We start from the raw sequence: 115,343 nt of genomic DNA, 5'->3' as shown, positions 1-115,343 counted from the left end.
CGAACGGGGCGGCAGGCATGTTCCATGCCTACTTCCTGGTTTACGAAATATTGCGATCGACACTGGGGATCGCCGCGCCGCTGACCTTCAACCGGCTCTTCGAAATAAATTTCGCCACATTCGAACAACATTTCACCGAGTTCCGGAAACTCGGCCACTGCAAGGTATGCGGCGCGGCGAGTGCCGCCGCAGATGATTGTTCGTGATCGCTAGCCGGGTAGCTCGGCGCGGCGCAGGGAGCGGGTGCACACGCGCCGCCACGTCGGTCCGGGCCACGCCCGCGGGGATGAGCCCTCTATCTCTGAAACCCGTTGCGGGAAGGGCTAGTCCACCCCGCGCCCGCGGGGATGAGCCCTGCTCGGGATCCATCACGGTCGCGGTGTGGGCGTCGACCCCGCGCCTGCGGGATGAGCCCCGGGCTGGCCCTCTGTTAGCCCACGCCGGTGAGTTGTGCATGGTTCGTCAGGAAATCGAGCTAACTGACCGCAGGGGTCGAAACATGGTGTGGCGGCGGCTGTTTGCGCATGCTTGTGCTGAGATCGGCTGTTGGACTGTTAGACTCGACAGGTCTCTCGGACTGGATGTTTAAGCAATGAGCAGAGCCTATGTGGTGTACACCATCGCATTGGTGGGGGCGGTCGCCATTTGGGGAGCGATTGTTTTCCTCTCGGCCTGGACGCTGCACTACTGGCAGGCATGGGCCCTGATGGCAGCGATGCTCGGCAGCTACAGCGCGGCGATCCTGGATTCCGCCGCGCGTCATGACGAGGCACCGTCGCGGCGGCGAAGGTCTGGTAAATCGCGGGGCGTGACTCGGACGAGCCAGCGGCTCATCGTATTCCTTGCAGCGCTCGGCTTCCTCGCCCTGCTCGTCGTCCCCGGCCTCGATCATCGGTTCGGCTGGTCGTCGGTCCCGCCCGCGATCAGCCTCGCCGCCGACCTCCTGGTCGCCGCGGGCCTGCTGATCACCTACCGCGTACGTCAAGAGATCATCCGCTGGTCCCGCGCGCGCTCCGAGGTGGCGCAGGATAGGCGGATGATCTCGACCGGCCCCTTCGCAGTTGTCCGCTACCCCATGCACGCCGGGATCCTCCTCTACGAGGCCGCGATACCCGTCGCCCTCGGATCCTGGTGGGGTCTGGTCGTTTTCGCCGGCATGGTGCCGCTGTCATTGACGTGGATGTCCTACGAGGAGAAACTCCGGCGGGAGATAGCCCCCGACTACTCCGATTACACCCAGAAGGTCGAATACCGTCTGCTCCCACACATCTGGTGATCGGGAGCCGCTTTTCAAACACACCATAGGTCGATTCCGCTGGCCCATGGGTCGGGCTGGACCAGCTGTGCTGGCCCACAATTGGTCCATCGATTTCGCAGGCTTGTGATCCTCGGCGGTTCGGGCCGGAAATGGTTGCGACTTGCCGTGTCGCCGGCGCCGTAGTTACTTGTCGGTCGAGTGTGCATTGCCAGGTTTCCGAACGCCCGCCCGGCAGCACTGTTGGGTCGACGACGGCGGAGGCCGGATTGATTCCTGACTGTCGCCGGTTGGTGCTCAGCCAGGGGTCGCGGAATGAGATCGAGGAGCGGGCCCGCCCAATCCGGGCCTGCTTTGCTGGACATGAGGACGGCGGCCCGATTCGATCGCACCGCCGCCCATCCTCTCGTCCAGTGCTGGGGCGAGAGGTGGTATCCAAAGCCAGGGCGCCAACGATCCGAGAACCGCGGCACCGACTCCGCCCTATGTGGGGTAGCCCCGAAAGTGGGTCGGCTGACCGTTGCGCTCACCAGTGGTTGGGGAGCCATTCGGCCCGTCTGCGCGGCGCATCTCTCTGCAGAGAAGTGATACCGATACCCACCCTAGCGTTCTTACCATTTGTGGGAATGGGACCGAACGACGACGACAGGGTTTCCTGCTCGACGACGCCCGGCCGACCCCGTAGTTCGAACTCACCACGATCACACTCATCGGCTAGTTAGAGACTGGTATCAGGATCGAATCCCGGCCAGGATTCGGTCCAGGTGCCCGGTGGGATGCCCGGCTGCTGTCGCCCCGATCTACCCCACGCAACAAATCTGGAACATGTTCCCTGGGGGGATCGTCTGCCGCCGGTGGTCCCACGACTGGCAACGTGGTGGTCCCATCATGCTGGCAGGCGACAGCGAGGTCGGCGATCCGTCGGGCTGGTCGCGTGCTTCGCGTCGAGATCGTTACGTTTCAGCGTGATTCCGCGGGGTCGGAGCCTTCGCGGCGGTGAGCGTCGAAACATTGAGCGGCGCTGTGCCGCATGGTGATTCAGGCAGATCGCTGCCCCGAGCGAAATGCTGCACGGCAAGCGACCCAACATGCTGCAACTATCCAGCAATGCCTGGGAGAACGTCCAGGCATCTCGACCTCATAGCCCTGCTCCACTCCGGTAGCACCCGTTCGCATTGAAACAGCGCTATGCAAAGTTCTATAGCGCTGATACAGTGATTCCCGCTGGGAGGTTCCCGGCGAACCGGCGACAGGTGAAGGAGGAGTCGATGGGCCTCGAAGGGAAGACAGCGCTGGTGACCGGCTCCAGCAAAGGGATCGGCCGGGCGATCGCCCTGCGATACGCCGAGCGCGGCGCCGATGTGGTGGTGAACTACTCGCGCGACAAGGACGCCGCGGAAGAGGTGCTTGCCCAGGTGCGCGGTGCGGGGGCGAAGGCGATCGCTGTGCGGGCCGACGTGTCGCGGGTCGACGAAATCGATCGGCTGTTCCGGGCCGCGATAGAGGAATTCGGCAAAGTTGACGTTGTGGTCGCCAACGCGGGGGTCGAGAAGGTCAATATCCCCGTGATCGAGGTGACCGAGGACGATTTCGACCTGCTGTTCCGAATAAATACCAAGGGCCCGTATTTCGTCCTGCAGGCCGCGGCCCGCCGCATCGCCGACGGCGGCCGGATCATCAACATCGCCTCCAGTTCGACGGATCGGCCACAGCCGGGTCTTGGCCTTTACGGCACGAGCAAGACCGCCGTCAAATACCTCGTCCAGGTCCTGGCCCTGGAACTCGGCTCCCGTGGCATCACGGTGAACACCCTGTCACCCGGACCGATCGAGGGCGCCGGCATCTTCACCGGCGTTCCCGACGACGACCCATACAAGAGGGCGCTGCGGGAATCGGTGCCACTCGGCAGGCTCGCCACCCCGGCAGATATCGCCGACTTCGCCGAATTCCTCGCCGACGACCGGTCTGTCTTCCTGACCGGCCAAGAAATCTTGATGAATGGCGGATCCACCAACTGATCACGACACCCCAGAAATCTACGAACGGAGTACGACAATGACAGCCACCATGCGTGCGATCCAGGTAATCGAAGCCGGAGCACCGTTTTCGGCCACGACAGTCGCCGTGCCCGAGCCCGGTCCCGGGCAGGTCCGCGTGCGCGTCCGCGCGTGCGGAGTGTGCGGCGGTGACGCCATTCCGCGACAGGGGCTGATGGGCGTCACCCTGCCCCGCACACCCGGACACGAAGTGGCCGGTGATATCGATGCCGTCGGCGCGGGCGTGACGGCCTGGCGCCCCGGTGACCGGGTCGGTATCGGCTGGCACGGCGGCAGCTGCTTCACCTGCGCACCGTGCCGACAGGGCGACTTCGTCAACTGCGTGAATCGCACGATCGTCGGCCTGTCCTATGACGGCGGTTACGCCGAATACATTGTCGCCCCGCAGGATGCGCTGGCCCGTATCCCGGGCAACCTCACCTACGAGCAGGCCGCGCCCCTGATGTGCGCGGGCATCACCTCCTTCAACGCCTTGCGCAACTCCGGGGCGCGCCCGGGTGACACGGTGGTCGTGCACGGCGTCGGCGGACTCGGTCATCTGGCCGTACAGTTCGCCGCCGCCATGGGCTTCCGCACGATCGCGGTCAACCGTGGGCGGGAAAAAGAGTCCATCGCCCGAGAACTCGGCGCCGACGAATATCTCGACAGCGAGGCCGGCAGCGTCGGTGAGGCACTGCAGCGATTGGGCGGTGCACATGTGGCGTTCTCCACGATCGGGTCGAGCTCGGCACAGGCCGATCTGATCCAGGGGTTGCGACCCAACGGTCACCTACTCATCGTCGCCAGCGAACATCAGCCGATCGAGGTCTCCCCGGATCTGCTGGTCTTCGGCCGCCGCAAGGTGTCCGGCTGGTACAGCGGGCATGCGAAGGACAGTGAGGAAACCATGGAATTCGCCGCGCTCAAAGGCATCCGGCCAATTGTCGAGACCTACCACCTCGACGACGCCGAAATCGCCTTTCAGAACCTGGGCAAAGCCCGATTCCGCAACGTCCTCACCGCGTGAACCCTGTATCGACGCTACATTCCGTAAAATAGCGGCGTGACACAGACAGTGGACGTGCGCGCGTCGACGAGAACCCGGCTGCTCGACGCGGCCGCGCAACTCCTCGCCGAATCCAGCGGCTCGCAGATCACCACCCGGGCGATCTGCGAGCTGGCCGGGGTGCAGGCGCCGACGCTGTACCACCACTTCGGCGACAAACAAGGCCTGCTCGACGCGGTCGCGGCGTACGGCTTCGAGCAATATCTCAACGCGAAACGCGCGCGCAAACCATCCGACGATCCCTTCGCCGACATCCGCTACGGCTGGGACCGGCATACCGAATTCGCCTTGGCCAATCCCGCGCTCTACGCGGTGATGTACGGCCAAGTCGTCCCCGGCAAACGACCCGCGGCCGCGGCGGACGCGGAGTCTTTGCTGCTGGGGCTGCTGACCCGCGCCGCCGAACAGGGCCGACTGACCACCACCCCGGAGACCGCCGCGCAGCTGATCCTCGCCGCCAACGTGGGGGTCGCCCTCGCCCTGATCACCATGCCGCCGGAACAACGCGACACCGCGATCTCCGACCGCACCCGCGACGCGATCCTCACCGCTATCGCGAGCCCGGACACACCAACCCCCTCGGACCCGGACCGCTCGGCCGTTTCCCACAGCGCGATCGCTCTGCATGCCGCGCTGAGCAACGAGACGCCACTCCTGTCCACCAACGAAACCGCCCTGCTCAAGGACTGGCTTCGTCGGCTGGCCGACTGAGCACCCCCCGCGGACCGAGGAGGAAATTCAAAGCGCGGACATGGCGCTGCGTGACCGTCACCGGCCGTCGGCGGCAAGGTGTCGAAGAGCTGTGCGGTCCGGCTTGCCGCTACTGATGGTCGGCATCTCGGGCAGAACCAGCACGACCTCGGGTGCGTAAGCTCCGCCCATTTCGGCCCGTACCCAATCCGCCACCTCATGCTCGGACAGCTGGTGCGATGCTTTGGGAACCACTGCGGCGGCGATCTTTTCATCCCGCACAGCGCCGACGGTAACGCCGAACACGGCGGACTGCTGAATTCGGGGATGCCGGTTCAGGACCTTCTCGATCTGGGCCGGATACACGGTCTCGCGGACACCGACGATCGTGTCCTTGCTGCGGCCGACGACACTGAGATAGCCGTCGCCGTCGAGAAAACCGAGATCACCGGTGTGCAGCCAGCCGTCGCGCAGCACTTGGGCGGTCAGCTCCGGCAGTTTGTAGTAGCCGCTCATCAATCCTGGTCCGCGGACCCAGATTTCGCCGGTCCGGCCGGTGGCCAGCGGCTCGTCGTCGATGTCGCGGATACTCACCTCCACGCCCGGTACTGGGCGTCCGACGGTGTTGAGTAGTTCGGGATGCTGGTGTTCGGCCGGGCTGAGCATGGTGATCTGGCCGATTTCGCAGGTGCCGTATCCGGAGGAGATGATCGGCCCGAATCGGTTGACCGCCTGAGCCATTCGTTCTGGCGTCGTGGGACCGCCGGTGATCATCAGCGAGCGCAGGCTCGAGGTATCGGCGGACTCCAGGGCCGGATGGTCGAGCAATTGGTGCAGCATCGCCGGTTGCATCCAGATGAAGCCGATCCGTTCGCGCTCAATGGATTCCAGGACGTGACCTGGATCGAAGGCGTTCTCGCCGTGCAGCACCACGCGCCCGCCCGCGGTGAGAACGACTTCGGCGAGTTGTCCACCGAGGTGTCCGACCGCAGTGCAAAGCAATTGGGTTACGTTCCAGGCTTGCAGCGCCGCCGGACTGTAATAGACCGGCAGAGCGAACGTGTGGGGGATGCCCTTGGGTGTTCCGGTGCTGCCGCCGGTGAGCCGAATCGACGATAGATCCTGGGGTTGCGCTCGGACGGTGACAGGTTCTCCGGACTGGGCGGTGGCCGAATCCGCGAGGTTCACCGCGTCCGGATGCGGGCCCAGCGCGAGTGCCGCGGTGCCCGGCATCTGCTCGACCGCCGCCAGGAGGTGGTCATCGTCAGGGCCGGGAATGAACACGACCGCGGTCGGTTCGACATAGCTCAACATCTCGGTCAGCAGCGACGGCCCGAGGTCGTCATAGATGATCCAAACGGCGCAGCCGAGGGCGTTGGCCGCGAACTTCAGGGCGAATGTGTCCGGGTCCGCGCCGGTTGCCAACGCGACAACGTCGCCGCGTTTCAATCCTTGGGCAGCGAGAGCGCGCGCCATCCGGTGGACCCGGTCGAGCAGCTGCCCGTACGTCCATTCCCCTCCGCTATAAGTGATCGCCACCTGCGGTGAATTCCGCGCGAACGCAGCGAGGGTGAAACCGACGGTGGTCTCGTGTGCGGCGGAAGTTGTTGTCATCAAGCGCCTTTCAATGATCCACGATCGACATCGTGTGGTTCGCGTTGTCACCTCACCGGGCGGCGTGGCCGCACATGCATCCGGACAGCCACGCCTCGTAATGGCTAGCGACTTCCGGCGCGACAAACAGCTGTCGACTTCCTTCGGTCCCGCGCGTTCCGAATTGGCGCAGGATAGGCGGATGATCTCGACCGGCCCCTTCGCCGTCGTCCGCCACCTCATGCACACCGGAATCCTCCTCTACGAGGCCGCGATACCCCTCGCCCTCGGATCCTGGTGGGGCCTGGTCGTTTTCGCCGGCATGGTGCCGCTGTCATTGACGTGGATGTCCTACGAGGAGAAACTCCGGCGGGAGATAGCCCCCGACTACTCCGATTACACCCAGAAGGTCGAATACCGCCTGCTCCCGTACGTCTGGTGATCGGCGACCAACTTTCAAAACACACTCTAGGCATGTCATCTCATGAGGTTGGTACCACAAGGGCAGCGGCTGAAGTCGATGAGAGTGACCGGAGTGGAAGGCATCCGGGTCGGCGGTCTCGGGCGGAAGATACATCTCGTGGAGATGAACAAACCACGACGAGGGATGGCTTTGTTCGTGATCGCAGATGACGGACAGATTCAGTTGGGGTCTGACGCCAGCGCCCGGATCTCCCGTGCGGGTTCAAGTCGACTGTTCACTCGAATCGGACGAGAGCCGTTGCAGGGGAACGACTCTCGACTCGATTTCTGTCCGAGGGGGCGCGCGCCAACCATGCGCCTTGACCCTGCGAAAATAGGCGAGGGAGTGGGATCCCAGTCGTGCTTTACTCTCGACCGGCGGATTCTGCCTGCCTGGGAACGCCGCGACGTGCATGCTCGGCCAGCTGTGCGATGTCGAGTTCGCGTGTCGGGTTCGACAACGCTGAGACCACGCAAGTGCCCAACATCCCATCGCGGTCGTAGAGAACGGCTGAGCACGCCGCAATGCCGTTGGCGCTGACATGGTTATCTGCTTCCACACCCATCTCGTTGGTTTGTGGCATCCGTGCCAAGGTGAGTGTGAGATCGGTGTTGATGAATGCGACGCCAGCGCTGCTCCAGTTGGTGACGAGGCTAGTGGACTCACCGATGATCGCGGCGGCAACGAACGGTGTCGCATCCTCTCCGGCCACCGCCGAGATTCCCCGGGACCACATTCGTTTTCTCGCTCGCCCCGGAATATCTCGCATGTCGAACGTCCACGCCACTTTCGGATCGTCGCTGCCGAACAAGGGACCTCGAATACGGTCTCGTTCTTCAGCCAAGGCATCGGGTGGGAGGGGAGGGGTACGAGTGCGCTCCCAGACCTCGGTACGTGTTTGATCGGACTTCTTGAGGAAGACACAACTTGCTCGAGCGAATACAGTTCCTGCGTAACGTATTTCAGCGTCGGCGACCCGAATTCGACTACCGCTGCGGATTTCGGTGGTAACGACTTGGAGTGATTGGGCTGGCACCGGGCGGAAGAGATCGATGGTCAGGCGAGCCGGTTCGACGTCCGCGGAACCGTGGTTGAGCTCGAGTTGACGAGCAAGGATCGCGCACACCGCAGGCCCGGCCAGGGCGCCAGGCGCCCAGGGGCTGGCAGCGAACGGCGTTGGCGTATAGGTGATTTCGTGATCGTCAAAATGAAAATACGCAGGGTTGTTCACTGGGGTCCTTCCGAGCTCACGCGCGAGTCGCGTTCGAATCGTCATCCGCCGATAAGGCTTTTTCGCGCCACCACAGGAGCGTCGACGCAATCAGACTGGCCGCGGTTACGGCAGTCATCCACGTGAACGCGTGCGCGAATCCGGTTGAGACCGGGGCCCCGGTCATTTTCGCCCGATAGAGGACCACGGCGACCAACGCGACGCCGATCGCACCACCGATGCGCTTCATGATGTTGACAAAGGCTGCCGCGTCGGGCATTTGAGACCGTTCGACTGCCGCGTACGCCGCGGACACGAGCGGCATTCCGGTCAGCCCAACAGCGATTCCACGTATGAACAGCAAGATTTCGATAACGATCAGGTCCACGGATGCGCCGGTGAATACGAACGGTACTGTCGATCCGATCAACAACACGCACCCTGTCATCGACACGATGCCGCCGCCGAAGCGGTCGGTGACCCGGCCGCCGAGGGGCAGCGCAACCAATGCGCCCAGTCCATACACGAGAAGCAAAAGGCCGGTCCTACCTGGGGCGTCACCGTAGAGAAGTTGAAAACAGAGCGGCTGCAACGTCGTCAGGCCAAACATGGAGATTCCCGTCAGCAGGTTAGCCGCGTTCGCAGTCGCGAAGACCGGCGAACGGAACATCCGCATGTTCAACAGTGGGTCCGTGCGCCTCAGCGACCGCACGGTGAACACAACAATGGCGGCGAGGCTCGCGGCGAGACAAGCCCAGACACTAACGTTGCTCATCGACTTGATGGTGCTTACCGCGGAGAGTCCGTAGATCCCGAGACCAAGACCTAGCGCCGCAATCACGAAACCGGCCGCATCGATCGTCGAAGGCGTATTCGGTTGCCCACGGGGAAGACGACGAAGGCCGAGCGTCAGCGCAATCAAGCCCACCGGCAGGTTTATAGCGAAAAGCCACCGCCAGCTTGCGATGCTGATGGTCAAGCCGCCAATGGCCGGCCCGATCGCAGGCGCGGCGACAACGGCGATGCCCACCATCGACATCACTCGCCCGATTCGCTTCGGCCCGGCGACTTGCCCCAGAATCGCCTGGCCTGTCGGCATGAGAAGCCCTCCCGACAGCCCCTGAAGTATTCGTGCGGCGATCAGGAAGCCGACATTGGGTGCAACCGCGCACAGGCCCGAAGAAAAAGTGAAGATTGATAGCGCGCAAAGCCACACACGTCTGGGGCCGAATCTTCGGCCGAGCCACCCACAGACGGGCAGAGCAATCGCCAACGCGACTAGGTAGCCACTGACGATGCCTTGTGCCGTACCGAGGTCCGTATCGAGGCGATTTGTAATCGTTTGCAGCCCAACGTTTACCAACGAGCTGTCCAGCATCGACATCACCGCGCCGAAGACGACGACGCCAGCAATTCGCCACACTTCGGTTGGTATCGGCTCGGTGACATTGGACCCGTCGGCTCCGGCGCGCGTCGTAGCCGCCATCAACGACACCTTACCGTCGAAGTGGCGGGCAGGTCTCGCGCGTCCGTCACAGCATGTCGGGCATGCTCATCGGTTCGGCGCCGATGCGTTGTGTCGGCGACGCTGTCGCCGGGATTGCAGTGGTTCGTGAAATCCAATCTCTGCCAGCAGATCGGGTTGCGGAACTTTGTGGCTGTGCGGCCGGTCCTGACGGCAGAGAAATGATCTCGCGAAATAGTCACATGCGCTCCTCGTTGATAAGAACGATTTGTAATGCATTCAACTCGCGATGAGCTGTGGGGCGCAACGCGATTGACATCGCGTGCGGCAAACCTGGGTGCTCGCTATTATCTGTCGACCAGGCTTGTTTCGAGCCTGGTCGAATATTCGCGAGAGAGCTGACCAGCCACCAGGTTGTCATCGCATGTATCACGTTTCACCGAGTTTGCTGTTCGTATACCCCCTCTGTCGTGATGTTGGCCCGGCGTTTACGGCGTCGCCCTCGTGGCGCGAGTATCGGCTGATCGACGTTCCTGGTTGTCGGCTGCATCGTAACCGCACCACTCGTCGAACCATAACATGTTCTACGAAACTCTGTGCCGCGCAATAACACTCGACGGTACATGCGAATGCGATGTTCCGGCTCCGGCGCCGAGGTAGCCGGAGTGTCGCTCCTCTGCCGGCGATCCATTGTCTGCTCGATGGCGTTGGCAAAGTGCGTCGACGCGTGGCCTCCATCGGCGACGTTGCGGCAACTGGATGTGAGATGCCAAGGACGGCAGACAATTTCGGCACGGCAGCTCGTCGGCGTGTCGGAAGCCGCAGCAACTCATCGGCTTTACCTGCTTGCGGGGATTGCTCGCTATGCGCTTTCCGGCCGCTGATGCCGGAGGTGGTTCACCGGAATGAACAACACTGCAGGCCAACCGAATTCGGCAGTTGACGTCAGCACGATAGTCGCTTAGTGTGCTGTGCTAACGTTCAAGGAACATGTTCTAGTTGCTGTCGGCGCTGGGGCTTGATGCAGAGGGGGATGGTTGATGACGGAGTCCAACGATTGCTGCTCCTCGACCGGGGTAGATAGCAAAACTGTTGCTGTGGCCGTGCTCCTCGGTCCCGTGTAGCGCCATCCGTACAATTTGAGGTCGAAGTTGCCATCGGCTCAGAGACTTTGGCACACCGGAATACTTGGTTGACAAAATTCGACTGGCGGTAGTGCAGTGTATGCCGGATGTCATTCGGCAACAGGTCGTTAGCGTGAGAAATTCGAGTATGACCGGACCTCCGCATATTGTCGTTCGATATTCCACCGAAGCGGCGCTTGATCTGGCGTCACCTAGGAAGAGCGTGCAATGCCGAGGTTATTGCTGCGCTCATCGGTGTCCGTCATTCGCCGCTCGAGGCGTCGTATTAGCGGATAACTCTACGGCCAAATAGGACCGTTGCCCGGAAAGATCGAGACGGGAGATGAACTCATGACTACTGGTGTCGAGGTACGCGACTATCCCTTCGGTACGCCAGGCCACCCCGAGGTGTACGCGCTGTTCGCGCGGTTGCGTCGGGAAGAGCCGGTTTCGCGTATTCGGCTGCCGTACGGCGGTGAAGCCTGGCTGGTCACCAGGTACGACGACGCCAAAGCGGTACTCGCCGACCGGCGGTTCAGTCGCGCCGCGGTGGTCGGTCGCGATGACATTCCGCGGATTATTCCGGCGCCTGCCCCAGGGAATTCGTTGCTGAGCATGGATCCGCCGGAGCACACAAGGGTGCGGACTCTTATAGGCAAAGTCTTTACGCCACGCCGGATCGAGGGCATGCGACCGCGTATCCAGGAAATTGTCGACGGCCTACTGACCGCCATGATGCAGGCCGGCCCGTCCGTGGATCTGGTCGCCAGTCTGGCCCTGCCGCTCCCGGTTATCGTTATCTGCGAAATTCTGGGTGTGCCCGAGGAGGATCAGTATCGATTTCGGGAGTTCTCGGGCATCGTAATGTCGACTACCGCCCACACGCGCGAGGAGATTGTCGCTGCGCGTATGGCGTTCAAGGGCTATCTTGCCGAGCTGATTTCGCAGCGCAGGCGGCATCCCACCGATGATCTGCTCGGAGCGCTGGTCTGTGCCCGCGACGGTGACGACCGACTCAGTGAAGAGGAATTGGTCGATCTCGGAGTTGTACTGCTGTTGGCCGGGCACGAGTCGACCGCGAATCAGATCGCGAGCTTCGTCTATGCCCTGCTCACAGCGCCGCAGGAATGGGAACGCATGTGTAGCAACCTGAAACTGGTGCCTGCAGCAGTCGAGGAGTTGCTGCGGTATCTGCCGGTCGGCGCCGGCGGGTCGTTCGCGCGCGTAGCGCTCGAGGATGTCACGGTCGGAGAGGTGACAGTGCGCGCTGGTGAGTCAGTCTTCGTAAACCTTCAGGCGGCCAATCGTGACGAGACAGTGTTCGACGGCCCTGAGAACCTCGACCTTGCCCGTTCGAACAACCCACACATGGCCTTTGGCTATGGTCTCCATCGCTGTGTCGGTGCGCAACTGGCTCGTATGGAGCTCCAGATCGCACTCGCGTCGCTCCTCGAGCGCTTCCCTGGTCTACATCTGGCTGTATCTGCCGCGGAGGTGCCCTGGAAAGCTGGCATGTTGGTGCATGGACCGCGGGCGTTGCCAGTCAGCTGGTAAGCGCACAGCCGAATACTCTATGTTAACGGCAATCGCAGATCGGGGGCGCCTTCTGCGGATCGCGCAGCATCCAGCACTTCGACAACGGTTGGACGTGGAACGCAAAATCGATGCCCGCAGTTCTCCCGGAAAATTCTTCCACTGGCAAATATTCGAAACCAAATAAAAAGCGATCGACACCTATTAGAATGGTCTGATGTATGCCGATTGTTGCGGCATTCGCGCCACGGCCGCGCTGCCGTCTTCTGCGGCGCAGAGATATCGATACAATTTAGGGGGCGTCATGACGCAAACCGCCATGTACTCGTTCGCACGTAGGATGCGACTGAGTAGACTATTCCATACTCAGAGTTCCAGGCTGCTGGTGGTTCCTCTCGATCATTCGGTTGCCGAAGGTCCGCTGCGGACAAAAGGAACTATCAAGGAGTTGGTGGCGTCATTGGCACGTGGCGGGGTTGACGCTGTGATATTGCATCGAGGCAGTGTTCGCTACGTCTGCGCGCAGGCATTCAAGGAAACGTCCCTCATCATCCATCTCAGCGCGAGTACAAAGCACGCGCCGGACCCGGATTCGAAGTACCTCGTCGCAGATGTCGAAGAAGCGATCCGGTTGGGTGCAGACGCGGTGAGCGTGCACGTCAATCTCGGGTCGGACAACGAGGTCCAACAGATCCGGGATTTCGCGGCCGTGGCCGCGGAATGTGACCGCTGGAACCTTCCGCTCCTGTCCATGGTCTACCCGCGCGGGCCGCGCACTACCGATCCCCGTGATCCTTCACTTGTCGCCCACGCTGTTTCGCTGGCTGTGGACATCGGCGCGGACATCGTGAAAACGGTATACACCGGGTCACCGGAATCGATGGCCGAGATCATCTCGGGATCCCCTATACCGGTGCTGGTCGCCGGCGGCAGCCGTGTTGCCGATCCGGCAGAACTCGGCGAATTCGTGGAGGAAATACTCGGCAGTGGTGCGGCGGGACTGGCGATGGGTCGAAATATATTCGAATCCCATAACCCGGAGGCAACGGCCCGTTGTATCGCTGACGTCGTACATTCTCGGCATCCTCGAAGCGTCCTCAATTCGGTATTTACCCGTGCGAACCACCCGCAGTTCATGTAGGGCCGCGATACATCACTGGAGAAAACATGGGAATGACATGGCTCGACATTCGCTGCTGTGGTGACGAGAAGAAAGCTGTCGCACAAGAGGCGATTCACGCGGGAATTGACGGGATCGTCGCTGGGTCCGTCGACGATCTCGCAGATCTACCGCCGAATATCCAGCGGATTCTGTTTTATGATTCGGTCACCGAGCATGAAGAATTCGACGGCGTCGACGTCTTGCTGGTGCATCACGATGTGTCCGCGCAGGCACGATGCCAGAGTCTTCTCGCCCGCTATCCGGGCATCGATCTCGGGACATATATCGAGGTTTCGGACGCCGATACTCTGCAGCAGGCTTGTGACGCGGCATCGACGTGGGCGTGGACTGTACTGGATTTTCGCGATCCTACGAAAATCCCGTTGGAGATCGTACTTGCCGCAGCGCACGACGCCCCAGGCAATATCGTCACCGTCGCTCAGGACGTGGTTGAGGCGAAGATCCTCTACGGGGTCCTGGAGCGCGGATCCGATGGTGTCATGATGGCGCCGCAACGCCCAGGCGACGCGTCGAAGTTCACACATGCCAGCCGCGCCGAAAGCCCGAGGCTCGACCTGGTGGAACTGGAAGTGATCGATACTCGCCATGTCGGCATGGGGGAGCGTGCCTGCGTAGATACTTGCACGTACCTTCGGAAGGACGAGGGAATTCTCGTCGGCTCGCACTCGAAGGGAATGATTCTGTGTGTCAGCGAGACGCATCCGTTGCCGTATATGAAGACTCGGCCCTTTCGAGTCAATGCTGGGGCGATCCATTCGTATACGGTGCTTCCGGAGGGGCGGACCAACTATCTGAGTGAATTACAGTCCGGTGATTTTGTTCTCGCGGTCGACATTAAAGGAAATACGCGGCAGGTGATCGTCGGCCGGGTCAAAATAGAGAGCCGTCCGCTCATCTCGATCCGCGCCGTTGCGGAAGACGGACGCATCGTGAACCTTATTCTGCAAGATGACTGGCATGTTCGCGTGCTGGGACCTGCGGGCGTGGTGCTGAACAGCACAAGTCTCCGAGCCGGCGACAAGGTTCTCGGCTATCTTCCGACACAGGACCGGCATGTCGGTTATCCGATCGAAGAGTTCTGTCTTGAGCAATAGACGTATACGTATCGCAATAGTGGGTGCCGGCGTAGCCGGCCTGGCGGTCGCAGCGCTGCTGCCACGGGACCGTTTTGACGTCCGGTTGTTCGAACGGGTGACAGAGTTCGGCCATATCGGTGCCGGAATACAAATTTCACCCAACGGCGCCACTATCCTGCATCGACTCGGCGTAGGGCATCTGATGCGCAGTCGCGGACTGGTTGCAGATTCGATCGAGTTTCGATCATGGGATACCGGAAGAATTAGCTGCAGAACACCTCTCGGAGCGGAGTTGGGCCGCCGGTATGGTGCTCCATACTACATAATCCAACGCTTTCAGCTCCATCGCACGTTGGCCGACCTCATCGATTATCACGATATTGCCTTCGATGCTGAATGCCTTCGAGTGCATGACGATAGAGATCATGCATCAATCGAATTCTCGGACGGAAGAATGGTCGATGCCGATCTGGTGATCGGTGCCGACGGCGTCCATTCGGTGGTTCGCCGATCGATCCTGAACGATGGGCCACCTGCTGATTCGGGATACGTGGTCTACCGTGGTTTGGTCCCCTTGCGGGCTCTATCGAATTGGGCGGGTCGCACCTCGATCACGTTCTGGCTGGGCCCGGACCGTCATGTCACCTGTTACCCCGTCGGGGACACGATGCATTTCAGTGCGATCGTGCCCGGCGGCGGCCTGCGTGGCGCCGAAGGCCGAGATCTGACCGTCGATTTCGCCGGGTGGCACGGTCCTGTGCTTCAACTGATCGGGTATTCCCGTCCGGACAGCTCCTGGCCGCTGTGGGATCGTCCGATGTCACCATCATGGGGCCGTGCACGGACGATCCTAATCGGCGATGCCGCACATCCGATGCTGCCGTTCATGTCCCAAGGAGCGAACCAGGGCTTGGAAGACGCGGCGGTGTTGGCCGCGGTGTTGACCGGTGCGTCACTCGATACCATCCCCGTCGCGCTGCGCCGGTTCGAGGCATGCCGCATTCCTCGGGTATCGCGAATCCACCAGATGTCTCGTGATCGGGCAGTCAGCTTTCACTTGATCAACCGGGCCGAACAATGCGCACGCGACGAGAAGCTCCGTGCCACCGCCGGACTCGAGCACCACGACTGGCTGTACGAATACGTTCCTGCGAATGAGATCAGGACAGTCGCCTCATGAACGAACAACAGATCCTCGCCTACCTCGATCGTATCGGTGTCGGTGCGCCTCGACGCCCAGAGCTCGAGACGCTCGCTGGACTGCAAGAACAGCATCTGACGCGAATTCCCTTCGAGAATATCGATTTTCACCTCCACAAGCCCGTCGGAATCGGTACGAAGGTCCTGCCCAAGATCATCGATGACCACCGCGGGGGCGCGTGCGTCGAACTGAACAGCTGTTTCGAGCAGCTGCTCCACGGCGTAGGTTTCACCGAGACTCGTATCCTCGGGGGGCGTATGTACGAGCGGGATGTGCTCCTTCCGCCGCTGTGCCATTTTGTTGTCCTGGTCGAGCTGCCGGAGCCGTACCTGGTCGATGTCGGGTTCATTCGGGGAAGCCGGTACCCGTTGCGCTTCGACCTCCGTACCCCACAGGCCGATCCTGAAGGCGAATTCTTGCTCTCAGAAAACCCGGACGGGACGATCGATTTGGTGCGAAACGGAATACGTCAATACCGGCTTGAACCGCGCCGACTGAAGTTTTCGCGATTCCCGGACGATTGGTACGCGCGTAGTGCTCCCGAACTCCGGACCTCTCAGACGCTGCTGTCTTCTATCCTGACAATTGACGGTCGTACCACCATGATCGATCAGAGGATTCTCATGTCGACGGTGGGTTCGGAATCGAAGCGGGTAGAACTCGGCAGCGAGGATGAAGTGCTCTCCGCATATGAATCGATCTTCGGCTTGAAATTCGATAAATTGCCGGTCCCGCTCGCGGCGGACTGATGCGTGTGGGGCGGCTGTAATACTGCTCAGGTGAAACCCTGCGTTCAGTACTTCTAGCGGCCCGCGAAACCCTGGGCAGCTATTCCGTTCTGTTCGGCACGCTATTCGAGGTGCTGTCTGCCTGCCGGGGGTCCGGCTGGGCTCCGTTAGTCCGTTCGGAAGGAATCATGGCGATGAAAGAAACCTGCCAGAATTCGAGTATTGAGGCATTGCTGGCGCCGCGCTCGATTGCGGTCTTCGGTGCCTCCAATAGTAAACAACCACTTCGCCGGGGTGGTCCCGGTACTCAGATACTTCGCAACCTGCTGCGAGACCAGGGCTCGATAAATGTATACCCGGTTCATCCAACAGCGGACGAATTGGGCGGACGGAAAGCCTATTCGACTATCGCCGAGGTGCCCGACACTGTCGACATGGCCGTGATTGCGTTGTCTGCGGACCGTGTGGTGGCAACCGTCAAGGAATGTATTTCGGCCAAAGTTCGCGCCGCTACTATCATCTCGGCTGGATTCGCGGAGACCGAGGGGGAAGGTCGGCAGCGGCAGATGGAACTCGGTGAATTGTCTGCCGCATCCGATATTCGCATTCTTGGGCCGAACTGTGTGGGATATTTCAATCTGACTGCCAATGTCTCGGCGACATTTGCATTCGATGCGCGCCGGTTGACAAGGCGCGACGGTACCACTGCGATCATTTCGCAAAGTGGCGGTCTGTGCTCCTATCTCGGTGAAAAGGCATTGGCCAGGGGAATTCATTTCAGCTGGTTGGTGAGCACGGGGAACGAGCTGCACACAGATGTTTCGACTGTCGCTGCTTATCTGGTCGAGCAGGCGGAAATACAAACGATCCTCGTCTTCTGTGAAGGCATTCAGCAGCCCGATGTCTTGCTGGCAGCAGCTGGCCGTGCCAGGGAGCTGGGGAAGTCGATCGTCCTGCTCAGCGCAGGCCAATCCGATGGGGCGTCGCGTGCCGTTGCGAGCCATACCGCAGCGATGGCGAGCTCGATGGCAGTCACGAAGGAGGTGTGCAGGCAACACGGAATTTTGGTCGCACGGACCATCGATGAACTGCTTGATTTCGGGCTGTTTCTACAGAGCGGACGATGTGCGGCAGGCAACCGGGTCGGAATACTGACAGCGTCGGGTGGCGTGGGGATCCTGCTCGCTGACGCTGTTGAAAAGGCCGGCTTGCACGTGCCGGTCCTTCCGGATGAAACCCGGACCACGATCGAAGAAAGAATGCCGAAACCATTTTACGGCACGACGGAGAATCCTGTCGACGTGACTGCGCAAGTCACTGCGGTTCCATCGGCGTATACCTTCACCCTCGATCGATTGGTGAACTGCGAAGAGATCGACAGTGTGCTGACGGTAATATGGGCGTACCCGGGTATGTCCTTTGAGTGGCTGACGTCGGTCTATCGTTCGACAAAAAAGCCGATGGCTGTGGTATCGAATATGGCGGTGCCTGAGCTTTCGGATGCCGGTATCCCCATTTTCTTCGACCCGCATCGGGCTGGCGCTGCCCTTGCGGCGACCGTGCATCGAAACATCCGCGACTTGGCGCCGGAACGAGGCTCGGTTGCTTTCGGTGGGGCAGAGCTGTCGGTTCGTATACTTTCCGAGTCGTCGGCAAAATCCATTCTTCGGCGGTACAATATTCCTATATGCGACGAACGTCTGGTGGCTGATCGGAATCAAGCTCGATTCGCTGCTCGCGAAATCGGTTACCCAGTCGGTATGAAGGTCATCTCGCATAAGATCCCGCATAAGTCCGAGTTCGGCGCGGTCAAGTTGTGGCTGAGCGATGATAATGCAGTCGATCGGACATATGACGAGCTTGTGCACAAATTGTCCGCGCAGATCGGCGCACCAGAGATCGAGGGCATTCTCATCCAAGAAATGATCTCGGGAGATCTCGAGCTGGTTTGCGGCATGCACCGTGATCCTACATTCGGCGTGATGGTGACGGTTGGCCTCGGCGGGTATGCGGCTGAGATCGTCGGTGAATTCCGTATGCTGCGCTCCCCGTTCACCCGTGAAGACGCGTACAGAGTTTTGGCATACTTGGCCGAGGGGCGGCTTGTCACAGGTGCCAGAGCAATCGCCGAACAGCGCCGTCATGATCTCGCTGAGATTATGGTGTCATTGGCCGCGATCGGTCGCGAGCAACCGCACATCCGTGAGATAGACCTGAACCCGCTGATTGTCGGGACTTCCCGCGTCACAGCTGTTGACGCCCTCATAACGGTCTAGCTGCCATTTCGGCCCTCCGGCGGCGGCCTAAGCGGCTACGGGTGTTGTTGTCCCGACGGGGTTTTCGGAGAGGGCGATCGCCATCCGAGACCCCGCCGGCACCGGGACCGCTTGTTCTGCCGATTACCGACTCGATGAGTAGTGCGTATCAGTACCGGCCGAAGGCGAGCGCGACGTTGTGCCCACCGAATCCGAAAGAGTTGTTGATCGCGTATTCGATGTCCTGGTGGCGAGCCTCGCCGTGCACGACATCCAGATCGATCTCGGGATCCTGGTTGTCCAAGTTCAGTGTCGGCGGGACGATTCCGTCCCGAATACTGAGGACCGTGAGGATCGACTCAAGGGCGCCGACAGCGCCGATCGAGTGGCCCAGAGCGGATTTGGGCGCATAGACCGACGCGTGATCGACACCTGCGGCATGGATGGCCTTGGTCTCGGCGATATCGCCGATCGAAGTGGCAGTCGCGTGGGCGTTCACATGTGTGATGTCGCGGGGAGTCAGTCCGGCTGTCTGCATCGCGCGCTGCATGGCGCGAGCCGCACCGGTGCCCTCCGGGTCCGGCGGGACCAGAGAAAAGGCGTCGGAGGTGACACCCGCACCCATCAGCCGGGCATGGATGGTCGCGCCACGCGCCTTGGCGTGCTCCTCGGTCTCGATGACCATGAGCGCGCCCGCCTCACCAAAGACGAAGCCGTCGCGGTCCCGGTCGAAGGGGCGCGAAGCCGCTTTCGGGTTGTCGTTGCGGGTGCTCATGGCTCGCATCATGGAGAATGCGGCGATCGGCACCACATCGATGTAGCCCTCGACACCGCCGGTGACCACCATGTCGGCATCACCCATGACGATCATGCGCCACGCGTTGGCGATAGCCTCCGAACCCGACGAGCACGCCGAAACCGGAGTGACCACACCGGCTTTCGCGCCGAGCTCCACCCCGACCACCGCGGACGGTCCGTTGGGCATGATCATCTGGACGGCCAGCGGCGAGATCTTGCGATAGCCGGCGTTCTTCAACTTGTCGATCGAGTCGACGAGCGCGTCACCGCCACCGAGACCTGTACCGATCGCGACACCCAAACGCTCGGTGTCGACCGTGGGAGAACCGGCGTTTTTCCACACCTCGCGACCGAGGACAAGGGCGAGCCGCTCGACATAGGCCATTCGGCGGATCTCGACGCGATTGAGCAGCGTATCCGGCGACACCTTCAAATGGCCACCGATGCGAACCGGAAGGCCGTACTCAGCGATGAAGTCGTCCTCGAGTGTCTCGATACCGCTCTCGCCATTAAGAAGGCCCTTCCATGTCGCATCGATGTCACCTGCAACCGACGTGGTCGCCGCAAGGCTGGTGACGACGACGTTCGGGAAGCCGCCGTTTGCGTTGAAGGGGTTGTTCACCACGGCTTTCCTCACTTGGCTGCCGCGCCGAATTCGGCCGCGAGCGCGGCCGCGGCGTCCTGGTTCTCGGCCTCGAGCTTCTGGATGTAGGCGACCGCATCACCGACGGTCTTCAGGCTGGCCAGGTCCTCATCCGGAATCTTGACGCCGTATTTGTCTTCGGTCTGAACGGCGATCTCGACCATGGATAGCGAGTCGATGTCCAGATCATCGACGAAGGACTTCTCCAGGGTCACCTCGGCGGGCTCGATGCCGGTCACCTCCTCGATTATCTCGGCAATTCCAGCGATGATTTGCTCCTGACCAGCAGCCATTGCTAATCCCTTCTTATTCCATAGAACATGGACCATTCACCCGCGAATCTCACGGTTGATCACCTCGGTGCGGCTCCGACTCGGACTCTGTCAGGAACAGATAGGCGATCAGTGACCAGGCCGGGTTGGATCGCAGCATGCTCCCAGGTTCAGCCGGCAGGTCGTGTCTGCGCTGTCGTTTCTGAACGTGCCTGCAGCTCAACCTCTTTCGCCTGATCATCGCAGTCAAAGATATATATCCACACTGCGGTATCGTGATGGCAACTGCTACGAACCCGACAGTGGGTTTTTGTGAGAATCCTCCAACAGTGGCGGTATCGGTGTCCACCGGTCCCTCTCGGGAGTTCAACGCGGTGGTGAGATCGAAGAAGGCGGAACGCCAGTGTGGCACAATGACATTCAGCGTTCGACTCCGGAAGGGGGCATGCGCTGACCGCTCGTCCGGCGCTGGAAGCCTTCGGGAAATGTCCAAGGGTGTCTCGCCCCCGATGGGGACGGTCCCGAGATGGATATGTGCTGGCCGGCAACGAATTGCCACACCACGTGATGCAGCCGATTTGGTGAAATTCGCTGCGTTGCAACCTGTTCGGCATTCGATCATGTTCGGATTGCCGGGGCAGTTGGCGCATGCGTTCTCAGTTCCCGCGCAATGGGTGTGGCCTTCAGCGCCATGACGGTGATCGAGATGTTGGGCAGTCGGCTGAGTTCGAGAGGTGCGCCTCGTTCATGCTGAAACGCGCGGCCCGATCATGGACTGTCTCGCCGAGGTCGCCGTTTTGTGTAGCGCCATAGCGAAATTGAGGCTCATTTACTTTTGGGTAGCTCGGAGTCTGGGGACGCACGCTTCCGGCCAGAAATCACCAGGTGAGAGTGGATGTCCGGGTTGAATCAGGGTTGTCGCTGAGGTGTGGGGGAGACACTGCTCAGCGCTCGAGGGCCGCCTCAGACGACGAATTCGGCGCCGTCGGCGCAGATTTCGACACCTGCCTGCTCGACCAGAGCGCTCGCGGTAGAGCGGGGATCCAGGAGGGGGTTGGTGTTGTTGAGGTGGGTGTAGATCCGGCGCAGGTTCGGGTGGCGGGTCAGCGCGGCGAGCGTGCCGTCGTGGCCGGTGATGGGCAGATGGCCCATTCGGGCCTGTTGTGCGCCCGGATGCTGGGAGCCGACGATGGTGCCCATTTCGTCGGCGCTGAAGAATGTGCCGTCCAATAGCGCGCAGTCGGCGGAGGCCAGTAGATCGTCCAGATCGGTCGGCCATGCGGCCAGGCAGGGGGCGTAGAGCAACGCCCGGCCGGTCGCGGTGTCCTCGATTCGTAGGGCGGTGACCCAGTGGTCATCCCAGGCCGCCGCCGCGACGTATTTCGGTGCCTTGTGGCCGACCGGGTGAGCTGTCACGCGCAGCCCACCGGCCAGGTCGAAGCCGCCGGGCCGGATGCTGTCCCGCCACATCCACGGCGCGTAGCGGTCGAGCAGGCCGCGCAGCGGCAGATTCGAAACCAGCGAGTCGAGCACCGCCGTTGTGGCGTAGACGGTCAGATCCGTTGCGCCGCGCATGATCAGCAAACCCAGCGTGTGATCCACTTCGGCATCGGTCAGCAGCACACCGCGCACGGGAGTGTCCCGTGGTTGCGGGCCGGGCCGCAGCGCCGGGGTGCCGAGCAGCTGCGCGCGGATGTCCGGAGAGGCATTGAGCAACCACCAGTCACGTGAATTGCCGCTGACGGCAACGCATTCCTGACTACGTGGCGGCAGCGTCCCGCGGCGAGCTTCGAGACATAGTGCGCAGGCACAGTTCCATTGCGGGAAACCGCCGCCCGCGGCGGTGCCGAGCAGAATGACCCTCACGGTAGCCGTCGCATCATGAAGATCGGCTCCTCGGCCGCCCGCCGCAGGGCGGCATCCACCAGCGGCCGGTGCGGGGAGAGCCCGCAGACCGGGTCGGTGGCCCCGGCATCGCCGGTGAACAGGAACGCTTGGCACCGGCAGCCGCCGAAATCGGTGTGGCGTTCCGGGCAGGAGCGGCACGGTTCGCGCATCCAGGCCGTTCCTCGGTAAGCATTGAATGTCCTTGAGGTATACCAGATTTCGGCCAGCGGGCGGCGCAGTACGTTCTCCACCGGGAGCGTGGAGATGGCGGACGCCGCGGGACACGGCAGCACGTCACCCGCGGGGGTGACGGTGAATTGGATTCTGCCCCAACCATCCATGCACGGTTTCGGCCGGTCGGCGAAGTAATCCGCCACCACGTATATCAATTCGGGACCGCCCGCGTATTTCGCCCGGGCCCGCCGCACGGCTCCGCGCGCGGCGGCGAGCTGAGCCGTCGTCGGCAGCAATGCGGCACGATTGCGCAGCGCCCAGCCGTAGTACTGGGTGTTCGCCAGCTCGATCCGGTCGGCACCGAGACCGACGGCGAGGTCGATGAGCTGTTCCACCCCGTCGATATTCGTCCGGTGCAGTACCACGTTGACCGTGAGTGGTAGTCCTGCGGCCGTAATCGCTTGGGCCGCACCGAGTTTGACGGCGTGAACGCGGGCCCCCGCAATGATGTCGGCGGCCCACGGATCCGCGTCCTGCAGGGAGAGCTGAACGTGGTCGACTCCGCGCTCGGCAAGCAGGCGGGCCCGCTCGGCGGTCAGTCCGACACCGCTGGTGACCAGGTTGACGTAGGCGCCGAGGCGCCGGGCGTGCTCGACCAGGTCCGGCAGGTCCGGGCGGGTCAGCGGCTCGCCGCCGGACATATGCATCTGCACCACCCCGAGTTCGCGAGCCTGGGTGAGCACATCGGACCACTGCTCGCGGGTCAGCTCTGCCGAACGCGGAACGAGTGCAACGGGATTGGAGCAGTAGGGGCAGTGCAGCGGGCAGCGGTGGGTGAGCTCGACCAGCATCCCGAGCGGCGCCTCGACGGTCGTTTCAGTCACTCAGGGTCACCACCCGGTGCTGCGCGAGCCGGACCAGAAGTTCGGTGACGTCCTCGGCGCGGACGCCGTCGAACTCCACACCGAGCCGCTCCACGATGCGGCCGACGCTCGATGCGCCGTCGCAGAGCGCGAGCACCGCGGCGGCGGTCTCGTTCAGGACGACCACCCCCTCCGGCAGCAGGGCGAGCGTGCCGCGTGAAGGATCGCGGGTCAGCCGGACGCCGGGCCGCAGCCGCGGAACATCCGGCTCGTGCAGACCGGTCATCCGCGACTCCGCCCCGCGCCCGTGTAATAGTCCAGCGCGTCGAGAACGGCCTGCAGCACATCGCATTTGAAGGTGAGCGCGTCGACGCAGGCCTGCTGCTGCGCGCGGGTGGTGGCATACCGGACCACCAGGTCGAGCAGGGACCGGCCCTCGGCTCGCACCACCTCGATGCGGGCGGTGAAGTATGCGAAACCTTCCTCCACAATCCAGGGGTAGCACTGCCGCATCCGGCCCAATCGATAAGCGAGCAAGCCGGGCGAGAAGAGTTCGGTGAGGCCGGATGCCGCCGCCTCCAGCCACGGGCGGCGCCGGGCGAAGTCGAGGTAGGCGTCCACCGCGTACCGCACCCCGGGCAGTACGAGGTGCTCCGAGATCACCTCGTCTCGCCGCAGACCAACGGCCTCGGCCAGTCGCAGCCACTTCTCCGCTCCGCCCGAGCAGCTTTCGGTTCCATCGTGGTAGACGATCCGTGGCAGCCACTGTCGCCGTACCTCCGGCAGCGGGCAGTTGGCGATGATCGCGGCATCCTTCTGCGGCAGGCACCGCTGGTAGTACCAGCGGTTGGCCGCCCACAGCCGCAGCTGCTCCCTGTCCAACCGCCCCTCGTGCAGCCGCTCGTGGAACGGATGCCGATCCCAGTACGCCGGTTCGACAGCGTACAGCGCCTCCTGGAATTCGGCTGCGCTCCAAGGGATTTCGGTCTCCAAGGCGGCGGGCATCAGCCGCGGCCGGAGTACGCGGTGACTTCCAGTGCCGTGCCGAAGAAGGCGAAATCAGGGCGGTGCCAAGGCTTCTTGGCCTGCACGGGGGTTTTGCCGGTGGTCTCCATATGAATGCTTCCGATTGCGAAAAGGGTTGCTACTGAGCCGTAAAGGATGCGAGCCCCGACATCGTGCCGAGGACGACGCTGGTTCCCGATACCGCCGGGGCGGCGAAATGCGGTAGCGGCCCGGTGCTGAACTGTTGGACGACGCCGCCGGTCGCGGGATCGAGAGCGTAGAGCGTGCCGGAACGCCAGTCGGTGACCCAGAGGTGTCCCGCGCCGAGCACCGGTTGGCCGTTCGCGGAGACCGCGGCCCGCCACAGGACCGACGCGCTGCCGTCGGCAGCGATGCGAACGGCCGCGGTGCCCTTCGAACAGGGCAGGTACACAACGCCATCGGCCACCGCCGCGGCCCCGAAGGCGCGGCAGTCGGTGAACGCGGGAGCCAGATCGCTGATCCCGCCGAGGTGGGCGGCATCGAGGACATACCCGTCGCCCGCCTTTCCCGCGATGACGATATGGCTGCCGACCAGCGCCGGGTTCATGGAACCGAGATCCAGGTCGGCCGCGTTGTCGTCGGCCCACGTGGCCGGCGCGAAGAAGTCCGCGCGCTGCATATCCGGCGTCAGGGCAACGACCGAATCGGTGTTGTCGTAGTCCTGCCCCGACCCGGCATTGCCGTTGCCGACGGAGTAGTACAACAGTCCGTTCGCCTGGGCCGGCGCGCCAGGTGCCCAGATGCCGCCACGGCCGCTCGTCGAGGCCTGATACCAGGCGACGGCCCTGCTGGAAACGTCAACGGCCGCAACGGCTCCGGTGTAATTCCCGCAGTCCCCCCAATTACCGCCGAACGCGGCGTAGACGCGACCGTTCGCGACCACGAGCGCCGGACGCTGCAGATACGACGGCGAGTCCCCGAAGGGCGGATCGATCGTCAACTGCATGGTCACCGCGCCGGAGTCGGAGTCCAGGCCGTACAGCACATGGTGCGCGTCCGATGTTTCGGCGACAACGTACAGCCGATGGGCCGCGTCGTCGAAGGCCGGGCGCCCGGTGATCCCCTCCGGGTCGATATTGCCGCACGGCAGGGCGGACTGCGAAATCGGGTCCGCGACATGGGTACTCCACCGCACCGCGGAATTCGACACCGCGTAGACCGTGCCGTTCTCGGTCGCGGCGTACACGTTGTCGCCCGCGACGACCGGCTGACCGTACACGGCTCCGTCGAGCGCGACGGTACTGTCCGCCGCCCGCGCATTCGTGGATGCCTGGGGAGCCGCCGAACCGGTGCCGTAGGCGACCGCGCACATCGCCGCGCACCACAGCGCGGCGACAACCGCGCTCGTCCGCCGCGGGCGGGGCGCGATACATCCAGGAGCCGGTCCACGCCGGCGAGCGAACCGAGGGCGGCGGATCGGCTCAGGGATCACATTGGCCATGGCCGACTCCTGTTGCAGAGGGCTGTCATGTCGACTGTCGATCGAACATCGGCCGTGGAAATACCGCACGAGCCAAAAGTGTTCGTACACAACAATTATCGCCGATATGGCACCCTCCCCAATCCAGTCGGCACTGGGGATCGACGGAGCTACCGGATCCGCCATCACCCCCGGTTCATCCGACGCCGTCGACGGTATGGCCCGCGTATTCACCGGCTCGGCCGATTCGCTCGGCGGCCTGCGCAAACTGCTCACCGGATCGAGCTCGCCCTCGACGATGAATTCGTAGACTGTTCAGAGTCAGCGCAATTCCGATGGCACACAACGGATACCGGTCCGTTCGGCCCTGTATACCGTTGGTGTCCGGGTCGGTCGGCGCGCTAGGTATGAGCCGGAGCACCAGAGGCTCTTGGACCTTCAGCGGGCCGTCGATCCGTGCGTGTGCATTCCCGCTGCCCGGCGGTGGTTGGCCGATGCCGGCGGATCAGTCGTGGCTATCGAGCGATGTAATAGTCGACGTACCACGCGTTGGAAAGCGTTGTCTGCCAACCGATCCGAACGATTGACCCACGCGTGATCCACAGGTATTGCGGTGTATTCGGTAGAGTCGTTGGGTTCGGCTCGAGTCAGGGAGAAGTCGTGGTGCACGTGCCCAACGAATTGTTGTCCCGCCTGGTGGGTTGTCGTCTGTTCTCAGTGGTGTTCGTCATGGACTATGTGCAGCTGTGCTTCGATTCGGACGCTACCGAGGACAGGCCGATACTTACGTGCGATGTCTTCCCCGTGGTCCATACGGAAAACGCTCAGCTTCGAGAGGGCGAGATCGGTTACGCGGACGCGCTGAGGGCGTTCATCCCCGGGCGGGTTGTCGCAACGGCCGAAGCATTCGAGGTGGGTCTACGGGTGGAATTCTCGAATGGTGCGATAGTGCTGCGCCCCACCGACGACGAGCTCGTCGGACCTGAGATCGCTACTCTGTCTGGGTTTGTCGACAGGACGTGGATGGGTTGGCGACCGGGTGAGGACGTCTTCGAATACCTTCACTGACCTGTTTCACCCGCGCTGGTCGACGCGGCGCTCGGCTCGAGCGCGTGATGTCGGCTGGCGGGAGTCGTTCGGGCCGTTGGATCGCGTATCCCTGACCTCGCCGGATGCGTGCGACTGTTTCGTGCCCTTCAATCCTCGGATGTGAAATCTCCGAAACCGGAACTGGCTGCCTGCGGTCGGTTAGTGGTCGAGGTGTGCGAGGACGGCCAGGACGCGGCGGTTGTCGTCTTCGCATTCGGGGAGGTTGAGTTTGGTGAAGATGGCGGCGATGTGTTTGGTGACCGCGCTGGCGGAGATGGTCAGTCGGCGGGCGTCACAGTTGATCGACTGAATCAGTCATGTCCCGCTCCCAGCGGAGTTGCGGTCTGGATGGCAGTGAAGTAATTGGGTAGTGCACGCCAGATTTCCGGGGTGTAGAAATGGCCGCCGGGTAGTTCGTCGTGGCGGTATTCGCCGGTGGCGAGTGCGCGCCACTGTTCGGTTGCTTTCGGCGCGATGGCCTGATCGCGGTCACCGGTCAGTACCTGCAGTGGAACGCTGATGCGGGTTCCGTCGGTGTAGGTGAAGGTGTCACGTACCCGGATGTCGGCCCGCATCAAATCCACTGCCATTTCTTGCAGGTCGGGATCGCTGAGTACATGTTCGGGCATGAGCCCGAAGGTGCGCATCCAATCCAGCAATTGTTCGTCGGTGTCCTGTTGGGCTGGGAACATGTCTCGGGTTGTCAGTCCCCGGCTGGGGGCATTGGCCGAGGAGACTATGAGGGCCTCGGGTCGCGGGCCGCCGGACTGCTCGATCCGGGCGGTCACCTCGAAGGCCATCCAGCCGCCCATGCTGTGGCCGAACAGTACATACGGCCGCGGCGCGGTGGAGATGACCGCGGCCGTCGCGTCTTCGGCCAGCTCGTCCCAGGTGGTGGCGAAATCCTCGGCGAAGCGGCCTTCCCGGCCCGGATAGCAGATTACGGCGAGTTCTACGTCAGCGGGGAGGTGCTCGGCCCAGGGTAGGTAGGATCCCACGCCTCCGCCGCAGAATCCGAGGCAGATCAGTGCTCGGGTGGCGGACGGCTTCTTGCGGGGTCGTACTACGATTACGTCCTGCATTTCAGACAACTCTCGTTTCGTATTCAGATCGGATCCGAACGCTCAGTCGGCAGCGACGAACTCCGCGTACCGCGCTTCGACGTACTGCGCCAAGTCCGACAGGCGTGGATGCCGGTAAACTTCGTTCGCCGATATCGAAATTCCGAGATTTTTCTTCACCCGGGCGACCACGCGAAGTGCGATCAATGAGTGTCCACCGAGTGCGAAAAAGTCGTCGACCGCCGACACGGTTTTCTGCCCGAGCACTTCCGACCATACTTCGGCGATAAGTTCTTCGAATTTTCCGGATGGCGCCCGACCGTTGATGTCGACTGTATCCTGCATAGTATGCGGATTCGGTAGCGCGTCCTCATCGAGTTTACCGTTCGGCGTCAACGGCAGCGCCTCGATTTCCACAAAGCCGCTGGGTACCATGAAATCCGGTAATGTCGCGGCGACGTGCCGCCGCAATTCGTCGACGGTCGGCCCACCGGATACCGCGGTGACGTAGTAGGCGATCAGCTGATCCCCGGTGACGGTATCTGCACGGACTATCACCGCTGCGCTAGTTACGGAGGGATGAGCGCGGACGACAGCTTCGATCTCGCCCAGTTCCAGCCGGTACCCATGCAATTTCACCTGACGATCGGTACGGCCGTGGAATTCGAGGAATCCGTCTGCGGATCTGGATACTCGGTCACCGGTGCGATACATCCGGTCATTCGTCGGGCTGAATGGATCGGCAACAAATGCACCGGCGGTCGAGTCCGGTCGTCCGTGATATCCGTTCGCCAGGCGGGGACCGGCTATATACAATTCGCCGGTGGCCCCGTCCGGGACCGGCGACAACACATCGTCGAGGATGTACAACCTATTGGCCGGCAGTGCGTCACCAATGTTCGGCCGGTCTCCCATGATCCAGGCCGCAGTGGCGTCCACGGTGCATTCGGTGGGACCGTACAGATTCAGCGCCTCGATCCGCCCCGCCGCTACCGCAGTGGCGATCTCGGTCCACCGGTGCCGAGTGATCGGCTCACCGCCGATGAACAGCCGCAGCGTCCGGCCATCGGTCTTCTCGGCAATCACATAGTCCCGCAACGCTTCCCAGTGCGACGGTGTCAGATCCAGGTCGGTGACCGCGCATTCGTCCAGCCAGGCCGCCAGCCGGGCCGGATCCCGTCGGTGATCATCTGTCAGGACGACCACCTGGTCACCACGACACACCCTGACCCACTGCTGTACGGATGCGTCGAACGACACGCTGGCGTTCCACGCCACCACCCTCGGTTCCGCCGCATATATTTCCGCCAGCTCCATCGCCGTGACCAGCGACGCCACCGCGCCGCGGGTCGCCTGCACACCCTTCGGCCGACCGGTCGAGCCCGACGTGTAGATCAGATAGGCCGGCTGCGCCGGCAGCACGATCCGGTTCACGAACGCGCCGGGCACGTCCTCGGGCACCACGGCCGGAACCACCGGGACACCATCCGGATTCCAACCCGGCTCCTGTTCGGCCACCAGCGCTCGGATGCCCGCGTCTGCGGCCATGAACGCCAGCCGGTCCGCGGGATAGTCCGGATCCAGCGGTACATACACCCCACCGGCCCGCCACACCGCGAGCAGCGCCACCACCAGGCGAACGCTGCGCGGCAAGCACACGCCGACTCGATCGACCCGCTCGATCCCGTGCTGTGCCAATGTAGCGGCCAGCCGTGCACTGGCTCGGTCCAATTCTGCGAAGCTCACCGCGGTTTCGGTGTCGCGCACGGCGATTCGGTCCGGATGACGACTGGCTACCGCCTGGAATCGGTCCAGGAGATCGACCGGCTCGCCGCGGTCCATCACCCGACCTCTTTCGTCATGGCCGCGGCCGCTGGAGCGACGGTCGGCCGGCAGTCGGCGACTCTCGTGGGTTTTCCCATGGCCACAACAATTCTGCGGTCCCCGCGGAATGCGTCGCGGCCGTGCGCGCTGGCAATGTTGTCGACCAGCATCAGATCGCCGGGCCGCCACTGGTGCCGCACTGTCGCCGCCTCGTAGGCGGCATCGATGATCTCGAATTCTTCACTGGTCAGCCGTTCACCGTCGCCGAAACGAGTATTGAACGGCAGATCGTCCGGGCCGAACTCATCGATCAGCGTCTCGCGCAATTCCTCGTCCAGCGACAATTCGTTCCAGAACGCAAGGTGGTTGAACCAGACCTCGTCCCCGGTCTCCGGGTGCGTGATGATGCCGGGCCGCAACTGGCTGGTGCGCAGATGGCCGTCGGGCTGCCACTGCCAGGCGATGAGGTTTTCCGTGCAGTATCGTTCCACGTCGTCGGCGGTTTCAGCGGCGAACGCGGTCTGCCAACTCGTGGAGATGTGCTCGGAGTAGCTGCGGGTAAGCAGCCATCCGGTCGCGCGCATTCTGGCGACCAACTGCGGGGGCAAGTCGCGCAGAATCTTCCGGCAGTCCGCCACCGGAGTGGCGCCACCCGCCTCGGGCGCGGTCAGGCACGCGAACATCAGCAAGCCCGGGAATGTCAGGGTGTAGCTGTTCTCGTTGTGCATCCGGATTACCTGCGAGGCGGGCAGGTCGGTGGAGGAATACACGTCGTCACCGAAGCTGCTGCGCGGTGTCGCCTTCTCCCGGTACGGGGTGCGTTCCGGCATGAGCGTGTCCCGAATTCTCGCGAAATCATCGACGCCCCGGATGGGCAGACCACGCAGGAAGACCGCTCCGTATTCATGAAGTCCGGCGCGCAGCGCCGATTGCGTCTCGGTCAACCAGCTGATCGCACCACGCAGATCCGTCAGTCCCTCCGTTTCGATCGTCGCGGGTTGTCCCGGGTTGACAATCCAGTCCAGCGACCCGGTGCCGATCTCGTCATTCGTCATCTCCGTTCTCCTGTAGAACTCAGCAGCCGGACGGAATCATCACGCGCCACGGTCTCCATCAGCAGCCGGAACTGATTGGCGATCGCCCGGACCGCGACCTCGTCGAAAGTGTCGACGCTGTACTCGATCACGCCCGCCAGCCCGCCCGGCGCAGGCGCGAAGTTCACGGCCAGGTCGAATACGGTTGAGCCGGTGTCGGTCGGCCGGGGCTGGACGGGCGGCCCGCCGAGCCGCAGCGAGCGCAGTGGGACATCGTCGAACCGGAACATCACCTGAACCGCGGGTGTCCGTCCCTCATGTCGCACGAGGTCCAGTTCGGACAGCAGCCGACCGAAGGACAGCTTCTGATGGGCGGATGCCGCGTCGACCTCGTCGCGGACCCGGCCTACCAGTTCCTGGAAACCGGGATCTCCGCCGAGGTCGAGCCGGATCGGCACCGTGTTGGTGAACAGGCCCGCGATGGGTTCCAGGCTCGGGTTGGTCCGCAGCGTGGCGGGCGTTCCGACAACGAGGTCGGTCAGGCCGGTCGATCGGGAGATAAGTACGGAAAGTCCCGCGAGCAGCGTCGCCGGCAGGGATGCGCCACCCCTCTTGGAGTTCTCCGTGAGCCGATCGCGCAGACTTCGATCCCAGGTGAACGAGTACCGGCCGCCCTGGTAGGTCCGTTCGGCTCGACGGTCACGCGCGGTGGCGAACCGCATGGTCGCCGGGGCGCCCGTCAGCCGGTCCCGCCAATATTCCGTGTCCTGTTCCATGGACCCGTCATATGCCTGCGCGCGCTGCCAGAGGACGTAGTCCAGGTACCGCGACGGCAACTCCCGAACGTCGGCGCCGGCCTGCGCACCCGGCTCGGTCTCGGCCTGGTAGAAGATCCCGAGTTCACGCAACAGGATGCTGAGTGTCCAAGCGTCACAAACGATCTGGTGGAACACCAGGACCAGCACCCCGCAGGCCTTCGCGTTGCGGCCCCCGCCCGAACCGTGCGGGTCGCTGATGAGGTGCGCCCGGAGCAGGCGGCCTTTGTTCAGGTCGAGCGGCGCTGCCGATGCCTGCCGGACCGCGGCGTCCAGCGCCCGGCCCGCACCTGGGGCGGCATCACCCGCGTCATGGAATTCCAGGTCGATCTCCCAGGGCTCCCCGACCCGCTGCCATGGACGTCCGGCCGCTTCGTAGAACATCGTGCGCAGCACCTCGTGCCGAGCGATCAAGCGGTTCATGGCACGCCGCAGCGCCTGCTGGTCGAGGTCCGCGTACCAGGTCATCGACAGCGCGATATTCCCGACAGATGTACCGGGGGCGGCCTGTTCGAGGGCCCAGGCGTGCTCCTGGGCGAACGACAGCGGCCCGGAGGCCTCGGTGGTGTGCGGCAGGAACGCGTCCTGACTCACCGCACCCCGTGCGGAGGCCGCCTCGACCGCGGTCGCCAGTTCGGCGAGCGTCGCCCCGGACAGGACCGCGCTCGGCGCGATCTCCACGCCGAGCCGGGTCCGGATCCTGGAGGCGACCATCATCGCCCGCAACGATCGGCCGCCCAGGTCGAAGAACTTGTCCTCGAGCACGACTCGGGAAACTCCGAGGGTCTCGCGCCACACCTCGGCCAACTCCCGCTCCACTTTCGTGGACGGCTCGGTGCCGTGGGCCGTGTCGCGGGACGAGGTCGACGGCATGGTCGACAGGTGACCGCGGTCGACCTTTCCGTTCGGGTTGAGGGGAAGTTCGGCGAGCCGCACCAGGCGCGGCAGCATGTGGGCGGGCAGGGTGTGGGCGATGCGCGAGGTCAGCAGGTCCAGGTCGAGATCCTGGTCGTCGACGGCGGTGACGTAGCCGACCAGTTCGTCCTCGCCCCCGGCTCGCCTGGCCACGACCACGACGGCGTCCCGCACGCCAGGCTGCCGGCGCAGCGTCGCCTCGATCTCACCGAGCTCGATTCGCAGGCCGCGGATCTTGACCTGGAAGTCCAGTCGGCCGAGCAGCTCCACCAGTCCGTCCGGTCGGAACCTGGCCAGGTCTCCGGTGCGGTACAGACGTTCCGATACCGACCCGTGCGACCAGGAGAAGAACTTGTCCGCCGTCTCTTGCGGACGCCCGAGATACCCCTCGGCGAGTCCGACGCCGGCTAGGTGCAGTTCGCCGGGGATCCCCATCGGAACCGGTGCGCCCGTACTGTCGAGTATGTAGACCCGCTGGTTGGCCATCGGACGTCCATACGGGATGCTGTTCCACCCCGGCAGCGGGGAGCCCGCCTCGTACAACGTCGAGTGGATGGATGCCTCGGTGGCGCCACCCATCACGATCACTCGCGCATCCGAGGCGAACTTGCGCAGCCGGTCGGGTGTCCCTGGCGCGACCCAGTCCCCGCCCAACAGGGCCAGCCGCAGCGGACGCGGCGCGGTGACGCCCGCCTCGAGATAGGCGAGGTAGGCCTCCAGCAGGGCGGGCGCCGAGTTCCACACCGTGATCGAGTGTTTCGTGATCAGCGCGTCCCACTGGCCGGGGTCCTGGGCCTGGCCGGTGGCCGGGGCTATGACGGTCCCGCCCGAGATCGTCATTCCGATGAAGTCGAAGACGGACATGTCGAAGCTGATCGAGGAAAGCGCGAGCAGCCGGTCCGCTTCGCCGATCTCGAAGCGGGTCCGCAGGTCCATGAGGTTGTTGACGACGCCGCGATGCCGCAGGGCGATCCCTTTGGAGAGGCCGGTCGAGCCGGACGTATAGATCACATAGCACAGATCGTCGGGCCGGCTGTCCACGTCCGGACAATCGGAGGAACACTCCGCGATCAGGGCGGCGTCACGGTCGAGCAGGACAACGGGGATGTCCTGATTCGGCACCGCCGATCGGAATTCGGTCTCGCTGATCAGCACACAGCATTCGGCGTTCTCGGCCATGTACTCGAGGCGCCCGGCCGGGTATCGCGGGTCGAACGGCACATAGGCGCCGCCCGCCTTGAGGACGGCCATGATCGCGGTCAGGAAGCTGGGACCACAGTCCAGGCATACCGCGACGCGCTTCCCGCGCCCGACGCCGATCGTGCGCAGGTGGTTGGCGAGCCTGTTGGCGGCCCGGTCTATCTCTCCGTAGGTGTGCGGGCGATCCCGGTAGATGACCGCCGGCTTGTTCGGAGAGGCTGTCGCGATCCGCGCGAACAGCTCGTGCAGGCACGCGTCACCGTCCCATTCGACCGAGGTGTCGTTCCATTCGACGAGCATGCGCTGCTCTTCGGCCGCGGTCAGCAGGGGCAGACGGCCCAGCCGACCGGCGCCGTGGTCGACCGCCGCCGCGGCCAGCACGGTGACGATGTGCCCGAGCAGCGCGGACACGGCGTCGGCGCCGACTCGATCCGCGCGGTACCGGACGCCGAACTCCATGTTGTCGCCGTCGATCAGACAGAGGTCGTAAGCGAGCCCATCGGCGAGCGAATGCGGTGGGTCGGCCTCCGTCGGGCCGGTGCGAAATCCCACCGACGCCGTTCCCGTGCCTTCCTCGTCCGCGCCGGAAAGCAGGGCCTCGTGGACGCCGTGCTCGACGTCGGCGAAGGACATGTCGGCGTCCGGCCGCAGCGCGATGGTGCGCCGCCCGGACACTCTGGCCGCCGACTCGGTCGCGACCGAGATCCGTACTTCGCCGGCGCAGTCGCCGTAGCGCGCCAGGACGCATGCGAGGGCGGCGAGCAGCAGGCGTTGCACCGTGACCCGGCCCTCATCGGCCCAGGCGCGCAGACCGGCCGCCAGGTCCTCGTCGAGCCTCGTCACGGTGGCCTGCACATCGTCGGTGCGGGCGTCGGCCGGCGATTCGTCGAGGGGGCCGAAGCCGGGGAGAATCGGGGTGGTCATGGACTGCCCAGTCGCTTCGTCACTCAGGTCACGCATGGGTACAGGTCCTTCCTCGTCGTCGGTCGACGGGCGTTTCGGCTACGGCGGAGCGGGTCAGAAGGTTATGACGCCGCGCAGGATGCGGCCGGCCTCCATGTCGGCGTACCCCTGATTGACCTGATCGAGGGTGTATGTCTTGGTGATCAGCTCATCCAGCTTGAGGATGCCGTCGCGGTACATGTTCAGCAGCCGGGGAATCTGGGTGCGCGGGCTTTCCGACCCGTAGAGGCAGCCCTTGATCTCCTTGTTCTCCATGGCCAGCACGAACAAGTTGACGTCGGCCTGCTTTTGGTCGGGCGGGGCCACGGCGGTGACGACGCAGGTGCCGCCCTTGGCCGTCAGCGTGAGGGCAGGCTCCAGCAGCTCGCCTCGCATCACCCCGAACGTGCAGATGACCGAGTCGCACATCTGCCCCCAGGTCAGCGCGCCGACTCCGGCGATCGCCTCGTCGAGCGAGTCGAATACGTGGGTGGCGCCGAAGCGCAGGGCCTGCTCGCGCTTGAACTCCACCGGGTCCACGGCGATGATCCGGCGGGCTCCGGCCACCCGCGCGCCCTGTATCGCACTGATGCCGACCCCGCCGACGCCGAGGACGGCGACCGTGTCACCGGGACGGACTCCCGCGCGGTTGACCGCCGAGCCGAACCCCGTGGCCACCCCGCAGGAGACCAGCGCCACCGCCGGCCACGGGATGTCGGAGTCCACCTTGACGACCGAGGATTCGGCGAGAACCTGCCGGTCGGCGAAGGCGCCGAGCTGCGAGAACCGCGCGACCGGCTGGTCGTTGACGCGGTGCGCCACGCGCCCGTCGGTGATCATCCCGATGTCGAAGAGCCGCGCGCCCTCGTCGCACAGGAACCCGCGGCCGACCCGGCACGGCCCGCATGAGCCGCAGGACGGGATATACGACATCGCCACGTGGTCGCCGGGGGTCACCGACGTCACGCCCTCCCCGACCTCCAGGACCTCGCCCGCGCCCTCGTGCCCATTGATCACCGGGTAGTTGGGGAGGGGCAGGTTCCCGGTCCGCACATGTTCGTCGGAACGACACAGCCCGCAGGCCCGCATCTCGATCAACACCTCGCCCGGACCCGGCTCGTCGAGTTCGACGGTGTCGATGACGTAATCCTGGCCGGGGCCGTAAAGCAACGCTGCGCGCGCGGTGATCATTGGTGACGAACCTCCGACGAAGTGGCGTTTATGGGGTATTTGCTGAGTTCAGCCACGGATGACCGGACTCTCGTCATCGAACGCGTACGCCCGGAACGGGAAGGCCGCGCAGAGCTGCGCAACCTCGGCGCGCACGCTTTCCCGTACCGGCGACGGCAGGGTGTACGCATCGGCCGCGTGTTGTTGTACGGCGGACAGGACCTGGCCGACCAGTCGTGCGCAGTCCGACATCTGGTGCGCGGTCATACCTCGCTGAGCCGGGATGTTGGTGCCGAACCGCAGGCCGCTGGCGACGAGCGGCGGGCGGGCGTCGCCGGGCGTCCGGTTGCGGTTCACCAAGATCCCGCACTCCTGAAGGGCGCGCTCGGCGACAACACCGGTGAGCCCGGACGCCGAGACGTCGACGAGGACCATATGGGTGTCCGTGCCCCCGGTCAGGACCTTGAAGCCGCGGGCAGTGAGGGCGGTCGCCAGCGCGGCCGCGTCGTCGGCTATCAGCCGGGCTGTCCGCTTGAACTCCGCGCGTCCGGCCAACTCGAACGCGCGCGCCTTCGCGGCGATCGCGGCGGCGTTCGGAGTGCCCTGCGACCGCGGAAAGACCGCGCGGTCAAGGGATTTGGCGAAACGCACCCCGTCAGCCGACGGCATATCGCGGTCCTCGCCCATGAGGATCAGGCCGCCGCGCGGTCCCCCCAGCTGTTTGTACGTGCTGGTTGTCGTCACGTGGGCCAGGTTCACCGGACTCGGCAGCACGCCGCCGGCGACGAGGCCCGCGATATGTGAGATATCGGCGAGCAGGTAGGCGCCGGCCTCGTCGGCGATCGCGCGCATTCGCTCGTAGTCGATGATCCTGGGGTAGGAACTGGCGCCGGCGATGATGAGCTTCGGCCGGTGTATCCGGGCCAGCTTCTCGACCTGGCCGTAGTCGATCAGCCCGTCCGCGTCCACCGAGTAGGACACCGCGTTGAACAGGTTTCCGCTGACCGATGCCCGGGATCCGTGGGTCAGGTGACCGCCGGCGTCGAGGTCCAGCCCCAGCAATGTGTCGCCGGCGTCGAGCAGCGCGAACAGCACGGCGAGATTGGCCGAGGTGCAAGAATGCGGCTGGACGTTCGCGTATCGGGCACCGAAGAGGGACTTCGCCCTTTCGATCGCAATTCTCTCGACCGCGTCGAAATGTTCGGCCCCCGGGTGGAACCGCCGTCCGGGGTAGCCTTCCGCGGTCACGTTGGACAGCACCGACCCGGCGGCGGCGAGCACGCTCGGGTCGGCCAGGCTCGCGTGGGCGACCAGAGCCAGTGAATCGACCTGGTGGGCGGTCTCCGCCGCGATTTCCCGGGCGAGCTCCGGATCGTCCGCGAAAAGCGTTGTCATACCTCGCGTCGCGATGCCGAGGACAGCTCGACCGGGCTGATCATATGAGCCGGCCGGCGCGGGGGAGCGGGGTGCGAGGCGATCGCCGCGCCACTTCCGCATCGCGTACTGGGCCGCATAGGCCAAGGCCGCACTGATGAGAACGAAAACGATGGGCACCGTGGTCACCGCCCGTCGGTGAACCAGGGCTCAGGCGGATCCTGTTTCAAGAAGTTGGGTCGGATATCGAAGTCCGGCGGATCAAACGTTCGGTGATATGTCGGAGTCGTAGTCGGCGACATGGCCGGGTTTATCCAGGCCCACTCCGCGGGCACCGAGCGGCCCGCCGCGCCCTCGCGCTCGACGTGCGACACGAACTGCGCGGCCGCCGTGTGATGATCCACAAGGTAGACACCCGCCTCGGCGTAGCTGTAGATGACAGCCTCGTTCAACTCGAGTAGCGCACGATCGCGCCAGAGCGATGCGTTACGACGCATATCCAGTCCCATTCGCTCCGCGATGCGCGGGAGCACGTTGTACCTTCCGACATCGCTCAGATTGCGTGCCCCGATCTCCGAGCCGACGTACCAGCCGCTGAACGGTGCGGCCGTGTACCGGTAGCCGCCGATCTCCAGACACATGTTCGAAATAGCCGGATTGGCATGCCATCGCAGATCGAGCTCCCGGAACCAGTCGAACCGCGGATGGATGATCGGGACTTCCAGGACGCAGTCGTCAGGAACCTCGAACATGACCGGCGGCTTGCCGTCGACGCAGATCACCAGTGGTAGGACATCGAATTCGGTGCCCGCTCCCCGCCAGCCCATGTCGATGACCCGCTGGGTGAACTCCACCTGTTCGGGATCACCGACGACTCGTCCGTCGGGGAGTTTGTACCCCGCGTACCGAATGAGCTGTGAATTTGCGATTCGAACTTGGTTGTCGGATTGGCGCCAGGGTTTGAATATCGTGACCACCGGCCGCAGCCGGCCCTTGTTGGTGGAGACCCTGAGATGTTCCCAACACATCTCGGCAACCTCTTCGGGGCTCTCGCATGAGCGAGCATCTATGAGCTTGAGACTCCGCCAGCTGTACCTCCCTGGACAGCGAGCATGATTGCGCCAGGCGAGTTTGGACCCGGCCAGCAGTTCTTCAGATGTCGGTGTGTAATGACCTGTGGTCTCGATATCGCGGAATATTTCCTGAAGCCGGTTCGGCGGAACCAGTGATTCCAGGTCAGGAAGTGAATAGAATTGCTCCGCTTCCTGGCAGATACTCATACACGCACAAACCGCTGCGAACACATCTCGGGCGTCAGATAGAGAATTGTCATGGTGATAATACGCTTTCCGTTGGAGTGAGCTGCCGACATCGAGCCGCCTGTTTCAGAGCTTGCCGGAGAAGCTGACCCGTATGGGTAATTTGTTAAATAAAGTTCTGTGGCACTTTCTGTGCGGATGAAACCCGCTTCGGCCAGCGAACCCGCCGCAGCGAGCCGGCGTACCCGTAATGCACCGGCAGGTCCGTCTACGTCCTCGACCACAAGGTTCTCCATTGTTACCGAGCATTAGCGAGCAAGCTCAATGGTGTCAGTTATTTGTTCAAGTTGTCAACGGATCATGAATCCTGAGCAACCCCCAGATTCTGGTGTCTTGACCCGGATTCTGGTGTCTTGACATTTCCGGCCGCCATCGCGAATTTGGTTGTAGGCGAACATGTTCGACAGAACTGAGCCTTGCGGCGCCAGCTGCGCGATGGCAAACTCGGACCGACGAACTTCACCCTCGAACCGTTCGCGAAGCTTTTCCGTGCGGAAGGATCGATTCTCTCGGTTTTGTCGTGTGATCGCGACATCGCGTTTAGATTGATTGCCAGGTACGAGGACCGGATTTGGAGTGCAGGAATGACCATATCGCCAGCCCCTGAAAAGGGCGTTCCGCTGTCCTTTGTTCAGGAACAGATCTGGTTTCTCGAAAAGCTCAACCCCGGCGCGATGGCTTACCATGTCATTTCAGCCGTTCGGCTTCGTGGATCGCTTCGTTTCGATATCCTGCAGAACTCCCTGACGCACATCGTGGCGCGGCATGACGCGCTGCGGATGACCTTTCACTCCGTCGACGGAGTGCCTTTCCAGGTGGCGCAGCCGCCCGCGCCGGTCAAACTTCCGACGCTCGTCCTCGGCGGATCCACCGAGGACGAGCGGATGCGGCTGTGCCAGGACGAGGTGCGCCGGCTGGCCGATATCCCGTTCGACCTGGAGCACGGGCCGCTGTACCGGTACCGGCTGCTCGAGCTGGCGGACGACGATCACGTGCTCGTGCAGATCGTGCATCACATCGCGACCGACGGCTGGTCGAACTCGCTGATGACGCACGATCTCGGCCTGGCGTACCGGGCGCTGCTGGAGGGGCGCGAGCCCGACTTCGGCGAGCCGGGGCCGTCATACGGCCGGTACGCGGCCCAGCAGCGGACGCGGTTGCGCGGCGAGCGGCTCGACGAAGAGCTGGCCTGGTGGACGCAACGCCTGTCCGGGCTGCCTACGCTGGACTTTCCCGAGGACCGGCCCCGCCGGGAGGGGCCGAGCCGCGGCGAGGCGACCGTGGTCAAGCCCTACCCGGACGAGTTGCTGACCCGGCTGCGGCTCCTTGCCGAGGAGCACGGCGCGTCGCTGTTCATGGTCCTCGTATCCGCGCTGAACGTGGTGCTGAGCCGGTATACGGGCCAGGACGACCTCCCGGTGGGCGTGCCCATGCTCAACCGTGGGGACCAAGACTCGGAGCGTACGGTCGGGTGTTTCGTCAACATGGTCGTCCTGCGCACCGATCTGTCCGGCGACCCCACCTTCAGCCAATTGCTGGAGCGTGTGACGGACGCCAACATCGATCTGTACGACCATCAGGAAGTCCCGCTGAGCCTGATCGTCGAGAAGCTCCAGCCGGTCCGCGTGCCCGGGAAGAACCCACTGTTCCAGATAGAGGCTCAGCTGCTGCGCCAGGCGGATTCGGGCGCGGACCTCGATCTGCCGGGGCTGATCTGCACGCCGATTCCCATGAGCGCGATGGGGTTGGCCTTCGACATGGTGATCGAGTTCATCGAGGAAGACGATCACCTGACGGTTCGCATCGAATACTCGCGCGACCTCTTCGACGAGTGGCGGATCAGCGCGCTGCTCGATCACCTCGAGGTCGTGCTGACCGCGGCGGTGAGCCAGCCGTCGTTGCGGCTGTCGCAGCTGCCCCTGCTGACGCGCCGGGAACGGGACGAGCTGTTCGCCTTGGGGAAAGGCGAGCAGGCCGAGTACTCGACCGACCCGCTGCATGTGAGCGTGGACCAGGTCGCGCGGACGCGGCCGGACGCCGTCGCCGTGGTGTGTGGTGGTGTCGAGCTGAGTTATGGCGAACTCGGCCGACGCAGTGACCGGCTGGCGCGATACCTGTGCACGCTCGGGGTCAAGCCAGGGCAGGTGGTGGCCATCGTGCTGGACCGGGAGATCGACGCGTTCGTGGCCATGGTCGGCGTTCTGAAGGCCGGCTGCGCGTACGCGGTGATGGACCCGAAGCTGCCGGCCGCCCGGATCGGTTTGCTGATACGCGACACCGCTGCTCCCGTGGTCCTCACCCGCTCGACGTTCGTGGACTCGCTTCCCGAAACGTCGGACCGGGTCACTGTCGTGCTGGACGCCGACTGGCCGAAGATCGAGGCCACCGCCGATGACACACCACTGCCGGAGGTGGCCGGGGACTCGCTTGCCTATGTCCTCTACACGTCGGGTTCCACCGGCGTGCCGAAGGGTGTACTGATCGAGCACCGGGGGATGTCGCTGTTCCGTGCGGCATTCCGTGATTCGTTCGGGTTCGAGGCCGCGGATCGCCTACTCCAGTTGCCCGCACTGAGTTTCGACCAGTCGCAGGGCGAGATGTGGACCGCCTTCCTGGTCGGCGCGACGATCGTCGCGGTCCACGCGAACGACCTGCAGTCCATCGAGGCGCTCAGCACGCTGATGCGCGAGCAGCGCGTCACCTATGCCGCACTGCCGCTGGGCATGCAGTCGCTGCTCGATCCGGAGTCGCTCCCGGATCTGAAGTACATCGTGGGCGGAGCCGAGGGGCTCGACCCGGCTCTGGTCAACAAGTGGAACCTGCCGGGCCGGACCTTCCTCAACCTGTACGGGCCGACGGAATGCGCGGTCGCGCAGACCGAGTACAAGGTGGATCACATCGAATGGCGGATGTCGCCGCCGATCGGCCGTCCGCACCCGAACCGGCAGGTGTACGTCGTCGACCGATGGGACAACCTGGTCCCCAAGGGCGTCAGCGGCGAACTGCTCATCGGCGGTGACGAGGGCGGACTTGCCCGGGGCTACCTGAACCAGCCCGAGGCGACGGCGCAGAAGTTCATCACCGATCCGTTCGATCCGTCCGGCAGGGTCTACCGCAGCGGTGATCTGGTCCGCTGGAACGCGGACGGGCAGCTCGATTTCCTGGGCCGGATGGACAACCAGGTGAAGCTGCGCGGGCTGCGGATCGAACTCGGCGAGATCGAGACCGCACTGCACTCGCATCCCGGCGTCCGGCGAGCGGTGGTCCTGATGCGTCCCGACAGCCACGGCGAGAACCGGCTGATCGCGTACCTCACGTCGGTGGGAGAGCCGGTCGGCATCGAAGAGCTGCGCCGGCACCTGGGGGAATCGCTGCCGGACTACGCGATACCGAGCGCATGGGTGTTCCTGGACGAATTCCCCATGAACGAGGACGGCTGGAAGGTCGACCGGAAGGCGCTGCCCGTGCCCGGCGGCGCGAACGGCGGCGCCGACTCGGCCGCACCGGTGACCGCGACGGAGAAACAGGTAGCCCGCTGCTTCGCCGAGATCCTCGACCTCGGGGCGGGCGCCAGCCCCCAGGGCGGCTTCTTCGACATGGGCGGGAACTCGCTCCAGGCGATGCGGATGGTGGATCGGCTCAGCAAAACGTTCGATATCAAGTTGTCCGTCCAGCAGCTGTGGACCAGTCAGACCGTGACCGGTCTCGCCGCGGCGATCGACGAGTTGATCGGGCAACGGTCCGATGACTGATCACGTCGCCGAACCGTTCGCTACCGAAAGGGTGAGAAAGCAGCTCGTGGGCAAGAACGACTTCTTCGAAAAAGTGCGCGCGCAGTTGGGCGATCGTCTGCTGCTCGCGGAGTCATCGGGATACGAAGACCGCAGGGGCGTTTGGAACGGAATGCACGACCGGTATCCGCTCGCCATCTGCCGGTGCGTGACGGCTGATGACGTGAGCGTGGTCCTGCGTTGTGCGGTCGACGCGGGTCTGCCCGTGACGGTGCGCGGCGGGGGTCACAATGTCGCGGGACTGGCCGTGGCCGATGACGCGGTCCAGATCGACCTCTCGTTGATGCGTCAGGTCACCGTCGATCCGGTGGCACGTCTGGCTTACGCCGAGGGCGGATGTCTGTTGCGTGATGTCGACGCCGCCACGACGCCCCACGGCCTGGCCTGCCCGGCCGGGGTGGTGTCCCACACGGGGCTCGGAGGGCTGGCCCTGGGAGGCGGTTACGGCTGGTTGGCGACCAAATGGGGTCTCACGTGCGACCACATCGTCGCCGCCGAGGTCGTTCTCGCCGACGGCCGTGTCGTGCAGGCAGGCGACGGCCCCGGACAGTACGAGGATCTGCTGTGGGCGCTGCGCGGCGGCGGCGGGAACTTCGGCGTCGTCACCCGGTTCACACTGCGGCTGAGGCCGGTTCGGGATGTCTTCCTCTGGACCGGCGTCTATTCGCTGGAAGCCGCCGATGCGGCGTTGACGGCCTACGGAGCTTTCGCCGGTCGGCAGCCGGCCGACCTGCACACGGTCGGCAGCATGAAATACGCGGGCGACCAGGAGTGGATTCCCGCCGGGCTTCGTGGGCGTCCGGCCCTGTTTTTCAGTGCGGCCTGGTTCGGTGAGCACGGCGGCGCACCGGAGGCCATAGCTCCACTGCTCGACGGCGTGCCGCCGTCGGCGACCCTGGAGCGCCGGATCTCGTATGCCGAGCTCCAGTCCCTCGGGGACAGCAGCGAGCCGTTCGGCAACCGGTACTTCACGAAGTCGTGCTACCTGGCGGATTTGTCTGCCGCGGTGCGAGAAAGAGCTCTGGAGTCCGCTCGGGATATTCGCAGCCCACGATCGTCGATCGACTTCGAATATCTCCGCGGCGCGATTTCGGATATTCCGTCCGACAGCTCTGCCTTTCCCTGCCGGGACGCGCCGTATATCTACACGGTGTCAGCCCAGTGGACCGACCCCGCCGACGACGCCGAGAACGTCGAATGGTCGAGGCGCGGCGTCGACTCGCTGCGGCCGCACCACTTCGGTGGGACGTACGTGAACTACGTCCAGGACGAGACCGACGGCGATATCTCCCGCATCTACGGGGCCGAGCGGCAGCGCAGGCTCGGGATCGTCAAGGCGCGGTACGACCCGCGAAACGTCTTCCGTCACAACAAGAACATCCAGCCGGTCATGAATGACACTGCTAAATACGGGGAGAATTGATGACTCCATCAATCTTGAACGGCGGCGGGATCGTGCGTCCGCCTCATCTGACGGACTACAACGTTCCGGGAGCCTTCGTCGAAGCCATCGGTTCGCCTTGGTACCAGCTGGTTTCGGATCTGCACGACGTCGTCACCCGGGCGACCGTGGAATACGCATCCTCGCGCGGGCTCAAATGGCTGCATCTGCCCATAACGACACGGACGGTCACCTGTGCCCCGGCGGCGGGCAGCGATGCCGGGCCGGTCCCGGTCTGCGTCAGCGGAGTGGACTCGTTCCTGGTGGACTCCATGCAGTTCGCCCTGGAGTACGGCTGCCGGACCGCCTGTGGCGGGTGCTACACCATCATGCCGTCGTTCCGCAGTGATTCGCCCGATGCCACACACCTGGGTCAGTACACGCACAGCGAGGCGGAAATCCCCGGAGACCTGGACGATCTCATCGAATACGTCGAGGGCTACATTCGGGCACTTTCCGGCGCCGTGCTCGACGGCATGGGGGATCGACTGGCCGTCGCGCGCGGCGACATCTCGCACCTGCAGCGGGTGGCGGGCCGCAACGGAAGCTTCGAACAGATCTCCTATGCGGAGGCCGTGCGACTGGTCTGCGATATCGAAGGCGCGGTCACGACGGGCGAGAACTTCTCGGAACTCACCCGGAAGGGTGAACAGGCCGTGATGGAGAAGGTGGACGAGATCGTGTGGGTGCGGAACTTCGAGACCATGAGTGTGCCTTTCTATCATGCGTTCGCAGATCAGGGCGCCCGCTACGCCGCCAACGCCGACTTGTTCTTCGGCCTGGGGGAGATCATCGGCTCCGGCGAACGGCACAGCGATTCCGGCGAGCTGCGCAAGTCGATGGATATGCACGGGGTGGTCCAGTCGGATTACGAGTGGTACATCCGAATGCGGGATGAGGCGCCGATGAAGACCGCCGGCTTCGGCATGGGCGTCGACCGTTTCCTGATGTGGGTGCTTCGGCACGACGACATCCGTGATATCCCGATCATCTCGCGTATTGATGAGCCACCGGCCTGGCCCGCCGCTGTCGTGCGCCCGTGAGGACATGATGAGTACTTCGTTGCGGACGGATGCGCCGCAGACCCTGGACGCGAACCTGGTGCCGCTGCGGCGGTCTGCCGGGGACCACCGTGTGTACTGCCTGCACTCGGTCGGAGGTGGCACGCTCGGTTACTGGGATCTGGCGCGCCTGTGGCCGAGCGGCACCCGAGTGATCGGGGTGGAGTCCGCGGGCCTGCACGGTCAGCCGGCGCAGGAGAGCCTGGTCGAGATGGCCGAGAGCTACGCCGCCGCGATCCGGAACGACGTCGCGAACGACAGCGGCCCGGCGGTGGCGCCGGTGCTGGTGGGATGGGGACTCGGCGGGCTGCTGGCCTGGGAGACGGCGCAGGCGCTGCGTCGGGCCGGCGCGAAGATCGCCCGGCTGATCCTCGTCGACAGCCCGCCGCCAGGAACGCTCGACGATGCCGACGAGCTGGTGCGGCACGCGCTGGAGGCGGCGCAGTCGGAGGCGCCCGACCTTTCCCGCACAAGAAATACGGAGGGCTCCGCCAGCACGGTCCGCAGCGCCAACTCGGCCGCGTGGAAGCGGTACCTCACGGGCGAGCGGCCGCGGCATCCGCAGGCCGACTATCCGGTGCTGCTCGTGCACGCCTGCCTGGCGGAAACCGCTGACGAGGACGATCGCCTACAGGAAGAAGTGCGGCACTGGGATCGCGCGGAGCGCTGGTGCGCGCTGATCGGATCGCAGCTTTCCGTCACCTCTCTGGCCGCGGGCCGCAACGAGATCATGCGTGAACCGGCCGTCGACCGACTCGTGACACTGGCGGTGCAGGCTCCGGGCGTCATCTCGCCGCAGGACCGTGCCGGCGATCCGGGTTCGGACTTCTTCGGTCGCGGTGGTGTTCGTCCGGCTTTGGTGCCGGTGGTGCGTCCGGTGCGGGTGCCGTTGTCGTTTGCGCAGTTCCGGTTGTGGTTTTTGGATCGGGGTGGTGCGGGGGCGGCTTATCACGTGCCCGCGGTGTGGCGGTTGTCGGGGGAGGTTTCCGCCGAGGCGTTGGGGTTGGCGTTGCGTGATGTGGTGGGGCGTCATGAGAGTTTGCGGACGGTGTTCGCGGATGTGGAGGGGGTTCCGGAGCAGCGGGTGATGGACCTGGAGCGGGTGGGGCCGTTGCTGGCGTGTGCGGATGCGGATGCCGGGGACGTGGATGTGTTGGTGGAGCGGTTCGCGGCGCGGGAGTTCGATCTGCGAGTGGACATTCCGGTGCGCGCGGCGTTGTTCGTGACCGGACCGGGGGCGGCTGTGTTGGTAGTGGTGGCTCATCACATCGCTACCGACGGCTGGTCGATGGGAGTGTTCGCGCGGGACTTGTCGCAGGCCTACGAGGCGCGGGTGGCGGGTCGTATGCCGGATTGGGCGCCGTTGCCGGTGCAGTACGCGGACTTCGCGATATGGCAGCGAGAGCTGCTGACGGACGCGGGCCGGGAGCAGGCGCTGGCCGGTCAGGTCGAGTTCTGGCGGCGCAGGCTGGAAGGCGCTCCGGCGATGTTGAACCTGCCGGTGGATCGTCCACGACCGGCGGTGGCGTCGTATCGGGGTGCCGTGGTGCGAGCGCAGGTGTCGGCTGGGCTGCATGGGCAGTTGCTCGAACTGGCGCGGGAGCAGGGCTGCACGCTGTTCATGGTGTTGCATGCGGGGTTGGCGGTGTTGTTATCGGCCTATGGCGCCGGGGAAGACATCCCGCTTGGCACGGCGTTCGCCGGGCGCACCGACGAAGCGCAGGAGAACCTGGTGGGGTTCTTCGTCGAGACACTGGTCCTGCGCACCGACCTGTCGGGAAATCCGACATTCCGTGAGGTACTCGACAGGGTCCACAAGGTGGACCTCGAGGCGTACTCACACCAGGATGTTCCGTTCGAACGGGTGGTTGAGGCAGTCAACCCGGAACGTTCCACCGCTTACCACCCACTGTTCCAGGTCTTCTTCGCACTCGACGACGGCTCGTACAGCAGCCGCCTCCGATTGGGCGACGTCGACGTGCGAAAGGTGCCCGGACCCGCTCAGACGGCGCAGTTCGACCTGGCATTCGACTTCGAGGAGCATCGCGACGAGAACGATGTGCCGGCGGGCATGGAGTTGGTGATCGAGTACGCCACCGACTTGTTCGACGAGAGCACCGTGACGGTGCTGGCGGAGCAGTTGCTGCGGCTGCTGGAACTGGTCGTTGACGAGCAGGACCTGCGGATCAGCGAACTGGACCTACTCTCCCCGGCCGAACGCGACCACCAGCTGACGCAGTGGAACGGAGCACCGCGAGAAGAGGAACCGCTCGAACTCCTCGACTGCGTGCGCCGGTTCGCCGGGGGCAGCCCGGATGCCGTGGCGGTCTCCGGCGCGGATCGCGAGGTCACCTACCAGGAGCTGACCCGGCAGGCGGACAACGTTGCCCGGGTGCTGGCCGGGATGGGGGCCGGCCCGGATGTGCCCGTGGCGGTGCTGTCCGAACGTAGCGCGTGGTACGAAGCGGTGATAGTCGGGATCTTGGGGGCCGGCGCCGCTTACCTGTCACTGGACGCGGGCACTCCGGTCTCGCGGGCGGCGCGAATGCTGAAGGACAGCGGTGTCACGCTCCTGATCGCCGAGGCCGGGCTGCGGGACCGCGCCGTCGATATAGCCGCGGCAGCCGAGCACCAGGTCACGGTCGTGGATCCGGAGACGCCCGCGCCGGTCGGCGGCGACCCGGATACCGGGCTGGACGTGAACCGTGACTGCCTGGCGTACCTGGTGTTCACCTCGGGATCGACCGGCCGCCCGAAGGCGGTGGCGGTACCGCGACGCGGCCTGTCCAATCACCTGCGGGCGGTCGTCGAACTGTACGGCCTCACCTCGCGCGACGTCATGGCGTTCAATGCCCCGCTGACGTTCGACGTGTCGGTGTGGCAGGCGTTGACCATGCTGGCGGTCGGCGGCCGGGTGCACATCATGGATCAGGACACCGCGCGTGACCCGATCGCCATGCTCAAATGCGTGGACGAGCATCGGATCACGGTCCTGCAGATCGTGCCCGCCATGCTCCGAGCCGTGCTCGACGTGCTCGACGCCGGCAGTGCTCCGCCCGAATGGTTGTCCGGCCTGCGGCTGATGCTGGTGCACGGTGAGGAGTTGTCGGCAGATCTGATCACGTCATGGTATGCGCGCTTCCCGAAGAACGCGCTGATGAATGTGTACGGGCCGGCCGAATGCTCCGACGATGTCTCGATCGCGGCCCTCGGACACCATTCGGCCGGTTCCGGCGGCCGGGCGTCGATCGGCCGCCCCCTGGTGAACACCCGGGTGTACGTGCTCGATCCGCACCTGAACCTGCGGCCCGTCGGCGTGGCCGGCGAGCTCTACGTCGCGGGGGCGGGACTGGCACGCGGCTACACCGGCCGCCCGGACCTGACCGCCGCCCGCTTCGTGGCCTGCCCGTTCGGCGCTCCGGGCGAGCGGATGTACCGCACCGGCGACCTGTCCCGATGGAACAGCGGCGGCGAACTCGAATTCCTCGGCCGCACCGATGAGCAGGTGAAGATCCGCGGCTACCGGATCGAGCCACGCGAAGTCGAGACCGTCCTTCAGACCATGCCAGGGGTGGGACAGGCCACCGTCGTCGTGCGCGACGACGTTCCGGGGGATAAGCGACTCGTCGCCTACGTCGTCCCCGCCCCCGGTGCGACCGTGGCGATCACCGAGGTACGTCAGGCCGCGGAGGGCTTCCTGCCCGAGTACATGATGCCCGCGGCGATCGTGGTGCTGGACGAGCTTCCGCGCACCATCCACGGAAAACTCGACCGCGACGCGCTGCCTGTCCCCGACTACGCGCCGATGTCGGACCGCGCTCCGCGCACCATCCGAGAGACGATCCTGCGTGACCTGTTCGAAGAGGTTCTCGGCATCCCCGGCGTCGGTGTCGACGACAGCTTCTTCGCCATCGGCGGCCATTCCCTTCTCGCGATTCGCCTCCTCGGCCGAATCAGGGCCGTCCTGGACATCGACGCGACCGTTCGCGACCTCTTCGACGCGCCCACCATCCGCAGGCTCGCGAAGCGGCTCGACACGATCACCGGTGGTGTTCGTCCGGCTTTGGTGCCGGTGGTGCGTCCGGTGCGGGTGCCGTTGTCGTTTGCGCAGTTCCGGTTGTGGTTTTTGGATCGGGGTGGTGCGGGGGCGGCTTATCACGTGCCGGCGGTGTGGCGGTTGTCGGGGGAGGTTTCGGCGGAGGCGTTGGGGTTGGCGTTGCGTGATGTGGTGGGGCGTCATGAGAGTTTGCGGACGGTGTTCGCGGATGTGGAGGGGGTTCCGGAGCAGCGGGTGATGGACGTGGAGGGGGTGGGGTCGTTGCTGGCGTGTGCGGATGTGGATGCCGGGGACGTGGATGTGTTGGTGGAGCGGTTCGCGGCGCGGGAGTTCGATCTGCGAGTGGACATTCCGGTGCGGGCGGCGTTGTTCGTGACCGGACCGGGTGAGGCTGTGTTTGTGGTGGTGATGCATCACATCGCCTCGGACGGTTGGTCGATGGGGGTGTTCGCGCGGGATTTGTCGCAGGCCTACGAGGCGCGGGTGGCGGGTGGTGTGCCGGATTGGGCGCCGTTGCCGGTGCAGTACGCGGATTTCGCGATCTGGCAGCGGGAGTTGTTGATGGGTGGGGGCCGAGAGGACGTATTGGCCGGTCAGGTCGAGTTCTGGCGGCGCAGGCTGGAAGGCGCTCCGGCGTTGTTGAATTTGCCGGTGGATCGTCCGCGGCCGGCGGTGGCGTCGTATCGAGGTGCGGTGATGCGGGCGCCGGTGGCGGCCGATCTGCACGGGCGGTTGGTGGAGTTGGCGCGGGAGCAGGGCTGCACGCTGTTCATGGTGTTGCATGCGGGGTTGGCGGTGTTGTTGTCGGCGTACGGCGCTGGGGAGGACATCCCGTTGGGCACGGCGTTCGCGGGGCGCACCGATGAGGCGCAGGAGAATCTGGTGGGGTTCTTCGTCGAGACACTGGTCCTGCGCACGGATTTGTCGGGGGATCCGACATTCCGTGAGGTGCTCGACCGGGTCCATGCGGTGGATTTGGAGGCGTATTCGTATCAGGATGTGCCGTTCGAACGGGTGGTGGAGGCAGTCAACCCGGAACGCTCCACCGCTTACCACCCACTGTTCCAGGTCTTCTTAGCACTCGACGACGTTTCCTACAGCGACAGCTTGCGACTCGGTGACGTCGATGTCCGGACAATGCCGGAGTCTCTGGTTTCAGCGCAGTTCGACCTGTCGGTCATCTTCGAGGAGCATCGCGACGCGAGTGACGGCCCGGCGAGTATGGAGTTGGTGATCGAGTACGCCACCGACTTGTTCGACGAGAGCACGGTGTCGGTGCTGGGGGAGCGGTTGCTGCGGCTACTGGAACTGGTCGTTGACGAGCAGGACCTGCGGATCAGCGAACTGGACCTGCTCACCCCCGCAGAACGCGACCGCCAATTGACCCAATGGAAGTGGAACGGGTCGCTGCGTGAGGACGAGCAGTTCGAGGGCGGCGCCGAGCGAGACCGTGATGCCCCGCCCACCTTGCGGGAACAGATGCTCTGCGATCTGTTCAAGGAGATCCTCGACGTCCCCGATGTCGGCGTGGACGACAACTTCTTCGCCCTCGGCGGTTACTCGATGCTGGCCAGCCGGATGGTCAGCCGCATCTGGACGGTCATGAACGTTCACGTGAAGGTCCGCGACCTCTTCGCCGCGCCCACACCCGGCAAACTCGCCGAACGCCTCGACGAACTGCAGCACTCGTCCCAATCGAAGCCGCGATGACGTGGACAGGACGGATGCATTCCGCCCAGACCATGGGGACGAGCGAGACCGAGCAGAACCCGAAGGGGGTGAGATGAGGCCCACCGTCGCCGAGGCGGAGCCGCGGCGTAGCAACATCCTGCTCAGGCATCGCAACTTCCGGCTGTTCTGGCTGGGCGAGACCATCAGCACACTCGGCTCGCAGATGGTCGTCGTGGTGGTTCCGCTCATCGCCCTGGAGGTGCTGCACACGGGGACACTGGCTGTGGGTCTGTTGCAGTCCTGCCTGTGGTTGCCCTGGTTCGTGATCGGCCTGCCGGTCGGTGCGTGGGTGGACCGCCACCGTAAGCGGCCGATCATGCTGGTCGCCGACATCGTCGCGTTCCTGGCGTTCGTCAGCATCGCGATCATGGCTTGGACCGGGACCGTCACGATCGCCGAACTCGCGATCACCCTCCTGATCGGCGGCGCCGCGCAGGTCTTCTTCACGGCTGCCTACCAGCCATACCTGAAGTCCCTGCTCGCCGGGCCGGACCGCGCCGAAGGAAATTCCATCCTGGAGGCGAGCGCGACGGCAGCCCAGGTCGGCGGGCCCGGGGTCGGCGGTGTGGTCTCCCAGTTGTTCGGCGCTGTCACCGGAATGTTCATCAATGGTCTGACCTTCGCCTACTCGGCCTTGTGCCTTGTCCGCATTCCCCCGCACGAGCCCGCTCGCGAGCCGTCGGACGGGCCGCGGACCTCACTGCGCACCGAGATCAAGGACGGCGTGGTATTCGTCGCGAAAAACCCGTACCTCCGAACAATGACCCTGTACGAAGGTCTGGGCAATATCGGGGACGCCATGATGATGGCCGTCGCGATCGTATTCCTCGTGCAGACGATCGGCGTCAACGCGGGCGTCGCCGGCGTACTCGTCGCCATCACGAACATCGGCGGGATCCTCGGCGCGATGGCGACGCCTCGACTCTGCCGCCGGCTCGGCACCGCCCGGGCGCTCCTGCTGGCGGTCGCCGTGTCCGCGCCGTTCACCCTGCTGATTCCGCTCAGCTTTCATGGCGGTGGGCTCACCTTCTTCGTCGTCGGGTCCGCCGTCTATCTGGCCGGTATCAGCGTGGCCAACGTCGTGCTCGGCACGTTCGTCCAGTCGTACGTGCCGGAGCGGTTACTCGCCCGGTGCAGTGCCGTTTTCACCCTGCTGAACAAGGGCTGCATGCCATTGGGATCCCTAATAGGCGCCGTACTCGGCAGTGTCTACGGCCCCAGAACCGCGCTGCTGGTAGTGGGGATCGTGATCACCCTCAGCACCGGCGCGCTTCTCATCGGGCCGGTGCGGCATCGGCGAGACCTCCCGACGGAACCCCTGACCGGTGGAGAATACGCATGATCCCTGTCGACATCACCGATTCGCCGAACCGTATCAACCTGGTACAGCCGGGGCTCTACTCCGAAGGTGACCCGTTCGCCCAGTGGCGGTGGCTCCGCGAGAACGATCCCGTGCATCACCATGACCCGACCGACTACCCCGGTTTCTGGGCGCTGACCAAGTATGAGGATGTCAAGGCCGTCCTGCGCGACGCGGAAACGTTCAGTTCGGCCGGCGGCATACTCCTGCGGCCTTCGGGGCATGGCGCGGACCCCGGGGGTGGCCGGACCCTGGCACTCACCGACCCGCCCCGCCACCGCGAGCTGAGAGGGCTGGTCGACGGATGGTTCACCGTCCGTTCGGTGCGGGCCTTCGAGGCCAAAGTGCGCGAGGTCGCCGCGAGCGTGCTCGACCTGGTACTGGAGCAGGAGCGCTGTGACTTCGTCGGCGACATCGCGGCGCGGATACCGCTCTATATGAGCTGCGTCATGATGGGAGTGCCCGAGTCGGACTGGGAGAACCTGTTCAGGTTGAGCCGCGAAGCACTCGGCGGTGGGGACGCGATGACCAGGCGGCTCGCCCACTTGCAGATCATGGAGTACTTCGGGGATCTCGCGGCGGACAAGGCAGCCCACCCGGGTGACGACCTGGTGAGTGTGCTGGCCGCGGCCGAGGTCGAGGGTGCGCGGCTCAGCCGGGAGGACATCGTCCTCAACTGCGATAACTTGTTCGTGGCCGGCACGGAGAACACCCGCCTCGCGGCGGCCGGAGGGATACTCGCGTTCCTCGAGCATCCGGACCAGTGGCGGCTGCTCGTCGAGAACCCGAAGCTCCTGCCCGGCGCGGTTGAAGAGGTGCTTCGCTGGACGTCCAGTGCGACGCACCTGATGCGCACCGCTACGCGGCCGGTCGAGGTCCGCGGTCGGCACATCAGCGCCGGCGAACGGGTGGTTGTCTGGCTGCCCTCGGCGAATCGTGATGAGGACGTGTTCGCCGATCCCGACCGCTTCGACGTGACCCGAAATCCCAACCGGCACTTATCTCTTGGCGCCGGCGCGCACTTCTGTGTCGGCAGCACGCTGGCCCGCGTCGAGATCCGATTCCTCTTCGCCGAACTCCTCGACAGATCCATCGCGATCGAACTGGACGGGGTACCGACGCGGCTCGACTCCGTCGTAGTGAACGGCCTGGAACGCCTGCCCGTGAAGTTGCTCCGGTCGAACTCGTAGCGTCGCCGGCGCGGAGCAAGACCCGAGATTCACAGATATAACAAGATCGACACCATACGGAAGGGCAGGCCATGGCCGTCATTCACCACACAACGATCACGCCGACCAAGCTCGAGTTGCTGGCCGCGTGGCTGCCGAGCAGGCCGTGGTACCACGGCCCGGCCGAGCCCGTGCTGACCGATGCGGGCGGGTTCCGCCTCGACGACCCGCAGGGTGCGGTCGGCATCGAGTTCAAGATCGTCACCGAGACCTCCGGCGAGCCCGAACGCACCTATCTGGTGCCGATGACCTACCGCGGCGAGCGCCTCGAGGGGGCCGACCACGCCCTCGTCGGCACCACCGAGCACGGCGTACTCGGCAAGCGTTGGGTCTACGACGCGCTCGGCGACCCGGTCGCCGTGGCCGAGCTGATCGCCCTGCTGGCCGGGCGCGTGCAGGCCCAGATGCAGTCCGTCAGCGACGAGGTCGACCGCAGAGTCCAGGCGACATGGACCGGCCCCGGCCTGCCGGACGTAGTGGAATCCTTCACGACCTCGGACGATCCCGACGGCACGCAGGTGACCGTCCGCCTCGGCGACGCGTCGGATACGCCATGTCAGTTGGTGATCCGGCTGGTCCGTGCCCTGGCGGCTGGCGAAGCCCCCGCCGCTGACGGACACATCATCGCCGACTGGCTGCTGTCCGACGGTACGTCAGCCCGCGGCTGCATCGCCTGGGCTCGACACCGCTGACCCCGACCCGCCCTCCCCGAGCAACGATCACTCGCCGCTGCTGTGGTCCGCCTTCGCCACATTCGTCGCATGAAGGCGATCAGCGGGTCAGATCGGGAACTCGCGCAATGACGTGTGGGTGAATGCCTCGATCTGCTCTTGAAGCTCGTGCGCCTTGTGGACCTGGAAATTGTTCAGCGACCGATGGAGTAAGCCGAACGTTTTGACGAGGTCATTGGTGCGTCGTTCGGGTGCCAGACCGAATACCGGGCCCAGGGGTTCCAGAGCGCCATCGAGTTCGCCGCCGGCCAACCGGGTCAGGGCCAGACTGATTCGCGACTCCGCTTCACAATCGAAGTCCCAGTCGGGTTGGTTCGGATCCCGATAGGCGTCCACTGCTCGAACGCAGTATGTCTCTGTTGCCGGGGGCGGGGTGGCCAGGGCCGCTAATCCGCGGGCCGCGTAGTACAGGCGCCTGGAGTGTCCGAAGGTACAGATGCCGCCGAATCCGTCCAGTTCATCCAGCTCGGAACGCTCATATGTCGCATCAGCGAGATCGTTCATTTCGGCGGTCTTCTCGATATTGCCGAGTGCTGCCCATGCCCTGGCCGCATTCGAGTAGAGCCACGGAATCGAGGTGCCACGTGTTACGGTCGCCAGATCGGCAACCGAATTGGCGTATCGAACGGCATCCCACGGTTTGTTGTCCCAATAGCAGATATACGACTGGATACCTCGAACCCAGGCTCGCAGTCCATGGTGATCGGCATACTCCGCCCACATATAAGCGGCCCGCGCGTGAGTGAGTGCGAGCTGAAATCGCCCGACATCTTCACTTGCGTAGCCGAATATGCCGCCGATTATCGCGGCGAGAAAATACAACTGCCGCGCATTCGCGGGCTTTTGCCGCTGCTCGAGCGAGGAGAATATGGCTTCCTGCGCATTCAAGAGCTTCCCCAGTATCAGCGGAAGCGGCTCGCGCTGGTACATCGAGGCCAATTCCCGGATTTCGTCGGTGAGCAGATCTATTTCTTCGGCATTCGTAACCACTCGTTGTTGTAGGGAGAACTTGCGTGATCGCTCCGCGGCCATGGTCAACAGCTCCAAACCAGATTGTCCGACTGATTGGTCGACGGCCGAGATGGAGTCGCCCGATTGCGGAGACCAGGTCTTCAGCAACTCGTCGATGGGCAGTTGGAACAGCGCCTGCAGGACTCGGCGCGTGGCCGGCGTGGTACCCGCCCGCTCGCCCGAGGCCAGCCGCCGGAGATGCCGCGCGGTGATACTCACCCCGTGCTCGTTCAGCTTCCGTGCGAGCGCTTCGAAATCCTGTACGACCTCGTCGTAGGTTCGGTCCCGTTCGCGGAGCAACTTTTCGAGAACAGTCCGCGGAACGTGGGAGCTTCGTCCAGCCATTACAACTCTTTTCGACCCGTCGTCCCGAACAGTACAAAGATCGCACCAAGTATGGGGAGCATTGTCCGCATGCGGTCCCCATGATGTCCGGTCGATGTCCATATTAGCTCCCCGCGAGGTCCGCCGGAACGTCGACAACATTGATGGCAAGACAACTTCCACGGCTCCCAGTTATCGGAGATCGAAATGTACCGACCAACGAAAAAGGCGTTCTATGCCACACTTTCGCCAATACTTGTAATCGTCGCTTTGACCATGGGAGAGAGTAGCGAGATCGACTGGATACTATTGATAAAATTTCTGTGCGCCGCGATCCAGCTCTTGATCGCGATTCGCGTGTTTCGCGGCGACGATCAGCCCGAGCCGATCGAGACAGAGCGCACGACGATTATCGTGCTGCCTCGAACAAATGGTTACGACGACTGATTTCGTATCGGTCCGCCTTCGCGACGATCACCATCCGACCACCCCCGAAATTCAGTCCGTTCATTTGTTCCATGATCAGCCGGGTCAGCGCTTCCGGGGCGCTTCCTCGGGAATCCAGTGGGAGATATCCTCTAACATCTCGAACCGATATGGTCCGGTCACATACTGTTCGGCGGCTGGTAACGGTGGTTCGGCCCTTCGAGACGCCGCCGGAGCGCCCGCTGAACTCGTACACTGCGCCTATGCCCGACAGACCCGTCATACCGAGGGCGACAGCCCTGGTCCACGATTGGTCCACAAAACGTGACCCGCAGAGGCGGAAAACCGCCTCTGACCTGGTCGGGCTGACAGGATTTGAACCTGCGACCACTTGACCCCCAGTCAAGTGCGCTACCAAACTGCGCCACAGCCCGTTGCACCGGTTGTTTTGGGTGCTCGAAGAGATTACCTCAGGGTGTTGCGTCACGACGAATCGCCTGGAAGATGGGTGTTTTGTGGGGTGGCGGTCGTCGCCAAATGGGCTGCCCGCGTGGCTACTTCGGTGGCGGAGGCGGGGTTTTGGCCGGTGATGAGGTGGCCGTCGGTGATTACGTGGGGGAGGAAGCTCGGTCCTGTGGTGATGTCGGCGCCGCGGGCGGCGAGTTCGTCGGCGAGGAGGTAGGGGACGTGGCGGGTCATGCCGACGGCGCGTTCTTCCGCGTTGGTGAAGCAGGTGATTTTTTTGCCGACTACCAGGGTGCCGGCGTTGAGGAGGGCCGCTGGGCCGTGGCAGACGGTGGCGATGACGCTGCCGGCTTCGTGGTGTCGTCGGATCAGGTGGGCCAGGTCGGTGGCGTCCGGGAAGTCCAGTGCGGCGCCGTGTCCGCCTGCGAGGAAGAGGATGGCGGCGGGCTCGATTTCGGATGGTCGTGCGGTGTGGGCGAGTTTGGTGCGCATTTGTGGGTCGCGGAAGAAGGCTCGCTGCACCGGATCTCGTTCGTCGATCGCCTCGAGTGGTGGGCGGCCGCCGCGCACCGATACCGTGTCGACTTGGAAGCCGTTGTCGCGGAATACTTTCCAGGCGTCGGCTAGTTCCGATGCGTAGGCGCCGGTGGGTCGGTCGCCGATGCGGTCGCAGCTTGTCATGGCGAGGATGGCGCGCATGGTCAATCCTTGTGTTCGGCGAGGGCGGCCAGCGTTTCGACCGATCGTGGGATGCCCGCGGTGAGCGCGGGGCCGAAGCTGTGGCCGAAGTGGTCCGCGGCCGGTCCGACCAGTTCGGCGCGGTGGGTGATTCTGGTGCGTCCGTCGGGCAGTGCGGTGAGGGTGTTGACGAGGCGCAGGGTGACGGTGTCGGCGATTTCGGTTTCCGAGACGTAGCCGGTGTTCTCGGTGGCGGCGGCGATGCGCAGGGGCAGTGGTTCCTGGCCGGTGGGGGTGAGTTCGCCGGTGGCGCCCGCGGTGAACGGGCCGTTCAGCCGGACCTGTTCGACGGCGTTGTTCCAGGTGGGCCAGTGCGAAACGTCGGTGTAGAGCCGCCAGATGGCGGCGGGTTCGGCGGATGTTTCGACGCTGTGTTCAAAGGTCCACATCGGAGGTTGCCTCCTCGATCAGGCCGCGCTCGCGCGCGACGGATGCCAGTTCGTCGACGGTGCCCGCCATCAGCACCGGCAGGTGTGCGGTGACCTCGTCGACCGGCCAGTCCCACCAGGCGATCCGGCGCAGCAGCGCGATTCGCTCCGCGTCGAACCGCAGCCGCACCAGCCGGGCCGGATTGCCCGCGACGATCCCGTAGTCCGGAACATCCACTGTGACAACGGATCTGGCGGCGACGATCGCGCCGTCGCCGATTCGCACGCCGGGCATGATGACGGCCTCCTGCCCGATCCACACGTCGTTGCCGACGACGGTGTCGCCGCGGTAGGGGCGGTCGCGGAAGAGTTCGGCCGCCTGTGTCCATGCCCCGCCCAACAGCGGGAACGGATAGGTGGATACGCCGGTCACCCGGTGGTTGGCGGCGTTCATGAAGAATTGGACGCGCCGGGCCAGCGCGCAGTATCTGCCGATCACCAGCCGGTCCGGCCCGTAGTGGAACAGGATGTTGTTGCGTTCGAAGCCGGTCGGGTCGTCGGGGTCGTCGTAGTAGGTGTAGTCGCCGACCTCGGTGAGCTCCGACTGCACGAGCGGTTTGAGGAAGACCACCCGCTGCAGTTCGATCGCACCACCCGCACGCGGGCTGTACAGGGCGGGGTAGAGCCGGTCGGGATCCGGCGCCGCCAGCTCGCTCATGCCGTCCGCCATTCGATCGGCAGATGTTTGATGCCGTTCTGGAAGTTCGACCGCAGCCGCTGAGGTTCACCGGCGAGTTCGACCTCACCCAGCTGTTCGAGCACTGCGGCGAACATCGCGCGCATCTGAGTTCGGGCCAGATGGGCGGCGATGCAGAAATGCGGTCCGTGCCCGAATGCCAGATGGGGGTTCGGGTCGCGGGTGATGTCGAACCGGTCCGGATCCGCGAATACCCGCTCGTCCCGGTTGGCGGAGGCGAAGAAGACGACGACCTTGTCGCCCTCCTCGATGGGCACATCGCCGAGGGTGGTGTCGGCGTCGGCGGTGCGCCGGAATTGGGTGACCGGCGACCACCACCGCAGCATCTCCTCGACCGCGCTGTCGAGCAGGCCGGGATCCGCGCACAGCCTGCGATATTCGTCCGGATGCGACAGCAGCGCGAACATGCCGCCCGGCAACGCGTTTCGGACGGTTTCGTTCCCGGCCACCGAGAACAGGAAGAACACCTGCTCGAATTCGTCGAGGGTGACCCGGTCGGCCTGCTGCAGCAGGATCGACATGATGTCGTCGCCGGGATGGCGACGCCGATATTCGCCCAGCGCACGCGCGTACGCGTAGAGATCGGCCATGCCGAACGGATGCCGCGAGTCCGGCATCCTGCCGTCCGCGTCGGGTTGCGGGCGCACCCGCAGCGCGGCGCGGGCCATCGGGCTGGCGTTGGCGACGTCGAAGGCGTCGCTGGCGTTGTATTCGGCGTCGAGCAGGCCGATCACCCGGTTGCTCCAGTCGAACATGAGCCATCGGTCCGACTCGGGTATGCCGAGCAGATCCGCGAGGCTCAGCAGCGGCAGGTCCGCGGCGATATCGCGGGCGAAATCGGCAGCACCGCGTCGCGCCACCGCGGCGACCAGGCGATCGGCGTGCTCGCGGATGCGTTCCTCCAGCATGGCGACCGCGCGCGGGGTGAACGAGCGGGCCAGCAGACCGCGGATCCGGCCGTGGTCGGGCGGATCCATATTGATCATCATCCGGCGCAGCGGTCCGAGCAGTTGCGGCGTCGCGTCGTAGATCTGGGTCAGGCCGCGGCTGGACGAGAAGAGCCGCGGCGTGCGCAGTACGACCTGTGCCTCGGCGTGGCGCAGCACGGCCCAGAAGCCGGGGCCGGGTGCGAGGTGGTCGACGGCGGGTTCCTCGACCCATACCGCGGCGGCCGCATGCCGCAGCCTGGCGAACGCCTCGTGCGGCACGCCGCGCACGTAGCTGTCGGGATGGAAGATGGCCGTGGTGTCGTCGATATCGTTGCGGGTCATGGGGATACCTCGGCGAGCGCGATGTTGTGGTTGAAGCGGAACATGTTGTCCGGGTCGCAGCGCGCCTTGACGGCGGCGAGCCGGGCGAGGCGGCGGTCGTCCCAGCACGCGCGCACCCGATCGGTGTCCTCGTCGTCACCGACGAGGTTCAGATAGGTGTTGCCGTGGCTGAAGGCGCGCAGCGTGCGGCCGGCCGCCCTGGCCCAGTCGCGGCAGCGTTCGGTGTCGGCGGGGCCCTGCCACTGACCCATCACGTGGATCAGCCAGCTCTCCGTGCGTTGCGCGAAAGCCGTTGCGTCCGTGGGGATTCTGGTCGGTGCGGCGTTGAAGGGGATCACCTCGACGATCGAATGCCCCGAGGGCAGGGTGGCGCCGATCTCGGCGACGGCATCGATTTCCGCGGCGCCGAAGGCGGGCAGATATTCGCCGGTCCAATAGTTGAGGCCGCCGAAGGGGTTGAGCGGATCCAGCAGCGACTGCACGCCGGTGTAGTCCATCGGCGCGACGAAGTCGACGATCGGCGTGCCGAACGCGCGGATCGGCCGGATCGCCTCGGCGCCCGCCTCGGCCGTGCCCGCGTATCGGACGAAGATGCCGATCACCCGTTTTCCGATGTGTTCGGCCGGAAAGACGGGGATGGGCGGCACATGCTGGAAGATCGCGTCGGCGCTGAGCTCCTCCGGCGCGTCGGCGATGAAATCGCGCAGGAAGGCCAAAACCTCGGCGGCCCGGTCTATCGGATAGGCGATGAGCCCGCCGTAGACGGTGGTCACCGGGTGGGCCCGGAATTCGAATGAGGTGACGACGCCGAAGTTCCCGCCGCCGCCGCGCAGCGCCCAGAACAGCTCCGCATCCTCGGTCTCGCTGGCCCGCACCAGCGAACCGTCCGCGGTGACGATATCGGCCGACAAGAGGTTATCGCAGGTGAGGCCGTATTTTCGTTGCAGCATGCCCATGCCGCCGCTGAGCGTGAGCCCGGCTATCCCGGTTTTGGACACCTGCCCGCTCGGGGTGGCGAGCCCGTGCAGCTGGGTTTCGCGGTCCAGATCGCCGAGCGTCGCACCGCCCTGGACGCGGACGGTGCGCCGCAGCGGATCGGTGCGGACGCCCCGCATCATGGACAGGTCGACGAGCAGCCCGCCGTCGCAGGTGCCGTGCCCGGCCACGCTGTGCCCGCCGCCGCGGATCGCCACCGGCAGCCCCTCCGCGACGGCGAATCGCAGGGCGGCGCGGATGTCGGCGGCGCCGATACAGCGGACGATGAGCGCGGGCTTGCGGTCGATGAGCCCGTTGTGCACCGCGCGGGCGCGGTCGTATCCCGGCTCGCCGGGAACTATGACGGTACCGGCCAAACCGGCACGAAATGGCTGAATCACGTTGTCGTCCATGGGTTCTCCAGATTCAGGCCGAGACGGCGGGCAATTGGTCGAGGAAGGTGCGCAACCGTTCGTCGGGCAGTTCGGCGTCGGTGAGCGTGCCGTCGCGGAAGGACTGGTAGGCCGAGAGATCGAAATGCGCGTGGCCGGTGACGAGCAAGAGGATCGTTTTCGCGGTGCCCGTCTCCCGGCAGCGTTCGGCCTCGTCGAGGCAGGCGGCGACGGCGTGATTGGATTCGGGTGCGGGCAGAATGCCCTCCGCCGCCGCGAAACGCACTCCGGCGGTGAAACATTCACGCTGCGACTTGGCGACCGCCTCGATCAGCCCGGTGTGGTAGGCGTACGAAATCAGCGGCGACATACCGTGATAGCGCAGCCCGCCCGCGTGAATCGCCTCGGGTACGAACGCATGCCCGACGGTGTACATCTTCATCAGCGGCGTCAGCCCCTGCGAATCGCCGTGGTCCCAGGCGTAGCGGCCGCGGGTCAGCGCCGGACATGCGGTGGGTTCCACCGCGAGCGCGCGGATATCGCGTCCGCCCGTTAGCTTTTCGCGCAGGAACGGAAAGGCGAGTCCGCCCATGCTCGATCCGCCGCCGACGCAGCTGATCAAGACGTCCGGGTAGTCATCGACCAGCGCGAATTGCTTCAGCGCCTCCTCGCCGATGACGGTCTGATGCAGCAGAACATGTCCGGCGGTGCTGCCGAGCGCGTACCCGACCGCCGGATCGGCGAGCGCGACCTCGACCGCCTCGCTGACCGCCAGCCCGATGCTGCCGCGGGTATTGCCATCGGCCTGGGCGCGGCGGCCGGTCTCGGTCACCGCCGACGGGCTGCGGTGCACGGTGGCGCCGAACGCCTCCATGAGCACCTTGCGGTAGGGCTTCTGATCGTAGGAGCTGCCGGTCCACCACACCTCGCAGCCGACGCCGAACTGGGCGCAGGCGAAGGCGAGCGCCGCACCCCACTGACCGGCTCCGGTCTCGGTGGTGAGCCGTTCGATACCCGCCGCCTTGTTGTAGAACACCTGTGGCACAGCGGTATTCACCTTGTGCGAGCCCGTCGGGCTGACGCCCTCGTACTTGTAGTAGATGCGGGCGGGCGTGTCGAGCATGCGTTCCAGCGCTCGGGCCCGGAACAGCGGTGTCGGCCGCCAAAGCCGGTAGATATCCCGGACGACGGATGGGATCTCGAGGTATCGCTGCGTCGACCCGTCCTGTTCGAGCAGGCCGATCGCGGAGAGGCTGGTCATCTCCCGCGCGGTCATCGGTTGGTGGGTTCGCGGATGCAGTGGACGCGGCGGGCGTTCCGGTAGGTCGGCGACGATGTTGTACCAGTGGGTCGGCAGCTCCGACTCGTCGAGCAGGTACTTGACCTGATCGGTCATCACAATCTCCGGTATCGAAAGTGGTTGCTAGCGCGCGGGTGTCACGGCCATGGGCCGGTTCGGGGCGCCGTTGCCGAGCCGCTGTCCGCGCAGGAAGCGTTCGAACTTCTCGTGGAAGTCGTCGGGTGCGCGCATGCGCAGGCCGCGCTCGCGGTCCACCAGGGCGTGCCCGGATCTGGCCTCGGCGAGCAGTTGGCCGCCCTTGCGGCGGTAGATCTCGTAGTGGCAGTCCAGCCGCGCGGTGGGCGTCGTGGCCCAGGTCCGGATGACGATCTCGTCGAGGTACCGGGCCGACGCGTGGTAGCGGATGTGGAACTCGGTGGTGGTGATCAGGTAGTTCCAGAAGTCGACGCCGACCGCGAGGGCGAACGCCTCCCGGCCGAGATCGCACCAGGCCATGTAGTTGCCGTAGTAGGCGTGCTGTTGACCGTCGCATTCGGACCAGCGGACGGTGGTGCTGGTTTCGACGTAGCCCCAGCGCATCACCTTCGGCGCCGATTCGACCCAACGTGGCATATGTCCTCCTCGGTCTCGCCGAACGCGCGCGATACGGTGCACGGCGGACGAATCCCCTGAATTTCCGGCCCGAATTCGGGTGCGCTGAACTTCGCGTCGGGAGTTCGGTCCACCGGCTCGGGTCGTGTTGAATGGAGAATGCTGGAATTCTCCGCATTTGTCAATGAAGCCCCATTTTCTGGGGCATAATAACTGGTATGACCGCCTCATGTCCGATATGTATAACACCAGCTAGATAGTGGTTATTGCGCAAATATTTCACATATCATTTATTGCGCGAAAGACGCTGGCCAGAAAGCTTTGATCTTTCCTTCATCGGTGTTTCCCAGTGACTTCCAAGAAAATTCGACCGCTTGACATCGCCGTTTTCGTATTTCTAGACTCGGGTACGCCGACCGGCGATTCGATAATTGTCCGTAAGTTATGTCGCCGGTTGGTCGTTTCGGTAAATCTGGGGGTTTTCGCCTTGACATCGAACCAACTCGCGCCGCGCTGGCGGACCGCCGGTCATCGCCTCGCCGTCGACGGCATGGGCGCCCGCCGGATCCACCGGGCCGGAATCGACCTCGGCGATGTCGCGCGCATCGACGTCGCGGTCCGGCGCCGCGGCGACGACCTGGCCCGGCGCGTGTGCACCACCGCCGAACTGGCCGCGCTGGACGATCCCATAGCCGGGCTGACCGCCCTGTTCAGCATGAAGGAAAGCGTGGTGAAGGTGCTCGGTGGCATGCCGCGCGGCGGGCGCTACACCGATATCGATATCGGCCCGGCCGCCGAGGTCCGGCCGATCGCGCTGCGCGGCGAATTCGCCCGGTGGGCGGACCGGAACGCGGTGACGCTCGTCGCGGGATATACCGAGGTCGCGCCCCGGCTCCTGCTCTCGTGGGCGCTGGCATCGACCGAGGACGGCGCGCGATGAATCCGCTCGAGCCCGCATTCGTCTTTCCCGGACAGGGCAGCCAATATCCGGGCATGGGCCGCGAGTTGGCCCGCTGCGATGCGGCGGCGCTGCGGCTGATACCGATGGCCGAAGAGGTCAGCGGGCTGCCGGTCGCGGAGCTGCTGCACCGGGCCGACGCGGCGACCATCGCCGATCCGGCGATCGCGCAGCTGCTGGTCTTCGTCTCGTCCTCGGTGCTGTACACCCACCTGACCGGGCTCGGCTATCGGCCGAGCGCGGTCGCCGGGCACAGCCTCGGCGAATATTCGGCGCTGGTGGCCTGCGGCGGCCTCGAGTGGACGGACGCGCTGGCGCTGGTGGTGGCCCGCGGTCGCGCGATGGCCGATGCGGCCGCCGACGCGCCCGGCGCAATGGCCGCGCTGGTCGGCCTGCCGATGCCGGAGGTGCTGCGGCTCTGCGCCGATACGCGGGCCCACGAGGTCGCCGTGCCGGCCAATATCAACTCCGACCGGCAGGTCGTCGTCTCCGGCTCACCCGAGGTGATCGACCGCCTGGTCGCGACGGCGAAATGTCGAGGAGCATTGCGCGCCAAGCGATTACCGGTCGGCGGCGCCTACCACTCACCGCTGATGGACGAGGCCGAAACGGCGTTCGCGGCGCGGCTGCTCGTCGCGCCGCTGCGCGCGCCGCGGCTGCCCTTCGTCTCCAGCGTCACCGCGGACTGGGTCACAGACGTCGCCGCCTACCGCGCCGAGCTGCTGCGCCAGATGACCAGCCCGGTGCGGTGGCGCGACACCTTCCGCACCATGCTCGACGCGGGCATCCGCACCTTCGTCGAGGTCGGTCCCGGCCGGACGTTGACCGGACTCGATCGGGAGATGAACCGCGAGGCCCGTCATCTCACCGCGCAGGAGGCGCTGTACCCTCGCGCGATCATCGGCGAAGGCGCGGTGCGGCGATGAGCGTGCGGGACCGGATCGCGCTGGTGACCGGCGCGACGAAAGGGATCGGCCTGGCGATCGCGCGGGACCTCGCCGCCGAGGGCGCGACCGTCCTGCTCAACTACCGCTCCGACACCGAGCGTGCCGAGCAGGCGCTGCGGCAGGTCGCGGCCGTCGGTCCGAAGGCGGAACTCATTCAGGCCGACGTCGCCGACCCCGACGCGGTCGCGGCGATGTTCCGGCGGATTCGCACCGACCACGGCCGGCTCGACCTGCTCGTCAACAACGCAGGCATCACCGCCGACGGTTACGCACTGATGCTGGGCGACGCGAAATGGCAGCGCGTCATCGGCACCGATCTCACCGGCGCATTCCTGTGCTGTCGCGCCGCCGGGCGGCTGATGGTCCGGCAGCGCGGTGGCGCGATCGTCGTGGTGAGCTCCACCAGCGCCGTGAACGCCCCTGCGGGCCAAGCGAATTACGCGGCCGCGAAGGCGGGTCTGCAGGCGATGGTCCGGGTGCTCGCCAAGGAATTCGGCGAGCACGGCGTCCGGGTGAATGCTGTACTGCCCGGCTTCGTCGACACCGCGATGACCCGCGGCATGCCGGGTGACCAACTCACCAACTATCTCGCCCACGTGCCGCTCGGGCGAATCGGCCGCCCCGAGGATGTGGCGGCCCCGGTGCGCTTCCTGCTCGACGACGAGCAGAGCGCGTACGTCACCGGCGCATCGCTACTCATCGACGGCGGACTCACCGCATGAAATCACCAGGAGGACAACGACAATGGCCATGACACTCACCGAAGCCCGGGCCCGCGGCGACGCCCGCGACGAACTGTGCGGACAGGTCAAGCGACTGCTGGTGGAGCGGCTCGCGCTGGAGATCGAACCCGAATTGATCGGCGACGATCAGCCGCTGTTCGGTCGCGGGCTCGAACTCGACTCCATCGACACCCTCGAGCTGGCGATGGCGATCGAGGACGAATTCGGGGTCGTCATCACCGATGACGAGACCGAGATCCTGATGTCGCTGAACCGGCTCGTCGATCACGTCGAGGCGAACCGCACGTGAGTGAGCCGTTGACCGCCGACGATGTACTCCGGCTGCTGCCGCACCGGCATCCGTTCTTCCTGCTGGACCGGGTGACGGAGCTGGAACCCGGTGTCCGTGCGGTGGCCATCAAGAACATCAGCGCCGCCGACGGCGTGCTCGCCGGACACTTCCCGGGCCGGATGCTCTATCCGGGCGTCCTGCTCGTCGAATGCGTCGCCCAGCTCGCCGCGGTGATCTACGGGACGGGCGCGCTGGCCGCGGCGGGCGCGGACCTCGGGGACGTCGCCGAGCGGGTCGGCTATCTGGCCGAGATCAAACAGACGAAATTTCTCAAGACCGTCACCCCGGGCGATCAGGTGGTGATCCGGGCCCAGAGCGGACCGCGGCTGGGCCGCTTGATCTCCGTACAGGGCCAGGCATCAGTCGGCCGCGACGTGGTGATGACCACCCGGCTCGTGGTGACCGACCGGGGCGACACCGATGGCAGCGGGCAAGGAGCACGCAGATGAAAACAGATATCGATGTGAGCACCGGTTACCGGGCACTGCGCCACGGCACCGGTCTGCTCGACCACGCGGGTACCGGCCTGTTCCGGGTGGCCGGTCCGGGGGCCGGGAAATTCGTCGGCACGGCATCGTCGCGCAACGCCGACTTCCTGTTGGAGGGTCAGATCGCGGTGGCGCTGCTGCTGCGCGCGGACGGCACCGTCGTCGCGGAGGCGCTGATCCACTGCGACGGCGCGGAATACCTGCTCGAGGTGTGGCCCGCGCAGCGGGATGCGGCCGCCGAACATCTGCGTGCCCTCGCCGAGACCGTGCCGGATGTGACCGTCACCGATGTCGGCGAGCAATACCGGGTCTTGGCGGTCGAGGGGCCCGAGTCGTATCGGATCGCCAAGAAGTACCTGTCGTTTCCTATCTCCTCGATGGCCTACCGCAGTTTCGCGGTCGAGCGGTGGAACGACGCCGACCTGCTGATCTCCCGTACCGGCGTCACCGGCGAGTACGGCTACAAACTGCACGCACCCGCCGAGGCGGCGGACGAGCTGTCTGCCGAACTCGCCGAACTCGGTGCGCAGCCGGCCGGACCGGACGCGCTCGACATCTGCCGGATGGAGATGCGCTTCGTCAACCTGGAGCGCGAGGGCGGTCCCGACCCGTTCACGCCGTTCGATGTCGGATTGCAGTGGATGGTCGATTTCCAGCACGACTTTCTCGGAAGGGATGCGGCGCTGCGGATCTGGGAGCAGGGGCTCGAACGATCACCCATCTGCTGGAAGGCGGATGCGAGCGTGACCGCCGTCCCGGAGCGCGGTGCGCCGCTGATCATCGGTGGGTTCGTGGTCGGCGCGGTCTCGCACGCGGTCTGGTCGCCATCGCTGGAGCGGGTCATCGGCACCGCGCGGGTCGACCGCGCGGTGGCGGCCTCCGGCATCGAATTCCTGGTCGACGACGCGCAGGCGCGCAGCATCTCCGCGCCGTTCCTGGTGCCGTCCAGCTTCGGCCGTCCGCTGGAGTAGTGATGACGACGCGCAGCGAAGAACGGGTTGCGGTCACCGGACTGGCGATCAGCTGCTCACTCGGCACCGACACCGAGACGGTGTGGCGGGCGATCCGCGAGGGACGGCGCGGGATCCGGCTGCTGCGCCGGTTCGACGTGCCGACGCTGAGCTGCCGGTACAGCGGTGAAATGGATGAGGTGCCGATTCCGGCGCGGCGTCCGCGCGGGCGGCTGGACCGGGCGAGCAGGCTGGCCCTCGCGGTCGCGGACGAGGCGGTCGGCGCGGCCGGGCTCGATATCGCCGCGCTCGACCCGTACCGGATCGGCGTCGCGCTCGGCACCTCGGTGGGTGGGTTGGACGAAGGGGAGCGGTTCCATCGGGAATTCCTCGACGGCGGCGCGCCCGCCGCGCGCAGGCATCACCTGCTGGTCTATCCGCTCTACACGGCGGCCGATGCGGTGAGCGCCGCGTTCGGGTTGCGCGGCCCCAAGGCGGTTATCTCCAATGCCTGTGCGGCAGGGGCGAATTCGATCGGTTACGCGGTGGATATGATCCGCGAGGACCGCGCCGACGCGATGCTGGCCGGCGGCGTCGACGTGCTGGACATCCTGTCGATGGCCGGCTTCTCCAGCCTCGACGCGCTCGATCCCGAACCCTGCGCACCCTATTCGCGCAGTACGGGTCTGAACCTGGGCGAGGGCGCGGCGATGCTGATGCTGGAGGCGGAATCGGCGGCGCGGGCGCGCGGCGCGACCATCATCTGCTATCTGCAGGGATATACGTTGACCAGCGACGCCCACCATGCCACCGCGCCGGAACCCGGCGGCAGCGGCGCGCTGCGGGCGATGCGGGGCACGCTGGCGCAGGCCGGGCTCGCCCCGGACGCGGTCGACTACATCAACGGTCACGGCACCGGCACACCGGCGAACGACAGCGCCGAGCGCAAGGCGATCGACACCCTCGTCGGCGCCGCGTCGCGAACACCGGTGAGCAGCACCAAATCTCAAGTCGGTCATATGCTCGGCGCCGCGGGCGCGATCGAGGCCGCGGTGTGCGCTCTCGCGCTGCGCGATCAGGTGTTGCCGCCCACCATCAACGTCGCCGATCCGGCGGCGCAGCGCCGGGATATCGTGCCGAACCGGGCGCGCCCGGCCGCCGCGGATGTGGTGCTGTCGAATTCGTTCGCCTTCGGCGGCAACAACTGTTCGCTGCTGTTGACCCGGCGCCCGTATGACGTCCCGCGGCGGCCGGATCGCCGGGTCGTGCTGACCGGCGCGGGTGTGGTTTCACCGATCGGGTTGGGCCGCAGCGGTTTTCAAGACGCGCTGCGGGCGGGCGCGACCGGCATCGCCCCGGCCCGGTCGATCGACACTGGCGGCTGCGGCAGCAAGCTGGTCGCGGAGATCACCGACACCGGCTACCGCGCCTACGTGGACCGGTCCTATGCGCGCAGGCTCGATCAGCTCGGATTGCTCGTGCTGTCCGCCTCGCGGATGGCGCTCGACGACGCCGGACTCAAGATCACCCGGGCGAACAGCGAGCGGGCCGGCATGGTGTTCGGCACATACACCGGTCCGCTGGAGACGGTCGGCGCGCTCACCCGCACCATCCAGACCAGCGGTCCGCACAAGGTCAGCCCGCGGCTGTTCCCGAATTCGGTGATGAACGCCGCCGCCGGGCATGCCTGCCTATCCCTGCAATTGAAGGGCCCGCTGTCCACGCTGGCCACCGGAACCGCTTCCGGCGCACTGGGTTTGGGCTACGCGGTGGATCTGGTGCGGCGCGGGGCCGCCGAGGTGATGCTCGCGGTGGCCGCCGACGAACTGACCTCGCTGCTACACCTCGGATACGACCGGCTCGGCCTGCTCTCCAACAACGGCCCCCGGCCGTACGACATGGCCAGGGACGGCTGTGTGCTCGGTGCGGGCAGCGTCGCGCTGATCGTCGAATCGCTGGAGCACGCGCTGGAGCGCGGCGCGACGATCCTGGCGGAGGTGACCGGTCAGGCCGTCACCTCCGACGCTTACCGGATAGCAGGCAACGAACCGTCCGGGGTGGCGTGGGCGGAGAGCTTCCGCCGCGCACTGGCCGACGCCGGTCTGGCCGCCGACGAGGTTTGCGCGATATACGGTGACGCCCGCGGCGTGCGGGTGCTGGATCGGGCCGAGGCCAGGGCCATCGCCGCGGTGTGGCCCGGCGGCGGCGTGCGGGTGGCGGATCTGTCCGGGCAGGTCGGTCATGTGCACAGCGTGACGCCGCTGCTCTCGGCGGTGGCCGCGCTGGAAACCTGTGCGACCGGCTGGGTGCCCCGGGTGTACGCGCTCAGCGATCCGGTGCCCGAATTCGCCGGGCACCCAGGCTATTTCGCCGGGGCGGCCGATCCGCCAGGGCCGTGCGTGATCTCGGCGGCCAATTGGGGCGGGACATACGCGACCGTCATCGTCGGACCGTACCGGTGAACGTCACCTACGAGATCTGCTCGCTCGCCGACCTGCCCGGCCGGGCCGATCCGCTGTGGCGGGAGTGGCTGACGGCGGCGGAACTCGCCTACTGCAACGGTTTTCGGCGCGCCGAGGAGCATCTGGCGGTCCGGCTGCTGGCCAAGCGCGCGGCGGCCCGGGCGCTCGATCGGACCGCGGTGCCGTGGACCGACCTCGCGGTGCTCCGCTCGCCGGGCGGTCCGCCGAGGCTGATCGCGGGCGGCGAACTGGATCGGGTGCCCGGGATCTCGCTGACCCACGCGGGCGGTCACGCGGCGGCCATCGCCTGGCTGCCGGGGGAGCGCTGATCGTATGACGGGTGCGGCAGTCGCGATCGTCACCGGCGCGGCCGGTGGCATCGGGCGCGCCATCGCCGCCGAATTCGCCACGGCGGGAGCGGGTCTCGTGCTGGGTGATATCGATGCCGAGGCCTGCGCCCGCACCGCGGCGGCGATTACCGCCGAGGCGCCCGCCGCCCGCGTCGTCGCCGCCGGACTGGATGTCACGTCCACCGGTGACTGGGATCGGATCGTTCGGCTGGCCCGGCGCCGCTTCGGCTACCCGTCGATCCTGGTCAACAACGCCGGGGTGCTCGGCATACACGGGCTGACCGGGGTGTCGGAGGCGGAGTGGCAGCGGGTCGTCGACGTCGGTCAGCGCGGCACCTGGCTCGGTATGCGGGCGGTCGCGCCGTCGATGAGCCTGGCCGGGGGCGGCGCGATCGTCAACGTCGGTTCCGTGCTCGGTCTGGTCGGGACCGGCGCCGCATTCGCCTACAGCGCGGCGAAGGGGGCGGTGCGAGCGATGACGGTGTCGGCGGCGATCGAGCTTGCGCCGCTTGGTATCCGGGTGAATGCCGTATCTCCCGGTCTGGTGCACACCCCGATGACCGACGGGCTCCCGTCCGGATTCGTCTCCGCGTTCATGGCGGCAACTCCGTTGGGCCGCAAGGCGAATGCGGTTGAGGTTGCGCGCGTCGTGCGGTTCCTCGCCTCGGACGAGGCGTCCTACGTCACCGGCGCGGAACTGCCGGTCGACGGCGGGTATACCGCCCGATGACATTCGCCGACAACATCTTTCACAGCCCAGGAGGCTTTCGTGTGTGGTATCACCGGTTGGGTCGACTGGCATCGTGATCTCACCATGTCGGGTGCGATCGTCGACGCCATGACCGAAACACTCGCCTGCCGCGGCCCGGACGCGCGCGGTACATGGCTTTCCCCGCGCGCGGCGATCGGGCACCGGCGGCTCGCGGTCATCGATATCGATGGCGGCGCGCAGCCGATGATCGCCGAACGCGGCGGTCGTCCCGTCGTGCTCACCTACAGCGGCGAGGTGTACAACTATCGCGAATTGCGTGCCGAATTGCGTTGTCGGGGACACTATTTCGATACGGAGTCGGATACCGAGGTGGTGCTGCGCGCCTACCTCGAGTGGGGTGCGGATTTCGTCACCCGGCTCAACGGCATGTTCGGCCTGGCGATCTGGGATGCGTGGCGGCAGGAGCTGCTGCTGGTGCGCGACCGGCCCGGCGTGAAGCCGCTCTACTACCACGAATACGACGGCGGGGTGATCTTCGGCTCGGAACCGAAAGCGCTGCTGGCCAATCCGGACTTCGACGCGGTACTCGACGATGCCGGGCTGGTGCGGTTGTTCGCGCTCTTCGGCACCGCGACACCGGGCGAGGGCGTGCTGCGCGGTCTGCGCGAGGTGCGGCCGGGCACCCTGGTCCGGATCACCCGCGAGGGTACGCGGCATTCGCGGTATTGGGAGCTGGTCAGCGCGCCGCACCCCGACGACGCGGCGACAACGGTGCGGCGGGTACGTGAGCTGCTCGCGGATACCGTTGCGCATCAGCTGATTTCGGATGTTCCGCTGTGTGCGCTCGTCTCCGGCGGTGTCGACTCCAGTGCCATCGCCGCGCTCGCCGCCGACCGGATGGGCGGTGCGAAGCTGTCCACCTACGCGGTCGATTTCCGGGACAGCGAACGGGATTTCGCGGCGGATGTGGCGCGGCCGAGCCGGGACGCCCCGTTCGTGCGCGAGCTGGTCGCGCATATCGGTTCGCACCACACCGACGTCGTCCTGGACACGCCGGATCTGCTCACCGTGCAGGACATCGCCAGCCGCGCACGCGATCTGCCCTGCCTCGGCGATCTGGACGCGTCGCTGTATCTGCTGTTCCACGCCATCGCCGGGCGTTCGACGGTGGCCCTCTCGGGTGAGTCCGCGGACGAGGTATTCGGCGGCTACTGGTGGTTCCACGACGAAAACGCCCGTCGGCGTGCCGGTTTCCCGTGGTCGATGGATGACGTCGGTTTCGCGGCCGTACTGTCGCCCGCGATCAAGGACCGGATCGATCCCGGGGAGTACGTACGTGATCGTTACGCCGAGGCGCTGGCCGAGGTGCCGCGACTGCCCGGGGAGAGCGATGCGGAGCGGCGTTCGCGGGAAATGATGTACCTGGGCCTCACCCGCTTCCTGCCGGTGCTGCTCGACCGCAAGGACCGGATGAGTATGGCGGTCGGGCTCGAGGTGCGGGTGCCGTTCTGCGATCACCGGCTGGTCGAGTACCTGTGGAATGTGCCGTGGCGGATGAAGGCCGATGGCGCGCCGAAAGCGTTGCTGCGCAAGGCCGTCGCCGACCTGCTGCCCGACGCGCTGGTGTGGCGGCCGAAGAGCCAGTACCCGGCCACCGTCGACCCGGACTACGACGCCACCGTCCGCGCCCGCGCGCGCCTGCTGCTGAGCGAGGAGTCGGCGGTCGGTCCGCTGCTCGACGCCCAGCGGGTGCGCGCCCTGGTGGACGGCAGCAGCAAACGCCCGCCGTGGATGCAGCGGCTGGCGCTGGCCTACCTGTGGCAGATCGACCGCTGGCTGCGCGCATACGACGTGCGGGTGACGGTCTGAGAAGGAGTGCAATGATGACCGCGCGCCCGACCCTGATGTTGTTCGTCGGCGCCCGAGGTATCCGGGTCGCCGACACCTGCGCCGCGCTGGCGCCGATCGCCGAGGTGGTGCTCGTGACCAGCGACCGGATCGTATCCCGGCGCGCGGATCGCCTCGCCGACGCCGCCGAGCGGGTGCGCGATATCGTCGTCGCGCCGACCACCGGCGAAATACTCACGCGGGCAAGGGAATACGCCCGCGACAAACCGGTGGACGGCGCATTGACCTTCAGCGACGACCTGGTCGAGGTGACCGCCGCCTTCGCCGCCGAGCACGGATTGCCCGGTTTGGGTGGGCCCGCGGCGATGGTGTGCTACCGCGACAAATTCGCACAGCGGCGGGCGCTGGCCGCGGCCGGTGTTCCGGTGCCGCCGTTCCATCTGTTGCGCGAACCCGCCGATGTCGATGCGGCGCTGGCGGCGGTGCCGTTGCCCGCGATACTCAAGCCGACCCGGGGCAGCGGCGGTGCGCTCGCCTTCGTCATCTCGCGGCCCGAGGAGCTGGAACCGGTGCTGCGCGAGTCGCTTTCGGGGGTGGCGGACGCGGGCGCCGCCATCGAATCCGGAACCGAATTCCTCCTCGAGGGTCTGCTGGTCGGCGATAATTGGCATGGCACAACGTATTTCGCGCCCTATGTGAGCGTCGAGTCGATCGGCGGCCGAGGTGAGATCGCGCATCTCGCGGTCACCGATCGGTTCCCGCTCGCGCCGCCCGCGCTGGAGACCGGCATGGTGCTGCCCTCCTCGCTGCCCGCCGGGCGGCGCGCCGAAGTCGTCGACGCGGCGGATAAGGCGTTGCGCGCCTTGAGGTTCGATACCGGCCTCGCGCACACCGAACTGATGCTCACCGCCGATGGGCCCCGGGTGATCGAGGTGAACGCGCGGGCGGGCGGTGCGCTGCCCTATCTTTTCCCGCTGGTGTCGTCGGTGGATCTGACGCGCGAGGCGGGCCGGGTCGCGCTCGGCCTGTCGCCACGGCGGGCGGCCGAGTTCGGCGGGTACGGGGTATTCGTCGCGCCGCAGCATCCGGTCGGCGCGCGGGTGCGGCGGGTCGATGGTTTGGCGGCCGCGGCGCGGGTACCCGGGGTGCGCGCGGTGATCCCGCTGGCCGCGGAGCCGGGGCATACCGTGGATTTTCGGCAGACGATGATCGCGGCGGTGCTCGGCGTCGCCGCGACCGCGCCGGACGCGGCGCGGTTGTGGCGTGAGGTGATGGATACGATCCGGCCCGAGTATCGGGAGGCGAATATGCCGGATCACTATCACCGCACGCCGATGCGTGGAATCGCCGGTGCATGGTGATATTCGGTGGTGGGAAGGGATGCGGTGCGGTTGCCCGAATAAATGCGTCGGCCGCTGATCGGTAAAGCGCTAATAAAATTCAAATCGTGGTCGATGCATTTTCGGCGTGTTTACCCGGCTGGATCGATTTGCGCGGTTGAACAGCATGATCATGTAATTCGGCGCGACTTTCGGCGCGGCCATCCGCACTTGCGGACAGTTGGTCATTGGACCAACTGTATCTCGCGTCGCCGCCGGATTTGCTGGAACACGTTCGACCGCCTGTTCGTGACAAGAATTTTCGCCTCGAGCGGTCGCTGAGCTATTCGGATGCCCTCAGTATTCTGGGATGCTGGCGGTGTTTGAATGGGTGTAAATTCGGGCACGAACGATATGTCGGCGAACCGGGGGGAACGGAGGTCGCCGACCCAAGCGGAACGAGGAATGTCCGTGGCGCGAAGCAGTACCGGGGAGGAAGCCGACGGATGGAAGTGATAATTCTCAACTGGCCCGCCGAGGCCCGGGAACGCGACCGCTACAAGCGAATGGGTGTACCGATCATCCTCGTCGGAGCGGATTCGGCGCCGCCACCCGGCCTCGGCATGCTCGAAGACTATGTGCGGCAACCGATTGCCCCGGAGGATTTACGGTCCCGGGTCGAGGCGCTGGAAACGCTTGCGCGAGCGACGATTCCGGTGGTAGATGGTGCCGGTGTACTGCGCTTCGGCGGCGGCTGGCTTTCGCTGTCGGCGGCCGACGCGCGGATGATGGAGGTGCTGGTGGATTCCTTCCAGTCGGTGGTGTCGCGAGCGGATCTGATCGAGGCGGGCTGGCCGGAGTCGCCGCCGAAGCGCAATGCGGTGGACCTGCGAATCTTCAGACTGCGCAAGCGCATTCGTCCGCTCGGCCTGTCGATCTGCACGGTCTGGTCCAAGGGCTACCTCCTGGACCGGGTGCCCGCCTGAACCCGGTCGGCGGCGAGCGTGGCGAGCGTGGCGACGCTCTGCGCGGCCTGTTCGTTGACGGCGGCGGTGAAATGCAGACCCATCGCGTCGAGCGCGTGGTGCGGCACCGACGGCTCGTGGATGATGCGGGTGCCGCCGTCCGGCCGCGCGGTCAGGTAATGGCCGTACCAAATCCAAATATCCTGTGCTACTTCTACTTCCATGGTGAACGAGATCGGATCGGTCACCGTCCCGATACGCATCGGTTGCACCGTGCCGTCGGCCATGCGCAACTCGCCGGTGCCGCCGGCGGCGAACGTACCTCGCGCGGCGGCGACACCGGCCAGCCACTCCGGCCAGGACGCGACGTCGGCGTAACGCGCCCACACCTGCTCCCGCGGCGCGCTGCTGTCGGCGAGCGGGGTTCCGCGCCACCGGGATACGGTCGGCCGCACCTCGATATAGCCCAGGTCCTCCGGCATCGGATACCGTTTGGCGATATCGACGGCCTCGTCCATATCTTTGCAGGTGATGAGATAGAAACCGTTGAGCGCCACCGGATTCGGGCTCGCGGGCCCGGGTACGGCGACGGATTCGCCGTCGCCGGTGGGACGGACGGTCACGGTGGCCGCGACGGGCTCCAGCGCGTGCGAGGTGACGATCCTGGTGCGCGCCTTGACCGTCTTGTTGAATTCGACATGCCGATTCATCAGCGGCTCCGGATCGTTCGCCATGATCTCGGCCATCTGGGCGTCGTCGCTGTAGAACAGCAGCAGGTATTCCATGGGTGGTTCATTCCGATCGATCGGCGGACGGCTGTGGCGTTCCGGCGGGCGCCAGACGGTGTTCGAGGCGGCGGCGGACCGGATGTCCCGCCGCGGCGACCAACACGCCGACGGTGACGATGAGCCACACCGGCCCACCGAGGTCGAGCACCAGGATCACCACGAACGCGTCGAACAGCGCGATGAGGTTGAAGCCGAGATGGGATACGTATTCGCGGCTCGGCGCCCCGCCGCGGGCGGGACGGACCCGGCAGGCCTCGGTCGACCGCCAGATCATGTAGAAGCCGAGCACCAGGAAGGCCGAGTAGAGCGTCTGCGCGGTGCCGTCGAGCTTGGACCATTCGCCGGCGATCGGCAGTGCGAGGAACACGATGGTGCCGATCAACGTCCACAGATGCGATGGGCACAGCGCGCCGCGGCGTAGCGCCGCGATGCCGGTGCCGAAGGATGCGACGCCGAACGCGGCATGCAGATAGATCAGGACGGTATGCAACACGGCAGGGCTCTTTTCCGTCTCGGTTATCCCACTGTGCTAGGTCCTTCTCCAGCATCGACCACCCACAGTGGGATGTCAATAGCTCGTTGACATCCCACTGTGTCATATCTAGCCTCGATGTATAGACCTTCCACAGTGTTGGGTCATTCGCGGGGGAGGAGCCCTGCCCGATGTCCAGAACCGCATCGCATCGAATGTCCTCGTCACGGTCGGGCGCGGCCCGGCGCCGGTGGTTCGCTGTGCTCGTGATCGTCGTCTGGCTCGCGGCGGGCGGACTGCTCAGCGTGCTCGGGGGCAAGCTCAGTGCTGTCGTCACCACCGGAAGCTCGAATTACCTACCGGCGGCGGCCGATTCGAAGACGGTCGACAAGCTGAACGAGCGGTTCGGCGAGCCGCAGAGCGCACCGGCGTTGGTGGTCTATCAGCGGGACAGCGGGCTCACCGACGCCGACCGCACCGCGGTCAGGACGCAGACCGACCGGATCGGCGCCCGCTTCCACGACGTACTCGCCGGACCCGTTGTCGGCCCGGTGATTTCGGCCGATGGCAAGGCGGCCGAGGTGATCGTGCCGTTCGCCGGATCGGATAGCGCCGCAGCCGGGCATGTACCCGATCTGCGCGGACTGCTGGCGGCCGACGGCGGGCTCGCCGTGCACATCACCGGCCCGGCGGGCGGCGCGGTCGACCTGCAGCACGCGACCGGCGGTATCGACGTGATGCTGGTGCTGGTCACCGTCGCGGTGATTCTGGTGATCCTGGTCGCGGTCTACCGCAGCCCGCTGCTGCCGTTGCTCGTGCTCGTAGTCGCCGGGCTCGCACTGGAATCCGCGCAGGGCGTGCTCTATCTCCTTGTCCGGCACGGTGTGCTGGCGCTCGGCTCGGAGGTGCAGGGCATCTTCAACGTCCTGGTGCTCGGCGCCGCAACGGATTACGCGCTGCTGCTGGTGTCGCGATATCGGGAGGAATTGCGCGAACGAGATGACCGCTTCGAGGCCATGCGGGTGGCCTGGCGCCGCTCGCTCGGCCCGATCGCGGCCAGCGGCGGCACGGTGGCCGTCGGCCTGCTCTGCCTGCAATTCGCCGATCTGGGCCTGAACCGGGAGCTCGGCCCGGCCGGTGCGATCGGCGTGCTCTGCGCGCTGCTCGCGATGCTGACGCTGCTGCCCGCGCTGCTGATGTTGTTCGGGCGGGCGGCGTTCTGGCCGCGGCGTCCGGTATCGGGCGAGGTCGCGGCCGTCGGCCGCTGGCCGGGGATCGCCGGATTCGTCGATCGGTACCGGCGGGTGCTGTGGATCGGCACGGCGCTCATGTTGGCAGCGCTCGCCGCGGGGGTTTTCCAGTTGCACGCCAACGGCATTCCGGAAAACGAGATGATCCTCGGCAAACATGTCGATTCGGTCGCCGGGCAGCAGGTGCTGGCGGGGCACTTCCCGGCGGGCAGCGGCAGCCCGGTGAATATCGTCGTCCGGCAGGATCGGCTCGACGCGGTGCTCACGGCCGTCCGCGGTGTCGAAGGGGTCACCGCGGCCGCGCCGTACACCGGGGCGCGGCAGGTGCCGGTAGTGGTCGACGGCCTGGCCCGCGCGGATGCCACGCTGGCCGACGCACCCGACAGCAAAGCCGCGCTCGATACCTATTACCGGTTGCGCGCCGCGGTGCACCAGGTGCCCGGCGCCGACGCGCGGCTCGGCGGATATACCGCGACGCTCGCCGATTTCAACGACACCGCGGCCCGCGACCGCGCCGTCATGCCGCTGGTGCTGATCGTGGTCTGCGCCATCACCGCCCTGCTGCTGCGCGCGCTCGTCGCGCCGCTGTTGCTGCTGCTGACCGTCGTGCTGTCCTATCTCGCCGCGATCGGGGTTTCGGCGCTGGTCTTCCAGCATGTGTTCGGGTTCTCGGCGGTGGACGCGACCTTCCCCGTGCACGCGTTCGTCTTCCTGGTCGCGCTCGGCACCGACTACAACATCTTCCTGATGACCCGGGTGCGCGAGGAGACCATGGGCAGCGACACCAGGACCGGGATGATCCGCGGTCTCGTCGTCACCGGCGGGGTCATCACCTCCGCGGGCGTCGTGCTCGCGGTGACCTTCGCCGCGCTGGCCGTGATCCCGCTGGTGTTGCTGGTGGAGTTGGCGTTCACGGTCGCGTTCGGGGTGCTGCTCGACACCTTCGTCGTGCGGACGCTGCTGGTGCCCGCGTTGACGATCGATGTCGGGCGCGCGATGTGGTGGCCCGGTCGGTTGTGGCGGCGGCGCGAGCAGGCGGCGCCGGTTGTCGCGCCGCAGGTGCGGGTCGGGGCGGAGGGCTGAACTCGGGCTCCCGCGCGCCGTCATGTCCGCCGTATTCATGACATGTCACAATGGGATGTCATCGTGGATCGGATGAAGGGAGTAGAGCGATGGTTCGCTCCGGACTCAACGCGACCGCCGCCTCCCTGCTGGGCTTTCTGCACGAAGGTCCGATGACCGGCTGGGATCTGGTGGCCGTCGCCCAACAGCGCATCGGCAGCTTCTGGACCTTGACGCAGAGTCAGGTGTACCGCGAACTCACCGCGATGGCGAAGGCCGGACTGGTGACGGCCGGCCCGCCGGGGCGCCGCGACCGCAAGCCGTACACGATCACCGACGAGGGCCGCGCGGCCTTCCGGGAATGGCTCGAACAGCGGCCCGGCCTGGAACAGATCAGGTTCCCGCTCTTGGTGACGATCATGTTCGCAGACCACCTGCCCCGGGAGCGGCTCGGCGCCGCCATCGCCGAACACCGCGCCATACATCGCGAACGATTGGCCGGATACGAGCAGGCGCGCGGCGAGCTGCGCGAGCTCGGCAACGCCGATTTCCGCTTGGCCACACTGGAATTCGGCATACGGTATGAACAGGCCGTGCTCGATTGGTTCGATCAGTTGCCGGAGGTGCTGCCGTCGGTGGCGCTGGCGGGTCCGGAATCGAACACTGCCGGTTCGCATGGTCCGTAGGATGGCGAACTACCCAGCGGCGTAGCGGATTCGGGTGCCCGACACGGCTATTATCGGCCGCGATAGTGACTTTCGCGGATCCGTGGGTGCGGTCACGATAAAGTCCGGTTCTTCGGAGCATCGGGGTCGCCGGTGGTCGAGCCGAGACGCGGGAGGGTCAGCGTGGTGGTGCCGCATGAGGTTCCGTTCGGGCCTCGGGTTTTCGTCAACCGAGAGTCGGATTTCGAATGGATGGAAGACTTTTGGGCCTCGGAAGCGACCCGTGTCGGTGTGTGCACCGGGCTGCCCGGTGTCGGGAAGACGGCATTCGTCCGGCGGTGCGTGGAGCGGGCCGATGGCGTATTCGGCGACGGTGAACTGCATGTCGATTTCGGGGCGGAGCGGGCCGAGCGGACATCGGTCGCGGACGCGTTGGCGCAGTGCCTGAGAGCGCTCGGCGTACATCCGGAGGTTATGCCCACGACGGCAGCGGAGCGAGCGAATCGCTTGCGCACTCTCACGGCGCGGAAATCGGTCCTGATCGTGCTGGATAACGTGACCGCGCCCGCGGAGGTATTGCCATTCCTGCCGAACAGTGCAACGAGCGCGGTACTGGTGATAAGCACCAGCCGACTCACCGAGCTGTTGCTCGAAGGGGCCGCGGTCCGGGAGTTGCGGCCGCTCGACGATGCCGCGGGCGCCCACCTGATCATCGAACTCGTCGGCGCCCGTGCGCATTCGGAGCCCGAAGCAGTATCCGAGCTGGTCGGCCAGTGCGCGGGGCTGCCGGTGGCATTGACGGTCGCCGCCGCGAAGTTGCGGTCGCGTCCCGGACTGCGCATCCATGCGCTGGTCGCCGCGATCACGGCCGACGAACGCGGGCTCGCGTCGTTCGCCCTAGATGGACGGGACAAGGTCACCGCGGTGTTCTCCGAGGGTTACGCCGAACTGGGCGAGGACGCGGCACGGCTGTACCGGTTGCTCGGGCTGTTCCCGGGGCAGGACCTCACCATGGACACCGTCCAGGCGCTCACCGGAGGCGATGCCGCGACAACGGATGCCGCGGTGGGCGCACTGGTCGAGGCCGGGCTGCTGGCGGAGGATTCCATGCAGCGGTTGTCATTTCATACGTTGCTCAAGCGTCATGCGGCCGCGCTGGCGCACGAGATCGACTCGGCGAAAGAGCGGACGGCGGCGATCCGGGCGGTGACCGAATATCTGGTCATCAAAGCGGCTTTCGCGGATCTGGCCGTGCTGGGTCCGGCCCGTTACCGATGCGTATCAGCAAATCTGTTGGCGGGCCGGGCAACACCGTTCGACGGTGCCGACTCGCGCCGGGCCGCACTTGATTGGCTCGATGCCGAGCGAATGAATCTGCTTGCGGTGCAACGCATGGCGGCCGATCTGGGGTGGCACGACTGGGCGTGGCAGCTCGCCGAATCGCTCACCGCGGTCTACGTGACGAGGCGCTATTACACCGATTGGACGGTCTCCAGCGATATCGGCGCGACGGCAGCCCATTTGGCGGGGAATGCGCGCGCCGAGGCGCGGCTGCGCAGCTTCGTCTCGCGGGCGTGGCTCGAGCTGCGGTCGGACACCGGCCACGGGTTGGCACGCGCCCGCGAGGAACTGATCGATAAGGCGCTGCCGTTGGCGGAGGCCGCCGGTGATCGCCGGTTGCTGGCCTCGGTATGGGAGTTCGTCGGCCGCTATCGCGACGTCGCCGATCCGGATAACGCCGGTGCGGCGTATGAACGTTCGCTCGACCTGTTCAGGCGTGAAAACGATGCTCGCGGACAGGGATTCGTCATGTTCTTCCTCGCGCGGACGCAGCGCCGAGCCGGCGATCTCGAACAGGCCGAGTCGACGATGCGGGCCGCGCTCGAGCTGATCAGGGATGCGCGCGACCCGCGGATGGAAGGACGGTCGCTGATCGACCTCGCCGAAATACTCACCGAGCGTGGCGAACACCGGCGGGCGCGGGACATGCTCGCCGCGGCGATCGAGGTCTTGGCCGCCAGCGGTGACGCCTTCTACGAGGCGCAGGCGCTCGAACTGCGCCTCCGATTCGCCGAGGCGGATGGCGACGAGGAGGTTCGGCGCGCGACGCTCACCAGAATGGTGTGGATCCATCGGAACCTCGGCAGCGACCGGGCCGACGAACTCGCCGCATTGCTGCGTCGCTTCACCGAAAGATCTTGAACGACACCGTGATCGAGGTGGTCCCGGCACGGATGGTGATGTCTTCGTGCCGGGGTGATGAGGCGAGGAGCCAGCAGTACATCGCCGAGGCGATCAGCTGAACCTGGGCGCTGTCGACCTGGGCATCGGCCTCGATCACCGCGCCGCCGCGGGCGACGGCGCGGAAACCCGCCGAGGTCGCGGTGACGGCGAGCCGAGTGCCGGGATGGTGCGAGAGCGTCGCATGCGCCCATACCTGCGCGGCCGGGTAATCGAGTGTCCTGGAAGACGTTACGGCCGCGGCCCGCTCGAGGATCTTCGGATCGGGTTCGGTCTCCGATGCGGTCACGTGGGTTTCGTAGCGGTCCGGATCCGCGCGCCGGTGCCAGACCGATGCCGGGATGCGTTGCAGGGTCAGCGTCGCGTCATCGATCGGAGCGGTCCGCACGACGTAGCCGGTGACCGTCCGAAGCACGCAGTGCGGGACCGGGATTCGCGTCAACGATGAGGTGTGGGCCGGTGCGGTGATGCCGAGTCTGCGGTAGATCAGGCGCTGGATGTTCCGGGTCGCTTCGCCGACACGGTCGAACACCCGGTCGGTGATGTCGTCGAATTGGCCTGGCACATGGCGCTTTCGAGCGTCGTCGAGTTGCCGGACCAGGTCATCGCCGGGCCGGAGCTCTTCGGCGGCTTCGGTGAGTGCGGCGACCGGTGTGCCGGTTACGGTTTCGGCGGTGCCGCCCGCCATGAGCAGCGGTTTGTCCAACGCCGCCGCGAACAGCCCGAGCGAGCCGTGATCGGTGATGACCTGATCGGCGGCGATAAGCGCGGCGTGCCAACCGGATTCGGGTGGCATCAGGATCAGCCCGGCGGCCAGCGCCGCGGACAGCCAGACCTCGATCTGCAACCGTCCGTACCTGGACCAGATATTCGGATGCAGCACGAGCAGCACCTGATACGCATCCGCGTCGAGGTCGGACAGGAGTCGCACGGGCAAGGTGCGCCATCGGGCGATGGCCGAATGCTCGCCCCAGGTGGAGGCGATGACGATCAGGGTCCGGTCCCCGGTGCCGAACGCCTCGCGATACAGCGCGCGCAGAGGTCGGCTGGCTCGGAGTCGATCGAGGGTCGGGTCGCCGACGACCTCGGTAGCGGGCGCGATATCGGGGCCGATCGCCGCGAGCTGTTCGCGTTGTTCGCGATGCGAGAGCGAAATGGTCACCTTGCCCGCTCGAATCGCGCTGTGCGGCGGCAATCCGGCGAGGCGCAGCGCCTTGCCGTTCGGGACGTATTTGTTGAATCCGAGCCCGTGCGGCAGCAGAATCGTATGCGCGCGCAACGCGGAAAAGTCGATGTTCTCGCTGGCCGTCAGCGCCAAATGATAGTCGAACGAGCGGTCTTCGATCCGGCTCCACGCCACCAGGTCGGCACCGGATTCGCGCAGTAGCTCCCGGACTCCGGTGCTGAATGCCGACGATTCATCGACGGTGAAGACCAGCCGGACGCGGAAGTCGTCCCGGAACCAGTGCACGGCTTCCAACAGGCGATAAGCCGAGGTGAGCGTGCGGGCAACGGCGAGGACGACGTACTGGTCAGGGCCGAATGTGAGCCACGCCGGATCGTCGCGGCGATTGCCGGAGTTCGGTTTTCGGCCGTGCCGGGAGATCACCGGACACCTCGCCGAATGGCGTCCGCACGGCGTCGAAGATCACGCGCCGGTTTGCGGTTTGCGGTTCGCGGTTCGCGGTTCGCGGTTCGCGGTTCGCGGTTCGCGGTTCGCGGTTCGCGGAATTCTCAGTATAAATTGGCTGGCGCGTGCGCAGACGCGGATCGTAAATCTCGAAAATCGTTTTCCGAGAGGGAGAAAATGCCGCCGCTGTCCCGGGCAAAACCTCGGCTGACGGCCTCACGAACACTTGACTCCCTGCGATGACGAACGGTGCTTCGTTCAGCCACGGTAGCCGATCATCGTGCGCGCTCGACGACTCAGTCTCCTATTCCCGTCGCCGACGTGTATCTGAGCTGAACGCCGGCGGCAGCGGCGCCGGGCCGGAATTGTCGTCGATCCGCAACACTGCCGCGTGGATGAACGGGTTGCCGCCGGATAGCTCGATAGCATCTTCGTATGATCGGTGGGCGGCGGGTCGCGGCAGTGCCGCACGCATATGTGATCGCCTCGGTTCCGGCTGCCGAGGATCGCGTACGTGCCGCTTGGGGATCCCCAGTTCGGTTGGATATCAGTAGAATTCGTATCGTTCGCCGACCATCGGCGCGCATGTCGTTGCGGTGCCGCGAGATTCGTTTCGTGGCGGCGGCAGTCGTCGTGGTCGTAACGATATTCGGTTCGGCTGTGGCGACGGCGAGCCCGGTGGATGATGGAAGGATGCAGGATCTGACGGGGTGGGTCGATCCGTTCATCGGCACTCGGCCCGGAGATGTGGATATGGGCACCGGCGGCGGGGCGGGTAATACCTTTCCCGGCGCCGACGTGCCGTTCGGCATGGTGCAGTGGAGTCCGGATACGGTGACCCAGCAGCACGGTGGCTACTACTACGACGACAATCGGATCAAGGGATTCAGCCTCACCCACCTCTCGGGTGCGGGCTGCGACACCTACCAGGATGTGCCGTTCATGCCGATCGCGGGCACGATCGGCGCCTCACCGGCCACCTCGCCGGACGACTATGTCGCCACGTTCTCGCACGCGCACGAGCAGGCGAGTCCGGGGCGCTACCAGGTCGATCTGGACAGCGGGATCCGGGTGGAACTGACCGCGACCCAGCGCACCGGCGCCGGCCGATTCACCTTTCCCGAGGGCGGCCCGGCGACGCTGCTGATCAATGCGGCGGGCTCGATTTCGGGAACCGATGACGCGCAGGTCACCGTCGGCCCGAATTATGTTGCGGGCCATGTCCACAGCGGCCGGTTCTGCGGCACGAACAGTTTCTACACCCTGTATTTCCACGCCGAGTTCGATCAGCCGATCACGGCGTCGGGCATCTGGAACGGGGATCGGGTGCGGTCCGACGACACCGCATCGGGCACCCAGGTCGGCGCCTACGTCACCTTCGATCCGGGAAAACCTGCCGTCGTCAACGTGAAAGTCGGTCTGTCGTTCGTCTCGCCGGATGGCGCCGAGGCCAATCTCGCCGCGGAGAATCCGGCGCGGACCTTCGACGAGGTGGCCGCCGCGGCCAAGGACAGCTGGAATGCGCGGCTGAACCAGATCCAGGTGACGGGCGGCACGGACGAGCAGCGCACCATCTTCTACACCGCGCTGTATCACGCACTGCTACAACCGAATGTGTTCTCCGACGTCGACGGTCACTATGCCGGATTCGACAAGCAGATACACACCACCGATCCGGCCCACCCGATATATACGAACTTCTCGGGTTGGGATATCTACCGCTCCGAGGTGCAGTTGCTGGCGCTGCTCGCGCCGCGGGAGGCGGCCGATATCGCCCGCAGCATGGTCACTTTCGCGCGCGAGGGCGGTAACTGGGACCGGTGGACGGTCGCCAACGACTACACGGGGGTGATGAACGGCGATCCCTACCACATCATCGTCTCGTCCATATATGCCTTCGGGGCAACGGATTTCGATGCGACCGAGGCACTGGACCTGATGGTGAAGGGCGCGAGCGTACCCGGCACCAACAGCCAGGGCTACGAGGAAAGGCCGGGGCTGGTCGGCTATCTGGCGCTCGGCTACGTACCCGACGAGGCGGCCGACACCCTCGAATACACCAGCGCCGACTTCGCCATCGCGCAGCTGGCGCACCGGCTGGACAATCAAGCGATATACGACGTTTTCATGCAGCGCGCGCAGAATTGGCGCAACCTGTTCAATCCGGCCACCGGATATCTACAGCCCCGGCATCTCGACGGTTCGTTCTCCGCCGATTTCGATCCGGCCGATCCGAGCGGATATGTGGAAGGCAATGGGGCACAATACACTTGGATGGTTCCTTACAACTATCGGGCGCTCATCGATGCGCTCGGCGGTCCCGCCGCCGTGAATGCCAGGCTCGACACCTTCTTCACCAAACTCAATGCGGGAACGCATGAGCCGTACGCATTCCTCGGTAACGAACCGACGCTGGAGACACCGTGGATCTACAACTACACGGGCGCCCCGTACAAGACGCAGTCCACCGTCGACCGGGTGCGTAAGGAAATCTGGAAGGCCGCGCCCGGCGGGCTCGTCGGAAACGACGATCTGGGCGAGATGTCGTCGTGGTATGTCTGGGCCGCGCTCGGCCTCTATCCGGAGGTTCCCGGCCGCGCCGAATTGGTGATCGGCAGCCCGATTTTCACCAGCGCTACGATTACCCGCCCGGGTGGACCGGCGATCACCATCAATGCCCCGGACGCATCGCCGACGAATATCTATATTTCGGCGCTGACGGTGAACGGGGGGAATTGGACCAAGCCCTGGCTCCCCGAATCCTTTGTAACCACCGGCGGCACACTGGATTTCACTCTCTCGCCGACACCGAATACGGCATGGGGTGCCGACCCGGCCGATGCGCCGCCGTCGTTCCAGGACGGAAGCAACTCCGTCTGATCCGGTCACGGCGGCGGGTTCCCGTTCCGGTCGAGCCCCCGCGAGCGCCGGAGTAGGGCGCGGCGGTGGCGGGCTCCGCAGATCCAGATCACGACATTGGTCGCGATCAGGACCGATACCAGAATGAGCAGCGGAGTTGTCATCGGCATCGACCGTAGGGGCGGGGTTGCGGGGCGTCGAGGAAGGTTAGGGGAGATTCGATCGGTTTCAGCTGGGGTTCACGCGGGTGGAAATTCGGTTGCGCAGCGCTATATGGTCGTGATGTGAAGTAGTAGTGAGCCGAATTTGTTGGGACCCATGTTTTGTCCGGTGTGGGTTCGATTCTGTCGATGGTTCGTCACTCTGGAGATTTCATGACCGATGCCATATTTCTCGCCGACCTCGTCACTCGTTTGGCGGCCCTGCCGCGGGTGCGGGCGGTGACACTCGGCGGCTCACGTGCCGATGGCACTCACACCCAGGACAGCGATTGGGATTTCGCGATTTACTATCGGGGCGATTTCGACCCGGCCGAGCTGCGTGCGATCGGCTGGCCCGGTGAGGTTTCGGAGCTCGGCGGTTGGGGCGGCGGCGTTTTCAACGGCGGCGCCTGGTTGACCGTCGACGGGCGGCAGGTCGATGTGCACTATCGCGATCTCGCGGTGGTGGAGCACGAACTCGCCGAGGCCGAGGCGGGGCGATTCCATTGGGAGCCACTGATGTTCCATCTGGCGGGCATCCCGAGCTATCTCGTGGTCGCGGAGCTCAGCGTCAACCGGGTGCTGTACGGTGAATTGCCACGCCCGGGCTATCCGGCGGCGCTGCGGGCGTCGGCATCGGTGTTCTGGCGTGAGCGTGCGGTAGCGACTTTGCGTTACGCGCGAGGCGCTTTCGCGTCGAAGGGGCAGCTCGCCGAGGTGGCGGGTGCGATAACTACGGCTGCGATGCAGACGGCCCATGCGATCCTCGCGGCGCGCGGGGAATGGGTGACGAACGAGAAGCGGCTGCTGCGGCGGGCCGGGCTACGACGCGTCGACGCGGTGCTCGCCGATCTCCGGCCGGAGTCGCTGCCGCAGGCGATCGTTCGCGCGGAAGCATTGTTCGACAAGGTATTTCGCGAGCAGACCGCCGCAGCACGGGCGTAGCCGCACCTGCCGAGGCAGGTACGGCTGAAGCAGCCGCGCCCGGTGGATCCGGCGTCCCCGCCACGCCGGATCCACACCGCGAAACCCTCGGCGGCACCGCGGAATCCGGTGCTACCAGCGAATCGGTCAGACGGGTTGCAGCCCCGCGCCGACGCCGCCCGCGCCGTCCACGGCCTGCATGATCCGGTCGATGGGCTGGAAATAGGCGGGTGTGTGCAGCGGGAATGCCGCGGCGACACAGGGGATGTCGATGCCACCGGGGGTGAGGTGGCCCTGGTTCATACCGACGAGCCGATCACCCATCGTCACCGGTCCGCCGGAATCGCCTGGGATGGAACAAGATTGATTGATGATCCGGTTGTTCATCGGTCCCCACACCACGCCGCAGTCGAATCCGCTCGACCGGCCGTTGCTGCACACCGTCGCCCCGGGGCCGGGCGCCGGACCGAATCCGGCGATGGTGGTGCCCGCGACGCTGCGCACCGGGGTCACCTTGGCCGCGTCGAATTCGATTACGGCGTAGTCGAGGCCGTTACCGCGATCGGAGGCGACGACATTGCCGACGACACCGGCGCCCCGGTCGTGCTCGGCGGTCACCGAGTCGCCGACCGCGGCGCAGTGTCCCGCGGTCAGGCCGACCAGGTGGCCCGCGCCGTCGTGGCCGATCGTGGTCAGCGAGCAGCGGGCGTGGCCGCCGAGCACGATGCCGGATCCGCCGCCGAGCACGGCGGAGCCCGGATCGGCCTGGGCGGTACCGGCGCCGAAGATCGTGGCGCCTGTCGCGACGATCCCGATCGCCGCCGCGATGATGGCGTTCTTGGGCACGAAATGCTCGCTTTCTCTTCGAACCGCTCGTTTCGAGGCGGGTGCGCGACTCGAAGCGGTGCACCAAGTAAAGGCATTTAGCAAACTTTTAGCAATCGAATGATTGCGCGAAAGGGTGGGAGTGATCGTCCGTTAACCCGGCGTTCACCGGCCGATGCCCGCATACGGCGATGCCGGATGGCGACCAGCGGCGCGGCTGTTAGATGGACCACCGTCCAATTGTTATCGAACGGCTAACTCGGATTCGTTGCGGAATGTTGACCGTCCCTGGGTTGAACCACTCATCGGACCGGACACTGGCCGGATCGGCATCCTCGGCGTAGTTTGTTAGCAGAGGTAAGGTCAGTTCGATCGCGTTCAACCCATTCATCACTCGGGACCATCTGTGTCCCAGGACGATTCGATATTTTCGGAGGTAGGCGTGCGCACTGAAGGGGATACCTGGGACATTGTCAGCAGCGTCGGCGTCACCGCCCTCGGCGTCGCCGCCGCGCGGGCGTTGGAGACCGCGCAGCCGGACGCGCTGGTCCGCGACGAATACGCAGCGCGGTTCGTCGCGGCGTCCGGGCACGAGGAAATGAACCGCTGGCTGAACGACCCTGCGGCACTGGAAGATATGCCGATGCCCCCGGTCGTGATGGGCTATCGGAGCAAATTCTTCGACGACCATTTCACGGCGGCGGCCACGGCCGGTGTGCGGCAGGCGGTAATCCTCGCCGCCGGATTGGACGCGCGCGCCTACCGCCTGGATTGGCCTGCGGGGACGGTCGTTTACGAACTCGATCAGCCGAAGGTGCTGGAGTTCAAGCGGGAGGTGCTCGCGGATATCGACGTGCGTCCCGCGGCGGATCGGCGCGAGGTCGCCGTGGATCTGCGCGACGACTGGCCCGCCGCCCTGCTCGACGCCGGATTCGATCCGGCGGCGCCGTCGGCGTGGTCCGCCGAGGGTTTGCTGCCATACCTGCCGGGCGCCGCGCAGGACGCGCTGTTCGAACGGATCCAACGGCTTTCCGCGCCGGGCAGCCGCGTGGCGACGGATATGATCACCGACGCGACGGGCCTGGATCGGCTGGCCGATCAGGAGGCCGAGGTGATGCGCCGGTCGCCGATGGCGGGCATCAATGTCACCGAGCTGTTCTACACCGACGAGCGCACCGATCCCGATATCTGGTTCGCCGCCAATGGCTGGACTACCGAATCCCTTTCGATTCCGCAGTTGGCCGAGCGCTACGACCGCGCCCTGCCCGAACTGCCCGAGGCGATCGTCACGCTGGTGGACCTCACCAGGTATGTGACGGCGCTGAAGCCGGAAGATCGGCCGTAACCAACTTAGGTTTACCTAAGTTGCTGCTATGGTTGGGTGGTGCGAGTTAGCGAAATGTCGATCGGGGAGGTCAGGCACCGATTCGGCCTCCCCGCCTCGACGCTGCACTACTGGGAGCGGCGCGGGTTGCTCACGCCGACGCGGCGGGCCGGAATCCGGTACTACGACGAGGATCAGGTGTGCCGGATCGCCCTGATCGCCACCTGTCGCGAGATCGGCATGCTCGGCGTCGACGAGGTGGCGGCGGTGCTGCACGGCACCGATGCCGAGACGGACTGGCGGGCCGTCGTGCGGGCCAGGATGTCCGAAATAGATGCGCAGATCGCCGCGCTGCGCGATGCCCGCGGCTATCTGGAACATCTCACCACCTGTCGGCGCGACCGGGACGTACACACCTGCCCTGCCTTCCGAGCCGATGTGGAAAACCGTTGGCCGATAAGGGCGTCCGCCTGAACGTCCGTCACGCGTACGAGTGCCGCCAGCGCACGATGCCGAGGAAGGCGAGCACCGTTCCGGCCAGCGTCGTCACCGGGAGCCAGCCCACCGACATGCCGAGAACGACAGCGCCGCAGGCGGATCCGGTGGCGATACCGATCTGGTAGCAGGTGACGTAAAAGGCGGACGCCCGATCCTGTTCACGGCCTGCCGCCCGGATGATCCCCGACTGGAAGATCGGTCCGACCGCGGCGTACGCGGCCCCCCACAGCGCGACCGCGGCGGTGAGCGCGGCCACCGCCGCCGGGGTGGGCAGCTCGAGATCGGTGACGGTGAGCAGGGTCGCGCCCACGACGAACACCCCGGCCGCGATCACGGTGGAGCGCTGCGGATTCCGGTCGTTGTGCCGCCCGGCGAAGTAGGTGGCGATCGCGCCCGCGACGCCGAACAGGCCGAGATAGGCCGCGACCGCGACACTTCCGTCGAGCACCCGGTTCACGATCAGCGCGAGATAGGTGTACGAGACGAAATGCGCGAAGACCAGCAGCAGGGCCAGCAGGCAGATCGTGGCGACCTGGTTACAGCGCGGCGGCGCATCATGCCCCGAATCCGAATCTGTTTGTCTGGCATCGGTATTCGGCAGGGTGAACAGCAATCCGGCCGCCACCGCCGCCGTCACGACGGCCAGCGCCACCGCGGTGGCCTGCCAGCCGATCGCATGGCCGAGCAGGGTGCTCACCGGGCTGCCGAGCACGGAAGCCAGTGTGGCGCCCGCGAATACGACGGCGGTGGCCATCCCGACCCGCCGTGCGGGCACCAGCGCCGCCGCCGCGGGAGCGACCAGCGACCACAGCACCCCGTGCGTCAGGGCGGCCAACACCCGGCTGGCCACCATCATCGGATAATTGGTAGCCAGCGCCGTCACCAGCTCCGCGGCGATCAGCGCGACCAGCGATGCCAGCAGCGCCCACTTGCGAGTTATCCTGCGCGCCAAGGCGACCGACGGAAGCGTCACGATGGCGGCGACCACCGCGTAACCGCTCACCAGCAGCCCGATACTGCCGTCGGAGACGTGCAGATCGTCGGCGATCGCGGTGATCAGCCCGACCGGATACAGCTCGTAGGTGACGTAGATGAAGGTGGCGGCCGCCAGCAGGCTCAGGCGTAGCCGGACGCCGCTGTCGATATCGCCGCCGGTGCGGGTCGCGACGGTCACCGAATCACCTCACCCGGCGATGCGTTCCACTGCCGCAAGGACTTCCGGCAGTTCGGTGAAGCCCTCGTCGCCGAGAAAGTGCCCGCCGCCGGGGATCTCGATGAGATCGGCCGCCAGCTCCTTGCCGAGGGCGATGGATGCGGACGGCGGGACGATGGAGTCGTTGTCGGAGTGGATCATGGTGCGCGCGTTGATGTGTGGCACCAGCGGCCGGACATCGATGCCCTCGGCCATGTAATCCTCGAGTTCCGGCAGCACCTCCAGTCCGCCGGTGAAGCCGGAGACGGAGACGAGTCCGCCCAGCGTCCAACCGGATTCGAGACTCGCGAGGTGGCGCAGCGCGGTGATGGTGCCGAGGCTGTGCGCGACGATCAGGGTGTTCGCGTCGACCGCGCCGATCGTCTTGGCCAGCACGGCCTCCCATTCGTCGCGCTTGGGCTCGCTGGGGGTTGGCAACTCGACGACCTCCACCTGATGTCCCTGATCCCGCAGCTGTTTCGCCAGCCAGGGGAACCAGTGCTCGGTCACGCCCGCGTTGTAGCCGTGCACGATGTAGATGTCCACGAAAGAACTCCTTCTCGATTACTCGTGGTGTGCCGTTCAGTTGCCAGTGTCGAAATGCAACAGCACCTTGGGTCGTGATCTTCCGCGTTCGGCGAGCCGATCGAAGGCGGCGGCGGCCTGATCGATCGGATACACCCGATCGACGAGCGCGTCGAGGTCTACCGCGCCGGCGCGCACGAGCGCGATCAGCGCGTCCCAGTGGCCGACGCCGGAGAGCACGCCGTGCACGGTGAGATCCTTGATGACCAGGGCCGATGCGGGGAAGTCCGGTACGGTGCCGTGTGGTGTGCCCAGCTGGGCGACGCGGCCGCCGGATGCGGCGAGGTGAATCGCCGCGCTGCTGGCGGCCTCCGCCCCCGACGCCTCGATCACGGCATCGTAGTGATCCATATCACCGGCCTCCGGCGCCGGTTTGGCGGTAAGCGCAAGGGTTGCGGTCAGTTCGGCGAGTCCGGGATTCGGCTCGAAGACGGTCACCTCGGCCCCCGCGGCGCGTGCGATCTGCGCGGCCGCCGAACCGAGCGTGCCCGCCCCGAACACCGCGACGCGCTCACCGGGCCGGATGCCGAGCCGGGTCACGGCGTGCATCGCGGCCGCGGTCGGCTCCAGCATGGCCGCCGAAATATCGGACAGCTCATCGGGAATCGGGCTCAGCGTGGCCGTCGGAACCGTCAGCAGTTCCGCGGCGGCGCCGGATCGCGGGCCGAGCACCCCGATCTCGCTGCGGTCGGGGCAGTACCTGATGCGCCCGGCCGCACAGTGCCCGCAGCGCCCGCACGAACGGAAGTTGTGTCCGGAAACCCTGCGCCCCAGGAGTTCCCGTGACACCTCGGGTCCGGTGTCCACCACCGTGCCGACCCATTCGTGCCCCGGCACGAACGGATACGATTTGAGCCCGTCGTGCAGGTAGTTGCTGCTGCCGTCGTAGAACCCGAGATCGGTGCCGCACAGTCCGAGATGCGAGATCCGCACGGTCACCTCACCGACGGCGGGCGACGGCGGTTCGAGTTCGGCGAACGTCAGCTCCTTCGGGCCGAGCAGGGTCAGCGCTTTCATCGCACTCCTACGTGTTCGGTTGCGGGCGAGACGGTTTCGACACCGCGGAAGCCGCGGACCACCCGGCCGCCCCAGGCCCGCACCAGCGGCATCTCGATCCAGGTGTAGGCCAGCCAGGACAATGGCAGCGTGATCGCCAGCGCCAGCAGGAAATAGACGGCGATGGCCTGCGGTGAGTCGCTGGGGCCGTGCAGCAGGCGCACGTTCAGGAAGTGCAGCACGCTGAAGTGGATCAGGTAGAACGCGAACGAGATCTCGCCGAGCAGCACCGGAATCCGGGCGCGCAGCACGCTGGGCGCACCGGCCAGATCGCGCTGCGCCGCGGCGGTGATCAGCAGCGCGCACGGCACGATCAGGGCGACGCGCTGGCCGTAGAGCACCGGAATATTCAGTGCGAGAAGGTATCCCACGATCAGCGCCGGGATCGCGAGCCGGAACCGGATGCGCGGGAACTGCTGGAAGCGCACCAGCCTGGCCAGGATCATCCCCACCAGGAAGTCCGGAATCCGGGTGGGCGGGAAGACGTAATCGAACCAATACTGGACTCCGGAGATGGCGGGCTCGTTGGTGAGCCGCTGGCCGCCCATCGGCAGTAGCCCGCTGACCGCCGGTATCGCCAACTCGACGAAAAGGGTTGTCGCCAGCGCGATCCACAGCCCGCGCCGGTGCAGCCTGACCAGCCCGAGCAGCAGCGCCGGGAATACGAGGTAGAAGAATCCCTCCGCCGCCAGCGACCAGCCGGGGGCGTTCACCGCGAAGTTCAGCGGGTAGTCCGGCGCCCACACCTGCAACATCGCCAGGTACAGCACGGTTTTCCGCAACGAGAAGTCGTGCAGGTGCATTACGAGCACCGCCAGCGCGCACGTGATGTAGTACAGCGGCAGGATTTTCACGAACCGGCGCCGCCAGAAGGCTGCGGGCGAATCGGTTTCGCGGGCCGACCAGGCGATGACGAATCCGCTCAGCACGAAGAAGAAGGTGACGCCCGCGCCACCGGCCTGGCTCACCGCGCGGTAGTAGTCGCCCTGTAGGGCGGCATCCCGTAACAGCGGCAGCTCCGGTAGCGCGGAATGGAAGGCGAAGACCGCCAGCGCGGCGGGGAAGCGCAGGCCGGTCAGCGAATCCAGGCGCAGGATAGGGGGTTTCGCGGTGGCCCTCACGAGGCGGCGCTCCCTCCGGATCGGGCGCGGAATGTCGCGCGGGCCCAGGCGAGATCCCTGATGAGTACGGATTCGCTTGCGCGGTAGTCGTTTTCGAGTAGCACGGCGGCGGGCCGGTGATAAGGGAGGAGTTGGTGGGCGATCAATTCGCTCAGCGGTGGTGCGCCCGGCGCGGTCGGCGCCTTTACGTGGATGTCGGGGTGCAGGCGCACCGTCCCGGCGAGTGCGAACACTTCGGGGATGTCATGTCCGGCGTCCACGAGATTGCCGGTATCCACCACGATGGCCAGTTCGCGCGCGCCGGTCAGCCGGTACAGCAGCGCCAGATCGGCTGCGCCGAGCCCGGATTCGGAGGCGACGCCGATGCCGAACCCTCGCGCGTACGTCACGGTCGCCGCGAGGAATTCGGCCGCGATCCGCAGCTTCGCGGCGTCGGTGACGGCGCTCGCCCGGAAACTGGGGATATGCACGGTAGGGATGCCGAGCTCGGCGGCGACCTGAATCGCGCTTTCGACCAGACGGAGGCAGTGCGAGGCGAAACCACCGGAGTCGCCGAACATTCCGACATCGTTGACGTGATTGACCGCGAGCACCGGGACCTCGACACCGGCCATGGCCCGCGCCGTCGCCCGCAGCGTCCGCGGATCGTCCAAGCGCGGGCCGCGATGTGCGCCACCGAAATCGAGGTGAACGCGGACGATGCCGTGCCGCAGGGCGCGCCGGATGGCGATACCCCGGTCGGTGTCGAGCCGCCACTGCGGCAGCGCGAGCGCGGTCATGCGGCCGCACCGATCGTGACGGCCGCCTTGATCACCCGTTCACCGCGAAAAGCGCGCTCGCCCCGCAGGATCGCGGTGAGCAGTTCGGCCGCCGTCGCCAGATCCGTCTCATGTGTGACGAGCGGGCCGTAACCCGCGGGATCGGCGTCGAGTTCGGCGGTCGCCGCCGCGAGGTGCGAATTGGCGACGCCGCGATGGCCGAACACCGTGAGCCGTGCGGCGAACGGACGCGCGAAGCGCTCGGCCCGTGGCGGATTCGGCTCGCCACCGCAGTTGTATGCGCGAATCCGCGCGATGTCCAGTACGCCCGCATTCGTCGCGATGCGGCCCGGCGCCAGACCGCCGTGCACGTCGACGAACAGTTCGGCGCGGATAGCGGCGTCGAGCGCGACGAGCGCGGGCACCGTCGCAGTGCGCGGCGTCGCCAGCAGCCCGGCCACCGGACCCGCCGCCCGGCTCAGCGCGCGCGGCAGAGCCGGATCATCGTGGCGCAGTGCGATATCCGCGCTACCGTGCCGATCGGACCAGCGCAGCCCGCGGTCGGTGTGGTGGATCTGCACGATGGTGGTTTCGGGATGCCTGCGCCGCCAGAAGCGCGCCGCGAGGTGGCCGATGATGCCGTCGCCCCAGATCACCAGCGTCCGTGGCGCCGCACCGACTATCGCGGCGGTGATGTCATAGCTGTACAGCACCGAGGCGAGCGGTTCGATCAGTGCGGGCAGCGCCCCGGACGGATATGCGGGCAGTGTGAGCACCAATCCGCCGGTGACCGCTGCCGCGGGGATGAGCGTCCGCTCGGCCCACAGCCCGTCGACATTGTGGCCGAGCAGGAACGAATCATCATGCGGATGCGTCGGATTCACGATGACGACGGCGCCGGGAGCGGGTCCGTCCGTGCCGGGACCGGTGGCGAGCACCCGCGCGATGCCCTCGTGCCCGAGCACGGGCGCGGGATCGCTGCGCAGGCGGGCCAGGATCTGTAGGTCCGTGCCGCAGATCCCGGCGACCAGCGGTTCGAGCAGCAGTTCGCCGGGGCCGGGCCGGGGAGTCGGTCGTTGCCGCACCGCGATGCCGCCGTCGGCGTCGCGGACCAGCGCCAGATGCGTCATCGGGCCACCGCCAATTCGCCGCGCAGCATCCGGGCCGCGCCGCGCATGCTGTCGATTTCACCTGGGGCGCAGAGCTTTACGTGACGGGCCAGCCAGTCCTCGTCACGCCCGCGGTCGGCATAGGACCGGCGCTCGGCGAGCAGCCGGAACAGTTCGGCGCGATAGAACTCACGCAGGTTCTCCACCACACCGCCGCCGAGCCCGACCAGATCCAATTGCGGTGTGGTGTACCACAATCCGCGCAGGAATTCGGCGATCGGCGCGACCGCGACGCGTAACACCCGCAGCGCCAGCCGATCCCGGGCCGCGAGCCGTTCGGTGAAACCCGCGGTGAAATCCGGGCCGCAGTCGAGCCCGACGGTGGTGGCCACCTGCTGGATTCCGGGTCCGGATGAGATCGCGCCGATATGTCCGCTGGCGCCGCAGCCGCAGCGCGGGGCCGGGTGCAGATCGTCCGAGAGCGGCGCGGTCAAATGGCCGACCTCGCCCTGCAAGCCCCATTCGTCCACCGGGATCGTGCGGTGGGCGAAATCGGCACAGCGGTAGGCGATTCCGCTGCTGACGGTGAGATATCCGATGAGCCGTGCGGTGGGCGGGGCGAAGCGCGCGAAATCGGCGAGGCCCGCGGTGAGGTCGTTCACGAGATACCACCGGACGTCGGGACGGCGCTCGGTGAGCGCGTCGACCAGCCGGAACTGATCTCGGGCCGCACCCCACAGCGGTGCGGAACCGTAGACGATGCCGCGGGTCTCGTCCATCGCCGCACCGCACGACATGGCTACGACCGCATCGGAAGGTGTTCGGGCGCAAAGGAGTTCGATGAGCTCACGGCGCAGCTCGGCCACCGTGCGGTCCGGCCGGCGCAGCAGGCTCGGCGCCGGCAGACGGGTGACGGTGTGGCTCGGGCCGGTCGCATCGGTCAGGCGCAGCCAGGTTCCGCCGAGGTCGATCAGGTAGGTGGCGTTCCGGCCTCGGACGCGCTGCTCAGTAACCATCCGGGACCGCTATCCGCACGGCGTCACCGGTCAGGTCGAGCGCAACATCGGCGAAATCGGCGATCCTGGTCAGCGCGCCGTCGAATTCGGTGATCGCGCCGACCACGACAGTTGTCGCGCCGCTGGCGATTCCGGCTCGCACGCCGGCCACCGAATCCTCGAATACGGCGCACTCGCCGATCTCGACGCCGAGCCTGCGGGCCGCCATGAGGTAGCCCTGCGGATCGGGTTTGCCGGCGGTGATGTCGTCGGCGCTGATGAGGATGTCGGGCAGCGGGACGCCCGCGGCCGTCATCCGGTTCACCGCGAGTGTACGGCTGGCCGAGGTGACCACTGCCCAGAGGTGAGACGGCAAGCGCCGCAACAGCTCCCGCGCGCCCGGCACCTGCCGCAGGCCGGTGGTCTCGGTCTCCTCGTACGCGACGAGGCGAGCCGTCTCCGCCGCGGCCAATTCGCGGTCGTCGAGAAATTCGTGCACGGTGGCACGGGTCGGCCTGCCGTGCGCGAAGGCGATGACCTCCTCGGCCCGCAGGCCGTGTTTCGCCGCGAAATCGGTCCAGGTCTGTTCGACGAACGCACTGGAATCCACCAGCGTGCCATCCATATCGAAAAGCAGCCGGGTCGCCCGCAGTTCGACCATTTGCCGGGGCGTCATCCGGCGACACCCAGCGGGCGCGATTGGGATACCGGCAGGCCGTCGGCGATCGATTGCCAGCGGCCGCCCTTTTCGACGATGAACACGTCACCGGCGAATCCGGCGCCCTTCGCGCGGGCCAGATCGGTTGCGAACGGGGCGAAGTCGGCGGGCTGCATATAGCCGCTGTAGTCGAAATCGGGTGCCCGGCGGGCCCGGATTCCCGGCGATTCCACCATCCCGGCGGGCATGACCTGGACGAACCGAACGAAGTCGGTGTCCTCTTCTTGTGCGACGGAACCGATCAGCGAGGCGGCGGCGGCCTTGGTCGCGGCGTAACCGGAGCGGGCCGGACCCGCGTTGTAGACCACCTCGGACGAGACCGAGAGGAATACGCCGGGTTTCGCCGCGCGCAGCGCCGGAATGGTCGCCTGCAGGGTGAGCCACAGCCCGTGCACATTGATATCGAGCTGGTCGCGCCAATCCTCCTCGCCGCCGTCGAGGAAATTCTCCCGCCGCAGCGTGTAGTAGATCGCCGAATAACACACCAGCTCGACCCGCGGCGGCACCGTTGTCGTCAGCACCTTGCGCGCCTGTGCCGGATCCCGGAAATCGAGCTGCTCCCAGCGCAATTCCGTCGCGCCGTCGCCGACCGGTTCGGATCGGCTGTAAACGGTCACCTCGTGGCCGAGCGCGGCCCACGCGTCGGCGATACCGCGGCCGATTCCGGTGGAACCGCCGACGACCAATGCCTTTGCCATGACTGCTCCTTCGTTTCAGCCCGCGGTGCGCGCGGAATCGTCGAAGTGCGCCGGGAAGCGGACCTCGACGGTGGCCAGATACTCCGATCCGGCGTGCAATTCCTGCGGTGTCAGATCGTTGACGAACAGGTGGTGGCCGATGCCGACCGGCAGCGGCAGCCGCTGTTGACCGTCCCGGTGCCGAACGGTGTCCGCCAGCGCGGCGTCGAGAATGCCGGGCCGGGCCAGCACCTCGTTCCACAGCGGCAGTTCCAGCGCGCGCATCACCCGGAACACCCGGGCCGCGTCGGCCTCGGTGATGTAGCCGCGACGCATGCCGATCGCGGTGGTCAGCGCCATATCGATGGAGACGGCCTCGCCGTGCAGCAGTTCGGGCAGGGCGTGCATCTCGATGGTGGGACTGAAGGTGTGCCCGTAATCGACACAGCGCTCCAGCGTCGCCTCCCAGAGGTTCGGCTGCAATTCCTCCAGCATCAGGTGGATGGATTCGGCGATAATGGTGCGCGCCGCCCGGTCCAATTCCTGGGTGCTGCCCTGGAAATGGTCGGCGAGGATGTCGCGACCCGAGTTCTCCAGCAGTTCGAAGAGTTCGCGGGACTTTATCAGCGCCATTTTGAGTATTTCGCCCAGGCCATTGCTGATATGTCTGCGTTGCAGTGTGCGCAGGAAAGTCCGGTCGAGTAGTGTGACATCGGCGTGCTGATAGGTGCCGAGCCGGTTCTTGCCGAGTTTGTAATTGATGCCGGTTTTCACGCCGACGCCCGCGTCGACCAGGCCGATCAGCGTGGTCGGTATCCGGATATAGGGTGTGCCGCGGCGGAATATGCTGGCCGCGAATCCGACGACATCGGTGAGTACGCCGCCGCCGATGGCGATGACGGGTTCGCGGCGGCGGTCGATGCGGAAATCGTTCATCGCGTCGACGACGGCGGTCACCGAATCCCAGCGCTTGACCGTCTCGTCCGCGGTGACGGGGACGATCTGTGTCTCGATATCGTTGGCGTCGAAGAAGTTCCGGATGCGGTCACCGTGTATGGCCGCGACGTTGGTATCGATGACGACCAGGCGGCGGTCACCGGGTGACAATTGTCGTCCCGGGAGGCCGAACAGCGCGGTGTCATTACCCGGTCCGAACAAATCATCGGCGATTCGCACCTGGTATTCGATTTGCTTGACCGCCTCCACGGTCCAGCTCAGATCGGTGGTTTTGGAACAGACCAAACCATGCTTGGAGCTGACGAGATTTTGCATCATCCAGTACCCATTCGACGATCGCAGACAAATTGGTGAAGCGTATTTCGAATCGGCCCGATACCCCCAACGTCATCGTTGATGTTCGACCGGATCTGACATCACCCGGAACGCTAACGCAACTTTGTGTCAGCCGCATAGGGGCAAACGTATATGTGATCGAGATCTCTTCCATATGGAACGGTTACCAAGGGTTGGGTAATTAAGGGTAGGGTAATTTCCGATAAGTCCGAATCGGGTAATTCGCGCGCATTGTAACCACTGAATTTTCAGCGCACGGCGGTCTGCTGTTTCACCACTGTAAAACTATTTCCCGGAAAACTGCGGAGTTTATGTCCGGTCAGCGGATCGAGGTCGAGCGGTACGGGGCCTGATCGGACGCCCGGTCGGTCGCGGGAGGGTTGCGAATCCGTATCGACTGCATTGGTTTGCCTGTGTGTAGTTCGGATGTGCTTTGCCGGTGGTAAACCAAGAGCATGAGTGAGGCGGTTGGCACCGCGAGCGCGCCGGCGGCGATCGGGCGTTCGGCCGAGTTCTGGGGTTATGTCATGTGGGGGCTGGCCGGGATCGCCATCGCGGTTCCGGAGTTCGCCGCCATCTTCCGGGTCGGGCCGTGGCCGACCATCTCCGCGACCATCGGACATCTGGCCGATCAGCACGATTGGGTGCGGTTGATCGTCGTGTTCGTGATCGTCGTCGCCGCCTATTACGCCGTCGGGCAACTGCGGGGCGATCCCGAGGTGCCGCGGATCGTCGCCGGTAAGCAGCTCACCGCGAACGGCCGTGTCACAACGGATCTCGCGGCGGTCCGCTATGTGAACATGGAGGTCTACCTGCTGCTTGCCGCCGCGTCGTACATCGTCGGCATGGCGTTCGCGATCACCGACCGGCGGATGAATCCGGACTCCTACCTCGGCGCATACGTGCTCTACGGGCTGATCGCGCTGATGTGGGTCATCGTGCCGAGCGTGCTGGCGCTGTTCCGCCGAGAAGTGCCGTTTCCCACGCTGTTTCGCACCATCGGCTATCTGGAGCGGCGCGCGCACCCGGTGGCCGCGGTGCTGCTCGCGCTGCTGGTGATCCTGCTGCTGCACCTCGCCTTCTATCCATGGCCCGGCGTGCTCAACTGAATTATCGTGCGGCCGTGTGCAGTTGGCTCGGCAGCCGCAGCCGCTTGATCGGGCCGAGGAGGATGCTCGCCAGCCTCGTGTACGGCCAGATCGCGATGAGCAGCAACAGAATCAGCCCGCGCGCCTGATAGATCAACGGGGCGTACCGCATGATATCCGGATTCGGATGCAGCGTGAACAGCGAACGGAACCAGACGAAGAGCGTCTCGGCGGTGCGTGTGCCGCCCTCGTCGTACGGATCGAACCGGATCATCGCGTGGGTGATCAGCCCACATGCCAAGGTGGGCAGGGTGATTCGGTCCACCGGGGTGACGGCGGGCCGCGGCGCGGCGGAAATCAGATTCGGCACCAACACCAGCACGATGCCGATGGCCGCGCAGGGGATGGAGACGGCCTGACCGATCAGCAGCGCCGTGTGCAGGTTGCCGCCCGGGTGCGTATGCGGCCCCGAGCTGAGCAGATCGATGACGCGCACCGCGATGCCGACGGTGAAACCGACCCGAAAGGCCAACGCCCCCACCCGATATGGCAGATCTTGGTCCTGCTCGACAGCGTCGCGGCCGAACCGGTCGCGCCGGTAACGCCACACATGCCCCACTAGGAAGGATGCGAACGCGCTGTACGGCAGCAAGAGCCACAGCATTGTTGACACGTGTCGAGTTTCCGCGCACCGCGGCCGGTAGGCAAGGGGGCGAAGGACTCTTGTGTCTCGGCCGGTCCACTAACTCGGCGAGTTCTCGACCACGAGTTCCGCATTCACCACGGGTTGATCGAATCCAGCTGCTCCGGTGCGGGCCGCAGGATCCACATATCGCCGCGCGGTTGCTCGGAAAGTCCGGGAAGCGCGGCCTGTGCCGCGGTGTCGCCCGCGTCAGCGGCCGCGTGGATGACCTCGTTGGCCGCGAACGGTTTGAATTCGAGGTCGTCGTATGGCCATTTCCCGGTGCCGGTCGCGGCCGGGATCGTATAGTCCACCGAGCCGAAGATGCTGCCGCCGTTGGGATTACGGTAGTCCCACAGATCGACGCCGACATGCCTGCCGATCATCGCCAGCCGGGTGAGGGCCAGCAGATTGAAGGTCGAGTAGTGCCAGCTGCGGGTGCGGGTGAGCTCCCTCGGCTGGGTGCCGTCGGCCGCCAGCTGTCCGTCGATACGCGAATTGCGCGCCGCGGCAACGATATCGGCCGCCAACTGTGGCATGCCCCCGGCGAGCGCGAGCCCGGCGGCCTGCATGTCGAAGAAGGATCCGTGGTTGTTGTCCGCGGCCGCCTCGGCTCTGCCGTTCGGGCTGGTGCGCAGCCAATCCAGGAATTGCCGGTACCAGAGCGTCATGCCGATTCGGTCGAGCGGATTCCAGCCGGGCGCGCCGGCGTCGAGAATCGCGGTGGCGTCCATGAGATCGGTGAACTGCTGGGAAAAGTCGATAATGCCGATGCCCTGCCCATCGAACATGCACGGCACGCCCTGTGCGAAATTCAGATTGGGATTCATCCTGGTGGCCGGGTCCAGGAACCAGGTGCGCAGATCGAGTATCGCGCGGTCCGCGTACGCGATGTTGCCGGTGTAATACCAGGCCAGGGTGAGGCTGTAGACGGCGTCGAACATCTTGCCGTGCGCGGGTTTGTCAGGAATCGCGTCGACATCGGGATTGCGCTGGCCGTCCCGGTTTTCATAGGGGCAGCCGTTCGGATTGTCGGCGGTCTTGTCGGCGGTGGGCCAGTAATACGGCGCGAGGCTCACGTAATCGTGCTTGTCGCCGCTCGGTGGCAGATAATCCTTGGCTACCACTGTCCACGGACCTTGATTCACGTATTTGTCGGCCATGGCGGTGAGGTTGGCGAGCGCGGTGAGCGCCGCCGGGTCGCCGGCCTGGACCGCGGTGCGGGCGGCCGCCAGCCGCTGGCCGTCGAGCACGACGGTATTCGGCACCGGCAGATCGGGCAGCGCGGCGGCATTCGGCGGAAATACGGTGGTGCCGAGTAATGCGAGCACACCCATTGCCAACGCGCGAACCGGCCTCGCGGTACTGCTGTTCATGGCGGGCACGCTACGCTGGGCGGCCACCCGGCACGGCCCGTTCGAATTGCGTCCGCGGCATCGGCCGATGCTATTTGCACATGGTGCGAGGCTAAGTTGCGGATAGTTTGCTACAAATTGACCTCGTGACCGATTTGCTCCGAGCCGGAGCGCAGTTCGCGGGATACGTCATTCGCATGCCGCTGGGGGAGGGCGGCAGCAGCGAGGTGTATCTCGCCGACGATCCGGTGCGCGGGCGACCGGTGGCGCTGAAAATCCTGAACCGGGACGCCACCGTTTCCGCGGCGGCGCGCAGCCGCTTCCGCAACGAATACGCGGTGGCGGCGCTGCTGCGGCATCCGAATGTCATCACCGTATTCGACCACGGCCAACTCGACGGCCGCCCCTGGCTCACCTGCGAGTACGTACCGGGCGGAACCGCCGTCGCGCTGGTGCCGGATCGGCATGCCGAGATGGATCCGGTCCGCGTGCTGCCGCTGTTGACGGGCATCGCCGCCGGACTGGACTACGTGCACGGGCGCGAGGTGGTGCACCTGGACGTCAAACCCGCGAATATGCTTGTCGGCGCGCATAATTCGGGTGTGCTCACCGATTTCGGGATCGCTCGCCGATCGGCGGACCGGCGGCACGACGGACGGGTGATGTTCGGGTCGATACCGTACGCGGCCCCCGAGGTGCTGCGCGGCGGCCCGCCGGGGCCTGCGGCGGATCAGTACTCGCTGGCCTGCGCGATCGTCGAATTCCTCACCGGCCATCCGCCGTTCCCGCTGCCGGATCGCCTCGCGGTGATGGAGGCGCAGCTGCGGCGCACGCCGCCGGACGTTTCGGGGCGGCGGCCGTGGATTCCGCACGCGGTGGATTCGATTCTGGCCAAATGCCTGGCGAAGGAGCCCGGGGCCAGATACAACTCGTGCAGCGAGCCGGTCCGGCTGATTGCCCGCGTGCTGCGCGATATCGAGCCGCCCGCGCCGCGATCCCGCTGGCGCCGTTGAACTTCTACGATCCGGCGACCAGCCCGTTCACGTGCGCGTAGACCACGGCCTGCACCCGATCTCGCAGCCCGAGCTTCGACAGTATCCGGGAGACATGGGTTTTGACGGTCTCCTCGCTCACCCGCAGCGACAGCGCGATCTCCGCATTGGCTTTGCCGTCGGCGAGCAGCAGCAGCACCTCGCGTTCGCGTGCGGTGAGCCGTTGCAGTTCAACGGGTTCCCGGCGCGGCGCCAGGCTGCCCGCGAACCGGTCGATCAGCCGTTTGGTCACCGAGGGGTCGATCAGCGCGTCACCCCGCGCGACGACCCGAATGGCCGCGACGAGTTCCGCGGTCGGCATGCTTTTCAACAGGAATCCGCTGGCGCCGGCCCGCAGCGCGCGGTAGACGTAGTCGTCGAGATCGTAGGTGGTGAGCACCACGACCTTGGCGAACGCGCCGGGCACCGCCAGGATCGCCTCCGCGGCGCCGAGCCCGTCGAGTTTCGGCATGCGGACGTCGAGCAGCACGATATCCGGCTGTAGCCGAAGGGTTTCCGCGACCGCGGTGCGCCCGTCCCCGGCCTCGCCGACGCAGCACAGATCGGGCTGGGTCTGCAGCGCGAGCCGCAGCCCGGACCGGAAGGTCGCGTGATCGTCGGCCAGCAGCACTCGCACCGTCACGACAGCACCTTGCCCGCAACCGGTTTCGCGAGCGGAAAGGTGACCGCCGTGCGCCAGCGGCGGCGCGCCGGATCCGGCCCGTGGTCGACGCTGCCGTCGAAAAGTACCGCGCGCCGCCGGATTCCGGCCAGCCCGCGATGGGTGACCGGATCGGCGGCCGGGGCCGGATCCGGCGGCAGCGGGTTCTCGCTGGATACGGTCAGCCCGGTGGCGTCGCGCTCGATGCGCAGGTGCACCGAACCGTCGCCGTGCCGAAGGGCATTGGTCAGCATCTCCTGGGTGATGCGGTAGAGGGCGATGTCCAGGGATCCGGGCAGCGGCGCGAAATGCGCACCGGTGATATCCATTCGGACCCGCAGCCCGGCGGCGCGCACCCCGTCGATGAGCTCGTCCAGATTGGCGAGGCCGGGCTGGCGCATACCGTCGCCGTCGTTGCCGTGCAGCAGGTCCAGCATGCGGCGCAGGTCGTCCATGGCGGCGTGACTGGAACTTTCGACCTCGTCGAGCGCCTTGGCCAGCACCAGCGTGCCGTTTCGCGTTGCGGCCGAAGAGTTTCGCGCGCCGGACTCGCCTTGCGCCGCGGCCAGGCCGAGCCGTGCGGCGCCCGCGTGCACCCCGATCGCGCTGACGTGGTGGGAGATCATATCGTGCAGGTCGAGCGCGATGGCGCGGCGCTCGTCGAGCACGGCCTCCGCGATGGCCTGCTGCGCGTCGCGACGGTCGTTGTCGGCCTTGCGATCCAGCTCCGCGAGGTAGGCGCGGCGCGCGGTGGTGTAGCGGCCGACCAGCCACGGCAGTATCGAGCTCTTGACGCCGACGATGGACAAATGGGCGAGATCGAAATCGCCGCTGTGCATTCGGGTCAGGATCGCGCCCGCCAACAGCGTTGCCATCGCGGCGATTCCGGGCACGCCGCGCAGCCAGGCGCCCACGCGGTAGCCCGCGATCATCACCCCCGCGTCGTTGCCGCCGTAGCGAGCGGGGGTGTCGTACAACAGAATTCCCGCGGTCAGCATTACCGCGGCGTGCGCCACCGCGATCCGTCCCGACCACCGCGCGGGCGCGGCGAGCGCGAGATCTGCGACGATGACCGCGATGCAGACCAACCAGTACGCCACCGAACCCGATGCCGAGGGAAACCGCAGCAGCAGCGGCGCCAGATCCGCGAAAAGCGCGCCGAGCGCCACCAATTGCGATTGGCGCGCCAGCGACCTGACGACGTCACCGCCCGGACCCCACATATCAATCCACCGTCTTCCGTCTCGGCCGCATCGTGGCAGATCGCGGCGATCCGATCATCACTCTGGCGGGGGATTCGCGATCACCTCCTGCGGTGATGCCCGAGGAGAATGCCACTCCTAGCGTTGTGCACGATGATGAACACGATGTGCGCCCGATTGCGGGATATCGGCGCGATCCTGCTGTGCGCGGGCCTGATCGCGCTCGGCGGCGCGGGCCCGGCGGTCGCGGACAGCCCGTCGTCGGGTGGTGACGTCCAGGTCGCGCAGACCTTCGACGGGCGCGAGCTCACCGTGATCCTGCGCCGGATCACCTCGGTGCCCGGACCGTTGCGGGTGGATGTGGTGAGCCACGACGGCGACCGAGCCGGGCGGCTGACGATCAGCGCGCTGTTCACCGGCGGCGCACCGGGTTCGGCGCCGAGGGGAACGGTGGATCTGCCCGGCACGCCGGGCATGTACGGCACCACGCTGCCGGTGGATCGGGCAGGCCCATGGGAACTGGCGATCGATGACGGTACGCGGGTGGCGCGCATCCCGTTCGTCGCGAGCCCGCAGGTGACCTCGCCGCCGGAGCGCTACGTCTACGGCGGATTCGCCGCCGCCGGAATCTGTCTCGTCGCGACGGTGGTGGTCGCCACCCGGTCGCGGCGCGGCGGATGGGCGCTGCTCCCGGGGGCCGGGCTGGTCGCAGGCATCGCGGTGGCGGTGACCGCGGCGGTGCTCTCGGTGATATTCCCGCTGCCGCCGCAGCCCGGCGTGCAACTGGATCCGACGGTCGGCAATGTCACCGACCCGTATGCGAGGTCGCAGCCGCCGATCGTGAACTTCTCCAGGCCGCCGGTGAATCTGACCGTCGCGCAACGAACTTCGCCGGACGGCGCGGAGCTGACGATCGAATTGTCCGACGCCGCAACCGGTTATCCGGTGGACGATCTGATCGTGCACGACAGCGCGCTGATGCACCTGTTGCTGATCTCGCCGTCGGGCCGCCTTTCGCACGTACATCCGATCCGGATCGCCCCCGGTGTGTTCGAGGTGGGGCTGCCCGCGCCGGAACCGGGCCACTACGCGGTGGCCGCTGAACTGTCCCGGCGCGGCGGCGGCGTACAGCAGGTCCGCGCCGCGGTCGGACTGGACGTCGCCGGGAGCGCCACCGTCCCGGTGACGAATCCCGCGGGCGCGGGGCGGCGTTCGCTCGGCGACGCGCCGGTCGATATCGCGGTGACCGACGCGGTGGCGGGCGCGCCGGTCACCATCACCGCGACCTTCGGCGACCGCGCCGAGCTGCAGCCGTGGCTCGGCATGACCGGGCACATGATCGTCGCGGGCCCGCTCGACATCGCCGAACCCGCGGGCGTGGCAGCCGAACGCGCGCAATTGCTGGCACACGTCCATTCGATGAACGGCAGTTCCGGTTCGATGATCTACAACATCGCACCGGTGAACGGCGACAGCCCACCCGATGAGACCGTCGCGAATCTCGGTCCGGCCGTGCCGTTCACCTACCGGTTCCCGCTGCCGGGCCGGTACCGGGTGTGGATCCAGGCCGAGCGCGGCTACCGGGTGCTGACGGTGCCGGTGACCGTCGATATTCACGCGTCATCCGAAAATGGGGGTGCACCATGACAATTCGTCAGCCGCCGGTGCGACGCCGGTCCGCCGTTCTCGTCGTCGTGGCCGCGCTGATCCTCGCCGTCGCCGCGCTGGTCTGGTCGCTGTGGCCGTCGAGCGGCGGGCCGGCGGTGCTCACCTCGGCGAGCGCACAGCACACCGTCGTGCTTACCGCGGCCGACTTGCGGGTCGGCACAACCGCATTCGACCTCGAGATCAGCGATGCGCACGGCGCACCCGCAACCCTCGAGCAGGTGCGGGTGGAGCCGGTGATGGCGATGATGGGTCACGCCATCGGCGCGGTCACCGCGAAACCGGTGGGCCCGGGGCGCTTCCGGGCCGACGGTATCGAGCTGACGATGGCCGGTCAGTGGCAGATCACCGTCACCCTCGTCGACCGGTCCGGCACCGACCGGGTGATCGTGCCGGTCACGGTCGGCAACTGAAATACCTTGTGAGAAAGGACTATTCATGGACATAGCGGCCCATCCGGGCGGGGTTGCCCGGCCGCGGTCCGCCGTCGGGGCGCTGCGGATAGACGCCGAACGCGCCGGCGCGCTGACGGTGCTGCTCGGCACCGTGGTCACGCTGGTCGGCCTGAGCTGGGATGTGCAGTGGCACACCGATGTCGGCCCCGACACCTTCTTCACGCTGCCGCACCTGTTCCTGTACTCCGGGAGTGGGATCGCCGGATTCGCCAGCCTGGCGATGGTGCTGCGGGCCACCGCGGCCCAGCGCGCCGGCCGCGACATCGCCGAATTCCGCGGCGGCGTCCCGGTCCGGGTATTCGGCGGAATGTTCACCGCGCCACTGGGTTACCTGGTGGCGGGTGCGGGGGCCGCGTCGTTCCTGCTGTACGGCCTGCTCGATCTCGCCTGGCATTCCATCTACGGTTTCGACGCCGTGCTGAATTCGCCGCCGCATATCGCGCTGTTCCTGTCCATGTCGATCACCATGGCGGGCAGCCTGATCATCTTCGCGGCCGTGCGTGAGCAGCTGTGGGGGCGAACGGGTTTCGTGCTCGCGGTGCCGATCCTGATGACGTTCACCCCGATCACCGTGCTGGCGTTCGCGGCATTGCCGTTGCCGGTCGATCCGCGGACGCTGGGCACCATCTTCTTCGTCGTGCTGTTGCTGATCCTGTCCGCGGGTGTGCTGCGGTTGCCGTACGGCGCGGTGCTCGTCGCGGTGGCGCTGGGTGCGATGCAGGGGGTGCTGTGGTGGTTTTCCCCGTGGGCGGCAAGGGTTTACGCGGACTGGGTCGGTCTGCCGCTGCGTGACGGCCTCGGCGCGCATCCACCGTCGATTCCGAGCGCTATCCCGCTATGCCTGATCATCGCCGCGGTGGCGGTGGACGCGATCCGCTGGCAGGCGCTGCGGCGCGGCTGGCCCACCCGCTGGTTGCCCGCCTTGATGGGCGGAGTGAGCGGTCTGGTGATCGGCGTGACGTTCCCGTTGCAGCGTGTGCTCCTCGTGCATCTGGCAACGCCGTCGATCTCGCGCCTGGTGACCGTTGGCGTGTGGGGTATCGCGATCGGCGCGCTCGCCGGATTCCTCGGCCAGCGCCTCGCGCTGCTGCTGCGCTACGACGAACTGGCCGCGCTGTCCAGGGAGGGTCGCTGATATGCGCGTATTACGCACTCTCGCAGCTGTTTTCGGTGTCACACTGCTGACGTTGCTGCTCCCCGCGACGCCCGCGTCCGCGGTCACCCCGGTGACCGTCGTGCACACCGAGCACGTCAAGGCCGGGCCGTACGAGGTCACCCTCGGCTTCTCGGTATGGCCGCTGCGCGCGATGAAATCGCTGGACTTCACCTTCACCCCGGATGGCGGAATCGCCGGGAAATCCGGGAAACTCGTGCTGGACGGTCCCGGCTTCAAGGGCGGGCGCGAGGTCGAGCCGCTGGTCCGCCATCCCCGCGAGCGCGACGATTGGGGGCTGGACGTTCGCGCGTTCGACGCGCCGGGCACCTACCGCATCGGATTCGAGATCGACGGGCCCGCCGGGCACGGCGCGGGCGCGCTCGAGAATCTGACGGTCCTGGATCAGCCCGGTCCGCCGATCGCCGCCAGCTGGGCGGTATGCGCGCTGCCGGTGCTCGGGCTGATCGCCCTGTTCGCCATCGCGTGGCGTCGGGTGCGGCCGGGCCGGCTGGCCGCGGCGGCGCCGCTGTAGCTCGCCGGAAAATATCGATGGCGGTGGTGGACGGGCGGGCAGTTGTGCCATGGTGTCCCAATGTTCGGTACGCGATTGACGACGATGAGATGGCGTTCCGAATCGGGGCGGTTGGTTACGGTGATGGCCGTCGGATTCGGATTGACGGTGGTGATCACCCGGCTGTATTTGATGGCATCCGGGTATCCGAAGATCGGCGGCAGCACCTATCACATCGCGCACGCGCTGTTCGGCGGGTTGCTGCTGGTGATCGCCTGCCTGGTATTCCTGTTGTTCACGGGCCGCGCGGCACTGAATACCGCGGCGGTGCTGTCCGGTGTCGGGCTCGGCCTGTTCATCGACGAGGTCGGCAAATTCATCACCGCGGACAACGATTATTTCTTCCCGCTCGCCGCGCCCATTATTTATCTGGCCTTCCTGCTCATCGTGCTGGTCGCCCGGTACGCGGCCAGGAAACGGGTGCAGGCGCCGTCGGTGATACTCGGCGAGGTCACCGAGCAGGTGGGCGCGGAGGTCGGCTCCAGGATCGGCCCGCAGCGCCGGGCGAACCTGCTGGATCGGCTGAATCGGTTGGACCGCAGCGGCTTCGGGCCCGACATGATCGAATTGTGTGACGCGCTCACCGATTACCTCAACACCACCCACGAGGACAACCGTTCCGCGCTGAGCACCAGGATCGCCCACGCCGCGGTGCGGATCGAGGCGGCGCTGCTGCCGCTGCCGTTCCTGCGGGTCGCGCTGATCACGGTGATGCTCGGCCATTCCGTGTGGACGCTGGTGCGGTTGGTGGCCGCGGTGGTGGTGATCTCCGGCTGGCATTCGCCGTGGCGGCAACTCGATCACATGCTCGACCCATCGCAGCACCACGGCTGGAAAGCCCTTGTCGGTCTGTCGATCGCCGCGGTGGCCGAGTTGATAGTCGCGATCGGGTACGCGGCCGGTGCGGTGACGTGGCTGCGCGGCCGCGCGGAAATCGGTGTGCGCGTGGGAATCTGGTCCACCGTTCTCTCGCTGACCGTGGTGAACGTGCTGGCCAGCTACTTCAGCCAATTCCTCACGGTATTCACCGCGATCGCCGAGGCGGTGCTGCTCTGGCTGCTGATCCGGTATCGCACCAGGGCCGGGCTGACCCGGCCGACCGGTACTGGACAGATCATGGACCAACCGGCTGCCACGTCGTCCGGAAGCTGAAACACGAAGTAGTGGAACGCCGTTCGACGTACCCTTGGAGGGGCGCCCGAACGTGGTCGCCAGGTAGTGAGCAAAGACCAGCAGTCGACAGGCACGGCAGTGACTGGAGTTCAGCGATGCCGGACAATGGAATTCGAAGAACTGCGCTCTCCACCCGAACCGATCCCGGCTTGTCCGGGCCCGCCGCGACGGCGGAATCCCTCAAACACCTACACCGGCTACCCCGGCCACGGAATACCGAACTCGCCCAATTGGATCCGTTCGCGGGCATGGCGGCCGGAATCGCCGCGGCGCGGATACTGGACGCGGACGAGCGGAATTGGCTCACCGGCCATCTGGCCGAGCTGTCCGGCCGGTGGGACAGTATGCCGCTCGGCAGGCCGTGGTGCGTCATCCGCGGTTCGGCACCGCTCGACGAGCTGATCGTCATCGATGGTGCGATGGTCATTCCGCTCGCGCTGGAGCGGGCGGTGATCGGGCCGCCGGAGTGGGATCTGGTGCGGATATCGATGGAGCTGTGGTCGTTCGGCTGGCGGACCGCACCGGAATACGCCGAATTCTGCCAGGCGTACGGCCAGGACGTCACCCGGTGGCCGGGCTGCTATCTGTTGCGCGACATCCAGGAATTCCGGATGGTCGTCGAGGGCACGGTGGCCGCGGCGGCCGATCCGGGATTGCGCGGGCAGAGCGCACACCGGCTGGCCTGTATCCGCGGTGATGTCGGTCCCCGGCCGTGGCCGGGGTGGGTTTCGATCGATCAGTAGGGGCGGGCCCGGCTCGCCCATTGCGGATTGAGTTCGGCGGCACGGCTTTTCGGAAACGATACGGTGGCCGTGCCGCCATCGGATGTGTAGCGCTGGTCCGGGTTCGCGGCGAGCCGGTCCAGCCAGTAGCCCGAATCGAATGCGACTCGGCTTCTGCCGGAACGTATTCGGGGCAGCGCGGCGGGGTCGAGCCTGCCGTACGGCGACGGTGCCGGTTCGGCGCCGACGAGGAGGACGGCGTCGAACCGGTAGTCGCGCCCGTCCCAACTACCGGCGGTGGCCAGCGCGCGATCGGCCGGGTAGACACCGAGCGGCAGCGCCATGGTTCGCACCGCGACGCCGGGGACGGCGGCCTCGATCGCGCGCAGATTCTGGACGAGTTCGCGCTGCACGCCCGCGCGGTCCAGCCTGCCGAGGTTCGCGTGGGTCGCGGTGTGCGCGCCGATCTCGTAGCCGTGCGCGGCCAGCCACGGCAGTGCGCGCGGATCGCCGCCGAACGGGTCGTTGTTCACGTAAAACGTTGCGGTGGGCCGGAAATCCGGATACCGCGCGCCGAATTCCTGGAGGATGCCGACCGCGCAGTCCGGTGTCGGCGCGCCGCCGTCTCCGAGGGTGAGCTGGCTGCGCGTCGAGTCGTCGAAGGTGAGCACCACCGGATGCGTACCCGCGGGCAGGTCGAGATGCCCTGAGCGGTAATCGGATACGGTGACCGGTCGGTAGCCCTCGCGATGCAGTCGTTCCAGTTCGGCGCGGAATTTGTCCGGGGTCTGGTCGTATTCGCCGAGTGGGTCCGCCACCACCTGGTGGTACATCAAGATCGGCACGACGCCGAGCTCGTCGGCGTCGATCGGCGCCGGAGCGGGCGCGGCCTGCGGCGCTGCGCTGCTCGTTTCGGCCGGTGGCCGCGACGCGGGCGCGCCGCAGCCCGCGATCAGGAAAACCATGATCGCCGAGCAGATTCGGCTGCCGAGCGCGAACGGACGCGTCATCGATCCAACAATAGCCGCGCGTCGCGATTTCGTTTGCGCGATAGTAATGGCATCGACGAACGAAAGTTGGTGCGCGCGTTGCTCGAACGGATCCGGCGGACAGGGCGGCACTCCAGGACGGTTGGCCGGCGCGGGCGGCCCGGCGGCGGCAGACACCGTTTGACGCTGGCCACGCTGACCGCGGTGTTGTCGCTCCTGGTCGTCTCGGTGGCCGTCGGTGCGGTCAGGGCCGAGCCGGAGCGGCTGCCGGTGGCCGGTGTGCCGAACGGGCCGGTCGGTGCGAAAGCGTTGCCGGGCTTGGATATTCAGGTTGACGCGCGTGGCAACGATCCGCATGCCGTTCGCCTGACGCTCGACGGCGAACCGGTGAGCGGCCGGGTGGACGGGTCGGTCGTCCATTTCCAGCCCGGTTATCTGCCCGACGGCAAACACACTCTCGCCGCGACCATCCCGCCGCGCGGCTCGCTCAGCTTCCTGCGCACCGGTCCCGGCGTCACCACGACGTTTACCGTGCAGAGCAAACCGCCCCGTCTGGACCAACTCCAGCCGGTCACCGCGCTGTCCTACCGGCATCCGGTCACGGTGCGCGGCAAGGCGATCGGCGCGGAGCGGGTGAGCGTCGGCGATCAGGTCGCCCGGGTGAGCGAGGACGGTTCCTTCGAGCTGACGCTGCCGCGGGCGCCGGTCGGCGCCCGGCTGGTGGCCGTCGACGCCGCGGGAAATGAAGCGGCACAGGATATTACGGCGACCGTCACGGTGCCGCCGATCAAGGCGGTGCATGTGACCGCGTATGGCTGGGCCGACGACGGGCTGCGCGAAGGGGTGCTGCGGCTGGCGCGGGCGGGCCGCATCAACGCCGTACAGCTCGATATCAAGGACGAGGACGGTGTGGTCGGCTACGACTCGCAGGTGCCGCTGGCCCGGGAATCCGGTGCGGTCGCGAGCATCTACGACGCGCGCGCGGCGGTCAAGCAACTGCACGACCTCGGCCTGCAGGTGGTCGGCCGGATCGTCGCCTTCCGCGATCCCACCGTGGCCGGATGGGCTTGGCGCTCAGGGCATCCCGACTGGGTAATCCAGAATCCGGCGGGGCAGCCGTACGCCAGCCATTACGGCCCGATCGCGTTCACGAATTTCGCTCGACCCGAAATCCGCAGGTACAACACGGATCTCGCGGTCGAGGCGGCACGGATCGGCTTCGACGGGATCATGTACGACTACATTCGGCGCCCGGACGGGAACCTGTCGCAGATGCGTTTTCCCGGCGCGACACAGGAGCCGTCGATATCCATCGCGGATTTCCTGCGGGACAGCCGCGACCCGATTCGCGATGCGGGTGCCTATTTGAGCGCCGCCGTCTTCGGTATCGCCGCCACCCGGCCCGACGAGATCGCGCAGGATATTCCGGCGATGGCGAAGAGCCTCGACTATGTGTCGCCGATGCTGTATCCCTCGCACTGGAACGCGGGCGAATACGGCGTGGCGAATCCCAATGCCCAGCCCTACGACATCGTGTACCGCGCACTGGCCGATTTCACCGGGAAACTCGCCGGCACCGGCGCGAAACTGGTGCCGTGGCTGCAGGATTTCAGCCTCGGCGTCGATTACGGACCGGCTCAGGTGCAGGCGCAAATCGCTGCCTGCGCGGCGGCGAATGTCGACAGTTATTTTCTCTGGAGTCCAACGGTCACATACCATCTGGATTGAATTCGCCGAATTCCGCCGACGCGCTGAAACGGCACGGCCGAATGTGGTACTCGTACAGCGTGGATGGGACGCCGTTCGGGCGGTACCGGTTGCTCGAGCTGCTCGGCGCGGGCGGTATGGGGCAGGTCTACCGGGCATACGACACCGAGACCAGCCGCACCGTCGCGCTGAAGGTGTTGCCGCGTGAATTCGCGCACGACGAGATATATCGCGAGCGGTTCCGCCGTGAGGCGCGGGCGACGGCGCGGCTCACCGAGCCGCATATCGTGCCCATTCACGCGTACGGCGAAATCGACGGACGGCTGTTCCTGGATATGCGACTGGTCGAGGGCGCCGATCTCGGGACGCTGCTCGCGGCCGAGGGACGGCTCCCCGCCGCGGTGGCCGTCGAACGGCTCGGCCAGATCGCCGGTGCGCTCGACGCGGCGCATGCGGCCGGACTGGTGCACCGGGATGTCAAGCCGTCCAACATCCTTGTCACCGCGGCCGGGTTCGCGTACCTGATCGATTTCGGTATCGCGGTGGCGGCAGGGGACAGTGCGCTGACCACCGTCGGGTCGGCGATCGGCACCTTCGCCTATATGGCTCCGGAGCGGCTGACCGGCGGCGTCTGCGATGCCCGCTCGGATGTGTATTCGCTGAGTTGTGTTCTGTACCAATGCCTTACCGGTGTGCAGCCGTATCCCGGCGGCAGCGTCGAACAGCAGATCGCCGCGCACCTCTCCGCACCGCCGCCGCGGCCGACGGCGGTGGATGCCGGGCTGGTGGCATTCGACGCGGTGATCGCGCGCGGGATGGCCAAGGATTCGGCCGCGCGATACGACTCGGCGGGTGAGTTGCTGGTCGCGGCCGGTGCGGCACTGGAAGGAGCTGCGGGGCCGAAGTTTTCGCGAACCGGACCGACCAGGGTGAACCCGGCGGGTGCGTGTGCCGCGCCGGAACCGGATGCGGCGCGGCCGAAATATAAGTCGGCCGGGCAACGGCCGCAGGGGGATCGGCCGAAACCTGGTTCGTCCGAACAGCGGCGGGAGGCAGCACGGTCCGAACACCGATCTCCGGCGGATCCGCCGAAACCTGCTGCGAGTGACGGAGAATCGGTGGCCGCCCAGCCGGGATCGCGGGACCGCATGAGTACGACCGTGATCGTCATCGTGCTGATCGCCCTCGTCACCGGCTGGGTGCTGTACGACCACTACTCGAATCGCGCGCACACCTCGAATCCCGTTCCGAGCGTTACCGATTCGCCGACCACCGAATCGCCGCCGTCCGGCGTGCCGACCGCGCCCCGGCTGGGCTCGCCCGGTTGATCCCGGCGGAGTTCAGGCGGGGATCTCGAACCGCGCCGAGAGCCGGTCCGCCAATGCCGTCAGCATCGGTGAGCATCCCGCGTGCATGGTGAGCGCGGCCAGCTCATCGCCCCTGGTCCGGCCGCGATTCACGATGACAACCGGATGTCCCAGTTTGGCGGCGTGCCGGACGAATCGCAGCCCGGAGAGTACGGTCAGCGACGATCCGGCGACCAGTAGCGCATCCGCCGACTCGACGACCGCGTATGCGTCGGCGACTCGATCCTTCGGCACATTCTCGCCGAAATACACGATGTCCGATTTGAGCATGCCGCCGCAGCGCGCGCAATCGACCATCACGAAGCCCGTGGTGTCCGCGACCACCGCGTCGGCGTCCGGCGCCACCTCTAGGCCCTGTGTCGAAGTCCCATCCGGCGCCTCCACGGTCCAGCTCGCCGCCTGGCCGCGTTGTCGTCGTCGCCGATACAAACCCGGTATCGGCTCCTCCTCCGCCTTGCCA

Annotated in this window: 97 protein-coding genes and 1 tRNA gene (1 of these 98 running past the window's edge); 51 read left to right on the top strand and 47 right to left on the bottom strand. The window is 66.0% G+C overall.

The window, feature by feature from the left end; all coding sequences use genetic code 11:
• From LGY53_RS25420 to LGY53_RS25400, 5 genes are all read left to right on the top strand, one after another.
• Positions 1-206, top strand: the end of a protein-coding gene (locus LGY53_RS25420; protein ID WP_225729228.1) for a ThiF family adenylyltransferase. Its footprint begins 904 nt before the window's first position; 206 of the gene's 1,110 nt are visible here — the last part of the coding sequence; its start codon lies off the left edge, out of view; its stop codon occupies positions 204-206.
• Between the two features lie 386 nt (positions 207-592).
• The gene (locus LGY53_RS25415) at positions 593-1,276 is read left to right on the top strand and encodes an isoprenylcysteine carboxylmethyltransferase family protein (protein WP_225729227.1); all 684 of its coding nucleotides are present in this window, start codon (positions 593-595) and stop codon (positions 1,274-1,276) included.
• A 1,247-nt stretch (positions 1,277-2,523) separates the two neighbouring features.
• A complete protein-coding gene (locus LGY53_RS25410; protein WP_225729226.1) occupies positions 2,524-3,273 on the top strand; it encodes an SDR family NAD(P)-dependent oxidoreductase in 750 nt (249 codons plus the stop codon).
• Positions 3,274-3,310: 37 nt separating this feature from the next.
• On the top strand, positions 3,311-4,318 hold the full coding sequence (locus LGY53_RS25405; RefSeq protein ID WP_225729225.1) for an alcohol dehydrogenase catalytic domain-containing protein: 1,008 nt from the start codon (positions 3,311-3,313) through the stop codon (positions 4,316-4,318).
• 36 nt (positions 4,319-4,354) lie between these two features.
• Complete coding sequence (locus LGY53_RS25400) at positions 4,355-5,068, top strand: TetR/AcrR family transcriptional regulator (protein WP_225729224.1); 714 nt, start codon at positions 4,355-4,357, stop codon at positions 5,066-5,068.
• Positions 5,069-5,125: 57 nt separating this feature from the next.
• Here LGY53_RS25400 and LGY53_RS25395 read toward each other — a convergent pair whose 3' ends face one another.
• Entirely contained in the window at positions 5,126-6,661 is a 1,536-nt protein-coding gene (locus LGY53_RS25395; RefSeq protein ID WP_225729223.1) for a class I adenylate-forming enzyme family protein, read from the bottom strand.
• Positions 6,662-6,842: 181 nt separating this feature from the next.
• On the opposite strand from LGY53_RS25395, the gene LGY53_RS25390 reads away from it, so the two are divergent.
• Positions 6,843-7,082 carry an isoprenylcysteine carboxylmethyltransferase family protein gene (locus LGY53_RS25390; protein WP_225729222.1) on the top strand — a complete coding sequence of 80 codons (240 nt, stop codon included), beginning with the start codon at positions 6,843-6,845 and terminating at the stop codon, positions 7,080-7,082.
• A gap of 385 nt (positions 7,083-7,467) precedes the next feature.
• Here the strand turns inward: LGY53_RS25390 and LGY53_RS25385 are convergent, their stop codons facing one another.
• Together LGY53_RS25385 and LGY53_RS25380 are read right to left on the bottom strand one after the other, a co-directional pair.
• Positions 7,468-8,334 (bottom strand): thioesterase family protein, encoded by an 867-nt coding sequence (locus tag LGY53_RS25385; RefSeq protein WP_225729221.1) that lies wholly within the window; start codon positions 8,332-8,334, stop codon positions 7,468-7,470.
• Positions 8,335-8,350: 16 nt separating this feature from the next.
• Complete coding sequence (locus LGY53_RS25380) at positions 8,351-9,799, bottom strand: DHA2 family efflux MFS transporter permease subunit (RefSeq protein ID WP_225729220.1); 1,449 nt, start codon at positions 9,797-9,799, stop codon at positions 8,351-8,353.
• A 1,454-nt stretch (positions 9,800-11,253) separates the two neighbouring features.
• Between LGY53_RS25380 and LGY53_RS25375 the strand changes: the two genes are divergently transcribed.
• From LGY53_RS25375 to LGY53_RS25350, 6 genes are all read left to right on the top strand, one after another.
• Complete coding sequence (locus LGY53_RS25375) at positions 11,254-12,456, top strand: cytochrome P450 (protein ID WP_225729219.1); 1,203 nt, start codon at positions 11,254-11,256, stop codon at positions 12,454-12,456.
• A gap of 283 nt (positions 12,457-12,739) precedes the next feature.
• Positions 12,740-13,576: a 2-amino-3,7-dideoxy-D-threo-hept-6-ulosonate synthase gene (locus LGY53_RS25370; protein WP_225729218.1), complete on the top strand. Its 837-nt coding sequence runs from the start codon at positions 12,740-12,742 to the stop codon at positions 13,574-13,576.
• Between the two features lie 26 nt (positions 13,577-13,602).
• The gene (locus tag LGY53_RS25365; RefSeq protein ID WP_305082727.1) at positions 13,603-14,712 is read left to right on the top strand and encodes a 3-dehydroquinate synthase II; all 1,110 of its coding nucleotides are present in this window, start codon (positions 13,603-13,605) and stop codon (positions 14,710-14,712) included.
• Between the two features lie 19 nt (positions 14,713-14,731).
• On the top strand, positions 14,732-15,874 hold the full coding sequence (locus LGY53_RS25360) for an FAD-dependent monooxygenase (RefSeq protein WP_308102996.1): 1,143 nt from the start codon (positions 14,732-14,734) through the stop codon (positions 15,872-15,874).
• The gene (locus LGY53_RS25355; RefSeq protein WP_225729216.1) at positions 15,871-16,644 is read left to right on the top strand and encodes an arylamine N-acetyltransferase; all 774 of its coding nucleotides are present in this window, start codon (positions 15,871-15,873) and stop codon (positions 16,642-16,644) included. Before LGY53_RS25360 ends, LGY53_RS25355 begins: the two co-directional genes overlap by 4 nt.
• Before the next feature lie 167 nt (positions 16,645-16,811).
• A complete protein-coding gene (locus LGY53_RS25350) occupies positions 16,812-18,899 on the top strand; it encodes an acetate--CoA ligase family protein (RefSeq protein ID WP_225729215.1) in 2,088 nt (695 codons plus the stop codon).
• Between the two features lie 148 nt (positions 18,900-19,047).
• Here the strand turns inward: LGY53_RS25350 and LGY53_RS25345 are convergent, their stop codons facing one another.
• From LGY53_RS25345 to LGY53_RS25315, 7 genes are all read right to left on the bottom strand, one after another.
• Complete coding sequence (locus LGY53_RS25345; RefSeq protein WP_225729214.1) at positions 19,048-20,298, bottom strand: KasA/KasB family beta-ketoacyl-ACP synthase; 1,251 nt, start codon at positions 20,296-20,298, stop codon at positions 19,048-19,050.
• Between the two features lie 11 nt (positions 20,299-20,309).
• A complete protein-coding gene (gene acpM, locus LGY53_RS25340; RefSeq protein WP_225729213.1) occupies positions 20,310-20,612 on the bottom strand; it encodes a meromycolate extension acyl carrier protein AcpM in 303 nt (100 codons plus the stop codon).
• 942 nt (positions 20,613-21,554) lie between these two features.
• Positions 21,555-22,457, bottom strand: coding sequence for a pyrroloquinoline quinone biosynthesis protein PqqB (pqqB, locus tag LGY53_RS25335; RefSeq protein WP_225729212.1), 903 nt, complete (start codon positions 22,455-22,457; stop codon positions 21,555-21,557).
• Positions 22,454-23,536, bottom strand: coding sequence for a pyrroloquinoline quinone biosynthesis protein PqqE (gene pqqE, locus LGY53_RS25330; protein WP_225729211.1), 1,083 nt, complete (start codon positions 23,534-23,536; stop codon positions 22,454-22,456). The genes pqqB and pqqE overlap by 4 nt, the downstream gene beginning before the upstream one ends.
• Positions 23,529-23,801, bottom strand: a complete 273-nt coding sequence (gene pqqD, locus LGY53_RS25325; protein WP_225729210.1) for a pyrroloquinoline quinone biosynthesis peptide chaperone PqqD — start codon at positions 23,799-23,801, stop codon at positions 23,529-23,531. Before pqqD ends, pqqE begins: the two co-directional genes overlap by 8 nt.
• A complete protein-coding gene (gene pqqC / locus LGY53_RS25320) occupies positions 23,798-24,520 on the bottom strand; it encodes a pyrroloquinoline-quinone synthase PqqC (RefSeq protein ID WP_225729209.1) in 723 nt (240 codons plus the stop codon). Before pqqC ends, pqqD begins: the two co-directional genes overlap by 4 nt.
• A gap of 139 nt (positions 24,521-24,659) precedes the next feature.
• Positions 24,660-25,874, bottom strand: a complete 1,215-nt coding sequence (locus LGY53_RS25315; RefSeq protein WP_225729208.1) for a PQQ-binding-like beta-propeller repeat protein — start codon at positions 25,872-25,874, stop codon at positions 24,660-24,662.
• A 235-nt stretch (positions 25,875-26,109) separates the two neighbouring features.
• Here LGY53_RS25315 and LGY53_RS25310 point away from each other — a divergent pair, with 235 nt between their 5' ends.
• Together LGY53_RS25310 and LGY53_RS25305 are read left to right on the top strand one after the other, a co-directional pair.
• Positions 26,110-26,292, top strand: coding sequence for a hypothetical protein (locus LGY53_RS25310; protein WP_225729207.1), 183 nt, complete (start codon positions 26,110-26,112; stop codon positions 26,290-26,292).
• 350 nt (positions 26,293-26,642) lie between these two features.
• The gene (locus LGY53_RS25305; RefSeq protein ID WP_225729206.1) at positions 26,643-27,050 is read left to right on the top strand and encodes a hypothetical protein; all 408 of its coding nucleotides are present in this window, start codon (positions 26,643-26,645) and stop codon (positions 27,048-27,050) included.
• A 332-nt stretch (positions 27,051-27,382) separates the two neighbouring features.
• Here LGY53_RS25305 and LGY53_RS25300 read toward each other — a convergent pair whose 3' ends face one another.
• The 8 genes from LGY53_RS25300 to LGY53_RS25265 all read right to left on the bottom strand — a co-directional run bounded on the left by LGY53_RS25300 (position 27,383) and on the right by LGY53_RS25265 (position 38,961).
• Positions 27,383-28,153, bottom strand: a complete 771-nt coding sequence (locus LGY53_RS25300) for a thioesterase II family protein (protein WP_225729205.1) — start codon at positions 28,151-28,153, stop codon at positions 27,383-27,385.
• Between the two features lie 42 nt (positions 28,154-28,195).
• The gene (locus tag LGY53_RS25295; protein WP_225729378.1) at positions 28,196-29,974 is read right to left on the bottom strand and encodes a non-ribosomal peptide synthetase; all 1,779 of its coding nucleotides are present in this window, start codon (positions 29,972-29,974) and stop codon (positions 28,196-28,198) included.
• Positions 29,974-31,011: a TauD/TfdA family dioxygenase gene (locus tag LGY53_RS25290; protein WP_225729204.1), complete on the bottom strand. Its 1,038-nt coding sequence runs from the start codon at positions 31,009-31,011 to the stop codon at positions 29,974-29,976. Before LGY53_RS25290 ends, LGY53_RS25295 begins: the two co-directional genes overlap by 1 nt.
• A complete protein-coding gene (locus tag LGY53_RS25285) occupies positions 31,008-34,880 on the bottom strand; it encodes a non-ribosomal peptide synthetase (RefSeq protein ID WP_225729203.1) in 3,873 nt (1,290 codons plus the stop codon). The genes LGY53_RS25290 and LGY53_RS25285 overlap by 4 nt, the downstream gene beginning before the upstream one ends.
• A gap of 57 nt (positions 34,881-34,937) precedes the next feature.
• Positions 34,938-36,053 carry an NDMA-dependent alcohol dehydrogenase gene (locus LGY53_RS25280; protein WP_225729202.1) on the bottom strand — a complete coding sequence of 372 codons (1,116 nt, stop codon included), beginning with the start codon at positions 36,051-36,053 and terminating at the stop codon, positions 34,938-34,940.
• A 48-nt stretch (positions 36,054-36,101) separates the two neighbouring features.
• Positions 36,102-37,427, bottom strand: a complete 1,326-nt coding sequence (glyA, locus tag LGY53_RS25275) for a serine hydroxymethyltransferase (protein WP_225729201.1) — start codon at positions 37,425-37,427, stop codon at positions 36,102-36,104.
• A 164-nt stretch (positions 37,428-37,591) separates the two neighbouring features.
• Complete coding sequence (locus LGY53_RS25270) at positions 37,592-38,710, bottom strand: nitric oxide synthase oxygenase (protein WP_225729200.1); 1,119 nt, start codon at positions 38,708-38,710, stop codon at positions 37,592-37,594.
• Positions 38,683-38,961, bottom strand: a complete 279-nt coding sequence (locus LGY53_RS25265) for a hypothetical protein (protein ID WP_225729199.1) — start codon at positions 38,959-38,961, stop codon at positions 38,683-38,685. The genes LGY53_RS25270 and LGY53_RS25265 overlap by 28 nt, the downstream gene beginning before the upstream one ends.
• Positions 38,962-39,141: 180 nt before the next feature.
• Between LGY53_RS25265 and LGY53_RS25260 the strand changes: the two genes are divergently transcribed.
• From LGY53_RS25260 to LGY53_RS25230, 7 genes are all read left to right on the top strand, one after another.
• Positions 39,142-42,477, top strand: coding sequence for a non-ribosomal peptide synthetase (locus LGY53_RS25260; RefSeq protein ID WP_225729198.1), 3,336 nt, complete (start codon positions 39,142-39,144; stop codon positions 42,475-42,477).
• A 46-nt stretch (positions 42,478-42,523) separates the two neighbouring features.
• The gene (locus LGY53_RS25255) at positions 42,524-43,939 is read left to right on the top strand and encodes an FAD-binding oxidoreductase (RefSeq protein WP_225729197.1); all 1,416 of its coding nucleotides are present in this window, start codon (positions 42,524-42,526) and stop codon (positions 43,937-43,939) included.
• On the top strand, positions 43,939-45,000 hold the full coding sequence (locus tag LGY53_RS25250; RefSeq protein WP_225729196.1) for an amino acid--tRNA ligase-related protein: 1,062 nt from the start codon (positions 43,939-43,941) through the stop codon (positions 44,998-45,000). The genes LGY53_RS25255 and LGY53_RS25250 overlap by 1 nt, the downstream gene beginning before the upstream one ends.
• Before the next feature lie 7 nt (positions 45,001-45,007).
• Complete coding sequence (locus LGY53_RS25245) at positions 45,008-50,785, top strand: non-ribosomal peptide synthetase (protein ID WP_225729195.1); 5,778 nt, start codon at positions 45,008-45,010, stop codon at positions 50,783-50,785.
• Positions 50,786-50,858: 73 nt separating this feature from the next.
• Positions 50,859-52,148: an MFS transporter gene (locus LGY53_RS25240; RefSeq protein ID WP_225729194.1), complete on the top strand. Its 1,290-nt coding sequence runs from the start codon at positions 50,859-50,861 to the stop codon at positions 52,146-52,148.
• On the top strand, positions 52,145-53,356 hold the full coding sequence (locus LGY53_RS25235) for a cytochrome P450 (protein ID WP_225729193.1): 1,212 nt from the start codon (positions 52,145-52,147) through the stop codon (positions 53,354-53,356). Before LGY53_RS25240 ends, LGY53_RS25235 begins: the two co-directional genes overlap by 4 nt.
• Positions 53,357-53,427: 71 nt before the next feature.
• Positions 53,428-54,087 (top strand): 1,4-alpha-glucan branching protein, encoded by a 660-nt coding sequence (locus tag LGY53_RS25230; RefSeq protein ID WP_225729192.1) that lies wholly within the window; start codon positions 53,428-53,430, stop codon positions 54,085-54,087.
• A gap of 87 nt (positions 54,088-54,174) precedes the next feature.
• On the opposite strand, the gene LGY53_RS25225 is transcribed toward LGY53_RS25230, so the two are convergent.
• The gene (locus tag LGY53_RS25225) at positions 54,175-55,356 is read right to left on the bottom strand and encodes a hypothetical protein (protein ID WP_225729191.1); all 1,182 of its coding nucleotides are present in this window, start codon (positions 55,354-55,356) and stop codon (positions 54,175-54,177) included.
• A 312-nt stretch (positions 55,357-55,668) separates the two neighbouring features.
• On the opposite strand from LGY53_RS25225, the gene LGY53_RS25220 reads away from it, so the two are divergent.
• Positions 55,669-55,908, top strand: a complete 240-nt coding sequence (locus LGY53_RS25220) for a hypothetical protein (protein WP_225729190.1) — start codon at positions 55,669-55,671, stop codon at positions 55,906-55,908.
• Positions 55,909-56,244: 336 nt separating this feature from the next.
• On the opposite strand, the gene LGY53_RS25215 is transcribed toward LGY53_RS25220, so the two are convergent.
• The 8 genes from LGY53_RS25215 to LGY53_RS25180 all read right to left on the bottom strand — a co-directional run bounded on the left by LGY53_RS25215 (position 56,245) and on the right by LGY53_RS25180 (position 62,765).
• Positions 56,245-56,321 (bottom strand) — tRNA-Pro (locus LGY53_RS25215).
• 49 nt (positions 56,322-56,370) lie between these two features.
• Complete coding sequence (locus tag LGY53_RS25210; RefSeq protein WP_225729189.1) at positions 56,371-57,051, bottom strand: type 1 glutamine amidotransferase domain-containing protein; 681 nt, start codon at positions 57,049-57,051, stop codon at positions 56,371-56,373.
• Positions 57,052-57,053: 2 nt separating this feature from the next.
• Entirely contained in the window at positions 57,054-57,479 is a 426-nt protein-coding gene (locus tag LGY53_RS25205) for an SRPBCC family protein (RefSeq protein ID WP_225729188.1), read from the bottom strand.
• On the bottom strand, positions 57,466-58,176 hold the full coding sequence (locus LGY53_RS25200) for a CatB-related O-acetyltransferase (RefSeq protein WP_225729187.1): 711 nt from the start codon (positions 58,174-58,176) through the stop codon (positions 57,466-57,468). The genes LGY53_RS25205 and LGY53_RS25200 overlap by 14 nt, the downstream gene beginning before the upstream one ends.
• Positions 58,173-59,486, bottom strand: coding sequence for a cytochrome P450 (locus tag LGY53_RS25195; protein WP_225729186.1), 1,314 nt, complete (start codon positions 59,484-59,486; stop codon positions 58,173-58,175). Before LGY53_RS25195 ends, LGY53_RS25200 begins: the two co-directional genes overlap by 4 nt.
• Positions 59,483-60,874 carry an FAD-binding oxidoreductase gene (locus tag LGY53_RS25190; RefSeq protein WP_225729185.1) on the bottom strand — a complete coding sequence of 464 codons (1,392 nt, stop codon included), beginning with the start codon at positions 60,872-60,874 and terminating at the stop codon, positions 59,483-59,485. The genes LGY53_RS25195 and LGY53_RS25190 overlap by 4 nt, the downstream gene beginning before the upstream one ends.
• A gap of 13 nt (positions 60,875-60,887) precedes the next feature.
• Positions 60,888-62,249 carry a TrpB-like pyridoxal phosphate-dependent enzyme gene (locus tag LGY53_RS25185; RefSeq protein ID WP_225729184.1) on the bottom strand — a complete coding sequence of 454 codons (1,362 nt, stop codon included), beginning with the start codon at positions 62,247-62,249 and terminating at the stop codon, positions 60,888-60,890.
• A gap of 27 nt (positions 62,250-62,276) precedes the next feature.
• A complete protein-coding gene (locus LGY53_RS25180) occupies positions 62,277-62,765 on the bottom strand; it encodes a thioesterase family protein (RefSeq protein WP_167474381.1) in 489 nt (162 codons plus the stop codon).
• A gap of 466 nt (positions 62,766-63,231) precedes the next feature.
• Between LGY53_RS25180 and LGY53_RS25175 the strand changes: the two genes are divergently transcribed.
• From LGY53_RS25175 to LGY53_RS25120, 12 genes are all read left to right on the top strand, one after another.
• Positions 63,232-63,684, top strand: a complete 453-nt coding sequence (locus LGY53_RS25175; RefSeq protein ID WP_225729183.1) for a 4'-phosphopantetheinyl transferase superfamily protein — start codon at positions 63,232-63,234, stop codon at positions 63,682-63,684.
• Complete coding sequence (locus LGY53_RS25170; RefSeq protein ID WP_225729182.1) at positions 63,681-64,628, top strand: ACP S-malonyltransferase; 948 nt, start codon at positions 63,681-63,683, stop codon at positions 64,626-64,628. The genes LGY53_RS25175 and LGY53_RS25170 overlap by 4 nt, the downstream gene beginning before the upstream one ends.
• On the top strand, positions 64,625-65,371 hold the full coding sequence (locus tag LGY53_RS25165; RefSeq protein WP_225729181.1) for an SDR family NAD(P)-dependent oxidoreductase: 747 nt from the start codon (positions 64,625-64,627) through the stop codon (positions 65,369-65,371). Before LGY53_RS25170 ends, LGY53_RS25165 begins: the two co-directional genes overlap by 4 nt.
• A 28-nt stretch (positions 65,372-65,399) precedes the next feature.
• A complete protein-coding gene (locus LGY53_RS25160; protein ID WP_167479311.1) occupies positions 65,400-65,681 on the top strand; it encodes a phosphopantetheine-binding protein in 282 nt (93 codons plus the stop codon).
• Positions 65,678-66,172: a 3-hydroxyacyl-ACP dehydratase FabZ gene (gene fabZ / locus LGY53_RS25155; protein WP_225729180.1), complete on the top strand. Its 495-nt coding sequence runs from the start codon at positions 65,678-65,680 to the stop codon at positions 66,170-66,172. Before LGY53_RS25160 ends, fabZ begins: the two co-directional genes overlap by 4 nt.
• A complete protein-coding gene (locus LGY53_RS25150; protein ID WP_225729179.1) occupies positions 66,169-67,182 on the top strand; it encodes a glycine cleavage T C-terminal barrel domain-containing protein in 1,014 nt (337 codons plus the stop codon). The genes fabZ and LGY53_RS25150 overlap by 4 nt, the downstream gene beginning before the upstream one ends.
• A gap of 2 nt (positions 67,183-67,184) precedes the next feature.
• Positions 67,185-69,623, top strand: coding sequence for a beta-ketoacyl synthase (locus tag LGY53_RS25145; RefSeq protein ID WP_225729178.1), 2,439 nt, complete (start codon positions 67,185-67,187; stop codon positions 69,621-69,623).
• Entirely contained in the window at positions 69,620-69,952 is a 333-nt protein-coding gene (locus LGY53_RS25140; RefSeq protein WP_225729177.1) for a hypothetical protein, read from the top strand. The genes LGY53_RS25145 and LGY53_RS25140 overlap by 4 nt, the downstream gene beginning before the upstream one ends.
• Positions 69,953-69,956: 4 nt before the next feature.
• A complete protein-coding gene (locus LGY53_RS25135; RefSeq protein WP_225729176.1) occupies positions 69,957-70,703 on the top strand; it encodes an SDR family NAD(P)-dependent oxidoreductase in 747 nt (248 codons plus the stop codon).
• 39 nt (positions 70,704-70,742) lie between these two features.
• Positions 70,743-72,554, top strand: coding sequence for an asparagine synthase (glutamine-hydrolyzing) (asnB, locus tag LGY53_RS25130; protein WP_225729175.1), 1,812 nt, complete (start codon positions 70,743-70,745; stop codon positions 72,552-72,554).
• A 14-nt stretch (positions 72,555-72,568) separates the two neighbouring features.
• Positions 72,569-73,894: an ATP-grasp domain-containing protein gene (locus LGY53_RS25125; protein WP_225729174.1), complete on the top strand. Its 1,326-nt coding sequence runs from the start codon at positions 72,569-72,571 to the stop codon at positions 73,892-73,894.
• A gap of 206 nt (positions 73,895-74,100) precedes the next feature.
• Complete coding sequence (locus tag LGY53_RS25120; protein ID WP_225729173.1) at positions 74,101-74,838, top strand: response regulator transcription factor; 738 nt, start codon at positions 74,101-74,103, stop codon at positions 74,836-74,838.
• Here the strand turns inward: LGY53_RS25120 and LGY53_RS25115 are convergent.
• The gene (locus LGY53_RS25115) at positions 74,811-75,602 is read right to left on the bottom strand and encodes a YciI family protein (protein ID WP_225729172.1); all 792 of its coding nucleotides are present in this window, start codon (positions 75,600-75,602) and stop codon (positions 74,811-74,813) included. The genes LGY53_RS25120 and LGY53_RS25115 overlap by 28 nt on opposite strands.
• Positions 75,603-75,609: 7 nt before the next feature.
• Positions 75,610-76,098, bottom strand: coding sequence for a hypothetical protein (locus LGY53_RS25110; protein WP_225729171.1), 489 nt, complete (start codon positions 76,096-76,098; stop codon positions 75,610-75,612).
• A 170-nt stretch (positions 76,099-76,268) separates the two neighbouring features.
• Between LGY53_RS25110 and LGY53_RS25105 the strand changes: the two genes are divergently transcribed.
• The 3 genes from LGY53_RS25105 (at position 76,269) to LGY53_RS44215 (ending at position 81,256) form a co-directional block, all read left to right on the top strand.
• Complete coding sequence (locus LGY53_RS25105; RefSeq protein ID WP_225729170.1) at positions 76,269-78,410, top strand: MMPL family transporter; 2,142 nt, start codon at positions 76,269-76,271, stop codon at positions 78,408-78,410.
• 89 nt (positions 78,411-78,499) lie between these two features.
• Positions 78,500-79,075 carry a PadR family transcriptional regulator gene (locus tag LGY53_RS25100; RefSeq protein WP_225729169.1) on the top strand — a complete coding sequence of 192 codons (576 nt, stop codon included), beginning with the start codon at positions 78,500-78,502 and terminating at the stop codon, positions 79,073-79,075.
• A 162-nt stretch (positions 79,076-79,237) separates the two neighbouring features.
• The gene (locus LGY53_RS44215) at positions 79,238-81,256 is read left to right on the top strand and encodes a tetratricopeptide repeat protein (protein WP_225729168.1); all 2,019 of its coding nucleotides are present in this window, start codon (positions 79,238-79,240) and stop codon (positions 81,254-81,256) included.
• Here the strand turns inward: LGY53_RS44215 and LGY53_RS25090 are convergent.
• Complete coding sequence (locus LGY53_RS25090; protein ID WP_225729167.1) at positions 81,240-82,904, bottom strand: hypothetical protein; 1,665 nt, start codon at positions 82,902-82,904, stop codon at positions 81,240-81,242. The genes LGY53_RS44215 and LGY53_RS25090 overlap by 17 nt on opposite strands.
• Positions 82,905-83,510: 606 nt before the next feature.
• On the opposite strand from LGY53_RS25090, the gene LGY53_RS25085 reads away from it, so the two are divergent.
• Complete coding sequence (locus LGY53_RS25085; protein ID WP_225729166.1) at positions 83,511-85,805, top strand: GH92 family glycosyl hydrolase; 2,295 nt, start codon at positions 83,511-83,513, stop codon at positions 85,803-85,805.
• Between the two features lie 353 nt (positions 85,806-86,158).
• Complete coding sequence (locus LGY53_RS25080) at positions 86,159-86,929, top strand: nucleotidyltransferase domain-containing protein (protein WP_225729165.1); 771 nt, start codon at positions 86,159-86,161, stop codon at positions 86,927-86,929.
• Between the two features lie 126 nt (positions 86,930-87,055).
• On the opposite strand, the gene LGY53_RS25075 is transcribed toward LGY53_RS25080, so the two are convergent.
• Positions 87,056-87,754, bottom strand: coding sequence for a S1 family peptidase (locus LGY53_RS25075; RefSeq protein ID WP_225729164.1), 699 nt, complete (start codon positions 87,752-87,754; stop codon positions 87,056-87,058).
• A gap of 421 nt (positions 87,755-88,175) precedes the next feature.
• Between LGY53_RS25075 and LGY53_RS25070 the strand changes: the two genes are divergently transcribed.
• A complete protein-coding gene (locus LGY53_RS25070) occupies positions 88,176-89,078 on the top strand; it encodes an SAM-dependent methyltransferase (RefSeq protein WP_225729163.1) in 903 nt (300 codons plus the stop codon).
• A 39-nt stretch (positions 89,079-89,117) separates the two neighbouring features.
• Positions 89,118-89,531 carry a MerR family transcriptional regulator gene (locus tag LGY53_RS25065; protein ID WP_225729162.1) on the top strand — a complete coding sequence of 138 codons (414 nt, stop codon included), beginning with the start codon at positions 89,118-89,120 and terminating at the stop codon, positions 89,529-89,531.
• A 7-nt stretch (positions 89,532-89,538) separates the two neighbouring features.
• Here the strand turns inward: LGY53_RS25065 and LGY53_RS25060 are convergent, their stop codons facing one another.
• From LGY53_RS25060 to LGY53_RS25015, 10 genes are read right to left on the bottom strand one after another with little or no spacing between them, the layout of a single operon-like run.
• Positions 89,539-90,729 (bottom strand): MFS transporter, encoded by a 1,191-nt coding sequence (locus LGY53_RS25060; RefSeq protein WP_225729161.1) that lies wholly within the window; start codon positions 90,727-90,729, stop codon positions 89,539-89,541.
• Between the two features lie 9 nt (positions 90,730-90,738).
• On the bottom strand, positions 90,739-91,293 hold the full coding sequence (locus LGY53_RS25055; protein ID WP_225729160.1) for an alpha/beta hydrolase: 555 nt from the start codon (positions 91,291-91,293) through the stop codon (positions 90,739-90,741).
• Between the two features lie 36 nt (positions 91,294-91,329).
• Positions 91,330-92,349, bottom strand: a complete 1,020-nt coding sequence (locus LGY53_RS25050; RefSeq protein ID WP_225729159.1) for a zinc-binding dehydrogenase — start codon at positions 92,347-92,349, stop codon at positions 91,330-91,332.
• The gene (locus LGY53_RS25045; RefSeq protein WP_225729158.1) at positions 92,346-93,509 is read right to left on the bottom strand and encodes an acyltransferase; all 1,164 of its coding nucleotides are present in this window, start codon (positions 93,507-93,509) and stop codon (positions 92,346-92,348) included. Before LGY53_RS25045 ends, LGY53_RS25050 begins: the two co-directional genes overlap by 4 nt.
• Complete coding sequence (locus LGY53_RS25040; RefSeq protein WP_225729157.1) at positions 93,506-94,288, bottom strand: sugar phosphate isomerase/epimerase; 783 nt, start codon at positions 94,286-94,288, stop codon at positions 93,506-93,508. Before LGY53_RS25040 ends, LGY53_RS25045 begins: the two co-directional genes overlap by 4 nt.
• Positions 94,285-95,397 carry an alcohol dehydrogenase catalytic domain-containing protein gene (locus tag LGY53_RS25035; RefSeq protein WP_225729156.1) on the bottom strand — a complete coding sequence of 371 codons (1,113 nt, stop codon included), beginning with the start codon at positions 95,395-95,397 and terminating at the stop codon, positions 94,285-94,287. Before LGY53_RS25035 ends, LGY53_RS25040 begins: the two co-directional genes overlap by 4 nt.
• The gene (locus LGY53_RS25030) at positions 95,394-96,392 is read right to left on the bottom strand and encodes an ROK family protein (protein ID WP_225729155.1); all 999 of its coding nucleotides are present in this window, start codon (positions 96,390-96,392) and stop codon (positions 95,394-95,396) included. The genes LGY53_RS25035 and LGY53_RS25030 overlap by 4 nt, the downstream gene beginning before the upstream one ends.
• A complete protein-coding gene (locus LGY53_RS25025) occupies positions 96,382-97,047 on the bottom strand; it encodes an HAD-IA family hydrolase (protein ID WP_225729154.1) in 666 nt (221 codons plus the stop codon). Before LGY53_RS25025 ends, LGY53_RS25030 begins: the two co-directional genes overlap by 11 nt.
• Positions 97,044-97,787 (bottom strand): SDR family oxidoreductase, encoded by a 744-nt coding sequence (locus tag LGY53_RS25020; protein WP_225729153.1) that lies wholly within the window; start codon positions 97,785-97,787, stop codon positions 97,044-97,046. Before LGY53_RS25020 ends, LGY53_RS25025 begins: the two co-directional genes overlap by 4 nt.
• Positions 97,788-97,802: 15 nt before the next feature.
• The gene (locus tag LGY53_RS25015; RefSeq protein WP_308102993.1) at positions 97,803-99,041 is read right to left on the bottom strand and encodes a sedoheptulose 7-phosphate cyclase; all 1,239 of its coding nucleotides are present in this window, start codon (positions 99,039-99,041) and stop codon (positions 97,803-97,805) included.
• Positions 99,042-99,514: 473 nt separating this feature from the next.
• On the opposite strand from LGY53_RS25015, the gene LGY53_RS25010 reads away from it, so the two are divergent.
• Entirely contained in the window at positions 99,515-100,168 is a 654-nt protein-coding gene (locus tag LGY53_RS25010; protein ID WP_225729152.1) for a hypothetical protein, read from the top strand.
• A gap of 1 nt (position 100,169) precedes the next feature.
• On the opposite strand, the gene LGY53_RS25005 is transcribed toward LGY53_RS25010, so the two are convergent.
• Together LGY53_RS25005 and LGY53_RS25000 are read right to left on the bottom strand one after the other, a co-directional pair.
• A complete protein-coding gene (locus LGY53_RS25005; RefSeq protein ID WP_225729376.1) occupies positions 100,170-100,811 on the bottom strand; it encodes a respiratory nitrate reductase subunit gamma in 642 nt (213 codons plus the stop codon).
• A gap of 113 nt (positions 100,812-100,924) precedes the next feature.
• Positions 100,925-102,205, bottom strand: coding sequence for an alginate lyase family protein (locus LGY53_RS25000; protein ID WP_225729151.1), 1,281 nt, complete (start codon positions 102,203-102,205; stop codon positions 100,925-100,927).
• Positions 102,206-102,330: 125 nt separating this feature from the next.
• Here LGY53_RS25000 and LGY53_RS24995 point away from each other — a divergent pair, with 125 nt between their 5' ends.
• Complete coding sequence (locus LGY53_RS24995; protein WP_225729150.1) at positions 102,331-103,197, top strand: serine/threonine-protein kinase; 867 nt, start codon at positions 102,331-102,333, stop codon at positions 103,195-103,197.
• Positions 103,198-103,201: 4 nt separating this feature from the next.
• On the opposite strand, the gene LGY53_RS24990 is transcribed toward LGY53_RS24995, so the two are convergent.
• On the bottom strand, positions 103,202-103,858 hold the full coding sequence (locus LGY53_RS24990) for a response regulator transcription factor (RefSeq protein ID WP_225729149.1): 657 nt from the start codon (positions 103,856-103,858) through the stop codon (positions 103,202-103,204).
• Complete coding sequence (locus tag LGY53_RS24985) at positions 103,855-105,099, bottom strand: sensor histidine kinase (RefSeq protein WP_225729148.1); 1,245 nt, start codon at positions 105,097-105,099, stop codon at positions 103,855-103,857. The genes LGY53_RS24990 and LGY53_RS24985 overlap by 4 nt, the downstream gene beginning before the upstream one ends.
• 132 nt (positions 105,100-105,231) lie before the next feature.
• On the opposite strand from LGY53_RS24985, the gene LGY53_RS24980 reads away from it, so the two are divergent.
• From LGY53_RS24980 to LGY53_RS24955, 6 genes are all read left to right on the top strand, one after another.
• Positions 105,232-106,725, top strand: a complete 1,494-nt coding sequence (locus LGY53_RS24980; RefSeq protein ID WP_225729147.1) for a hypothetical protein — start codon at positions 105,232-105,234, stop codon at positions 106,723-106,725.
• Entirely contained in the window at positions 106,722-107,156 is a 435-nt protein-coding gene (locus LGY53_RS24975) for a FixH family protein (RefSeq protein WP_225729146.1), read from the top strand. The genes LGY53_RS24980 and LGY53_RS24975 overlap by 4 nt, the downstream gene beginning before the upstream one ends.
• A 25-nt stretch (positions 107,157-107,181) precedes the next feature.
• Positions 107,182-108,333, top strand: a complete 1,152-nt coding sequence (locus LGY53_RS24970) for a hypothetical protein (protein WP_225729145.1) — start codon at positions 107,182-107,184, stop codon at positions 108,331-108,333.
• A gap of 1 nt (position 108,334) precedes the next feature.
• On the top strand, positions 108,335-108,886 hold the full coding sequence (locus LGY53_RS24965) for a hypothetical protein (protein WP_225729144.1): 552 nt from the start codon (positions 108,335-108,337) through the stop codon (positions 108,884-108,886).
• A gap of 123 nt (positions 108,887-109,009) precedes the next feature.
• The gene (locus LGY53_RS24960; RefSeq protein WP_225729143.1) at positions 109,010-110,077 is read left to right on the top strand and encodes a hypothetical protein; all 1,068 of its coding nucleotides are present in this window, start codon (positions 109,010-109,012) and stop codon (positions 110,075-110,077) included.
• A 116-nt stretch (positions 110,078-110,193) separates the two neighbouring features.
• The gene (locus LGY53_RS24955; RefSeq protein ID WP_225729142.1) at positions 110,194-110,841 is read left to right on the top strand and encodes a hypothetical protein; all 648 of its coding nucleotides are present in this window, start codon (positions 110,194-110,196) and stop codon (positions 110,839-110,841) included.
• Here the strand turns inward: LGY53_RS24955 and LGY53_RS24950 are convergent.
• The gene (locus tag LGY53_RS24950) at positions 110,835-111,830 is read right to left on the bottom strand and encodes a polysaccharide deacetylase family protein (RefSeq protein ID WP_225729141.1); all 996 of its coding nucleotides are present in this window, start codon (positions 111,828-111,830) and stop codon (positions 110,835-110,837) included. The genes LGY53_RS24955 and LGY53_RS24950 overlap by 7 nt on opposite strands.
• A 183-nt stretch (positions 111,831-112,013) precedes the next feature.
• Here LGY53_RS24950 and LGY53_RS24945 point away from each other — a divergent pair, with 183 nt between their 5' ends.
• Both LGY53_RS24945 and LGY53_RS44210 read left to right on the top strand, forming a co-directional pair.
• On the top strand, positions 112,014-113,537 hold the full coding sequence (locus LGY53_RS24945) for a putative glycoside hydrolase (RefSeq protein WP_225729140.1): 1,524 nt from the start codon (positions 112,014-112,016) through the stop codon (positions 113,535-113,537).
• The gene (locus LGY53_RS44210) at positions 113,534-114,844 is read left to right on the top strand and encodes a protein kinase (protein ID WP_308102992.1); all 1,311 of its coding nucleotides are present in this window, start codon (positions 113,534-113,536) and stop codon (positions 114,842-114,844) included. Before LGY53_RS24945 ends, LGY53_RS44210 begins: the two co-directional genes overlap by 4 nt.
• 12 nt (positions 114,845-114,856) lie before the next feature.
• On the opposite strand, the gene LGY53_RS24935 is transcribed toward LGY53_RS44210, so the two are convergent.
• Positions 114,857-115,343, bottom strand: a 487-nt coding sequence (locus LGY53_RS24935) for a Sir2 family NAD-dependent protein deacetylase (RefSeq protein ID WP_305082755.1), incomplete at its 5' end; no start/stop codon positions are given.

Source organism: Nocardia sp. JCM 34519.1, assembly GCF_020361265.1.
Classification (GTDB): Bacteria; Actinomycetota; Actinomycetes; order Mycobacteriales; family Mycobacteriaceae; genus Nocardia; species Nocardia arthritidis_A.
This window is presented reverse-complemented; position numbering and strand designations above follow the sequence as displayed.

Bases quoted from the DNA above. Each gene is read 5' to 3' on its own strand.
- LGY53_RS25210 (WP_225729189.1), bottom strand. From the start codon at position 57,051: ATGCGCGCCATCCTCGCCATGACAAGCTGCGACCGCATCGGCGACCGA.
- LGY53_RS25290 (WP_225729204.1), bottom strand. From the start codon at position 31,011: ATGACGAATGACGAGATCGGCACCGGGTCGCTGGACTGGATTGTCAAC.
- LGY53_RS25170 (WP_225729182.1), top strand. From the start codon at position 63,681: ATGAATCCGCTCGAGCCCGCATTCGTCTTTCCCGGACAGGGCAGCCAA.
- LGY53_RS25115 (WP_225729172.1), bottom strand. From the start codon at position 75,602: ATGGAATACCTGCTGCTGTTCTACAGCGACGACGCCCAGATGGCCGAG.
- LGY53_RS24960 (WP_225729143.1), top strand. From the start codon at position 109,010: ATGGCCGTCGGATTCGGATTGACGGTGGTGATCACCCGGCTGTATTTG.
- LGY53_RS25415 (WP_225729227.1), top strand. From the start codon at position 593: ATGAGCAGAGCCTATGTGGTGTACACCATCGCATTGGTGGGGGCGGTC.
- acpM (WP_225729213.1), bottom strand. From the start codon at position 20,612: ATGGCTGCTGGTCAGGAGCAAATCATCGCTGGAATTGCCGAGATAATC.
- LGY53_RS25010 (WP_225729152.1), top strand. From the start codon at position 99,515: ATGAGTGAGGCGGTTGGCACCGCGAGCGCGCCGGCGGCGATCGGGCGT.
- LGY53_RS25080 (WP_225729165.1), top strand. From the start codon at position 86,159: ATGACCGATGCCATATTTCTCGCCGACCTCGTCACTCGTTTGGCGGCC.
- LGY53_RS25245 (WP_225729195.1), top strand. From the start codon at position 45,008: ATGAGTACTTCGTTGCGGACGGATGCGCCGCAGACCCTGGACGCGAAC.
- pqqD (WP_225729210.1), bottom strand. From the start codon at position 23,801: ATGACCGGTCTGCACGAGCCGGATGTTCCGCGGCTGCGGCCCGGCGTC.
- LGY53_RS25160 (WP_167479311.1), top strand. From the start codon at position 65,400: ATGACACTCACCGAAGCCCGGGCCCGCGGCGACGCCCGCGACGAACTG.
- LGY53_RS25380 (WP_225729220.1), bottom strand. From the start codon at position 9,799: ATGGCGGCTACGACGCGCGCCGGAGCCGACGGGTCCAATGTCACCGAG.
- LGY53_RS25250 (WP_225729196.1), top strand. From the start codon at position 43,939: ATGACTCCATCAATCTTGAACGGCGGCGGGATCGTGCGTCCGCCTCAT.
- LGY53_RS25035 (WP_225729156.1), bottom strand. From the start codon at position 95,397: ATGACGCATCTGGCGCTGGTCCGCGACGCCGACGGCGGCATCGCGGTG.
- LGY53_RS25135 (WP_225729176.1), top strand. From the start codon at position 69,957: ATGACGGGTGCGGCAGTCGCGATCGTCACCGGCGCGGCCGGTGGCATC.
- LGY53_RS25180 (WP_167474381.1), bottom strand. From the start codon at position 62,765: ATGCCACGTTGGGTCGAATCGGCGCCGAAGGTGATGCGCTGGGGCTAC.
- LGY53_RS25390 (WP_225729222.1), top strand. From the start codon at position 6,843: ATGATCTCGACCGGCCCCTTCGCCGTCGTCCGCCACCTCATGCACACC.
- LGY53_RS25205 (WP_225729188.1), bottom strand. From the start codon at position 57,479: ATGTGGACCTTTGAACACAGCGTCGAAACATCCGCCGAACCCGCCGCC.
- LGY53_RS25315 (WP_225729208.1), bottom strand. From the start codon at position 25,874: ATGTGCGCGGTCGCCTACGGCACCGGTTCGGCGGCTCCCCAGGCATCC.
- LGY53_RS25350 (WP_225729215.1), top strand. From the start codon at position 16,812: ATGGCGATGAAAGAAACCTGCCAGAATTCGAGTATTGAGGCATTGCTG.
- LGY53_RS24950 (WP_225729141.1), bottom strand. From the start codon at position 111,830: ATGACGCGTCCGTTCGCGCTCGGCAGCCGAATCTGCTCGGCGATCATG.
- LGY53_RS25265 (WP_225729199.1), bottom strand. From the start codon at position 38,961: ATGGAGAACCTTGTGGTCGAGGACGTAGACGGACCTGCCGGTGCATTA.
- LGY53_RS25355 (WP_225729216.1), top strand. From the start codon at position 15,871: ATGAACGAACAACAGATCCTCGCCTACCTCGATCGTATCGGTGTCGGT.
- LGY53_RS25125 (WP_225729174.1), top strand. From the start codon at position 72,569: ATGACCGCGCGCCCGACCCTGATGTTGTTCGTCGGCGCCCGAGGTATC.
- LGY53_RS25300 (WP_225729205.1), bottom strand. From the start codon at position 28,153: ATGCAGGACGTAATCGTAGTACGACCCCGCAAGAAGCCGTCCGCCACC.
- LGY53_RS25005 (WP_225729376.1), bottom strand. From the start codon at position 100,811: ATGCTGTGGCTCTTGCTGCCGTACAGCGCGTTCGCATCCTTCCTAGTG.
- pqqC (WP_225729209.1), bottom strand. From the start codon at position 24,520: ATGCCCGCCGCCTTGGAGACCGAAATCCCTTGGAGCGCAGCCGAATTC.
- LGY53_RS25190 (WP_225729185.1), bottom strand. From the start codon at position 60,874: ATGGACGACAACGTGATTCAGCCATTTCGTGCCGGTTTGGCCGGTACC.
- LGY53_RS25150 (WP_225729179.1), top strand. From the start codon at position 66,169: ATGAAAACAGATATCGATGTGAGCACCGGTTACCGGGCACTGCGCCAC.
- LGY53_RS25285 (WP_225729203.1), bottom strand. From the start codon at position 34,880: ATGCGTGACCTGAGTGACGAAGCGACTGGGCAGTCCATGACCACCCCG.
- LGY53_RS25410 (WP_225729226.1), top strand. From the start codon at position 2,524: ATGGGCCTCGAAGGGAAGACAGCGCTGGTGACCGGCTCCAGCAAAGGG.
- LGY53_RS25085 (WP_225729166.1), top strand. From the start codon at position 83,511: ATGTCGTTGCGGTGCCGCGAGATTCGTTTCGTGGCGGCGGCAGTCGTC.
- LGY53_RS24980 (WP_225729147.1), top strand. From the start codon at position 105,232: ATGATGAACACGATGTGCGCCCGATTGCGGGATATCGGCGCGATCCTG.
- LGY53_RS25020 (WP_225729153.1), bottom strand. From the start codon at position 97,787: ATGGCAAAGGCATTGGTCGTCGGCGGTTCCACCGGAATCGGCCGCGGT.
- LGY53_RS25370 (WP_225729218.1), top strand. From the start codon at position 12,740: ATGACGCAAACCGCCATGTACTCGTTCGCACGTAGGATGCGACTGAGT.
- LGY53_RS25375 (WP_225729219.1), top strand. From the start codon at position 11,254: ATGACTACTGGTGTCGAGGTACGCGACTATCCCTTCGGTACGCCAGGC.
- LGY53_RS24975 (WP_225729146.1), top strand. From the start codon at position 106,722: ATGACAATTCGTCAGCCGCCGGTGCGACGCCGGTCCGCCGTTCTCGTC.
- LGY53_RS25040 (WP_225729157.1), bottom strand. From the start codon at position 94,288: ATGACCGCGCTCGCGCTGCCGCAGTGGCGGCTCGACACCGACCGGGGT.
- LGY53_RS25145 (WP_225729178.1), top strand. From the start codon at position 67,185: ATGACGACGCGCAGCGAAGAACGGGTTGCGGTCACCGGACTGGCGATC.
- LGY53_RS25365 (WP_305082727.1), top strand. From the start codon at position 13,603: ATGGGAATGACATGGCTCGACATTCGCTGCTGTGGTGACGAGAAGAAA.
- LGY53_RS25405 (WP_225729225.1), top strand. From the start codon at position 3,311: ATGACAGCCACCATGCGTGCGATCCAGGTAATCGAAGCCGGAGCACCG.
- LGY53_RS25050 (WP_225729159.1), bottom strand. From the start codon at position 92,349: ATGAAAGCGCTGACCCTGCTCGGCCCGAAGGAGCTGACGTTCGCCGAA.
- LGY53_RS25310 (WP_225729207.1), top strand. From the start codon at position 26,110: ATGGCACCCTCCCCAATCCAGTCGGCACTGGGGATCGACGGAGCTACC.
- LGY53_RS24970 (WP_225729145.1), top strand. From the start codon at position 107,182: ATGGACATAGCGGCCCATCCGGGCGGGGTTGCCCGGCCGCGGTCCGCC.
- LGY53_RS25200 (WP_225729187.1), bottom strand. From the start codon at position 58,176: ATGAGCGAGCTGGCGGCGCCGGATCCCGACCGGCTCTACCCCGCCCTG.
- LGY53_RS25395 (WP_225729223.1), bottom strand. From the start codon at position 6,661: ATGACAACAACTTCCGCCGCACACGAGACCACCGTCGGTTTCACCCTC.
- LGY53_RS25240 (WP_225729194.1), top strand. From the start codon at position 50,859: ATGAGGCCCACCGTCGCCGAGGCGGAGCCGCGGCGTAGCAACATCCTG.
- LGY53_RS24985 (WP_225729148.1), bottom strand. From the start codon at position 105,099: ATGTGGGGTCCGGGCGGTGACGTCGTCAGGTCGCTGGCGCGCCAATCG.
- LGY53_RS25165 (WP_225729181.1), top strand. From the start codon at position 64,625: ATGAGCGTGCGGGACCGGATCGCGCTGGTGACCGGCGCGACGAAAGGG.
- LGY53_RS25105 (WP_225729170.1), top strand. From the start codon at position 76,269: ATGTCCAGAACCGCATCGCATCGAATGTCCTCGTCACGGTCGGGCGCG.
- glyA (WP_225729201.1), bottom strand. From the start codon at position 37,427: ATGACAACGCTTTTCGCGGACGATCCGGAGCTCGCCCGGGAAATCGCG.
- LGY53_RS24965 (WP_225729144.1), top strand. From the start codon at position 108,335: ATGCGCGTATTACGCACTCTCGCAGCTGTTTTCGGTGTCACACTGCTG.
- LGY53_RS25235 (WP_225729193.1), top strand. From the start codon at position 52,145: ATGATCCCTGTCGACATCACCGATTCGCCGAACCGTATCAACCTGGTA.
- LGY53_RS25295 (WP_225729378.1), bottom strand. From the start codon at position 29,974: ATGGACCGCGGCGAGCCGGTCGATCTCCTGGACCGATTCCAGGCGGTA.
- LGY53_RS25030 (WP_225729155.1), bottom strand. From the start codon at position 96,392: ATGGTTACTGAGCAGCGCGTCCGAGGCCGGAACGCCACCTACCTGATC.
- LGY53_RS25185 (WP_225729184.1), bottom strand. From the start codon at position 62,249: ATGACCGATCAGGTCAAGTACCTGCTCGACGAGTCGGAGCTGCCGACC.
- LGY53_RS24955 (WP_225729142.1), top strand. From the start codon at position 110,194: ATGCCGGACAATGGAATTCGAAGAACTGCGCTCTCCACCCGAACCGAT.
- LGY53_RS25015 (WP_308102993.1), bottom strand. From the start codon at position 99,041: ATGATGCAAAATCTCGTCAGCTCCAAGCATGGTTTGGTCTGTTCCAAA.
- LGY53_RS25000 (WP_225729151.1), bottom strand. From the start codon at position 102,205: ATGAACAGCAGTACCGCGAGGCCGGTTCGCGCGTTGGCAATGGGTGTG.
- LGY53_RS25100 (WP_225729169.1), top strand. From the start codon at position 78,500: ATGGTTCGCTCCGGACTCAACGCGACCGCCGCCTCCCTGCTGGGCTTT.
- LGY53_RS25220 (WP_225729190.1), top strand. From the start codon at position 55,669: ATGTACCGACCAACGAAAAAGGCGTTCTATGCCACACTTTCGCCAATA.
- LGY53_RS25230 (WP_225729192.1), top strand. From the start codon at position 53,428: ATGGCCGTCATTCACCACACAACGATCACGCCGACCAAGCTCGAGTTG.
- LGY53_RS25280 (WP_225729202.1), bottom strand. From the start codon at position 36,053: ATGATCACCGCGCGCGCAGCGTTGCTTTACGGCCCCGGCCAGGATTAC.
- LGY53_RS25025 (WP_225729154.1), bottom strand. From the start codon at position 97,047: ATGACGCCCCGGCAAATGGTCGAACTGCGGGCGACCCGGCTGCTTTTC.
- LGY53_RS25195 (WP_225729186.1), bottom strand. From the start codon at position 59,486: ATGACCCGCAACGATATCGACGACACCACGGCCATCTTCCATCCCGAC.